Source organism: Massilia sp. DD77 (assembly GCF_036961685.1).
In the GTDB taxonomy this organism is placed as follows: Bacteria; Pseudomonadota; Gammaproteobacteria; order Burkholderiales; family Burkholderiaceae_D; genus Telluria.
On sequence record NZ_JBAMDH010000022.1, the window covers coordinates 1 to 100,954 of the forward strand.

Annotated in this window: 95 protein-coding genes and 1 riboswitch; of the genes, 56 read left to right on the forward strand and 39 right to left on the reverse strand. The window is 66.3% G+C overall.

Annotated elements, in window-relative coordinates; translation table 11 throughout:
* Window positions 1–168 precede the first annotated feature (168 nt).
* From mreD to V7778_RS14605, 4 genes are read left to right on the forward strand one after another with little or no spacing between them, the layout of a single operon-like run.
* Window positions 169–687, forward strand: a complete 519-nt coding sequence (mreD, locus tag V7778_RS14590; RefSeq protein ID WP_335556404.1) for a rod shape-determining protein MreD — start codon at window positions 169–171, stop codon at window positions 685–687.
* Between the two features lie 13 nt (window positions 688–700).
* Complete coding sequence (gene mrdA / locus V7778_RS14595) at window positions 701–2,686, forward strand: penicillin-binding protein 2 (protein ID WP_335556406.1); 1,986 nt, start codon at window positions 701–703, stop codon at window positions 2,684–2,686.
* 3 nt (window positions 2,687–2,689) lie between these two features.
* Window positions 2,690–3,805, forward strand: coding sequence for a rod shape-determining protein RodA (gene rodA, locus V7778_RS14600; RefSeq protein WP_335556408.1), 1,116 nt, complete (start codon window positions 2,690–2,692; stop codon window positions 3,803–3,805).
* 17 nt (window positions 3,806–3,822) lie between these two features.
* Window positions 3,823–4,803, forward strand: a complete 981-nt coding sequence (locus V7778_RS14605) for a septal ring lytic transglycosylase RlpA family protein (RefSeq protein ID WP_335556410.1) — start codon at window positions 3,823–3,825, stop codon at window positions 4,801–4,803.
* A gap of 75 nt (window positions 4,804–4,878) precedes the next feature.
* On the opposite strand, the gene V7778_RS14610 is transcribed toward V7778_RS14605, so the two are convergent.
* The 7 genes from V7778_RS14610 to argS are packed head-to-tail and all read right to left on the reverse strand — an operon-like array spanning window position 4,879 to window position 11,061.
* The gene (locus tag V7778_RS14610) at window positions 4,879–5,595 is read right to left on the reverse strand and encodes an SPOR domain-containing protein (protein WP_335556411.1); all 717 of its coding nucleotides are present in this window, start codon (window positions 5,593–5,595) and stop codon (window positions 4,879–4,881) included.
* A 13-nt stretch (window positions 5,596–5,608) separates the two neighbouring features.
* Complete coding sequence (locus tag V7778_RS14615; RefSeq protein WP_335556413.1) at window positions 5,609–6,352, reverse strand: type III pantothenate kinase; 744 nt, start codon at window positions 6,350–6,352, stop codon at window positions 5,609–5,611.
* A complete protein-coding gene (locus V7778_RS14620) occupies window positions 6,349–7,113 on the reverse strand; it encodes a biotin--[acetyl-CoA-carboxylase] ligase (protein WP_335556415.1) in 765 nt (254 codons plus the stop codon). The genes V7778_RS14615 and V7778_RS14620 overlap by 4 nt, the downstream gene beginning before the upstream one ends.
* Window positions 7,110–7,904 carry an SDR family oxidoreductase gene (locus tag V7778_RS14625; protein ID WP_335556418.1) on the reverse strand — a complete coding sequence of 265 codons (795 nt, stop codon included), beginning with the start codon at window positions 7,902–7,904 and terminating at the stop codon, window positions 7,110–7,112. Before V7778_RS14625 ends, V7778_RS14620 begins: the two co-directional genes overlap by 4 nt.
* Window positions 7,901–8,599 carry a thiol:disulfide interchange protein DsbA/DsbL gene (locus V7778_RS14630; RefSeq protein WP_335556420.1) on the reverse strand — a complete coding sequence of 233 codons (699 nt, stop codon included), beginning with the start codon at window positions 8,597–8,599 and terminating at the stop codon, window positions 7,901–7,903. Before V7778_RS14630 ends, V7778_RS14625 begins: the two co-directional genes overlap by 4 nt.
* Window positions 8,600–8,607: 8 nt before the next feature.
* A complete protein-coding gene (locus V7778_RS14635) occupies window positions 8,608–9,306 on the reverse strand; it encodes an SPOR domain-containing protein (protein ID WP_335556422.1) in 699 nt (232 codons plus the stop codon).
* A gap of 42 nt (window positions 9,307–9,348) precedes the next feature.
* Window positions 9,349–11,061 (reverse strand): arginine--tRNA ligase, encoded by a 1,713-nt coding sequence (gene argS, locus V7778_RS14640; protein WP_335556423.1) that lies wholly within the window; start codon window positions 11,059–11,061, stop codon window positions 9,349–9,351.
* A 220-nt stretch (window positions 11,062–11,281) separates the two neighbouring features.
* On the opposite strand from argS, the gene rsmB reads away from it, so the two are divergent.
* From rsmB to V7778_RS14680, 8 genes are all read left to right on the forward strand, one after another.
* On the forward strand, window positions 11,282–12,859 hold the full coding sequence (gene rsmB, locus V7778_RS14645; RefSeq protein ID WP_335556425.1) for a 16S rRNA (cytosine(967)-C(5))-methyltransferase RsmB: 1,578 nt from the start codon (window positions 11,282–11,284) through the stop codon (window positions 12,857–12,859).
* Window positions 12,860–12,960: 101 nt separating this feature from the next.
* Window positions 12,961–13,500, forward strand: coding sequence for a DUF4390 domain-containing protein (locus tag V7778_RS14650; protein ID WP_335556427.1), 540 nt, complete (start codon window positions 12,961–12,963; stop codon window positions 13,498–13,500).
* On the forward strand, window positions 13,490–15,802 hold the full coding sequence (locus V7778_RS14655) for a sensor histidine kinase (RefSeq protein WP_335556429.1): 2,313 nt from the start codon (window positions 13,490–13,492) through the stop codon (window positions 15,800–15,802). Before V7778_RS14650 ends, V7778_RS14655 begins: the two co-directional genes overlap by 11 nt.
* A gap of 161 nt (window positions 15,803–15,963) precedes the next feature.
* Complete coding sequence (locus V7778_RS14660) at window positions 15,964–16,689, forward strand: response regulator (RefSeq protein ID WP_335556431.1); 726 nt, start codon at window positions 15,964–15,966, stop codon at window positions 16,687–16,689.
* Window positions 16,686–17,180, forward strand: coding sequence for a GTPase (locus tag V7778_RS14665; RefSeq protein WP_335556433.1), 495 nt, complete (start codon window positions 16,686–16,688; stop codon window positions 17,178–17,180). The genes V7778_RS14660 and V7778_RS14665 overlap by 4 nt, the downstream gene beginning before the upstream one ends.
* 139 nt (window positions 17,181–17,319) lie before the next feature.
* Window positions 17,320–17,577, forward strand: a complete 258-nt coding sequence (locus V7778_RS14670) for a BTH_I0359 family protein (RefSeq protein WP_020656370.1) — start codon at window positions 17,320–17,322, stop codon at window positions 17,575–17,577.
* A gap of 72 nt (window positions 17,578–17,649) precedes the next feature.
* On the forward strand, window positions 17,650–18,414 hold the full coding sequence (locus V7778_RS14675) for a class II glutamine amidotransferase (protein ID WP_335556437.1): 765 nt from the start codon (window positions 17,650–17,652) through the stop codon (window positions 18,412–18,414).
* Between the two features lie 113 nt (window positions 18,415–18,527).
* Window positions 18,528–19,820, forward strand: a complete 1,293-nt coding sequence (locus V7778_RS14680) for an EAL and HDOD domain-containing protein (RefSeq protein WP_335556438.1) — start codon at window positions 18,528–18,530, stop codon at window positions 19,818–19,820.
* Between the two features lie 203 nt (window positions 19,821–20,023).
* Here the strand turns inward: V7778_RS14680 and V7778_RS14685 are convergent, their stop codons facing one another.
* Window positions 20,024–20,401: an SPW repeat protein gene (locus tag V7778_RS14685; protein WP_335556440.1), complete on the reverse strand. Its 378-nt coding sequence runs from the start codon at window positions 20,399–20,401 to the stop codon at window positions 20,024–20,026.
* Window positions 20,402–20,495: 94 nt separating this feature from the next.
* Window positions 20,496–24,263, reverse strand: a complete 3,768-nt coding sequence (gene metH / locus V7778_RS14690) for a methionine synthase (protein ID WP_335556442.1) — start codon at window positions 24,261–24,263, stop codon at window positions 20,496–20,498.
* A gap of 252 nt (window positions 24,264–24,515) precedes the next feature.
* Between metH and V7778_RS14695 the strand changes: the two genes are divergently transcribed.
* Window positions 24,516–24,743, forward strand: coding sequence for a BrnA antitoxin family protein (locus V7778_RS14695; protein ID WP_335556444.1), 228 nt, complete (start codon window positions 24,516–24,518; stop codon window positions 24,741–24,743).
* Between the two features lie 245 nt (window positions 24,744–24,988).
* Here the strand turns inward: V7778_RS14695 and fmt are convergent, their stop codons facing one another.
* Entirely contained in the window at window positions 24,989–25,936 is a 948-nt protein-coding gene (gene fmt / locus V7778_RS14700; protein ID WP_335556445.1) for a methionyl-tRNA formyltransferase, read from the reverse strand.
* Window positions 25,936–26,478, reverse strand: coding sequence for a peptide deformylase (gene def, locus V7778_RS14705; RefSeq protein WP_335556447.1), 543 nt, complete (start codon window positions 26,476–26,478; stop codon window positions 25,936–25,938). The genes fmt and def overlap by 1 nt, the downstream gene beginning before the upstream one ends.
* A 244-nt stretch (window positions 26,479–26,722) precedes the next feature.
* Between def and V7778_RS14710 the strand changes: the two genes are divergently transcribed.
* The 5 genes from V7778_RS14710 to V7778_RS14730 all read left to right on the forward strand — a co-directional run bounded on the left by V7778_RS14710 (window position 26,723) and on the right by V7778_RS14730 (window position 34,674).
* Entirely contained in the window at window positions 26,723–27,829 is a 1,107-nt protein-coding gene (locus V7778_RS14710; RefSeq protein WP_335556449.1) for a LysM peptidoglycan-binding domain-containing protein, read from the forward strand.
* A 7-nt stretch (window positions 27,830–27,836) separates the two neighbouring features.
* A complete protein-coding gene (gene dprA, locus V7778_RS14715; protein ID WP_335556451.1) occupies window positions 27,837–28,955 on the forward strand; it encodes a DNA-processing protein DprA in 1,119 nt (372 codons plus the stop codon).
* Window positions 28,956–29,312: 357 nt separating this feature from the next.
* Complete coding sequence (locus V7778_RS14720) at window positions 29,313–29,771, forward strand: DUF494 family protein (RefSeq protein WP_211521596.1); 459 nt, start codon at window positions 29,313–29,315, stop codon at window positions 29,769–29,771.
* A 274-nt stretch (window positions 29,772–30,045) separates the two neighbouring features.
* Window positions 30,046–32,700, forward strand: a complete 2,655-nt coding sequence (locus V7778_RS14725; protein ID WP_335556453.1) for a DNA topoisomerase III — start codon at window positions 30,046–30,048, stop codon at window positions 32,698–32,700.
* Between the two features lie 348 nt (window positions 32,701–33,048).
* Complete coding sequence (locus tag V7778_RS14730) at window positions 33,049–34,674, forward strand: methyl-accepting chemotaxis protein (protein WP_335556455.1); 1,626 nt, start codon at window positions 33,049–33,051, stop codon at window positions 34,672–34,674.
* A 237-nt stretch (window positions 34,675–34,911) separates the two neighbouring features.
* Here V7778_RS14730 and V7778_RS14735 read toward each other — a convergent pair whose 3' ends face one another.
* From V7778_RS14735 to V7778_RS14745, 3 genes are read right to left on the reverse strand one after another with little or no spacing between them, the layout of a single operon-like run.
* On the reverse strand, window positions 34,912–35,118 hold the full coding sequence (locus V7778_RS14735; protein ID WP_211521593.1) for an addiction module protein: 207 nt from the start codon (window positions 35,116–35,118) through the stop codon (window positions 34,912–34,914).
* 43 nt (window positions 35,119–35,161) lie between these two features.
* On the reverse strand, window positions 35,162–38,752 hold the full coding sequence (locus V7778_RS14740; RefSeq protein WP_335556458.1) for an ABC transporter permease/M1 family aminopeptidase: 3,591 nt from the start codon (window positions 38,750–38,752) through the stop codon (window positions 35,162–35,164).
* 1 nt (window position 38,753) lies between these two features.
* Window positions 38,754–39,647 carry an ABC transporter ATP-binding protein gene (locus V7778_RS14745; RefSeq protein WP_335556460.1) on the reverse strand — a complete coding sequence of 298 codons (894 nt, stop codon included), beginning with the start codon at window positions 39,645–39,647 and terminating at the stop codon, window positions 38,754–38,756.
* A 217-nt stretch (window positions 39,648–39,864) separates the two neighbouring features.
* On the opposite strand from V7778_RS14745, the gene V7778_RS14750 reads away from it, so the two are divergent.
* Together V7778_RS14750 and coq7 are read left to right on the forward strand one after the other, a co-directional pair.
* Window positions 39,865–40,308, forward strand: a complete 444-nt coding sequence (locus V7778_RS14750) for a hypothetical protein (RefSeq protein WP_335556462.1) — start codon at window positions 39,865–39,867, stop codon at window positions 40,306–40,308.
* A 31-nt stretch (window positions 40,309–40,339) separates the two neighbouring features.
* Window positions 40,340–40,984: a 2-polyprenyl-3-methyl-6-methoxy-1,4-benzoquinone monooxygenase gene (gene coq7 / locus V7778_RS14755; protein ID WP_335556464.1), complete on the forward strand. Its 645-nt coding sequence runs from the start codon at window positions 40,340–40,342 to the stop codon at window positions 40,982–40,984.
* Window positions 40,985–41,009: 25 nt separating this feature from the next.
* Here the strand turns inward: coq7 and V7778_RS14760 are convergent, their stop codons facing one another.
* The 4 genes from V7778_RS14760 to V7778_RS14775 form a co-directional block, all read right to left on the reverse strand.
* Window positions 41,010–41,432, reverse strand: coding sequence for an OsmC family protein (locus V7778_RS14760; protein ID WP_335556466.1), 423 nt, complete (start codon window positions 41,430–41,432; stop codon window positions 41,010–41,012).
* Between the two features lie 111 nt (window positions 41,433–41,543).
* Window positions 41,544–42,728 (reverse strand): ABC transporter permease, encoded by a 1,185-nt coding sequence (locus tag V7778_RS14765; protein ID WP_335556468.1) that lies wholly within the window; start codon window positions 42,726–42,728, stop codon window positions 41,544–41,546.
* The gene (locus V7778_RS14770) at window positions 42,725–43,456 is read right to left on the reverse strand and encodes an ABC transporter ATP-binding protein (protein WP_335556470.1); all 732 of its coding nucleotides are present in this window, start codon (window positions 43,454–43,456) and stop codon (window positions 42,725–42,727) included. Before V7778_RS14770 ends, V7778_RS14765 begins: the two co-directional genes overlap by 4 nt.
* A gap of 31 nt (window positions 43,457–43,487) precedes the next feature.
* Entirely contained in the window at window positions 43,488–44,951 is a 1,464-nt protein-coding gene (locus V7778_RS14775) for an alpha/beta hydrolase (RefSeq protein ID WP_335556581.1), read from the reverse strand.
* Between the two features lie 297 nt (window positions 44,952–45,248).
* On the opposite strand from V7778_RS14775, the gene rplM reads away from it, so the two are divergent.
* Entirely contained in the window at window positions 45,249–45,677 is a 429-nt protein-coding gene (gene rplM, locus V7778_RS14780; protein ID WP_211521586.1) for a 50S ribosomal protein L13, read from the forward strand.
* A gap of 9 nt (window positions 45,678–45,686) precedes the next feature.
* A complete protein-coding gene (gene rpsI / locus V7778_RS14785; RefSeq protein WP_005667904.1) occupies window positions 45,687–46,079 on the forward strand; it encodes a 30S ribosomal protein S9 in 393 nt (130 codons plus the stop codon).
* 202 nt (window positions 46,080–46,281) lie between these two features.
* Here the strand turns inward: rpsI and V7778_RS14790 are convergent, their stop codons facing one another.
* Window positions 46,282–47,229, reverse strand: coding sequence for a lipase secretion chaperone (locus tag V7778_RS14790; protein ID WP_335556479.1), 948 nt, complete (start codon window positions 47,227–47,229; stop codon window positions 46,282–46,284).
* A gap of 2 nt (window positions 47,230–47,231) precedes the next feature.
* Window positions 47,232–48,161 (reverse strand): esterase/lipase family protein, encoded by a 930-nt coding sequence (locus tag V7778_RS14795; protein ID WP_335556481.1) that lies wholly within the window; start codon window positions 48,159–48,161, stop codon window positions 47,232–47,234.
* A 379-nt stretch (window positions 48,162–48,540) separates the two neighbouring features.
* Between V7778_RS14795 and V7778_RS14800 the strand changes: the two genes are divergently transcribed.
* Entirely contained in the window at window positions 48,541–49,104 is a 564-nt protein-coding gene (locus V7778_RS14800; RefSeq protein ID WP_335556483.1) for a hypothetical protein, read from the forward strand.
* Here the strand turns inward: V7778_RS14800 and V7778_RS14805 are convergent, their stop codons facing one another.
* On the reverse strand, window positions 49,105–49,488 hold the full coding sequence (locus V7778_RS14805) for a MerR family transcriptional regulator (RefSeq protein WP_335556485.1): 384 nt from the start codon (window positions 49,486–49,488) through the stop codon (window positions 49,105–49,107).
* A gap of 125 nt (window positions 49,489–49,613) precedes the next feature.
* Here V7778_RS14805 and argC point away from each other — a divergent pair, with 125 nt between their 5' ends.
* On the forward strand, window positions 49,614–50,651 hold the full coding sequence (gene argC, locus V7778_RS14810) for an N-acetyl-gamma-glutamyl-phosphate reductase (RefSeq protein WP_335556486.1): 1,038 nt from the start codon (window positions 49,614–49,616) through the stop codon (window positions 50,649–50,651).
* Between the two features lie 26 nt (window positions 50,652–50,677).
* Here the strand turns inward: argC and V7778_RS14815 are convergent, their stop codons facing one another.
* Window positions 50,678–51,313 carry a winged helix-turn-helix domain-containing protein gene (locus V7778_RS14815; protein ID WP_335556488.1) on the reverse strand — a complete coding sequence of 212 codons (636 nt, stop codon included), beginning with the start codon at window positions 51,311–51,313 and terminating at the stop codon, window positions 50,678–50,680.
* Window positions 51,314–51,378: 65 nt separating this feature from the next.
* On the opposite strand from V7778_RS14815, the gene V7778_RS14820 reads away from it, so the two are divergent.
* The 3 genes from V7778_RS14820 to erpA all read left to right on the forward strand — a co-directional run bounded on the left by V7778_RS14820 (window position 51,379) and on the right by erpA (window position 53,557).
* Window positions 51,379–52,629: a S41 family peptidase gene (locus V7778_RS14820; RefSeq protein WP_335556491.1), complete on the forward strand. Its 1,251-nt coding sequence runs from the start codon at window positions 51,379–51,381 to the stop codon at window positions 52,627–52,629.
* Window positions 52,630–52,733: 104 nt separating this feature from the next.
* Window positions 52,734–53,135: a bactofilin family protein gene (locus tag V7778_RS14825; protein ID WP_211522172.1), complete on the forward strand. Its 402-nt coding sequence runs from the start codon at window positions 52,734–52,736 to the stop codon at window positions 53,133–53,135.
* A 53-nt stretch (window positions 53,136–53,188) separates the two neighbouring features.
* Window positions 53,189–53,557: an iron-sulfur cluster insertion protein ErpA gene (erpA, locus tag V7778_RS14830; protein ID WP_036247772.1), complete on the forward strand. Its 369-nt coding sequence runs from the start codon at window positions 53,189–53,191 to the stop codon at window positions 53,555–53,557.
* 214 nt (window positions 53,558–53,771) lie between these two features.
* Here erpA and V7778_RS14835 read toward each other — a convergent pair whose 3' ends face one another.
* Both V7778_RS14835 and V7778_RS14840 read right to left on the reverse strand, forming a co-directional pair.
* The gene (locus tag V7778_RS14835) at window positions 53,772–54,869 is read right to left on the reverse strand and encodes an anhydro-N-acetylmuramic acid kinase (RefSeq protein ID WP_335556494.1); all 1,098 of its coding nucleotides are present in this window, start codon (window positions 54,867–54,869) and stop codon (window positions 53,772–53,774) included.
* Window positions 54,870–55,105: 236 nt separating this feature from the next.
* Window positions 55,106–56,473, reverse strand: a complete 1,368-nt coding sequence (locus V7778_RS14840; protein ID WP_335556496.1) for a M23 family metallopeptidase — start codon at window positions 56,471–56,473, stop codon at window positions 55,106–55,108.
* A 149-nt stretch (window positions 56,474–56,622) separates the two neighbouring features.
* Here V7778_RS14840 and tyrS point away from each other — a divergent pair, with 149 nt between their 5' ends.
* From tyrS to ruvB, 10 genes are all read left to right on the forward strand, one after another.
* A complete protein-coding gene (tyrS, locus tag V7778_RS14845) occupies window positions 56,623–57,888 on the forward strand; it encodes a tyrosine--tRNA ligase (RefSeq protein ID WP_335556498.1) in 1,266 nt (421 codons plus the stop codon).
* Window positions 57,885–58,343, forward strand: coding sequence for a D-aminoacyl-tRNA deacylase (dtd, locus tag V7778_RS14850; RefSeq protein WP_335556500.1), 459 nt, complete (start codon window positions 57,885–57,887; stop codon window positions 58,341–58,343). Before tyrS ends, dtd begins: the two co-directional genes overlap by 4 nt.
* A gap of 50 nt (window positions 58,344–58,393) precedes the next feature.
* Window positions 58,394–59,059, forward strand: coding sequence for a YbhB/YbcL family Raf kinase inhibitor-like protein (locus V7778_RS14855; RefSeq protein WP_335556502.1), 666 nt, complete (start codon window positions 58,394–58,396; stop codon window positions 59,057–59,059).
* A gap of 85 nt (window positions 59,060–59,144) precedes the next feature.
* On the forward strand, window positions 59,145–59,786 hold the full coding sequence (locus V7778_RS14860) for a histidine phosphatase family protein (protein ID WP_335556505.1): 642 nt from the start codon (window positions 59,145–59,147) through the stop codon (window positions 59,784–59,786).
* Window positions 59,787–60,101: 315 nt separating this feature from the next.
* Complete coding sequence (dusB, locus tag V7778_RS14865; RefSeq protein WP_335556507.1) at window positions 60,102–61,127, forward strand: tRNA dihydrouridine synthase DusB; 1,026 nt, start codon at window positions 60,102–60,104, stop codon at window positions 61,125–61,127.
* Between the two features lie 81 nt (window positions 61,128–61,208).
* Complete coding sequence (locus V7778_RS14870) at window positions 61,209–61,442, forward strand: helix-turn-helix domain-containing protein (RefSeq protein ID WP_005667930.1); 234 nt, start codon at window positions 61,209–61,211, stop codon at window positions 61,440–61,442.
* 88 nt (window positions 61,443–61,530) lie between these two features.
* Window positions 61,531–63,117 carry a bifunctional phosphoribosylaminoimidazolecarboxamide formyltransferase/IMP cyclohydrolase gene (gene purH / locus V7778_RS14875; protein WP_335556513.1) on the forward strand — a complete coding sequence of 529 codons (1,587 nt, stop codon included), beginning with the start codon at window positions 61,531–61,533 and terminating at the stop codon, window positions 63,115–63,117.
* Between the two features lie 126 nt (window positions 63,118–63,243).
* The gene (ruvC, locus tag V7778_RS14880) at window positions 63,244–63,795 is read left to right on the forward strand and encodes a crossover junction endodeoxyribonuclease RuvC (RefSeq protein ID WP_335556516.1); all 552 of its coding nucleotides are present in this window, start codon (window positions 63,244–63,246) and stop codon (window positions 63,793–63,795) included.
* Window positions 63,796–63,807: 12 nt separating this feature from the next.
* On the forward strand, window positions 63,808–64,386 hold the full coding sequence (ruvA, locus tag V7778_RS14885) for a Holliday junction branch migration protein RuvA (RefSeq protein WP_335556518.1): 579 nt from the start codon (window positions 63,808–63,810) through the stop codon (window positions 64,384–64,386).
* Between the two features lie 3 nt (window positions 64,387–64,389).
* Complete coding sequence (gene ruvB / locus V7778_RS14890; protein ID WP_335556520.1) at window positions 64,390–65,457, forward strand: Holliday junction branch migration DNA helicase RuvB; 1,068 nt, start codon at window positions 64,390–64,392, stop codon at window positions 65,455–65,457.
* Window positions 65,458–65,670: 213 nt separating this feature from the next.
* On the opposite strand, the gene V7778_RS14895 is transcribed toward ruvB, so the two are convergent.
* From V7778_RS14895 to V7778_RS14905, 3 genes are all read right to left on the reverse strand, one after another.
* Window positions 65,671–66,660 carry a zinc-dependent alcohol dehydrogenase family protein gene (locus tag V7778_RS14895; RefSeq protein ID WP_335556583.1) on the reverse strand — a complete coding sequence of 330 codons (990 nt, stop codon included), beginning with the start codon at window positions 66,658–66,660 and terminating at the stop codon, window positions 65,671–65,673.
* Between the two features lie 65 nt (window positions 66,661–66,725).
* Window positions 66,726–67,028 (reverse strand): ArsR/SmtB family transcription factor, encoded by a 303-nt coding sequence (locus V7778_RS14900; RefSeq protein ID WP_335556522.1) that lies wholly within the window; start codon window positions 67,026–67,028, stop codon window positions 66,726–66,728.
* Window positions 67,029–67,144: 116 nt separating this feature from the next.
* Window positions 67,145–67,549: a hypothetical protein gene (locus V7778_RS14905; RefSeq protein WP_335556523.1), complete on the reverse strand. Its 405-nt coding sequence runs from the start codon at window positions 67,547–67,549 to the stop codon at window positions 67,145–67,147.
* Window positions 67,550–67,855: 306 nt separating this feature from the next.
* On the opposite strand from V7778_RS14905, the gene V7778_RS14910 reads away from it, so the two are divergent.
* The 3 genes from V7778_RS14910 to V7778_RS14920 are packed head-to-tail and all read left to right on the forward strand — an operon-like array spanning window position 67,856 to window position 71,416.
* On the forward strand, window positions 67,856–69,679 hold the full coding sequence (locus V7778_RS14910) for a CIA30 family protein (RefSeq protein WP_335556525.1): 1,824 nt from the start codon (window positions 67,856–67,858) through the stop codon (window positions 69,677–69,679).
* Window positions 69,680–69,707: 28 nt separating this feature from the next.
* Window positions 69,708–70,814, forward strand: coding sequence for a sensor histidine kinase (locus V7778_RS14915; protein WP_335556527.1), 1,107 nt, complete (start codon window positions 69,708–69,710; stop codon window positions 70,812–70,814).
* Window positions 70,811–71,416 carry a response regulator transcription factor gene (locus tag V7778_RS14920; protein WP_335556529.1) on the forward strand — a complete coding sequence of 202 codons (606 nt, stop codon included), beginning with the start codon at window positions 70,811–70,813 and terminating at the stop codon, window positions 71,414–71,416. The genes V7778_RS14915 and V7778_RS14920 overlap by 4 nt, the downstream gene beginning before the upstream one ends.
* Here V7778_RS14920 and V7778_RS14925 read toward each other — a convergent pair.
* From V7778_RS14925 to V7778_RS14935, 3 genes are all read right to left on the reverse strand, one after another.
* Window positions 71,383–71,880, reverse strand: a complete 498-nt coding sequence (locus V7778_RS14925; RefSeq protein WP_335556530.1) for a hypothetical protein — start codon at window positions 71,878–71,880, stop codon at window positions 71,383–71,385. The two genes, V7778_RS14920 and V7778_RS14925, sit on opposite strands and share 34 nt — an antisense overlap.
* A 172-nt stretch (window positions 71,881–72,052) precedes the next feature.
* Complete coding sequence (locus V7778_RS14930; RefSeq protein ID WP_335556532.1) at window positions 72,053–72,499, reverse strand: DUF2147 domain-containing protein; 447 nt, start codon at window positions 72,497–72,499, stop codon at window positions 72,053–72,055.
* A gap of 108 nt (window positions 72,500–72,607) precedes the next feature.
* The gene (locus V7778_RS14935; protein WP_335556534.1) at window positions 72,608–72,805 is read right to left on the reverse strand and encodes a hypothetical protein; all 198 of its coding nucleotides are present in this window, start codon (window positions 72,803–72,805) and stop codon (window positions 72,608–72,610) included.
* 164 nt (window positions 72,806–72,969) lie between these two features.
* On the opposite strand from V7778_RS14935, the gene V7778_RS14940 reads away from it, so the two are divergent.
* Together V7778_RS14940 and V7778_RS14945 are read left to right on the forward strand one after the other, a co-directional pair.
* The gene (locus V7778_RS14940; RefSeq protein ID WP_335556536.1) at window positions 72,970–73,410 is read left to right on the forward strand and encodes a DUF2214 family protein; all 441 of its coding nucleotides are present in this window, start codon (window positions 72,970–72,972) and stop codon (window positions 73,408–73,410) included.
* Between the two features lie 13 nt (window positions 73,411–73,423).
* Window positions 73,424–74,275, forward strand: coding sequence for a penicillin-binding transpeptidase domain-containing protein (locus V7778_RS14945; RefSeq protein WP_335556538.1), 852 nt, complete (start codon window positions 73,424–73,426; stop codon window positions 74,273–74,275).
* On the opposite strand, the gene V7778_RS14950 is transcribed toward V7778_RS14945, so the two are convergent.
* On the reverse strand, window positions 74,251–74,868 hold the full coding sequence (locus tag V7778_RS14950) for a TetR/AcrR family transcriptional regulator (protein ID WP_335556539.1): 618 nt from the start codon (window positions 74,866–74,868) through the stop codon (window positions 74,251–74,253). The two genes, V7778_RS14945 and V7778_RS14950, sit on opposite strands and share 25 nt — an antisense overlap.
* Before the next feature lie 82 nt (window positions 74,869–74,950).
* On the opposite strand from V7778_RS14950, the gene V7778_RS14955 reads away from it, so the two are divergent.
* Window positions 74,951–76,018 carry an MBL fold metallo-hydrolase gene (locus tag V7778_RS14955; protein WP_335556542.1) on the forward strand — a complete coding sequence of 356 codons (1,068 nt, stop codon included), beginning with the start codon at window positions 74,951–74,953 and terminating at the stop codon, window positions 76,016–76,018.
* 65 nt (window positions 76,019–76,083) lie between these two features.
* On the opposite strand, the gene V7778_RS14960 is transcribed toward V7778_RS14955, so the two are convergent.
* Window positions 76,084–78,894 (reverse strand): valine--tRNA ligase, encoded by a 2,811-nt coding sequence (locus V7778_RS14960; RefSeq protein ID WP_335556544.1) that lies wholly within the window; start codon window positions 78,892–78,894, stop codon window positions 76,084–76,086.
* Window positions 78,895–78,974: 80 nt separating this feature from the next.
* A riboswitch (TPP riboswitch) is annotated at window positions 78,975–79,081 on the forward strand.
* An 84-nt stretch (window positions 79,082–79,165) separates the two neighbouring features.
* Between V7778_RS14960 and thiC the strand changes: the two genes are divergently transcribed.
* From thiC to V7778_RS14995, 7 genes are read left to right on the forward strand one after another with little or no spacing between them, the layout of a single operon-like run.
* Window positions 79,166–81,046 (forward strand): phosphomethylpyrimidine synthase ThiC, encoded by a 1,881-nt coding sequence (thiC, locus tag V7778_RS14965; RefSeq protein ID WP_335556546.1) that lies wholly within the window; start codon window positions 79,166–79,168, stop codon window positions 81,044–81,046.
* A 3-nt stretch (window positions 81,047–81,049) separates the two neighbouring features.
* Entirely contained in the window at window positions 81,050–81,253 is a 204-nt protein-coding gene (thiS, locus tag V7778_RS14970; RefSeq protein WP_335556548.1) for a sulfur carrier protein ThiS, read from the forward strand.
* A 13-nt stretch (window positions 81,254–81,266) separates the two neighbouring features.
* The gene (locus V7778_RS14975) at window positions 81,267–82,073 is read left to right on the forward strand and encodes a thiazole synthase (RefSeq protein ID WP_335556550.1); all 807 of its coding nucleotides are present in this window, start codon (window positions 81,267–81,269) and stop codon (window positions 82,071–82,073) included.
* Window positions 82,070–82,813 carry a bifunctional hydroxymethylpyrimidine kinase/phosphomethylpyrimidine kinase gene (locus V7778_RS14980; protein WP_335556552.1) on the forward strand — a complete coding sequence of 248 codons (744 nt, stop codon included), beginning with the start codon at window positions 82,070–82,072 and terminating at the stop codon, window positions 82,811–82,813. Before V7778_RS14975 ends, V7778_RS14980 begins: the two co-directional genes overlap by 4 nt.
* Window positions 82,814–82,826: 13 nt before the next feature.
* Window positions 82,827–83,453 carry a thiamine phosphate synthase gene (thiE, locus tag V7778_RS14985; protein WP_335556554.1) on the forward strand — a complete coding sequence of 209 codons (627 nt, stop codon included), beginning with the start codon at window positions 82,827–82,829 and terminating at the stop codon, window positions 83,451–83,453.
* Window positions 83,454–83,494: 41 nt separating this feature from the next.
* Window positions 83,495–84,205, forward strand: coding sequence for an ion channel (locus V7778_RS14990; RefSeq protein WP_335556556.1), 711 nt, complete (start codon window positions 83,495–83,497; stop codon window positions 84,203–84,205).
* 37 nt (window positions 84,206–84,242) lie between these two features.
* A complete protein-coding gene (locus V7778_RS14995; protein WP_335556558.1) occupies window positions 84,243–84,746 on the forward strand; it encodes a GNAT family N-acetyltransferase in 504 nt (167 codons plus the stop codon).
* A gap of 42 nt (window positions 84,747–84,788) precedes the next feature.
* Here V7778_RS14995 and V7778_RS15000 read toward each other — a convergent pair whose 3' ends face one another.
* From V7778_RS15000 to V7778_RS15010, 3 genes are all read right to left on the reverse strand, one after another.
* Entirely contained in the window at window positions 84,789–86,357 is a 1,569-nt protein-coding gene (locus V7778_RS15000; protein ID WP_335556559.1) for a S8 family serine peptidase, read from the reverse strand.
* 211 nt (window positions 86,358–86,568) lie between these two features.
* On the reverse strand, window positions 86,569–87,522 hold the full coding sequence (locus V7778_RS15005; protein ID WP_335556561.1) for an IS1595 family transposase: 954 nt from the start codon (window positions 87,520–87,522) through the stop codon (window positions 86,569–86,571).
* Between the two features lie 128 nt (window positions 87,523–87,650).
* The gene (locus V7778_RS15010; RefSeq protein ID WP_335556563.1) at window positions 87,651–89,216 is read right to left on the reverse strand and encodes a S8 family serine peptidase; all 1,566 of its coding nucleotides are present in this window, start codon (window positions 89,214–89,216) and stop codon (window positions 87,651–87,653) included.
* A 266-nt stretch (window positions 89,217–89,482) separates the two neighbouring features.
* Here V7778_RS15010 and V7778_RS15015 point away from each other — a divergent pair, with 266 nt between their 5' ends.
* The 3 genes from V7778_RS15015 to V7778_RS15025 all read left to right on the forward strand — a co-directional run bounded on the left by V7778_RS15015 (window position 89,483) and on the right by V7778_RS15025 (window position 93,477).
* Entirely contained in the window at window positions 89,483–90,121 is a 639-nt protein-coding gene (locus V7778_RS15015) for an ANTAR domain-containing response regulator (RefSeq protein ID WP_335556564.1), read from the forward strand.
* A 120-nt stretch (window positions 90,122–90,241) separates the two neighbouring features.
* The gene (locus tag V7778_RS15020) at window positions 90,242–91,348 is read left to right on the forward strand and encodes an S-(hydroxymethyl)glutathione dehydrogenase/class III alcohol dehydrogenase (RefSeq protein WP_335556566.1); all 1,107 of its coding nucleotides are present in this window, start codon (window positions 90,242–90,244) and stop codon (window positions 91,346–91,348) included.
* A gap of 212 nt (window positions 91,349–91,560) precedes the next feature.
* Window positions 91,561–93,477: a M56 family metallopeptidase gene (locus V7778_RS15025; RefSeq protein WP_335556568.1), complete on the forward strand. Its 1,917-nt coding sequence runs from the start codon at window positions 91,561–91,563 to the stop codon at window positions 93,475–93,477.
* Window positions 93,478–93,681: 204 nt separating this feature from the next.
* On the opposite strand, the gene V7778_RS15030 is transcribed toward V7778_RS15025, so the two are convergent.
* Complete coding sequence (locus V7778_RS15030; RefSeq protein WP_335556569.1) at window positions 93,682–94,182, reverse strand: SRPBCC family protein; 501 nt, start codon at window positions 94,180–94,182, stop codon at window positions 93,682–93,684.
* A gap of 293 nt (window positions 94,183–94,475) precedes the next feature.
* Here V7778_RS15030 and V7778_RS15035 point away from each other — a divergent pair, with 293 nt between their 5' ends.
* Both V7778_RS15035 and V7778_RS15040 read left to right on the forward strand, forming a co-directional pair.
* Window positions 94,476–94,880: a GFA family protein gene (locus V7778_RS15035; RefSeq protein WP_335556571.1), complete on the forward strand. Its 405-nt coding sequence runs from the start codon at window positions 94,476–94,478 to the stop codon at window positions 94,878–94,880.
* Between the two features lie 185 nt (window positions 94,881–95,065).
* The gene (locus tag V7778_RS15040; protein ID WP_335556573.1) at window positions 95,066–97,378 is read left to right on the forward strand and encodes a UvrD-helicase domain-containing protein; all 2,313 of its coding nucleotides are present in this window, start codon (window positions 95,066–95,068) and stop codon (window positions 97,376–97,378) included.
* Window positions 97,379–97,639: 261 nt separating this feature from the next.
* Here the strand turns inward: V7778_RS15040 and V7778_RS15045 are convergent, their stop codons facing one another.
* The 3 genes from V7778_RS15045 to V7778_RS15055 are packed head-to-tail and all read right to left on the reverse strand — an operon-like array spanning window position 97,640 to window position 99,907.
* On the reverse strand, window positions 97,640–98,416 hold the full coding sequence (locus V7778_RS15045; RefSeq protein WP_335556575.1) for a BPSS1780 family membrane protein: 777 nt from the start codon (window positions 98,414–98,416) through the stop codon (window positions 97,640–97,642).
* Window positions 98,413–99,384, reverse strand: a complete 972-nt coding sequence (locus V7778_RS15050; protein WP_335556577.1) for a homoserine kinase — start codon at window positions 99,382–99,384, stop codon at window positions 98,413–98,415. Before V7778_RS15050 ends, V7778_RS15045 begins: the two co-directional genes overlap by 4 nt.
* Window positions 99,385–99,439: 55 nt before the next feature.
* Entirely contained in the window at window positions 99,440–99,907 is a 468-nt protein-coding gene (locus tag V7778_RS15055) for a hypothetical protein (protein WP_335556585.1), read from the reverse strand.
* A gap of 213 nt (window positions 99,908–100,120) precedes the next feature.
* Here V7778_RS15055 and V7778_RS15060 point away from each other — a divergent pair.
* On the forward strand, window positions 100,121–100,954 hold an 834-nt coding region (locus V7778_RS15060; protein WP_335556579.1), incomplete at its 3' end, for a 5'-3' exonuclease.

A 100,954-nucleotide genomic window follows, 5' to 3' on the forward strand; every position in this document is an offset into this window, starting at 1 on the left:
GCTACCCGCGCCGTGGCACCAGCAACCCCGCCGGCAACTTTGCCGGCAACTGCGCCGGCCACTGCGCCGGCAAGCGCGCCCGCGCCTGCCGCAAACCGTCCCGCGCCCGCGGCAACCACGCCGCCGGCTGCACCCGCGCCGGCCGGACAATGATTCCAGGACCTGACCATGCCCGGTAACCGTCCGCATTACATCCTGCTGCCCGTCAGCCCGCTGTTCATCACGTTCAGCCTGGTGTGCGCCTTCATGCTCAACCTGATGCCCTGGGGCCGCTGGGTGGGCGCGCCCGATTTCGTCGCCCTGGTGCTGGTCTTCTGGGGCATCCACCAGCCGCGCAAGGTCGGCATCGGCGTGGCCTTCGTCATGGGCCTGCTGATGGACGTGCACGACGCCAGCCTGCTGGGCGAGAACGCGCTGGCCTATACCCTGCTGTCCTACCTGGCGATCATGATCCACCGCCGCGTGCTGTGGTTCCACCTGATGACCCAGGCCATGCACGTGTTCCCGCTGCTGCTGCTGGCCCAGGCGATCCAGGCCTTCGTGCACTTCATGGTCTCGGGCCGCTTCCCGGGACTGCTGACCTTCGTCGAGAGCCTGGTGGCCGTGGCCCTGTGGCCGGTGATCACCTGGCTGCTGCTGGCGCCGCAGCGCCGCGCCGTCGACCGCGACCATACCCGTCCGATCTGAGGTTGCTGCCGGCATGACCGAGTTCAAGGATAACGACCGCGAGATCCACAAGTTCCGCATGCGCCTGACGGTGCTGGTGGGACTGGTCTTCGTCTGCTTCGGCCTGCTGGTCGCGCGCTTCGTCTGGCTGCAGGTGCTGCACCACGACCAGTACGCCGCCCAGGCCGAGGACAACCGCATCGCGCTGGTGCCGATCGTGCCCAACCGCGGCCTGATCGTGGACCGCAACGGAGTGGTCCTGGCGCGTAACTATTCCGCCTACACCCTCGAGATCAACCCGTCCAAGCTGCACGCCAACCTGGACTCGGTGATCGACGAGCTGTCCAAGCTGGTCACCATCGAGCAGCGCGACCGGCGCCGCTTCAAGCGCCTGCTGGAAGAGTCGCGCAGCTTCGCCAGCGTGCCGATCCGCACCCGCCTGAGCGACGACGAGGTGGCGCGCTTCACCGCGCAGCGCTTCCGCTTCCCCGGCGTGGAAGTGCAGGCGCGCCTGTTCCGCCAGTACCCGCTGGGCGAGGTCGCTTCGCACGTGATCGGCTACATCGGCCGCATCAACCAGAAGGAAGCCGACGCGCTGGAAGAAAGCGAAGACGCCGCCAACTACAACGGCACCGAGCATATCGGCAAGGAAGGCCTGGAAAAGCGCTACGAGCGCTACCTGCACGGCCAGACCGGCTACGAGGAAGTCGAACGCTCGGCCGGCGGCCGCGCGATCCGCACCCTGCGCCGCACGGCGCCGGTGCCCGGCAGCAACCTGATCCTGTCGATCGACATCGAGCTGCAGAAAGTGGTCGAGGAAGCCTTCGGCGACAACCGCGGCGCCCTGGTGGCGATCGAACCCGCCACCGGCGACGTGCTGGCCTATGTCTCGCGCCCGGGCTTCGACCCGAACCTGTTCGTGGACGGCATCGACAGCCAGAGCTGGAACGAGCTGAACACCTCGCTCGACCGTCCGCTGATGAACCGTCCGCTGTCGGGCACCTATCCGCCGGGATCGACCTTCAAGCCCTTCATGTCGCTGGCCGCGCTGGAGATGGGCCTGCGCCGCCCATCGGACGCGATCCGCGATCCGGGCTTCTTCGTGCTGGGCGGGCACCGCTTCAACGACGACAAGCCGGGCGGCCATGGCGTGGTCGACATGTACAAGTCGGTGGTCGAGTCCTGCGACACCTATTACTACCAGCTGGGCAACGAGATGGGCATCGACAGGATGTCGGGCTTCATGCGCCAGTTCGGCTTCGGCGAGCCGACCGGGATCGACCTCGAGCACGAGAAGACCGGCGTGCTGCCCTCCAAGGAATGGAAGGCGCAGCGCTTCAAGCGCAACCGCGCGGCGCAGAAATGGGTCGGCGGCGACACCATCTCGGTCTCGATCGGCCAGGGCTTCAACAACTACACCATGCTGCAGCTGGCGCACGCGGTGGCCAACCTGGCCAACAACGGCGTGGTCATGAAGCCGCACCTGGTCAAGATGATCGAGGACGGCACCACCCGCCAGCGCACGCTCACGGTGCCGAAGGAAAGCCGCCGCATCCCGCTCAAGCAGGAACACGTCGACTTCATCAAGCACACGATGGTGGGCGTGACCCAGGAATCCTATGGCACGGGTTACCGCGCTTTCGCCAACGCCGGCTACATCTCGGCGGGCAAGACCGGCACGGCGCAGGTGATCGGCCTGAAGGGGCAGAAGTACAACGCCAGCGCCATCGACGAGCGCCACCGCGACAATGCGCTGTATGTCGCGTTCGCGCCGGCCGACCAGCCGCGCATCGCCCTGGCCCTGGTGGTCGAGAACGCCGGCTTCGGCGCGGCCTCGGCGGCGCCGATCGCGCGCAAGGCGCTCGACTACTACCTGCTGGGCAAGCGCCCGGCGCCGCCCAAGCCCAAGGATCCGCCGCCCGGCCCCGCCGCAGCCAAGCGCGCGCCCACGCCGGTCGCGGCCCCCGCGGCCCAGGTTGCGGCAACGGGTGCCGCGGCCGCCCTCACCAGAAAGGAATAAGCCATGGCGCACATTCCAGAACGACGCTCGCTGCGCCGCCGCCTGCGTCCGTACTTCGCCGTGTTCGACGGCCCGCTGGCGCTGATCCTGTTCGTCCTGATGGCGATCAGCATGATCACCATGACCTCGGCGGGCGCCGACTTCCCGGACCGGGTCGAGCACCAGATCCGCAACTTCCTGCTGTCCTTCGCGATCATGTGGATCGCGGCGAACATTCCGCCGCAGACCCTGATGCGGCTGGCGGTGCCGATCTATACCTTCGGGGTCGCGCTGTTGATCGCCGTGGCCATGTTCGGCATCATCAAGAAGGGCGCGCGGCGCTGGCTGCACCTGGGCATCGACATCCAGCCTTCCGAGATCCTCAAGATCGCCATGCCGCTGATGCTGGCCTGGTATTTCCAGACCAAGGCCACGATCGGCAACTGGAAATCCTTCGCCGTCGCCGCGGTGCTGCTCCTGATCCCGGTGACCCTGATCGCCAAGCAGCCCGACCTCGGCACCGCGCTGCTGGTGGCCGCCTCGGGCCTGTACGTGATCTTCCTGGCCGGCCTGGCATGGAAGGCGATCATCGCACTGGTGGTCGGCGCGGCCGCGATGCTGCCGATCGGCTGGTCGATGATGCACGACTACCAGCGCGAGCGGGTCATGACCCTGATCGATCCGACCTCGGACCCGCTGGGCAAGGGTTTCCACATCATCCAGTCGATCATCGCGATCGGCTCGGGCGGCGTGAGCGGCAAGGGCTACATGAAGGGGACCCAGGGTTATCTCGAGTTCGTGCCAGAGCGCACCACCGACTTCGTGTTCTCCGTGTATTCCGAGGAATTCGGCCTGATCGGCAACCTGGTGCTGCTGTTCGTCTACCTGCTCCTGATCGGGCGCGGACTGATGATCGCGGCGAATGCGCCGAACTCGTTCTCGCGCCTGCTGGCGGGGGCGATCACGATGATCTTCTTCACCTATGCGTTCGTGAACATGGGCATGGTGGCCGGCATCCTGCCGGTTGTCGGCGTGCCCTTGCCCTTCATGAGCTACGGCGGCACGGCCTTCATCACGCTCGGACTTGGCGCCGGCATATTGATGAGTATTCAAAGACACCGTAAACTCGTGCAGACGTGATAAATGGAGGACGAGCAATGGCCGTTCGAAGGATTTATTCGGCGGCCCTTGCAGTTGCACTCCTGGCCGCCGGTTGTACGACCCAACCCAAGGGCGAGCATCGCAACCTGATGCAGCTGATCCCGCTGCCCTGGCTGCACAAGCCGGCGCTGAAGCACGGCGAAGCGCCGGCATTGCCGACGGCCGAATCCAGCCTCGGCGGCTACCACAAGGACGGCGGCCCGGGCGAGCAGGCGCAGGTACAGGAGAACACGCCGTTGGTGAAGTACGAGCCCTACGCCAGGTGGGGCAACCGCCCGTACTCGGTGCTCGGACAGACCTACACCCCGATCCTGCACGAGGATCCCTTCGTGCAGCGCGGCATGGCCAGCTGGTATGCGAACCGCTTCCACGGCCAGAAGACCACGTCGGGCGAGCCCTACGACAAGACCAGGATGACGGCGGCGCATCCGACCCTGCCGATCCCCTCGTATGCGCGCGTGACCAGCGTCGACTCCGGCAAATCGGTGATCGTGCGGATCAACGACCGCGGTCCCTTCCACGCCAGCCGGGTCATCGACGTGTCCTACGCGGCCGCGGTCAAGCTCGGCCTGCTCGACAGGGGCAGCCACCAGGTCAAGGTCGAGCGCCTGTTTCCTGACGATCCAGCCCGGATCGCCACCGTGCGCCGCGCCGCGGCCTCGCTGGCGCAATCGGCCGCGCCGGAAATCGCCGCCATGGCGCTCGAAGACGGGGTGCGGTCGGACAGCGCGGCGATCGCCCAGGCGGCGCCAGGCTTCTATGTGCAGCTCGGTTCCTACAGCCGCGCGGGCGCGGCGGAAGCGATGAGCGCGAAGCTGGCCAAGGCCGGCGTGGAGCTGGGGACCCTGGAAGTGGCGCCGGCGGGGACGTCGCAGCGCCTGTATGGCGGGCCGTTCGCGACCCGGGCCGACGCCGCGAAGGCGGCGCGCAGGGTGCCGAAGTCCTTCGGTTTGAAACCCTTGGTCGTCAAACGGTAGGGTTGGCGGCTTTGCCGCCGACGCGTCGATCGTTACCGGTTCCGTTATCGTGTTCGATGATCTCGCGGCCAACCATCACCGCGCCGGCAGGCAATCCTGCAGCTGCGCGCCGGGGAAGGCCTTGGCGATGTCGGCGATGCGGGTGCGGGTGTCGGCGTCGATGTTGCGGAACTGATAGGCGGCGCGGGTGCCTTGCGGGCCGCGCGGCAGGATGCGCACGCCGCGCACGCCCTGGCGGCCCAGGATGCCGACCTGGGTCTGGGCTGCCGCCTCGGTCTTGAACACGCCCAGCGAGATCGCGTACTTCATTGCCGACTCGCCCTGCATCACGAAGAAGTTCTCGATGCCGCGCTCCTTCAGCTCCGCCGTGCGGCGGTCCGCGCCTTCCTTGCCGCCGGCCGGCGGCAGGTAGACCATGTAGCTGCTCACTTCCTGGAAGGGCACGCTGATGCGTGACTGGCGCTCGCCCAGGTCCAGGCGCGCCGCGCGGGTTTCGAAGCGGCGCGTATCGCCCGCGGCGATGGGACCGGCCTGCACGCAGGCCAGGGGCGCGGCGGCGGGCGCGGAAGAGGGCGCGGCCGGCTCGGCCGGTGCTTCCGCGGCGGGCTGGCCGGCGCCGGCCAGGGCCTTCGCCTCGGCCTCGCCCAGCAGCGCGATGCGCTCGACCGCAAGCTGGTTCTTCAGGCGCGCGGGTTCGCGCTCGCTGCCCGCGGGCGTGCCGAGGTAGCCGCGGCCGTAGGCGAACAGCAGGGCATTCAGCCCCAGCAAAGCCCAGAAGACGAATTTCAGCACTTTCCTATCCTTGTCAGATGGCGGTCGCCGCCGCATGCAGGCCGACCAGCACGATATTATCGACCAGGCGGTGCTCGACCTTGAGCGCGGGCGCAATATATGGCGCGGCGCCGCCGGACAGGATGCAGGCGGAGGCGCCGTGTCCCGCCACCGCGCGCTCGATGGCGCCGGCCTGGGCCGACAGGCAGCCGGAGACGATCGCATCGTCCGTATTGTCGCCGAACAGGGGCGGAGGCGCCGCACCAGGCCCCACCTGGGGCAGCTGGGCCGTGTTGCGCGCCAGCGCGGCGGCCATCAGCGCCAGGCCGGGCAGGATCATCCCGCCCAGGAAACGCCCGTCGGCGCTGACCGCGTCGACGGTGGTGGCAGTGCCGCAGGTGGCCACGACCAGGTCCTGGCCCGGGGCCAGCGCGCGCGCGCCGATGGCGGCCGCGAAGCGGTCGCAGCCCAGGCGCTGCGGTTCGCGGTAGCCGTTGCGCAAGCCGGCGCGCTCGGGCACCGAGGCGAACCATTCGACCGGCAAACCCGGGTTGCCCCCCTGCAGGGCGGCGGCGATGCGTTCGCGCGCCTCCGCGCCGGCCACGTTCGAGACCAGTGCGCGGGTGGCGCCCAGCGCCTGCCACTGGGCCGCCAGGCGGTCCATCTCGGTGTGCGGCGCCACGCCCTCGGCCTGCCACTGTCCCAGCGGGGCGCCGCCCTGGGCCAGGGCCCACTTGATGCGGGTGTTGCCGGCGTCGACCAGCAGCAGGGCGCTCATGCCTTCACCCGCAGCGACACGTCGCCCGCCAGCACCGGCATGCGGCCATCGACCGTATCGAGCAGCAGGCGGCCGCTGTCGTCCACGCCCGCGGCCAGGCCTTCCTGCACCACCTTGCCGGCGTCGAGCAGGACCACGGTCTCGCCCTGCCAGGCATGGCGCAGGTTCCAGCGCGCGCTGAAAGCGCCGAAGCCGCGCGCCGCGAATTCGCGCAAGGCCGCCGCCAGGCCGTCCAGCAGGGCCGCCACCAGGGTGTCGCGCTCCATGCGCGCCAGCCAGGGCACGCCCGCCGCGCTGCGTCCCAGGCGCGCTTCCATCTCGTCCGGCATCAGGAGATTCAGGCCGATGCCGATCACGGCCCAGACGCCGCCTCCCGGCGCATTCTGGGTCTCGACCAGGATGCCGGCCAGCTTGTCGCCGTCCTTGAGCACGTCGTTCGGCCACTTGAGCTGCACCTGGACGCCGAGCGCGGAGATGGTTTCGGCAAGCGCCACGCCGATCGCGAGCGGCAGGCCGGTCAAGGCCTGCGGACCGCCTTCGAAGCGCCAGGCCAGCGAGAAGGTCAGCGAGCCTTCCGCCGAGGACAGCCAGCTGCGGCCGGCGCGTCCGCGGCCGGCGGTCTGGTGCTCCGCCACCAGCAGCAGGGGGCCGGCAAGGCCGGCCGCGCGCGCCAGCAGGTCGGCATTCGTGGAGCCGGTTTCGCCGACCACTTCGACGGCCACCCCGGAGCGCGACCGGGCGGCGATGTGCGCGGCGTTCATGCTTGCTCCTTGCGCTGCTTGGTCGGGGCGCGCGAGAACGCGGCGTCGAACAGAGCATTGGGCAGCAGGCGCAGCAGCCTGGCCACGAGGCCCATCTGCCAGGGCAGCACGCGGTAGCTGTCGCCGTGCGCGATGGCCGCCGCCGCCTGGGTGGCGAAGCGCTCGGCGCTCATCAGGAAAGGCATGGGGAAACGGTTGTTGCGGGTCATGGGAGTAGCGATGTAGCCGGGCGCGATGGTCACCACCCGGATGTTCGAATCGTGCAGCTCCAGGCGCAGCGATTCGCAATAGCTGTGCACGGCCGCCTTCGAGGCGCAGTAGGCGCCGGCGCCGCGCATGCCGCGGATGCCCGCCACGCTGCCGATGCCCACCAGACGGCAGGGACCGTCCTGGCTTTTCATGGCGGCGATGAAGGGCGCGAAGGTGGCCACCGTGGCGCCCACGTTGGTGGCGAAGACGGCCTCGAAGACGGGCAGGTCCTGGGGGCGCTCGGTGAGCGTGCCGTACGAGATGCCGGCGCTGGCGATGACGATGTCGGCGCCGCCGTGGGCTTGCAGGAAGTCGCCGGCGGCGCCGGCGAGCGCCGCGTGGTCGCAGACATCCAGCGGATAGATGCGGTGTTGTCCGGCGCCGGGGAGCGAGGCCGCGAGTTCGGCCAGCAGCTCGCCGCGCCGCGCGACCAGGCCGAGAACGGCGCCGCGTGCGGCGTATTCGCGCGCCAGGGCGGCGCCGATGCCGCTCGAGGCGCCGGTGATGAAGACCCGGTGCGCCTGTCCCGGCCGCCCGGTCATTGCTTGCCGGCTTTCGCCTTCGCGACCAGCTGGTCCATCACCTGCAGGGTGCCCTGGAACAGCTGGGTTTCGGACTGGTTGCCCTCCGCGCCTTCGGCCACCATGCCGGGCGAGGTCAGGAAGCGGCCGTCCACGGCCAGCATCGGCCAGTGGGTCACGCCATAGTCCTGCATCAGGGTGGCGGCGCGGCGCAGCTTGGCCTGCACGCCGAAGGAACGGTAGGTGTCGATGAAGCGGGCGCGGTCGATGCCGGCGCGCGCCGCCCAGTCGAACACCTGCTCGTCGCTGGCCAGGCGCAGGCGCTCGACGTGCATGGCGGCGAAGGCCTTGGCGTGGTACTGCTCGAGCAGCCCGAGCGATTCGAGCGTGTAGAACAGGCGCTGCTGCGGCAGGACGCCGGCGTCGCGCGGCACGTGCACGCGCTTGAAGACGATGGCGTCGCCCTGCTTGCGCACCCACTCGGCCAGCAGCGGCTCGAAGGCGTAGCAGTGCGGGCAGTAATAGGCGAAGAACTCGATCACCTCGACCTTGCGCGGACCGGCGTCGGTCGGCTGGGGCGAAGGCAGGGTCTTGTACTCGACGCCATCCTTCGGCGCGGCGCTCGAGGCGTGGGCGGAAGGAGACGCGAGAAGCGCCGCCAGGCTCGACATGCCGAGCAGGGTGGCGGTGCAGAACAGGCGGCGCAGGGCGTGCATGCGTTTCCTTATTTCTGGTTGCGGACGATGGCGACGTCGATGCCGCTGTCGAGCAGCTTGGCGCGCGCCTTGTTCACGGCTTCGACCTGGGTATACGGGCCCACGCGCACGCGGTGCAGCACGCCGCCTTCGGTTTGGCGGTCCGAGATGGCCGCTTCGAAGCCGAGCAGGGCCAGCTTGGCGCGGGTGTTCTCGGCGTCGGACATCTCGCGGAAGGCCCCGGCCTGCAGGTAATAGATGTAGCTGTCGGCGCCCGCGGACGGCGCCGGCGCGGCGGATGGTGACGGCGCGGCCGTATTGGCCGGCGCGGGCGGCTGGACGGGCGCCGCAGCCGCGGCCGGAGTCGAAGCGGGGCGCTGGGCCTGCATGCCGGCGATCGCGGCGCCGAGCGGATCGGCCTCGCCTGCCGGCGCGGCCGGCGCCGGAGCCTCGCCGGCGGGCTTGCTGCGTTCGCCCAGTTCGCGGTTGGCCTCGCGCACGGCTTCGCGGTTGCCGTACAGCGGCTTGTTCGGATCGGTCGCCTTGCTCGGATCGAGGTCGGCCGGGCGGCCGGCCTTGTTCGAACGGTCGGTGAACGGGGAGGCGCCCTTGGTGATCATCAGGGCGACCGCCACCGCGATGCCCAGGCCGATGATCAGGCCGATGATGATGCCGGTCAGGGTGCTGCCGCGCTGGCGCAGCGGAGAAAAGGATCGGGTGACGGTCATGTCGCTTTCAATATATCGAGACGGTTGCTGGTATTCCTGCGCTTACATCTTCTCGGGCGCCGAGACGCCGATCAGGGCCAGGCCGTTGCGCAGCACCTGGCGGATCGCCGCGGCCAGGGCCAGGCGCGCCAGCTTGAGCGGCTCGTTATCGTCGAGCAGCCACTTGTGGGCGAAGTAGTAGCTGTGCAGTTCGCCGGCCAGTTCGCGCAGGTAGAACGCGACCTGGTGCGGGCCCAGCTCGACCAGCGCGCGCTGCAGCATCTCGGGGTAGGCGGCCAGCTTGGCCAGCAGCTGGGATTCGTGCGACTCGGTCAGCGGCGACAGGTCGACCTTGGCGAGCGAAGCGGCGTCGCCGCCCCAGTTGGCCAGGGCCGAGCAGATGCGCGCGTGCGCGTACTGCACGTAGTAGACCGGGTTCTCGTCGCTCTTGGCCAGCGCCACGTCGACGTCGAACACGAACTCGGTGTCGGCCTTGCGCGAGATCAGGAAGAAGCGCACGGCGTCGCGGCCGCGCGTGACCTCGCCGTTGCCCGACCATTCGATCAGGTCGCGCACGGTCACATAGGAGCCGGCGCGCTTGGAGATCTTGACCTCTTCGCCGTTCTTCATGACGGTGACCATCTTGTGCAGCACGTAGTCGGGGTAGCCCTGCGGGATGCCGATGTTCACCGCCTGCAGGCCGGCGCGCACGCGCGCGATGGTGCCGTGGTGGTCGCTGCCCTGGACGTTGATCGCCTGGTCGAAGCCGCGGCGGAACTTCTGGATGTGGTAGGCCACGTCCGGCACGAAGTAGGTATAGGTGCCGTCGGACTTGCGCATCACGCGGTCCTTGTCGTCGCCGTAGTCGGTGGTCTTGAGCCAGAGCGCGCCTTCCTGCTCGTAGGTCTTGCCGGCGTCGACCAGGGCCTGGACCGCCGCTTCCACCTTGCCGTCCGCGTACAGCGAGGACTCGAGGTAGTAGTTGTCGAACTTGACGCCGAAGGCCTGCAGGTCCATGTCCTGCTCGTTGCGCAGGTAGGTGACGGCGAAGCGGCGGATCGATTCGACGTCTTCCACGTCGCCGCTGGCGGTCGCGGGCTGGCCGTCGCTGGCCGACACGGTCTTCTTCGCCAGGTAGTCGGCGGCGATGTCGGCGATGTAGTCGCCGTTGTAGGCCGATTCGGGCCAGCCGGCGTCGCCCGGCTTGAGGCCGCGCGCGCGCGCCTGCACCGAGGTGGCCAGGGTGGCGATCTGGACGCCGGCGTCGTTGTAGTAGAACTCGCGGGTCACCTGGTGGCCCTGCGATGCGAACAGCGAGGACAGGGCGTCGCCCAGCGCGGCCTGGCGGCCGTGGCCGACGTGCAGCGGGCCGGTCGGGTTGGCCGAGACGAATTCGATGATCACATGGTGGCCGTCGCCCGAGGCGCCGCGGCCGAATGCTTCGCCCTGCTCGAGGATGGTGCGCACCACCGACTGCTTGGCGCCGGCGGCCACCCGCAGGTTGATGAAGCCGGGGCCGGCGACGTCGGCCGACTCGACCAGGCCTTGGGCTGCGGGATCGGCCAGCAGGGCGGCGACCAGGCGGGTGGCCAGTTCGCGCGGGTTGGTCTTGAGCGGCTTGGCCAGCTGCATCGCGATGTTGCAGGCGATGTCGCCGTGGGACGGATCGCGCGGGCGTTCGAGAACGACGTTAGGGGTCAGGTCGCTGCCTGCGACGATCGGCGCGAGGGCGGCCTGGAACAGGGCAACGATCTGCTGTTTTTGTTGGGCGAGCATGGGGAATGGTCGAAATAGTAATGAAATGCGATGAAACGCGCGTGAAGCGCGTGCCTGATATACAGGCAATAAGGGTCCATTATACTGGTTTGGCGCGCCCGCGGGACGGGGCTGCGGCTGTGCCGTCACCTGCGCCGCCCGCCTGCGCCTTCCGTGCCGTTAAGGTTCGCCAAAGCCGCAGCCGTTACAATGGAGGCCATTTTTTCAGAACCGAACCGCCATGACCGACAAGCGCCCGACGCTCACCCTCAAACCCAAGGCCAAGGCCTCCCCGGCCCGCTCCTCCGCTGCCAAGTCCGGCCCGGCCCGCACCGGCACCGGCCGTCCGCAGGAGCCGCGCGCCCAGGGTGAGCGCGGCGCACGCCCGTCCGATGCGCCGCGCAAGGACGGACAGCGTCCGGCCGCCGCCCAGCCGCGCCAGGAGCGCCAGGAGCGCGCCAAGCCGGAGCTGCGCCAGAGCCATGAGGTGAAGGTGGCGCCGCAGCGCGACTTCCGCCCCGACCTGAAACCCGACTCGCTGGCCCTGGCCCTGCTGGGCGCGGCCAATGCCGTGGCGCGGGTGCGCGCCGGCGCCGCGCTGCCGCAGGCACTGGGCGCGGTGTTCGCCGCCTACGACGCGGCCCCCCAGGCGCGCGGCGCGATCCAGGACATCGCCTACCGGACCATGCGCCAGCTGGGCCGCACCGAGGTCCTGCTCGGCCTGATGACCAGCAAGGCGCCGGAACCGGCCATGCTGGGCGGCCTGCTGCAGGCCGCATTGGCCCTGGTCGATCCGCCGGACGGCACGCCGCCGCCCTATGAAGCCTTCACCGTGGTCGACCAGGCCGTGACGGCGGCCGCCGCCCACCCGGATTTCGCCCATGCCAAGGCCATGGTCAACGCGGTGCTGCGCCGCTTCCTGCGCGAGCGCGGCGACCTGGTCCAGGAAGCCCTGCGCCAGCCGCTGGCGCGCTGGAACTACCCGCAATGGTGGATCGACGCCACCCGCGCGGCCTACCCGCAGGACTGGGAACGCATCCTCGCCGAGGGCAATGCCCATCCGCCCCTGACCCTGCGCGTCAACCGCAGGAAGACCGATATCGATGCCTACCTGCGCACCCTCGAGGAAGCCGGCATCGCCGCCGAGCCGATCGGCCCAAGCGCGGTGCGCCTGGCCCAGGCCATCAACGTCAGCCAGATCCCGGGCTTCCACGAGGGCGTGGTCTCGGTCCAGGACGCGGGCGCCCAGCTGGCCGCCTCCCTGCTCGACCTGAAGGACGGCATGCGCGTGCTGGACGCCTGTGCGGCGCCGGGCGGCAAGAGCGGCCATATCCTGGAGACCGCCGAGGTCGACCTGACCTCGGTCGATGCCGATCCGGCGCGCCTGGCGCGGGTGGGGGACAACCTGGGCCGCCTCGGTCTGCATGCGAAGCTTGTCGCGGCGGAGGCCCAGGCCGACGGCTGGTGGGACGGCCAGCCTTTTGAGCGTATCCTGGCCGACGTGCCGTGCACGGCCTCCGGTATCGTCCGGCGCCACCCGGACATCCGCTGGCTGCGCCGCAAGTCCGACACACTCCAACTTGCAACACTTTCCTCTGAAATACTCGACAAGCTTTGGCAGATGTTGCTTCCCAATGGTAAATTGTTGTTCGTGACATGTTCGCTCTGGCCCCAGGAATCGGAGGCGCAGGCGGCCGCTTTTGCGGTGCGCCACGATGCGCTCCGGCTTGACGCGCCGGGCCAACTGCTGCCAGCCAGCGGTGCCGGGCAGGATCATGACGGTTTGTTCTACGCCCTGTTCCAGAAGAGAGCGCAGTAACGGTCGACACCATGTTGCGCTCCCCGAACGATACGCTCAATTTTTAAGGCTCCGGCTCACTTGTGACGTTACGATTTTTACGCCTCCTCGCTTGCCAGCTGATGCTGGTCTTCGCGTGCGCGACGGCGCAGGCGGCCGACGGGATCGAGATCACCAAGGCCGCCATCGAAGCCAGCGAAGACGGCTATCGTCTCGACACGGCCTATGCATTCGACCTGAACCACGGACTCAAGGACGCCATCCAGCATGGCGTGCAGCTGCACTTCACCACCGAGATCGAGCTGACCCGGCCGCGCTGGTGGTGGCGCGACGAAAAAGCGGTGTCCGAGCGGCGCACGATCCGCATCTCCTATGACGTATTGACGCGCCAGTACTACGTGCACGTGGTCGGCAGCCAGCAGATGGGCGGCTTCCAGCAAAGCTTCCAGACCCTGGACGAGGCCATGTTCCTGATCCGCCGTCCGAACCGCTGGCTGATCGCCCCGCGCGGCGCGCTCAAGCGCGGCGAGGTGTACAACGTGTCGCTGCGCATGTTCATGGACCGCGAGTACCTGCAAAAACCCCTGCAGGTCAACGCCTTCAACGATTCCGACTGGCGCCTCGCCTCGAACAAGAAGTCCTTCACCTACCGTGCGGAGTAAATCGGTCAATCAGGCGCTGCGCTACGCGCTCGTCGTCGGCGGGGCCGTCGTCTCCATCCTGCTGTTCCTGCTCGCCTCCGCGTCGGACAACTCGGGCTTCTTCGACCGCTACTATGGCTGGCTGCTCGGGCTGAACGCCGCCATGGCCTTCCTGCTGCTGATCCTGGTGATCGTGGCGCTGGCGCGCCTGTATTCGCGCTACAAGGCCGGCAAGTTCGGCTCGCGGCTGATGGCCAGGCTTGTTCTCCTGTTTGCCGGCATCGGCATCCTGCCCGGCCTGGTCATCTTCATGGTCTCGGTGCAGTTCGTGTCGCACTCGATCGAGTCCTGGTTCGACGTCAAGATCGAGGCGGCGCTCGAGTCCGGCCTGAACCTGGGCCACGCGGCCCTGGACGAAGCCCTGGTGGAGCTGGGCGCCACCGGCCAGACCGCGGCCGCGGCCCTGGCGGGGCAGAACGACACCATGGCCCAGACCGTCCTGACGCGCCTGCTGGCCGACACCAGCGGCCTGCAAAGCGCCATGCTGGTGGACGCCAACGGCGGCATCGTTTCGATCGCGGCCGAGGAGCGCCGCCCGGACCTGGCGGCCGACGCGCCCAATGCGCAGATGCTCAAGGCGGCCGCGATTCCCGGCGGCTATGCGCGCGCCGAGGGCGGCATCGACCGCGACTTCCGCGAACAGGCCGAAGCGCCGGCCGGGCTGGACGCGGCCACCGGCCTGCGCCTGCGCGTGGTGCTGGCGGTGCCGGAGCCGCCCGGCGTGGCGCCGCGCTACCTGCAGCTGCTGCAGTCGGTGCCGGTCAACCTGGCGTCCAACGCCGAGGTGCTGAGCACCGCCTATACCGAATACCGGCAACGCTTCGCGGCCCGCACCGGGCTGCGCAAGATGTACATCGAGACCCTGACCCTGACCCTGCTGCTGGCGATCTTCGGCGCCATCGGCAGCGCCTTCCTGATCGCGGGTAATCTGGCCCAGCCGCTGCTGGTGCTGGCCGAGGGCACCCAGGCGGTGGCCGAGGGCGACCTGTCGCCGCGTCCGATCGTCGAGACCAGCGACGAACTGGGCACCCTGACCCAGTCCTTCAACGCCATGACCGGGCAGCTGTTCGAGGCGCGCAGCGCCGTCGAGCGCAACCGCGCGGCGCTGCAAAGCGCCAAGGCCCACCTGGAATCGGTGCTGGGCAACATGTCGGCGGGCGTGATCGTGCTCGATGCCGACGGCACCGTGGTGAACTCGAACGACGCGGCCTACCGCATCCTGCAGGTGGAGCCGGGCGCGCTGGCCGGCCCCCTGAACCGCATCGCCGGCCTGGACCATTTCTCGAACTGCATCACGCGCGCCTTCTCGGCGCAGAACGCGCACACGGCCGCAGGCAGCGGACGCAAGCGCGCCCACTGGCAGCAGCAGATCGAAATCCCGCGCCGTCCGGGCGGCGACGAGCACGACCACGACATCACCCTGCTGGCGCGCGGTTCGCGCCTGCCGGTGGGGGCGGGCAGCGGCTTCATCGTGGTGTTCGACGATATCTCGGACGTGATCTCGGGCCAGCGCTCGGTGGCCTGGGGCGAGGTGGCGCGGCGCCTGGCGCACGAGATCAAGAACCCGCTGACCCCGATCCAGCTGGCGGCCGAGCGCATGCAGATGAAGCTCGAGGGCAGCCTGCCGCCGGCCCAGGCCGAGCTGCTGCGCAAGGGCACCAATACCATCGTCAACCAGGTCGACGCGATGAAGCGGATGGTAGACGATTTCCGCGACTACGCGCGCACGCCGCCGGCGGTGCTGCAGCCGCTCGACCTGAACGACCTGATCGACGAAATCCTGCGCCTCTACCTGGCCGAGGACGGCTCGGACATCATCCATGCCGCGCTGGCGCCGAACCTGCCGCGCGTGATGGGCGACCCGACCCAGATGCGCCAGGTGATCCATAACCTGATCCAGAACGCCCAGGACGCCCTGATCGACCGCGGAACCTGCGACCCGCCGGCGCGCGTCGACGTGACCACCGAAGCCATCCACTACGAAGGCGCGGACGGCTCGGCCGGCACAGCAGTGCGCCTGGCGATCGTCGACAACGGCCCCGGTTTCGCCCCGCGCATCCTGGCGCACGCCTTCGAACCCTATGTCACCACCAAGGTCCGCGGCACCGGCCTGGGGCTGCCGATGGTCAAGAAAATCGTGGATGAGCATGGTGGCCGGATCGACGTCGCCAACCGGACGGACGGATGTGGCGCGGCCATATTCATTTTGCTGCTAAAGTTGGCCCCTGAGATCGGCACCGAGACGAACTTGGCCGAAGTGTAAAAGACGCATAGAATCACGCTAATAACGGGTAGGAGCTCCCGCGTCCAGCAAAGCCTTCAGGGCAGGGCGCATCGCCGAAGCAGTACTCGAGTACGGCAAGACGATGCAGGCCGCCGTAAAGGGCTTGGGCAGGCGCGCTAAAAGATCAGGAAGGCAATAAGATGGCGAACATACTCGTAGTCGATGATGAAATGGGCATCCGGGAACTCCTGTCGGAGATTCTCGGCGATGAAGGCCATGCCATCACCTTGGCCGAGAATGCGCAGCAGGCGCGCGAAGCGCGCGCGGCCGGCGCGCCGGACCTGGTGCTGCTGGACATCTGGATGCCGGACACCGATGGGGTGACCCTGCTCAAGGAGTGGCAGCGCGACGGTCTGCTGACGATGCCGGTCATTATGATGTCCGGCCACGCCACGATCGATACCGCCGTCGAAGCCACCCGCATCGGCGCCCTGAATTTCCTCGAAAAGCCGATCGCCCTGCAAAAGCTGCTGAAGGCCGTGCAGCAAGGCTTGTCGCGCGCCCAGGAAGTGGCGCGCGCCCCGCTGATGCCGCCGCGCCCGATCGCCCCCAGCATGCCGAGCGCGTCCGCCGAACCGGTGGCCGCCGCGCCGATGTTCGCGCCGCCGGTGGCGGCGCCGAACGGCGCCCGCGTGGTACATGCGATCTCGCATGGCGAAGGCACCGGCTACACGCTGTCCTTCGACCTGCCGCTGCGCGAGGCGCGCGACGCCTTCGAGCGCATGTATTTCGAACACCACCTGGGGCGCGAAGGCGGCAGCATGACGCGCGTGGCCGAGAAGACCGGCCTCGAACGCACCCACCTGTACCGCAAGCTCAAGCAGCTGGGCGTCGAGCCGGGCAAGCTGGCCAAGAAAGGGCAGTGAAGGGCGCGACGGTGGACAGCAGCGCGGCCGGCGCCGCCGGCAGCGGCATCCGCATGAACGCGAAGGTCGCCACCACCCTGGTCACCGGCGACTCCGCCGGGGCGCGCGAAGACGCGATCGCGGCGCTGCTCGATGCCGTCCATGCCTCGCCTGCGGTTCTACCCGATGTTCTACCCGATTCGCATAAGCCATCCGGCGCCGCGGCTGCGCGCCCTGGCCTGGACAGCGCCGTCATCCTCGAAGGCATGGCGGCGTCCTCCACGCCGCTCGTCTCCACTCCCTCCCTCCAGGTCGTCCGCATTGCTCCCGGATGCCTGTGCTGCGACGGCAATCTGGTTTTGCGTGTAACATTAAATCGACTGCTGCGCCAGCGTCCCCAGCGTCTGTACATCGGCCTGGCGCGCAGCGAGCACCTTGATCAGTTGCGATCGTGGTTGCAAGACGCACCATACGATCAGCTGTTGGCGCTGAATCCAGTTCTCGACACCTGAACTCCCGGCCGATCACCCCGATTGTTCAAGGTCTCTTGAAATCGGTTCGGCCAGCCCCACCTCTTAAGCGAAGTGAACAGCCCGCCGCCCGCCGCCGCGCGGCAGGTTTCACAAACTCTGATCGAGAGAAGGAGTCATCATGAACATGATCTATAACAGCGAACAGTACAGCGTCGTCGAGTTCGGTGTCGACCGCGAACTCGAGGCCCTGCGTTTCGGCGGCTTCGAGATCGTCGACAAGGCCGGCCGGCGCGAAGCGTTCATCGGCGGCAAACTGGCGCAATCGTTCCGGCGTGACGTCAACAACCTGATCGCCAGCGAACCGACCATGGAAGAAATCGACGACTTCCTGGGTTCCTACGATACCCTGATGAGCCAGCCGGTCGTCCTGCATTAAACGAACCGGCGCCATCGACCTTGTGCCGGGCGATGGCGCCGTTTGTACCGGCGGCATGGTAAGCTGCGCCCCATGTGTCAGCTACTTGGTATGAACTGCAATGTCCCAACCGACATTGTCTTCTCTTTCACCGGCTTCGCCCACCGCGGCGGCCGTACCGATACCCACCACGACGGCTGGGGCATCGCTTTCTTCGAAGGCGCGGGTGTGCGTCACTTCGTCGACCACCAAGCCGCCATCGCTTCGCCGATCGCCGAACTGATCAAGCGCTACCCGATCAAGTCCACCAACGTCATCGCCCATATCCGCAAGGCCACGCAAGGGCAGATCGCGCTCGAGAACTGCCATCCCTTTGTGCGCGAGCTGTGGGGGCGCTACTGGGTCTTCGCCCACAATGGCGACCTCAAGGAATTCCAGCCCGTGATCGACGGGCCCTTCCGCCCGGTCGGCAACACCGACAGCGAGCTGGCCTTCTGCTACCTGCTGCAATGCCTGCGGGCCGAATTCGGCGATACCCCGCCAGAGCGCGCCGTCCTGCGCGCGGCGCTCGGGCGCCTGGTGCCCGCGATCGCCGCCCACGGCACCTTCAACATGATGCTGTCCGACGGCACGGCCCTGTTCACCCATTGCTCGACCAAGCTGTGCTACGTGGTGCGCAAGTATCCGTTCGCGGCCGCCTGCCTGTCGGACGAAGACCTCTCGGTCGACTTTTCCCAGGTGACCACGCCCAATGACCGGGTGGCCATCATTGTCACCGAACCGCTGACGACCAATGAACAATGGACCCATTTCGCGCCCGGCGAACTGTTGATGTTCGTGGACGGCCTGCCACAATAATGGGCAATTTTGCTATAAAAAACATAAGCTTCCGACAATAAATTAATGCTATAAAGCCACTAAAGGTTCCGGATGCGGTAAAGTATCCCCGTTCGCCGATAGAAAGAGACGAGATGACCGATTCCGCAAGCCTTGACCAGGCGTCGCAGCCGCTGCGCATGCGCAACTTCTACCTCGCGCGCCAGCCGGTCCTCGACCGCAACCAGGCGCTCTACGGCTACGAACTGCTGTTCCGCGGCAGCGCGCAAGGCGCGGCCGGCATCGATCCTTCGGCCACCGGCTCGGGCCTGTCGGCCAGCGCCAGCGTCATCCACCATGCTTCCCAGCTCGGCCTGCCGCGCGCCATCGGCGACGCCACCGCCTTCCTGAACGTGGACAAGGAAGTCCTGATGAGCGACATGTTCGCCTTCCTGCCGCGCGAACGGACGGTGCTGGAGATCGTGCGTTCGGTCGAGCCGGACGACGCCGTGATCCGCCGCATGACCGACCTGGCCTCGCACGGTTTCCGTTTCGCCGCCGAGGCCTCGGCCCACGGCGCTTCGCTGGCGCGCCTGCTGCCGGTGATCGACTTCGTCAAGATGGACCTGCGCGAGCTGCCGGTGGTGACCCTGCTGTCGCTGGCGCCGCGCCTGCGCACCACGGGCAAGCGCCTGGTGGCGGAAAAGGTCGAGACCCACAACGAATACCGCACCTGCCTGGACATCGGCTTCGATTATTTCCAGGGCTATTATTTCGCCAAGCCGACCGTCATGACCGGCCGCAAGCTGTCGCCTTCGCAGACGACGGTGCTGGACCTGATGAACCTGGTGACCTCGGAAGCGGACAACACCGAGATCGAGAAGGTGGTCAAGCGCGAGGTGACCCTGGGCCTGAACCTGCTGCGCCTGGTGAACACGCCGGCCGTGGGCGCCACCCGCCGCATCGAGTCGATCAGCCAGGCCTTGATCCTGCTGGGCCGCCGCCAGCTGCAGCGCTGGCTGCAGATCCTGCTGTACGCCGAGCCGGGCGTGCGCGGCCACAGCCAGAGCCCGCTGCTGATGCTGGCCACCACGCGCGCGCGCCTGATGGAGCTGCTGGCCCAGCGCCTGCGCCCGGGCCAGCGCAACGTCGCCGACGTGGCCTTCACGGTCGGCATGATGTCGCTGATGGATACGCTGTTCTGCATCCCGATGCAGGACATCGTCGAGCAGATTCCCGTGATCGACGAAGTGCGTCATGCGCTGCTGCTGCGCAAGGGCTTCTTCGGCGAACTGCTGCGCCTGGCGGAGTCGATCGAGCAGATGGACGATGCCAACGACGCCGTCATGCCGGCGCTGCACGAGCTGTCGCTCGACGGCGACGACCTGGCCGAGCTCGAGGTGTCGGCGTTCGAGTGGAGCGACAAGGTCGTTCGCTACGCGATTTGAGCTGACACTGAGCGTGAAAACTTGGGTCCTCGCCTTCGCGGGCATGACGTGGCAAGGGATGTGGCAGATCAAACGGAGTGGCTACCCTAAAGACCGTCATCCCCGCGCAGGCGGGGACCCAAGTTTGCCGGCTCAGCCACCAACGCCCTCATTAAGCGGTCGCCCTAGCCGGTCGCCCTAGCCGGTCACCCTAGCCGGTCGCCCTAGCCGGTCGCCCCCGAGTTCGTCCACTGGCTGTGCAGCTCCGGATCGCTGCGCAGCTCCCACACCCCCAGCACCACCGTCGCCAGCCCCGAGACCAGCAGGCTGGTCGTCATCGCGCGGTCGGGGACGGCGCCGACCAGCCAGGGCGACACCGCCACCCAGATGCCGGCCACGATGTTCAGCAGCACCGCCCACACATAGGTCTTGTACAGGTCGAAGGCCGCCAGCAGGGCCATGATGATGCCCGCGATGGTGGCGTTGACCGCCGGCGGGGAAGACACGGGATAGTTGAACACCCACGGTGAGATGACCAGCCAGACGCCGACCAGGAGGATCACCTGATCCTGCCAGCGCTTCGCCGAATAATGCAGTGCCATGTCGCTCTCCTTGTCAGGCAACGAAAAATGAGGCATCCACAGCTTAGAAAAGAAAAACGCCGCGAAGTTCGCGGCGTTCACAAGCGCAAGCAGCTTAGAGATTCGGCGCCAGGTGGCGCTCGAGCTCGGCCTTGTCCATGCCGCGGCGGCGCGCCATGTCCTCGACCTGGTCGTCCCCGACCTTGCCGACCACGAAGTACTTCGACTCAGGATGGGCGAAGTAGAAGCCCGATACGGCCGCGCCCGGATACATGGCGAAGGACTCGGTCAGCTGCATGCCGATCTCGTCCGCCTGCAGGGTGCGGAACACATCCGCCTTGACCGTGTGCTCCGGGCAGGCCGGGTAGCCCGGCGCCGGACGGATGCCGCGGTATTCTTCGGCGATCAGGGCCTCGTTGCCGAGGTCCTCGTCGGCCGCATAGCCCCACAGGTCGGTGCGCACGCGCTGGTGCAGGTATTCGGCGAAGGCCTCGGCCAGGCGGTCGGCCAGGGACTTGAGCATGATCGAGGAGTAGTCGTCATGCGCCGCCTCGAAGCGCTGCTCGTGCTTCTCGATGCCCAGGCCCGCGGTCACGGCGAACATGCCGATGTAATCAAGCACGCCGGAGTCCTTCGGCGCGATGAAGTCGGCCAGACACTGGTTCGGGCGCTGCACGCCGTCCACCACCGGCTTCACGCCCTGCTGCCGCAGGCCGTAGTAGGTGAAGGCGACTTCGCTGCGCGATTCGTCCGTGTAGATTTCGATGTCGTCGTGGTGCACGCTGTTGGCCGGCAGCAGGGCGATGGCGCCGTTGGCGGTCAGCCAGCGGCCCTCGATGATCTTCTTCAGCATCGCCTGGCCTTCCTCGAAGACCTTGGTGGCGGCTTCGCCCACCACTTCGTCGGTGAGGATGGCGGGGAAGGGGCCGGCCAGGTCCCAGGTCTGGAAGAAGGGACCCCAGTCGATGTAGCGCGCCACCAGGCCCAGGTCGACGTTCTTGAACACGCGGCGGCCGATGAACTTCGGCTTGACCGGGGCGTACTGCAGGCGCGCCCGGTTGGCGCGCGCCTGTTCGATCGACAGCAGCGGCAGGGCCTTCTTGCCGGCATGCTGGACGCGGATGCGCTCGTAGTCCTGGGCCAGTTCGATCACGTAGGCGTCCCGCGTGTCCTCGGTGACCAGAGCCTGGCCGACCGAGACCGAGCGCGAGGCGTCCGGCACGTAGACCACCGGGCCCTCGTAGTGCGGCGCGATCTTGACCGCGGTGTGGGCGCGGCTGGTGGTGGCGCCGCCGATCAGGAGCGGGGTCTTGCGTTCGCGGAACCAGGGGTCGCGCTGCATCTCGCGCGCCACGTGGGCCATTTCTTCGAGCGACGGCGTGATCAGGCCCGACAGGCCGACGATGTCGGCGTTCTCTTCCTTGGCCTTGGCCAGGATGTCGGATGCCGGGACCATCACGCCCATGTTCACGATCTCGAAGTTATTGCACTGCAGGACCACCGAGACGATGTTCTTGCCGATGTCGTGGACGTCGCCCTTGACGGTGGCGATCACCATCTTGCCCTTGGGCTTGGCGACGATGCCGGTGCGGCGCTCTTCCTCGGCCTTTTCTTCCTCGATGAAGGGCACCAGGTGGGCCACGGCCTGCTTCATCACGCGCGCCGACTTGACCACCTGGGGCAGGAACATCTTGCCCTGGCCGAACAGGTCGCCGACGATGTTCATGCCGTCCATCAGCGGGCCTTCGATCACGTGGATCGGGCGGCCCTTGGCGGCCAGCACCTGCTGGCGCATCTCTTCGGTGTCCTCGACGATCCACTGCGTGATGCCGTGCACCAGCGCGTGCGCCAGGCGCTTCTCGACCGGGGTATTGCGCCACTCAAGGTTTTGCTCCTGCCTGGCGCCGCCGGCCTTCAGGGTGCCGGCGAATTCGATCATGCGCTCGGTGGCGTCCGGGCGGCGGTTCAGCACCACGTCCTCGACCCGCTCGCGCAGCTCTGGCGACAGGTCGTCGTAGACGCCGACCATGCCGGCGTTGACGATGCCCATGGTCAGGCCCGCCTTGATCGCGTGGTAGAGGAAGACCGTGTGGATCGCCTCGCGCGCCGGGTCGTTGCCGCGGAAGCTGAACGAGACGTTCGACACGCCGCCCGACACCTTGGCGTGCGGCAGGTTGGCGCGGATCCAGGCGGTGGCTTCGATGAAGTCGTTGGCGTAGTTGTTATGCTCCTCGATGCCGGTGGCGATCGCGAAGATGTTCGGGTCGAAGATGATGTCTTCCGGCGGGAAGCCGACCTTTTCCACCAGCACCTTGTAGGCGCGGCCGCAGATCTCGGTCTTGCGCGCGAAGGTGTCGGCCTGGCCCTGCTCGTCGAAGGCCATGACGATGACGGCGGCGCCGTAGCGGCGGCACAGGCGCGCCTGGCGGATGAATTCCTCCTCGCCTTCCTTCATCGAGATCGAGTTGACGATGGCCTTGCCCTGCACGCACTTCAGGCCCGCCTCGATCACCGACCACTTGGAGGAGTCGATCATCACCGGCACGCGCGAGATGTCGGGTTCCGAGGCGATCAGGTTCAGGAAGCGGGTCATGGCCGCCTGCGAATCGAGCATCGCTTCATCCATGTTGATGTCGATGACCTGGGCGCCGTTCTCGACCTGCTGGCGCGCGACCGACAGCGCCTCGTCGAACTGCTCGTTCAGGATCATGCGGGCGAAGGCCTTGGAACCGGTGACGTTGGTGCGCTCGCCAACATTGACGAAGAGCGAGCTCTCGTCGATGGTGAAGGGCTCCAGGCCGGACAGGCGCATGGCCACCGGGATCTCGGGCACCTGGCGTGGAGCGTGGTTTTCGAGGATCTTCGCGATGGCGGCGATATGTTCTGGGGTAGTGCCGCAGCAGCCGCCCGCGATGTTCACGAAGCCGGCGTCGGCGAATTCGCGCAGCAGGGCCGAGGTGTCGGCCGGCAGTTCGTCGAAGCCGGTGTCGCTCATCGGGTTGGGCAGGCCGGCGTTCGGGTAGATGCAGACAAAGGTGTCGGCAATCTGCGCCAGTTCTTCCGCATACGGACGCATCAGGGCCGCGCCCAGGGCGCAGTTCAGGCCGATGGTCAGCGGCTTGGCGTGGCGCACCGAGTTCCAGAAGGCGGCCACAGTCTGGCCCGACAGGATGCGGCCCGAGGCGTCGGTGACGGTGCCCGAGATCATCAGCGGCAGGCGCGGGGTCTCCGGGTGCTCGTCGAAGTACTGGTCGATCGCGAACAGGGCGGCCTTGCAGTTCAGGGTGTCGAAGATGGTCTCGACCAGCAGCAGGTCGGCGCCGCCGTCGACCAGGCCGCGGACCTGCTCGTGGTAGCTGGCGACCAGCTGGTCGAACGTGATGTTGCGCGCGGCCGGGTCGTTCACGTCGGGCGAGATCGAGGCGGTCTTCGGGGTCGGGCCCAGGGCGCCGGCCACGAAGCGCGGCTTGTCCGGCGTGCTGTACTTGGCGCAGGCGGCGCGCGCCAGCTTGGCGGCCTCGACGTTCATCTCGTAGGCCAGGTGGGCCATGTGGTAATCCTCCTGCGCCACGCTGGTCGCGCCGAAGGTATTGGTCTCGAGCAGGTCGGCGCCGGCCGCCAGGTAGCGTTCGTGGATTTCCTGGATCACCTGCGGCTGGGTGAGCGTCAGCAGCTCGTTGTTGCCTTTGACGAAGAGCTCGCGCTGGCCGCTGCCGGCCGGGGCGGCGAAGTCGGCGAAGCGCGCGCCGCGGTAGGCGGCTTCGTCCAGCTTGTACTGCTGGATGATGGTGCCCATCGCGCCGTCCAGGATCATGATGCGGCGCGACAAAATCTCGCGCAATTGCTTGTCGATCGGGGAAAGGGCGTGCGATTGGGCGTTCATGGCGGAGTCTCTTTGCGAATACGGCTTGACAAATCGGATACTGCTGGGCGGTCTGTCATTATACGTCATGCGTGCGAGATGGTTTTGTGGCGCCCCGGCAATGAAACCGTGTATGTATCGTTTTGTATGTAAATCTCGAACTGTTACAAGACGTTACAAAAACCGGCTCATCAGCAATCTTTACGATACATACCGGGACGACAATCAGTTTCCGCCGCCACGAGCGGCGTACGTACTAACTGGGAAAATCGCATGAACAAAGAATACGAACCTGATTGGGATCAGCCGCTCCGTCACCAGGAGCCGGCGGTATCGTCCAAGCCACAAGCTGCCAGCGGCGTGAAGCAGATCGTCACCATTCGCCTGGATGTGGACATGCTGGAATGGTTCAAAGAAGCCGGTCCGGGTTACCAGACCCGCATCAACCAGGTGCTGCGCGAGCACATGGAAGCCCAGCGCAGCCGCGGTTCGCAAGAGTAAAGATCCAGCAGCGCAAGGATCGCAGGGTTGGCGGCTTTGCCGCCGACGCGGTGATGGTCGGCGCCCGCATTCCTCCACACGGGCCGGCGGACGTTCCCTGAACGCGTCGGCGGCGGAGCCGCCAACCCTACGATTCGAGTAGCTTGGCAAGAGGCAGGGTGGACGGCAAAGCCGTCCACCCTACAGCGAGCTTTGCAGTAATAAAAAAGGCAGCCGGAAGGCTGCCTTTGTCATTTTCAGTCAGCTCAGCTGAACCGCAGCCCCGCCAGCGGAAAACCTTTCAGGAACTCCGCCGCCGCCAGCCGCTTGCCGCCGGGTTTCTGCAGCTCGTTCAGGCGCAACGCGCCTGCCCCGCAGGCGACCACGATGCCTTGCGCATCGGCCGCCAGCACCTGGCCCGGTTCGCCCTGGCCGGCGACCGGCTCGGCCTGCCAGATCTTGACCGTCACGCCGTCGACCAGCCCCTGCGCGCCCGGGAAGGGGTTGAAGGCGCGCACCTTGCGCGCCAGCACCTCGGCCGGAAGGGCGAAATCGAGTTTCGCTTCGTCCTTGCTGATCTTGGCGGCGTAGGTCACGCCTTCCTCCGGCTGCGCGACCGCTTCCAGCCGGCCCGCTTCCATCTGGCGCAGCGCATCCACGATCATGCGGCCGCCCAGCGCGGCCAGCTTGTCGTGCAGGCTGCCGGTGCTGTCCGTGTCCTCGATGGCCACGCGTTCGATCAGCATCATCGGGCCGGTGTCCAGGCCTTCTTCCATGTGCATGATGGTCACGCCGGTCTCGGCGTCGCCCGCTTCGATCGCGCGGTGGATCGGGGCGGCGCCGCGCCAGCGCGGCAGCAGCGAACCGTGGATGTTGATGCAGGGCTTGATGTCGAGGGTGCTGCGCGGCAGGATCAGGCCATAGGCCGCCACCACCATCACGTCGTAGTCGAGCGCCTGCAGGCGCGCGTGGGCGGCGCGCGCTTCCTCGGCGCGCTGCGGATCCTTGCTGTCCATGCGCAGCGACAGCGGCTGCAGCACTTCCATGCCGTGCGCCAGCGCATACTGCTTGACGCTGGAGGCCTGCAGCTGCATGCCGCGTCCGGCCGGACGGTCGGGCTGGGTCAGCACCAGGGGGATGGCGAAGCCCGCCTCGTGCAGGGCACGCAGGGCGACTGCGGCGAACTCGGGCGTGCCGGCGAAGACGAGCTTCATCAACGGCGGCCGCCGGCGCGTTGCGCGGCGTCGCGCTCCAGGCCGCGCTCTTCCTTCTGCAGCTTGGCCTTGATGCGGTTGCGCTTCAGCGGCGACAGGTATTCCACGAACACCTTGCCCATCAGGTGGTCCATCTCGTGCTGGATGCACACGGCCAGCAGGCCGTCGGCCTCGATCTCGAACTCCTTGCCGTCGGCGTCGACAGCGCGCACCTTGACGCGGGCAGGGCGCTCGACGCCGTCGTAGATGCCCGGCACCGACAGGCAGCCTTCGTCGTACACCTGCTTCTCTTCGCTGGCCCAGACGATCTCGGGGTTGACGAAGACCAGCAGCTGGCTCTGGTCTTCGGTGACGTCGATGGTGACCACGCGCTCGTGCACGTCGACCTGGGTCGCCGCCAGACCGACGCCGGGTGCGTCATACATGGTCTCGGCCATGTCGGCGACCAGCTTGCGCAGGCGCTCGGTGCCGAATTCGGTCACCGGCTTGGCCACCTTGTGCAGGCGTGGGTCGGGGTAGCGGAGGATCTTCAGTAAGGCCATATCAATCAGGTAATAAAGTGACTCGGTATGCCGGCACAGGCAGAAACGCAACACACGAAGGGCCTGGCAGGACGCGGTTTGTCTTGCTAGTTCAGGGATTTGTGTGCAGAATTTGATTCACTACGGCAACCTTTTGAGGAAACCGGGAACGGACGCATCTGTCCTGTTTCTCGTGCCGTGACTGGGCGGGGTCAACCCGGACAGCCGGCGGTGGTCTCAACGCTCCATTTTACGGACGTCTTCGATGAAAAATTTTAGCACAGTCGTGACCCGCGCTGCTGTGGCGGCGCTCGTCGCATGTGCCACGGCCGGCGCGGCCCTGGCCTCGCCCACGGCGCCGGCGGGCTGCACCTTCCGTCCGAACGCCCCTGACCAGCACGTCGTGGTCAAGGGCGATACCTTGTGGGATATTTCCGGCCACTTCCTCCAGAACCCCTGGTGCTGGCCCCAGGTATGGGGCATGAACCGCGAGGAAATCCGCAATCCGCACTGGATCTATCCGGGACAGGTCATCTATTTCGACCGCACGCGCGGCCGTTTGTCCCTGAGCCCGCCCGGCGGCGACGGACGCGGAGAACCCCCGCTGACCCGCCTGTCGCCCCAGCTGCGCACCGAATCGCTCGAACGCGATGCGATCCAGGCGATCGCGGCCGGCGCCATCGAGCCCTACCTGACCCAGCCGCTCGTGGTCGAGGCCAGGGAACTGGCCAATGCGCCGCGCATCGTCGCCTCGCAGGAAGGCCGCGTCTACCTGGGCCAGGGCGACAAGGTCTACGTGAAGGGCGCGCTGCAGGGCGGCAGCAGCTTCCAGGTGTTCCGTCCGGGCACCGTGCTGAAGGACCCGCAAACCGGCAAGGCCATGGCCCACGAAGCCGCCTACCTGGGCACGGTGACCCTGGTCAGCGAAGCCAAGCCGGGCGTCGACGCCCACACCTTCCGGGTCACCGACACGGTCCAGGAAATGGGCGTGGGCGACCTCCTGGTGCCGGCGCCGCCGGCCCCGGTGCGCAACTACATGCCGCATGCGCCCGCGCAAGCGGTCGATGCGCGCGTCATGTCGATCTACGCCGGCGTGAGCTATGCGGGGCAGAGCCAGGTCGTGACTGTCAACCGGGGTTCGCTTGACGGACTCGATGTCGGCGCCGTGCTGCAGCTTTATCATCTCGGGAAGACGGTGCCGGACCCGGCGAGCAAGGGGCTCCTGGGGCTTGGCAAGTCGCAGATCAAGCTGCCGGACGAGCAATACGGCAGCCTGTTCATCTTCCGTGTGTTCAAGAACGTCTCGTACGGCTTGATCATGCAAGTGACGGAGCCGGTGCAAGTCGGCGACGTGGCCAAATCACCGGAGTAACATCGCCGTGCAGGACACGGACCCCCACGCCGCCGCCAGCGTCTTTGCTACCCTCGCCGACTGGATACGCCTGGAACAGGCCGGCGGGGTAGGGGGCCGGACTGCCAGGCAATTACTGGCGCACCTAGGTTCTCCGGCAGCCATCTTCCAGGCCGGCGCGCGCGTGCTTGCCGAGCTCGTCACACCCGCCCAGCTGCGCGCCCTGTGCGCACCGCCATCGCCCGAGCTGGTCCGGCTGCTCGAGGCCACCCAGGCCTGGCTGCGGCAGCCCTCCCACCACATCCTCACCCTCCACGATCCCGCCTATCCAGCCTTGCTGGCGGCGCTTCCCGATCCGCCGCTGCTGCTCTATATAAAAGGACGCATCGACTTGCTGGCGCGTCCGCTGGTGGCCGTGGTCGGCAGCCGCAACGCCAGCATGCAGGGCAAGGCCCATGCCGAAGGCTTCGCGCGGGCGCTGTCCGATGCCGGCTTGACCGTCGTGTCCGGCATGGCGCTGGGCGTGGACACGGCCGCGCACGAAGGCGCGCTGGCCGGGGCCGGCTCGACCATCGCCGTGATCGGTACCGGCATCGACCGCGTCTATCCGGCGCGCAACCGCGCGCTGGCCCACCGCATCGCGCAGCACGGCTGCATCGTCAGCGAGTATGCGCTGGGCACGCCGCCCGTGGCCGCCAACTTCCCGCGCCGCAACCGCATCATCAGCGGCTTGAGCGCCGGCGTGCTGGTGGTGGAAGCGGCGGCCGAGTCGGGTTCCCTGATCACGGCCCAGCTGGCCGCCGAGCAGGGCAGGGAAGTGTTCGCGATTCCCGGCTCGATCCATTCGGCCCTGGCCAAGGGCTGCCACCAGCTGATCCGCGAAGGCGCGCAGCTGGTCGAGACCGTGGACGAGGTGCTGGCGGCGCTGCGCGTGTCGCCGCTGGCGATGCCATCGACTGCCGCCGAGCCCGAGGCCGTGGACGACATCGTGCTGTCCGCGCTGGGGCATGATCCCGTTTGCATCGATGCCCTGCTCGAGCGGGTGGGCGGCGATGCGGGCATGCTGGGCGGGCGCCTGCTGGAGCTGGAGCTGGCGGGGCTGGTCGAGCAGCTGCCGGGCGGGCGCGTGCAGCGGGTGTGCCGCTGAGACATGTCGCACTGTAGGGTAGGCCTCGGCGGCCCCGCGCTCCGCCGTCGACGCGTTCAACGAACAGTGCGGCTGAGGTGAGTTCGCGTCCAGGCTGACGCTGGTTTGAACGCGTCGGCAGCGTAGCCGCCAACCCTACGCGAAGCACTGCCTGGCACGCTCAAACCATACAGACGCATCGCAAAGATCTATCCTTCGTCAGAGGGCGTTTGCGAAATGTATGCTCTTGTTTTCATTGGGAATCGAGTAAGCTGATTGATCGGATAAGGCCGTGAAACAACGTTTTTTTTGACGTGGGTCCTGCGTCGCGCGCGACACTTGTGCCGCGAGGAGCTTAGCTGCTACAGTAGCGTCACTATGTTCGACATCCTGGTCTACCTCTACGAGACGTACTATCGTCCCGACGCCTGCCCCGAGCCGGCGGCCCTGGCTCGCAAGCTGTCCGCCGTCGGTTTCGACGACATCGAAATCTCGGAGGCGCTCGACTGGCTGACCGGCCTGACCGAGATGGCGGTCACCGAGCAGATCGATGCTTCCACCGGTACCCGCTACTACGTGGACGAGGAATACATCGAGCTGGGCAGCCCCGCGATCGGCTTCATCCAGTTCCTGGAAAGCGCCGGCGTGCTGACTCCCGTCCAGCGTGAAATCGTCATCGAACGCGCGCTCGCGGTCGACGAATCGCCCGTCACCCTGGGCAAGCTCAAGATCATCGTGCTGATGGTCATGTGGAGCCAGGGTAAGGAGCCCGACGCCCTCATGTTCGACGACCTGTTCGGCGACGACGACGAGCAGGCGCCGCGCCTGCTCCACTGATCCGGCGCAAACCGCACACCACACCAAAACGGGGCTCATTGCCCCGTTTTTCATTGGCGCCGCCGTTTTTTCGGGCGGCCGCCGCGGCCTTGCCCAGGCTGATCCGGCACAAGGCGTACTTGCGGGGACGGCGAGAACCCGCTTATCATTGGCCGCTCAAAACAGACCGTTACCATCCAGACACTACGGCAAAACGCTGCCGTCGGGCGCGAAGCATGTATGATGCGCAAGCCCAGCCATACCACACTATATAGTTAGTACGAAGAAAAACACTATGACCAAATCCCTCATCATCGCGGAGAAGCCCTCGGTCGCGAACGACATCGCGAAGACGCTGGGCGGCTTCACCAAGCACGATGAGTACTTCGAATCCGACGAATACATTCTCTCGTCCGCCGTCGGCCACCTGCTCGAGATCACGGTGCCCGAGGAATACGACGTCAAGCGCGGCAAATGGAGCTTCCAGCACCTGCCCGTGATTCCTCCGTACTTCGCACTGAACCCGATCGCCAAGACCGAGTCGCGCCTCAAGGTGCTGAACAAGCTGATCAAGCGCAAGGATGTCACCACCCTGATCAACGCATGTGACGCGGGACGCGAAGGAGAACTGATCTTCCGCCTGATCGCCCAGAACGCCAAGGCCAAGCAGCCGGTCAAGCGCCTGTGGCTGCAGTCGATGACGGCCAATGCGATCCGCGAGGGCTTCGCCCACCTGCGCAGCGACGACGAGATGCTGCCGCTGGCCGACGCCGCGCGCTGCCGTTCCGAAGCCGACTGGCTGATCGGCATCAACGGCACCCGCGCCATGACCGCCTTCAACTCGAAGGAGGGTGGCTTCTACCTGACCACCGTGGGCCGCGTGCAGACGCCGACCCTGTCGATCGTGGTCGAGCGCGAAGAGAAGATCAAGAAGTTCGTGCCGCGCGACTACTGGGAAGTGCGCGCCGAGTTCGTGTGCGCCGCCGGCGTCTACGAAGGCCGCTGGCTCGACCAGGCCTTCAAGAAGGACGAGAACGATCCCGAGAAACGCGCCGAGCGCCTGTGGAGCAAGGCCGCGGCCGATTCCATCGTCGCCGCCTGCCGCGGCAAGCAGGGCGTGGTCACCGAGGAATCGAAGCCGACCACCTCGATGGCCCCGGCCCTGTTCGACCTGACCTCGCTGCAGCGCGAGGCCAACGGCCGCTTCGGCTTCTCTGCCAAGAACACCCTGGGCCTGGCGCAGGCGCTGTACGAGAAGCACAAGGTCCTGACCTATCCGCGTACCGATTCGCGCCACCTGCCGGAAGACTACGTCGCCACGGTCAAGAGCACGATGGAAGCGCTGAACGAGACCAACAACTACCAGCAGTTCTCGAAGCAGGTGCTGAAGAACGGCTGGGTCAAGCCGAACAAGCGCATCTTCGACAACACCAAGATCTCGGACCACTTCGCGATCATCCCGACCGGTGTGATCCCGAAGAACCTGAGCGAGCCGGAACAGAAGCTCTACGACCTGGTCACGCGCCGCTTCCTGGCGGTGTTCTTCCCGGCCGCCGAGTTCCTGGTCACCACCCGCTTCACCGAAGTCTCGGGCCACCAGTTCAAGACCGAGGGCAAGGTGATGACCAACCCCGGCTGGCTGGCCGTGTACGGCAAGGACACCACCGGCGACGACAAGGACGGCGCCACCCTGGTGCCGGTGGCCAAGGGCGAGAAGGTCCTGGCCGACAAGCTGAGCGCCAACGGCCTGGTCACCAAGCCGCCCGCGCGCTACACCGAGGCGACCCTGCTGTCGGCGATGGAAGGCGCGGGCAAGCTGGTCGACTCGGACGAGCTGCGCGACGCCATGGCCGGCAAGGGCCTGGGCACGCCGGCCACGCGCGCCGCGATCATCGAGGGCCTGCTGACCGAGAAATACCTGCTGCGCGAAGGCCGCGAGCTGATGCCGACCGCGAAGGCGTCGCAGCTGATGACCCTGCTGCGCGGCCTGGGCGTGAACGAACTCACCGCGCCCGAGCTGACCGGCGAGTGGGAGTACAAGCTCGCCCAGATGGAGAAGGGCAAGATCTCGCGCGAGGAATTCATGCGCGAGATCGCGCAGATGACCCAGATCATCGTCAAGCGCGCCAAGGAATACGACAACGACACCATCCCGGGCGAGTACGCGACCCTGCAGACGCCGTGCCCGAACTGCGCCGGCGTGGTCAAGGAAAACTACCGCCGCTTCGCCTGCACCAAGTGCGACTTCTCGATGTCGAAGACGCCGGGCAGCCGCCAGTTCGAGATCGCCGAAGTCGAGGAACTCCTGAAGAACCGCACCATCGGTCCGCTGCAGGGCTTCCGCTCCAAGATGGGCCGTCCGTTCGCGGCCATCCTGCGCATCGTGCGCGACGAAGACATCAAGAACTTCAAGCTGGAGTTCGACTTCGGCCAGGACCAGGACGAAGGCGAGGACGGCGAGGGCGTGGACTTCAGCGGCCAGACCCCGGTCGGCCCTTGCCCGAAGTGCCAGGCCGGCGTGTACGAGATGCCCCTGGCCTATGTGTGCGAACACAGCGTGGCCAAGCCCAAGACCTGCGACTTCCGCAGCGGCCGCATCATCCTGCAGCAGGAGATCCTGCCTGAGCAGATGGGCAAGCTGCTGAACGAGGGCAAGACCGATTTGCTGCCGGGCTTCGTGTCGCAGCGCACCCGCCGTGCGTTCAAGGCTTTCCTGGTGCGCGCCAAGGACGGCAAGATCAGCTTCGAGTTCGAGGAGCGCAAGGCCAAGCCGGGCGCCAAGGGCAAGGCGGCGGCCGCCGAGGGCGCCGAGGGGGCGGAAGGCGCGGTGGAGGACGTGAAGCCGGCGAAGGCAACGAAGAAGACGGCGGCGAAGGCGCCGGCCAAGACGGCCGCCAAGAAAGCGCCGGCCAAGAAGGCGCCAGCCAAGAAGGCGGCAGCGAAGAAGTAAGTTCGCTGCGGCTGATGATGAAAACGCGAGCTTCGGCTCGCGTTTTTTTTGCGCATTCACTGCGCATGGGAATTGGGTTCCGGCCTTCGCCGGAACGACGTTGTTGTAGTTGACCGTTAGCTCAAAGACCGTCGTACCCGCCACTGGCGGCTACGACTTCCGGCGAAGGCCGGAACGCAAGTTCCTATGAGTTGCCACTACAACACTTCATTGCCGTTTCAATATTTTTCTTCCCTGTAACCAATGTTCAAGTAATAATCATCTGGTACCCGGCGTCATGGCTGAAGGTACAGGGGCTCACGGAGACGAGCCATCCTCCCAACTACACGAACAGTTCCAAAACTGCACATGAAGCTATCCGATCTCAAAATCGCCACCCGGATCTACCTGGGTTTCGGCGCCCTGGCCGGCCTGACCGTCCTCGTCGTGGCCGTCTCGTACGCCAACTTCGCCCGGCTCGGCACGGCCAACGAACTGAACATGCACACCCACGAGGTGCGGGCCGAAGTCGACGGCGTGCTCGAAGCGCTGGTCAATATCGAAACCGGCCAGCGCGGTTATGCGCTGACCGGTGACGACGCTTCGCTCCAGCCCTACCAGAACGGCAAGCAGGCCTTCCGCCAGCACCTCGACAAGGCGCTGCAGCTGACCGCCGACAATCCCGCCCAGCAGGAACGCCTCAAGCGCCTGGCACAGCACCAGGCGGACTGGCTGGCCCAGGCTATCGACCCGGTGATCGCACTGCGCCGCGCGGCCGTCGACAACAACATGGGCGAGATCGTGAGCTTCGTCCAGCAGGGCAAGGGCAAGGCCGGCATGGATGCCATGCGCGGCGTGCTGGGCGACATCGGCAAGGCGGAGATGGCGCTGATGGAGGAGCGCCGCGCGCAGGTGGCCGGGCTGCAGAAGAGCATGGGCCGGATCCTGGTCGGCGGCGGCATCCTGGCGGTGCTGATGGCGGCCTTCATGGCCTACCAGCTGATGCGCTCGATCAGCATCCCGCTGCGCCGCGCGGTGAACCTGGCCAAGCAGGTGGCCGAAGGCGACCTGACCGCCGAAGTGCGGGTGCGCTCGAGGGACGAGACGGGCGAGCTGATGGGCGCCCTGAAGGACATGAATGCGTCGCTGGGGGCGATCGTGGCCCAGGTGCGCGGCGGCACCGAGCGCATCGAAACCGCCTCGAGCGAGATCTCGGCCGGCAACCAGGACCTGTCCGCGCGCACCGAGCAGCAGGCCGGCTCGCTGGAAGAGACCGCGTCCTCGATGGAGGAGCTGACCTCGACCGTCAAGCAGAACGCCGACAACGCGCGCCAGGCCAACCAGCTGGCGGCCAGCGCCGCCGAGACCGCGACCCGCGGCGGCGCGGTGGTGTCGGAAGTGGTGGACACCATGGGCTCGATCAATGAGTCGGCGCGCAAGATCGTCGACATCATCGGCGTCATCGACAGCATCGCCTTCCAGACCAATATCCTGGCGCTGAACGCCGCGGTGGAAGCGGCGCGCGCCGGCGAGCAGGGACGCGGCTTCGCGGTGGTGGCGGGCGAGGTGCGCAACCTGGCCCAGCGCTCGGCCAATGCGGCCAGGGAAATCAAGGAACTGATCGGCGACTCGGTCTCGCGCGTGGAAGCGGGTTCGCGCCTGGTGGACCAGGCCGGCCGCACCATGGACGAAGTGGTGGCCAGCGTGCGCCGCGTGTCCGACATCATCGGCGAGATCTCGGCGGCGAGCGACGAGCAGCGCTCGGGCATCGAGCAGGTGAACCAGGCGATCGTGCAGATGGACCAGGTGACGCAGCAGAACGCGGCGCTGGTGGAGCAGGCGGCGGCTGCGGCGGAAGCGATGCGCGAGCAGGCGGGTGGCCTGTCGCAGCTGGTGGGCACCTTCAAGCTGGCGCGCGGGCAGGAGGCGCTGGCGGCGCCGGTGGTGCGCAAGGCGCTGCCGGGGAAGAAGCGGAGTGTGGGGAAGGCGGCTTGAATAACGCTGGTGGTGCGTTGAGAAGCTTGGGTCCCCGCCTTCGCGGTGATGACGTTCTAGAGCTAGCGCTTAGTTCAAGCTGCTTCATGTGCTGAAATAAGCACGTCATCCCCGCGAAGGCGGGGACCCAAGTTTGCCCGCACACCCCGTACAAAAGAAAAAGGCCCGCACCCGCGAGCCCCACATGCAAAAACCGCGGTCAAGCCGCGGTTTTTTATTCCCCCTTATCCAGGGATATTATTCCTGCCACTCCTGCAGCGCGCGGATGGCCGCCTCGCCGTTGCGGATCGCCTTCACCCGGCGCACCACCTCGTTGCGCCACGCCTCATCCGCGTCCTCGTCGATACCATCGATATCCTGCACCAACAGGCGCAGCAGCTCGTGCTTTTCCGACGCGCTCAGCGTCTGGATCTTTTCTGCGATCTCGGCAACCACGTTCGACATGATCTTCCTTCCGGAGGTTAGTAAGTCGATGATATCCCGAGAATCAAAGGTTGTCGACAGGAAGCATATTGTCTGTTGGTTTTCTGTCAATCAGCTTGTTGTCCGGATCGATGCCCGCGCGTCCCGGACGCGCGTCCACCACCAGGGTGACGGCCTGGGCGGCCTTGTCGACCAGGCGCCGCTCGCGCACCAGCGGGTTGCCGTCGCGGTCGTCGACGCCGAATTCGATGTAGTCGCGCAACAGCGCCGGCTTCTCGTCGCCCAGTTCGCCTGCGCGCACCTTGCCGGCGTGGGCGCGGATCGTCACCTCGTACTTGCCGTCCCGGCGCTGGCGCACCGTGGCGCTCTCGGCGCGGTTCTCGTACAGGGTGATGGTCTCGAACAGGTCGTCGATCAGGTAGGCCTTGTCGCGCGGGGTGACCGCGCGCAGGCCGTCGACCAGGGCGCTCGCGGTGGGGTAGGGCGCGCCGCGGTAGGCGTGCTGCGCCAGCAGCTGGCGCAGCACGCCGTTCACGGTGTCCTCGCCCAGCAGGTCCTGCAGCAGGTAGAGCGCCAGGCTGCCCTTGCGGTAATGGACATAGTCCTGGTTCTCGTTATGCGCCAGCGGCAGCTCCTTGCGGCGCTCCATGGCGCGGCCCATCAGGTAGGCATCCAGGTTGTAGCGCAGGAAGCGGCGCATCTTGTGCGGACCGACCGCGCGCTTCATCACCATCAGGGCGGTGTATTCGGACAGGCTCTCCGACAGCACCGTCGCGCCGCGCGTGTCGGCGCCCACCATCTGGTGGCCCCACCACTGGTGCGCGGTCTCGTGGGCGGCGACGTAGAACGGATAATCGATGTCCTTGGGCGAGGTGGGGTCCACCTTGGCGATGAAGCCGGCGCTTTCCGAGAACGGGATGGTGCCGGGGAAGGCCTGGGCATAGCTGGCGTAGCGCGGGAACTCGACGATGCGCAGTTCGCGGAACTGGTAGGGGCTGAAGCGCCGCACGCCGTAGTCCAGGCCCGCCTGCGCGCCCTTGATCATGCGGTCGACGTTGTACTCGTGGCCCGGATGATAGAACACGTCGATGGTCACGTCGCGCCAGCGGTCGTGGCGCACCTCGTAGCGCGCCGACTGGAAGGCGACCATGTTGAGGATCGGCTTGTCCATGCGGTAGTGGAAGTAGCGCCGGCCCTTGTCCATCCACTCCTGTTCCAGGGTGCCGGGCGCGATCGCGATCTGGTCCGGGCTGGTGCTGACCACGGCGTCGAAGTTGATCCAGCCGGCGTCGTTGCCGAGCAGGTTGTTGGCGCGCGCGGCCGCGTCGTCGCGCGCCGCCATGCGTTCGCGCGGCGACAGGCCGTGGCGGCTGCGCTCGCGCTCGTCCTCCAGTTCGACCGAAGGCTGGTAGCCGATGCGCGGCAGCACGGCATTGGTGAAGAAGGTGCCGTTGCCGACCACCGGGGTGTCCTGCATCACGCCCAGCAGGCCGCCGGGCACGTAGTCGACCCGGAATTCGAGCGCCACGCGCGCGCCCGGCGCGATCGGCGTGGCCAGGCGGTAGTGGTAGAAGCCATGCTCGGCGTCGGCGCGCGCCAGCGTGGCCGGCTGCGAGAACTTGGCCGCCAGCGTCGCCCCGCGCTGCTGGTAGAGGATCACGTCGGCCAGCGGCGCGCCGCTGCGGTTCTCGAGCTGGTAGTAGCCCTTGACGCTCAGCGCGCGTTCCTCGGGACGGATCGCCACTTCGAGGTTGACGTCGGCGATGCGCGGCTGGGGCAGGGCCTTGAAGCGGTGGTAACGCTGCTCGTAGCGTGCGCGCGTGGCTTCGCGCTGCCACGGCGTCTGGTAGTCGCCGGCCGCCATCTCGTAGCACAGCAGGATGCCCATGCCGGCGAACAGCGCGAAGCCGGCGCCAAAGCCGCCCAGCACCAGCGGCGACAGGTTCTGGCGCGCCAGGCGCAGGCGCTCGCGCAGGCCGGTGTCGACGCCGCGCGGCCACAGCACGCGCGCCGCCACCAGCAGCATCACGGCGGCGCCGGCCCAGTAGAGCTGGAACAGGTGCTCGCGCAGCAGGTAGTGGCCGAAGCCGTTCATCGCCGAGTACCGGGCTTCCGGGCTGATGCCATACAGGACCAGCGGATGGTCCACGCCCAGGATTCCCATGGTGACGACCAGCAGGTAATAGCCGATCAGGATGAAGTAGGCCAGGTACTTGTGGTTGACGATCACCTGCACCGCGATCGCCAGCACCGCGATCAGCATATATTCCGGCAGCATCACGGTGAACAGGGTGCGCAGGTAGAGCCCCGGCTCCAGCCCGAAATAGCCCTTGAACAGCTGGATCAGCATCCCGGTCAGCATCGCGACCAGGAGCAGGAAGGCCTGCAGGCCGACCAGGGCCAGGGTCTTGGCGGCCAGCGGCAGCCAGCTGGGCACCGGCAGGGCGTCGAGCATCTGGGCGATGCGCTGGTCGCGGTCGCGCCAGACCAGTTCGCCCGCATAGAAGACGGTGACCACCAGCACGAACAGCTCGAACACGTCGCGGATCATCTCCAGCACCATGTAGGTCACCGGATAGGTCGAGGTGCCGTAGATCGCGCCCAGGTCGAGCGAGCTGGCGACCAGGGCCAGCACGCCGGCCACGGCAAGCGCGGCGAAATAGACGTTCTTGACCGATTCGCGCAGGTTGTACCAGGTGGTCTTCACCAGCAGCACGGCCAGGCTGCGGCCGGCGAAATCGGGCGCCTCGACCGTGTCGACCGCGCTGTGGGCCAGTTCCACCGGCGTCTCGGCCAGGCCGCGCCCGCGGCCGCGCGCATCCACGTCGCCGATCAGGTGCAGGCGCCAGTAGCCGAGCAGCAGCACCACGGCGCCCAGGGCGGTCCAGACCAGGCGGTTGACCAGGTAGACGCCTTCCAGCGCCACGGCGCGCGTGTTGCGCTCGGCGATCGGCCAGTACTCGGTCAGGCGGATCAGCGAGGTGGTGCCGAAGGGATCGATCAGGGCCGCCAGGGTCTTGTAGTCGAGGTCGCGCGCCAGCGATGGGGCGATCACATAGCCGATCATCATGACGACGCTGACCACGTAGACCGGCAGCATGCGCCGGGTCAGGGCGGCCAGCACGAAGAAAATGGCGCCGAAGATGAAGATGTTGGGCAGCAGGGTAAACAGGTAGGGCTGGACGAAGGCCGCCAGGCTGGTCGGCCCCAGGCGGTCCGGCGCCACGCCCGGGATGAAGGTCCCGAGCCAGGCGCCCAGCACGATGCTCGAGAAGATCACCGCCAGCACCGCGAAGGCGCCCAGGAAGCGGCCGAAGACATAATGGTACTTGCGGATCGGCGCGCTGAAGAAAAAGTGGTGCATCTGGTGCTCGAAGTCCTGCTGCACCGAGCGGCCCATCACGGCCGCCGTCACCACCACCCCGAAGCAGCCGAGCAGGGCCGCCGTGAGCGCGATCTGGCGCGGGGCGTTGATCATGACCCGCCCGCCGAAGGACACCACGGCGTCCCGGAACACGCCGCCGGCAGCAGCCATCCACAGCATGGCCAGGGCCAGGAAACCGAAGAAATACACCCAGGTGGACAACAGGCGCAGGCGCTGTCCCGCTTCGAAACGGGCGATGGACAGCAGGGGACTCACGGCACGGGCATTCACGTCAGCAGTTCCCCGCCGCCGGATTGTAGCGGCCGGCGATGGTGGCGAAGTAGACGTCTTCCAGGCTGGCGCGGGCCGGCTCGAAGCCGTCGCCCGGATCGTCCTCGGAATACACGTGGATCAGGGTGCGGCCGCTCAGCAGGCGGGTGGAGATGACCGCGTAGCGCTTCTGGAATTCGGGCAGTTCCTGCTTGGTGACCACGCGCGCCCAGATATAGTCCTCGATCCCGTAGATCAGGTCCTGCGGCTCGCCGCACAGCAGCACCTGGCCCTTGTTGATGATCGCCATGTGGGCGCACAGGTCGGCCACATCGGACACGATGTGGGTCGACAGCAGCACGGTGCGGTCTTCGCCGATGTCGGACAGCAGGTTGTGGAAGCGCACCCGCTCCTGCGGGTCGAGGCCCGCGGTCGGCTCGTCGACGATGATCAGGCGCGGGTCGCCCAGCAGGGCCTGGGCGATGCCGAAGCGCTGGCGCATGCCACCCGAGAAGGTGCCGAGGCGCTGGTCGCGCACTTCCCATAGATTGGTCTGCTGGAGCAGGCCGTCGACCACCTCGCGCCGCCGGGCCTTGTTCGAGACGCCCTTGAGCTGGGCGAAGTGGTCGAGCAGTTCGTAAGCGGTCACTTTCGGGTAGACGCCGAAATCCTGCGGCAGGTAGCCCAGCATGGCGCGTACTTCATCCTTTTCGTCGAGGACGTCGATGTCGTCCAGGAAGACCGAACCGGAATCGCATTCCTGCAAGGTGGCCAGGATCCGCATCAAGGTCGATTTGCCCGCGCCATTCGGACCGAGCAGGCCGAACATCCCGGCCGGGATGTTCAGCGTGACACGGTCCAGCGCGACCACGCCGTTGGCGTAAGTCTTGGACAAATTGCGGATGCGTAATTCCATGAAAACTCCAGATGCATGTGTGCAAGAATGTATGTACAGATTGCAAGCACTTTTTCGACACTTGCATTGTATTAAATTGTCATAGGTAACGTGGCCTTATTGCGACGCACGGGCGAAACAGGGGACTGGACTGCAGAAAAGCGATGTTACGCGGCATGGGTAGTTTCTTTTCGTAAACACTTTGCCTACTCGGCCGGGAAATATGGATAATGGACATATGAACACTGCCATCCAAGACAGGCTCCTGCTCCTGATGCGCGAAGGACATGGCCGGGACGAAGCTACCGACTGGTTCCGCGTGGCGCTGGGCCTGGTCTACCTGGCCGGGCTGATGACCAAGGAAACGATCGACTTCAAGAAGGTCGACCGCGACTACAACCGCTTCATCTACTACACCCTCGGCAAGGGCCACAGCATCGCCAGCGTGCTGCAGTACATGAGCGGGGAAAAGGTGATGCCGGTGGTGGAGTCCGGGCGCTTCATGGAGGCCTTCCAGCGCCACTGTCCGGAAGTGCCGGCGGAGTCGATTCCCTTCCTGCTCGAACTCAACCTGGGCGTGGCGAAGAACATCTCGGGCCTGGACCCGGTCGGGCCGCTGGCCGACTGGATCGAACGCAAGAAGGGGCAGACCGGCGGCCAGGGACCGGCGCAGGGAATATAATGGCGCTTTGGCGACTTGACCCTTGACTCCTATGGTAGCGAATCGTTTTATTTCTCCTTTGGACCACCTGATCGTCGGCTTCGACAAGGCCCTGCGCGTGGTGGGCGGCGTGGCCTCGATGTCGCGTCCCAATCCGGGCGCGCACGCCGTCGACTGCGAGCTGAGCGACGAGGAAAGGCGCCACAGCGCCGGCCTGATGCGCGTGAACCACGTGGGCGAGGTCTGCGCCCAGGCCTTGTACGACTCGCAGGCCCGCTTCGCCCAGACGCCGGAAATGCGCGCCCAGTTCGAGCAGGCCGGCCGCGAGGAGGAAGACCATCTGGCCTGGACCGCGCAGCGCCTGTCCGAACTCGGCTCCCAGCCGAGCGTGCTCAATCCCTTGTGGTATGCCGGCGCCTACGCGCTGGGCAGCATCGCGGCCAGGATCGGCGACAAGCACAGCCTGGGCTTCGTGGTCGAGACCGAGCGCCAGGTCGAAGCGCACCTGGACAGCCATTTGACCATGCTGCCCCCGCAGGACGCCAAGTCGCGCGCGATCGTCGAGCAGATGCGGGTGGATGAAGTGGCGCACGGCGCCAAGGCCCAGGCGCTGGGCGCGTCGGAGACGCCGCTGCCGGTGCGCATGGCGATGAAGGCGATGTCGAAGGTGATGACGACGACGGCGTATTACGTTTGAGTCGAATGACGGTTTTTAGACTAACTCAAACTTCCACGATCTCGTACGAATGCGTGATCTCCGCCGTCTTGGCCAGCATGATCGACGCCGAGCAGTACTTGTCGTGCGACAGGTTGATCGCGCGCTCCACCGTGGCCGGCTTGAGGTTGCGGCCGGTGACCACGAAGTGGAAGTTGATCTTGGTGAAGACCTTCGGATCCGTCTCCGCCCGCTCCGCCTGCAGGGTCACGTCGCAGCCCCGCACGTCCTCGCGGCTGCGCTTGAGGATCAGGACCACGTCGTAGGCGGTGCAGCCGCCGGTACCCAGCAGCACCATCTCCATCGGGCGCGGGGCCAGGTTGTGGCCGCCGCCATCGGGCGCGCCATCCATGGCCACCAGGTGGCCGCTGCCGGTCTCGGCCCGGAAACTCATGCCCGAGGGGCCATTCCAGCTGACTTTCACTTCCATGTAGATTCTCCGCGGTTGCTCAATGCCGGGTTATTGTAAGACAGGCGCGGGGATCGCGTTGGCCGGCCTCCCGGCGCCGACGCGTTCAGCCAGCTCTCGCGCAGCCGTCCATCACACCGACAACACATACTTCTCGCTCTTCATGCGCCAGCTCGCAAACGCCACCACGGCCAGCGCGGGGATGAGCGAGCACAGGAAGGTCAGCAGATAAGGCAGCGCGCCCACGTCGCCGCCCTTGGCCGCTTCCTTGGCCAGGGTCTGGTTGGCCAGCATCGGCACCAGATACATCCACTGCGCGGTCTTGAGGTCGAGGAAGGACACCACCATGCCCGGCACCAGCGGTGCGATCAGCACGATGCTCAGGATGGTCTGGGCTTCCTTGAAGGTTTTGGAATGCATCGCCAGCGCCACGTAGAGCGCGCCCGCCAGCAGGGACAGCGGCACCGCGACCAGGCAGACCAGCAGCAGGGTGCTCCAGCCCATGCTCCAGGACATGCCGATCTCCTCCAGGCGCAGCCACTTGAAGATCGCATGCCCGATCAGCAGCGAGGCGGTCACGCCGATCACGCCCAGCACGCTGGCGGCCAGCCACTTGCCGCCCACCAGCTCCCAGGTGTCGGCCGGCTGGGCCATCAGTACCTCGAAAGAGCGGCGTTCGCGCTCGCCCGCGGTGCTGTCGATCGCCGCCGCCATGGTCAGCATGAAGGCCGGGAAGAACAGCACGCCGATCATGCCGCCGATGAAGGCCGCCGAGCGCGAGGCATTGGTGCCGGTGTCGTAGCGCTGGACCTGGATCGGGTTCAGGGCCGCCGGCGACACGCCGTGGGCCAGCAGTCGCGCGCTGGCGATGTTGCTGCCGTAGGCTTCCAGCACTTCCTCCACCTCGCGCCGCTGGGCGCCGCGTTCGGCCGCCGAGTCGAACCAGACCTCGATCCGCGCCGGGCGCATGGCCTGGTAGTTGTCGGCGAAATCCTCGGACAGGCGCAGCACGGCCACGGCCTGCTTGGCGCGCAGCATCTCGGCGATGGCCTCGTCGTTCATCGGCGCCGCTTCCTTGACCGTGATGTTCTTCTGGCCCAGCTGGGCCATCAGGGTCGGCGCCCTGGCGCCGCCGATCACCGCCAGCTCGATGCCTTCGCGTTCGGTCTTGGTGTTCTTGCTGATGATCTGGTTGAGGGTGAGGCCGATGATGAAGGGGTAGAGCAAGGTCATCAGGATGAGGGTGGCCAGGGTGCGCTTTTCGCGCAGCGTCTCGCGCAGCTCCTTGCGGAACACGATCAGGAGTTTGGATTTCATGCGATCCCTTCTTCGGTGCCGACCAGGCTGACGAAGGCGTCTTCGAGGTTGGCGATGCCGGTGCGCCGGCACAGTTCATCGGGCGAGCCCTGGGCCACGGTATGGCCCTTGGCGATCACGATCACGTCTTCGCACAGGTGGATCACTTCCTGCATCACGTGGGTCGCCATGATCACGCAGCAGCCGTCGGCGCGCAGGGCGGCCAGCGCGGTGCGCAGCGCGCGCGTGCTCATCACGTCCAGGCCGCGGCTCGGTTCGTCGAGCAGCAGGTGGCGCGGGCGATGCAGCAGGGTGCGCGCCAGGGCCACCTTGATGCGCTGGCCCTGCGAGAAGCCCTTGGTGCGGCGCGCCAGGATGTCGTCCATGCCGAGCAGGTCCGATACTTCCTCGATGCGCCGCCCCAGCGCGACGCCGCCCATGCCGTTGAGCTCACCAAAATAAGTGAGGTATTCGCGCGTGCTCAGGCGCTCGTAGAGGCCGAACTGGTCGGTGAGGAAGCCGATGTCGCGGCGCACCGTCATCGGATCCTTTTCCGGGTCGACGCCGCCGACCAGGATGCTGCCGTGGTCGCGCCGCAGCAGGCCGACCAGGGTGCGCAGCAGGGTGGTCTTGCCGGCGCCGTTGGGGCCGAGCAGCGCAGTGATCTGGCCGTCGCGCGCGGTGAAGGAAACGCCGCCCAGCGCCTGGACGGCGCCGAAGGACTTGCGTACATCGTGGACTTCAATCATGGTCGGTCGCCGGTCGGGAATCGGGGAAACATCAAGGTTGCGGCCCGGCGCTGCCGAGCTGGAAGGTCGGGGCCGGGATCTCGGCCATGCAGGCCGCGTCCAGCCTGGCCTGGGGCCGGTCGAGGAATTCACGCAGCAGGCGCGGCGCGCAGCCCAGCTGCGAGACGCCATGGCCGGCATTCGCCACCACGACCTGCTGGGCGCGCGGCATGCGTTTCGCGGCGCTGGCGGCGCGGTGCGGCGGCGTCACCGGGTCGAGCGCGCCCGACAGCAGCAGGGCCGGAGCCTCGATGGGCGCGGGCGCCGGCGCGGGTGCGGGCGGCACGTTCATGGTCCGGCACATCCCGGGGATCTGGTCGGCCAGGGTCTTGGTCAGCTGGCCCGTGTCCTGCGCCAGCAGGGCCGGCGTCATGCGCGGCACGTCCTCCGCGCAGACCACGGCGAGATACAGCAGCATGGACATGTCGGCGTCCAGGCCGAAGTCGCTGCTCAGGTTCTGGCGCGCGATGAAGGGCCCCCAGCGGCCCTGGCTGGCGCTGTGGATCAGGAAGGGCAGGCGGCGCGCGTCGGCCGGCGCATACAGGATGTTGTGGACGGTGCCCAGGAAGCGTCCGGCGGTGAGGGTGAAGCTGACCGGCTGCGCGGTGCGCGGATCGGGCAGGCTCAGGGGAATGCCGCCGCGCTCCAGCCTGGCCACCAGCGCATCGAACTCGGCGCGCAGGGCGGGGAAGGCCTTGTTGCAGGCCGCATCCCTGGCGCACTGGGCGAACACGGCGTCGAGCGCGGCCTGGGCATCGCGGGCGCCGGCCGGGATCACCTGGTCGGGGGCGGCGACACCGTCCAGCACCAGGCTGCGCACGCTGGCCGGATACGCGCGCGCATAGGCCTGGCCCAGGCGCGTGCCATAGGAACCGCCCCAGAGATTGACCTGGCGGTAGCCGAGCGCGCGGCGCACCTGCTCGATGTCGCGCGCGCTGGCCGCGGTGGTGTAGGCGGCGTAGCGCGCGCGGGTTCCGGTGATGCAGGCGCGCAGCTCGGCTTCCAGTTCCTGCTCGCTCATGCGCTCGTGCTCGGGCTTGCTCTTGCAATCGAGCTTGCCCGACAGGCCGGTGCCGCGCTGGTCGATGAAGACGATGTCGCGGGTGGCGCGCACCCGGTGGAAGGCGGTGTTCAGCATGCTCAGCACGTCGGTGCCGGCCTGGCCGGGACCGCCGGCCAGTACGAACAGCGGATCGCCGCGCGTGCCCTGGCGGAAGGCCGGGGCGACGGTGACGTGCAGCTTGAGCGTGCCGGCGCGCGGCTCGGCGTAGTCGAGGGGTACCGGAACGCTGACGCAGCGCAGGGCGTCGACCGAACCGGGCAGGTGGCAGCTGCGGGCCGCGGCCGGCGGGGAGGCGGGGGCGGAGGACTCCGGGGCGGCGGCACCCGCGGGGCCTGCCGCCACGAGCAGGGGCAGGGCGGCGCGCAGGAGGGCGGCGCGGAATACAGGATACATCTTCACTGGGTCTCCTTGAGGTTGCCAATATGGTAAGTTGCTCCTCTTTCCGGGGTCAATCTATAGTTTCACTACTGCATCAAAATAGGAGTGTGGGTTAGCTCAGCGGAAACATCTTGCGCTAAAACGGGGGCGGGCAGTAAAAAGCGACAGGATGCCGAATGCGGATTGACGTGACAACCCTGCTGGGCTATCATCGTGGGCTTTCCGTTTGCTCAGGAAAAGACAATAAGGACGAGTCCGCTGATGTTTGGGGCGGAACCACCATTTGAGCAATTTTTTGATTAGGAAGTCAACATGAAAACTTTTTCCGCTAAGGGCCATGAAGTCCAGCGCGACTGGTTTGTGATTGACGCGACGGACTTGGTCCTCGGACGTGTTGCCAGCGAAGTGGCACTCCGACTGCGCGGCAAACACAAGCCAGAATTCACTCCGCACGTCGATACCGGCGATTTCATCATCGTCGTCAACGCAGGCAAGCTGCGCGTGACCGGCACCAAGGCCACCGCCAAGACCTACTACCGTCACTCGGGCTACCCGGGCGGTATCTACGAAACCAACTTCCTGAAAATGCAACAGCGCTTCCCGGGCCGTGCCCTGGAAAAGGCTGTCAAAGGCATGCTGCCGAAGGGCCCGCTGGGCTACGCCATGATCAAGAAGCTGAAAGTGTACGCGGAAGGCACCCACCCGCACGCAGCACAGCAACCTCAAGCACTGACTCTCTAAGGAACTGACATGATCGGTAACTACAACTACGGCACCGGCCGTCGCAAGAGTGCAGTCGCTCGCGTGTTCATCAAGGCCGGCACCGGCCAGATCATCGTGAACGGCAAGCCGGCATCGGAATACTTCTCGCGCGAGACCGGCCTGATGGTCATCCGTCAGCCGCTGGAACTGACCGGCAACGTCGAGCGTTTCGACATCAAGGTCAACGTGCACGGCGGTGGCGAATCGGGCCAGGCTGGCGCCGTCCGTCACGGCATCACCCGCGCACTGATCGACTACGACGCAGGCCTCAAGGGCGACCTGGCACGTGCCGGTTTCGTCACCCGTGACGCCCGTGAAGTCGAACGTAAGAAAGTTGGTCTGCGCAAAGCACGTCGCGCAAAGCAGTTCTCGAAGCGTTAATCGCATCCACAGCGCCTTGTGCGCTGTTGCAAAAGCCGCCTGCTGCGAAGCCGGCGGCTTTTTTGTTTTGGGCCGTTGCCCAGCGGTGTCGTCGCCACTGACTACGGGCTATAGAACGTCATCCCCGCGAAGGCGGGGATGACGGCCTATTGGCAAACGATGTTTGCACGGGGCCGCAGCTATGCAAATATCCTTTGCACTCCTACGGCATCCCCTCCTCATACGCCGGCAACCTGCGCTGCTCCTCCTCCGAGAACAAGCGCCCCCGCAGCGCCGCCAGCGCTCCCGCATCCTGCAGCGTGCGGCGCGCGTCCAGGTAAGCGCCTATCCTGCGCTTCCAGTCCGCCTCTTCCCGGTCCACCTCGGCCAGCCTGCGCGCCGCCTCGGGATCGAAGGCGGCCGCCCGCGCCTGGAACACCGCCTCCTCACCGGCCCCCTGCGCGCGCAGGCGCTCCACCGATTCCTCCAGCTGCGCCACGCGCAAGGGCGCCGCGCGCGCTTCCCTGAGCTCGGGCGGCAGGGCGGCGTCGAGCGCGGCCAGGCGTTCGCGCTTCTGCTCGGGATCCAGGCTGCGGTCCTGGCGCACCTCGAGACGGGCCAGCGCATCCTGCTGCTCGCCGTCCTCGCGCCCGAACATCGCGCGGGTCTCCTGCGCGCTGAAGTAGCGCGCGCGCAGGGCGCGCATGGCGAGCAGGCGCTTGCGGATCGCCGTGACGCCGGCGCCCGCCAGGTCCTTGCGGTGTTCCAGCGCCGCCAGCGCCCGCTTGTAGTCCAGGTAGCGTCCCAGCAGCGCCTTCGCGGCGCCGGATGCCGGCGGACGCAGGCGCCGCTCCAGTTCGCGCTCGATCTGCGCGCGCACCTGTTCCGGCGTCTTCTCGCCGACCGCCGCCAGGTAGTAGTCGAACAGTTCGACCAGTTCCTCGTCGGCCACCAGCACGTCGTCCACGCCGACCGCCAGCGCGCCGTCGGTGCGCGTGCCTTCGAGCGAGCGGGCGAAGGCCGGCGCATTGGCAGGGACAGGGGAGGGCGTGGCAGCGGCGGGCGCCGCGGCGCCGCCGCGCTGCGCAGCCCACCACAGCAGGCTTCCGAGCAGCGCGGCGGCAGCCAGCAAGGCCACCGCTTCCTTGACCATGGTCTGGCTGCGCCGCATGCTTACAGCCCCATCTCGCGCAGGCGGTTGGCCTGCTGGCGGTAGATGGTCTTGGGATTGGTCTCGAACAGGTTGACCAGCCCCGCCACCTGGTTGACTTCATCCAGGTGGTTCATGGCGTAGTCGTCGCGGATCACGCGGCCCAGCCGGCTCGAGCAGCTGCCTACCAGCCCGTCGTTCTTCTCGCCGCGGAAGGCCAGCGAGAGCAGGGCCATCGACGCGTCGATCGGGTCGAGCAGGTTGGTGAAGGGCTGGGCGCCGCTCCACGAGAAGTAGTGCACGCCTTTGACCTGGTAGTCGCCTTCGCCGCAGGCGCTGCGCGGTACGCCCTGCGGATGGCGCGTGTTGAAGGCGGCCGCGCCGGCCGTGGTCATCGAGGCCAGCGCCGCAGTCGACATCTGGGTGCTGCCGTCGCCCGACAGGAAGGCGATCGTGCCCGCCACGCCATTGACGATGGACGCCAGCGCGGTCTCGGAGAAGGAACCCGGGGCAACCGTGCCGCGCACGATGTCCGCCAGCGGCGCGCCCTTGTGCACGCCGCCGACGCTGGTCACCGAGGCGACCAGCTGGGGCGCCACCGAGGCGACATAGCGCACGGTCGGTCCGCCGTGGCTATGGCCGATCAGGTTGACCTTGTGCGCCCCGGTGGCCGCCATCACGCGCTTGACGTAGGCCAGCAGCTGCTCGCCGCGCACTTCGGTGCTGTTGGCCGCGGTGACCTGGGCGATGTGGACCTGGGCGCCATCCTTGCGCAGGGCGTCGGCGATGCCGAACCAGTAGTCGTAGGGGCCGATGGCGTCCCAGCCGAGGAAGCCGTGCACCAGCACGATGGGGTAGCGCGTCTGGGTGTAGCCGGCGGCCGAAGCCTGCGCAGGGAAGAGCGAGAGGGCGAGCAGGGCCGCGCCGATCCATTGAACGATCCGCTTGATCATGGTGTCTCCGTTGTAGGTTGTATGGGTTTGCCGGCTGGGCCAGATTACGGCGAATGGCAACGCTGGCTCAAGCGCCACACCGTTTCCTGTATGCACGTAAATATTCGCTGCGGATAGTTCCACCGGAAAAATGACACGATCGTTCTATTTCCAGGCGCTCATGGATGACGGGCGTGAGCTTGGAAAGGACCAGCGCAGGCCGCGCGTGTTTTTCAGTCAAAAACGCAAATCGGAAAACTCCGAGGCACTTTCACAACAGAAGCGGGAATAGGACGGTCGTTTCATGCAATCCGGGTAAGGCGGGTGCTTGACTCTGCCATTAGTGTCAGCCTTCACGATGGTGTTCCGCGCACGTTCGCGCACCAACGGAGGAACCCGCATGCAACGCCCTAACTTGATCGCCCCCTTGTTTGCCCTGAGCCTGGCCCTGGCGGCGCCCGTCCATGCCCAGGACAATCCGCTCGGCACCGCGCCGGCCTGCGGCCCTGCCCAGGACAGCCAGGACGGCCGCTCGCTGGCGGCGGTCGCGCCGACCCTGTACGACATCGTGTCCGGCCCCGCCGGCGCGAAAAAGGATTGGGAGCGCATGTTCAAGATGTTCGCCCCCGGCGCCCTGGTCACGCCGACTTCGCACGGCGCCGGCGGCTTCGGGGCCGCTCCCCAGACGCCGCGCCAGTTCGCGGCCCTCAACGAGCGCCTGTTCGGCCAGCGCGGCTTCTACGAGCGCGAAGTGGCGCACCAGGTGAGCCAGTTCGGCCACATCGCCCATGTCTACAGCAGCTATGAAACGCGCGACCGCCCGGACGGCCCGGTGCAGCGGCGCGGCGTCAACAGCCTGCAGCTGCTGCACGACGGCGCGCGCTGGTGCGTGCTCTCGGTAACCTGGGATGCGGAAACGCCGGCGCACCCGATTCCCGCCGCGCTCGACCACCCGAAGCCTTGATCAGGGCCCGCCGCCGCGGCGCTGTTCCTCGAGAAAGGCCAGGCGCGCGCCGGCGCTGGCGCGGATCTGCGCCAGCGCGGCGATGCGCTGGTCCAGCTCGTCCAGTTTGTCGTGGTAGAGGGCGATCACGTCGGCGCAGACGGTGCGCATGTCGGGCGGCTGTGGCGCGAGCATCGAGGCCACGGGCCGGATCTCGTCCAGGGTGAAGCCGTTGTGCAGCAACACGCGGATGCGTTCGACGAACTGGACCGCGGATTCATCGAACAGGCGGTAGCCGTTGTCTTGCCGGATCGTGTCCAGCAATCCGGATTGTTCGTAGTGGCGCAGCGAGCGCACGCTGGCGCCGGTGCGCTTGGCCAGCTCGCCGATGGAGATCATTTTCATTCCGAAATTATAGCGGCTGGAGCGGGGCGGCAAACCGGAGTGGCGCGCCGCCCCTGGCGCGCATCGCTGTTAAAATTGCAGCCTCGTCCTGACAGGGCCTTATCACCATTACCGAAGGAAAGAACATGATCAAAGTTGGCATCGTTGGCGGAACCGGATATACGGGCGTGGAATTGCTGCGGCTGTTGGCCGTCCACCCGGATGTCCAGCTGACCGCGATCACCTCGCGCAAGGAAGACGGCCTGCCGGTCGCCGACATGTTCCCCTCGCTGCGCGGCGTGGTCGACCTGGCCTTCTCGAGCCCGGACAAGGCCGACCTGACCCAGTGCGACGTGGTGTTCTTCGCCACCCCGCACGGCGTCGCCATGGCCCAGGCCCCGGCGCTGCTGGCGGCGGGCGTGAAGGTGATCGACCTGGCGGCGGACTTCCGCCTCAAGGACCGCGCCACCTTCGAGAAATGGTACAAGATCGAGCACACCGCGCCCGAGCTGCTGGAAGAGGCCGTCTACGGCCTGCCGGAGCTGAACCGCGAAGACATCAGGAAGGCGCGCCTGATCGCCAACCCGGGCTGCTACCCGACCACCATGCAGCTGGGTTTCTACCCGCTGCTCAAGGCCGGCGTCATCGATGCGGGCAGCCTGATCGCCGACGCCAAGTCGGGCGTGTCGGGCGCGGGCCGCAAGGCGGAGATCGGCACCCTGTTCTCGGAATCCAGCGACAACTTCAAGGCATACGGTGTGCATGGCCACCGCCACACCCCGGAAACCTCGGCGCAGTTGCAGCGCTATACCGACCAGCAGGTCGGCCTGATCTTCACCCCGCACCTGGTGCCGATGATCCGCGGCATGCACGCGACCCTGTACGCGCGCCTCAGCAAGGACATCGACGACGCCGCGCTGCAGGCCTTGTTCGAAGAGGAATACAAGGACAGCGAATTCGTCGATGTGATGCCCTTCGGCTCGCACCCCGAAACCCGCTCCACCCGCGGCTCGAACATGCTGCGCCTGGCGCTGCATCGTCCGGAAGGCGGCAAGACCGTGGTGATCCTGGTGGTGCAGGACAACCTGGTCAAGGGCGCCTCGGGCCAGGCGGTGCAGTGCATGAACCTGATGTTCGGGCTGGAAGAATCGAAAGGCCTGAAGCAGGTCGCTCTGCTGCCCTGACGCGCTCGCCGCGCCCTTGCGTCTGGCTAATCCTCCGCGCAGTCCGGATCGGCATCTCCTGCTTCCCCTGCGCCCCGGCGCTTTGGCCGGGCGATGTGGGGCGCCAGCACGAAAGTGCAGCTGAGGATGCGGTCGCGCTCCGCCGTGCGCGGCTGGCTCATCAGCTCGCACAGGCGCTGCAGCAGCCCGTTTACCTCCATCACTTCCTCCCGGCTCAGCCACGCCTTGCTGCGCGACGCCCATAGTTCGCGGGCATCGCCCGAGGCCGCCAGGTCCGGCATGTCCAGCGCTTCTTCGAAATCCTCTTGCGCCACCTTCAGCAGAGCGCGTGCGAACTTGCGCAGCGCCTGCTTCTCCTTCGTGGTGTCCGTACGGTAGGCCAGGCGCAGCGCGCGCGTGGCTTCTCCGGGCAGCGCGTAGCGGCGCGCTTCCTCCTCGCCCGCGGCCGACTCCGTAATCAGCCCAGCCTTGCACAGGACCTTCAAGTGATAGTAAAGCCCATCGGCATGCCTGCCGAGCTGCAGTGCGAGTTCTGCCGTGCTGACCTGACCGCCCAGGGCGGCCAGGGTGTCGACGATCTCCTGGCGGATCGGTGAGGCTAGTACTTCGATCTGGGCGGCTCGATCGATGACCCGGTAGGGGCTATTGCTGGTTTCGCTCATCGGTATACTTTGTTGAAAAATGACTATATTATTTCAACAGACATATTACTGGAAACAAGAGGGTCATGAGCAAAATACGAGTAGCCGGCCTGGCTCGGCTCGCCGCAGCCTTCGTGTTCTGGACGACGAGCTTGTCCGCTGCCGCCTTCGGGCCGAGCATCACGGCCGCCCAGTTGCGCGAGGATGCCGTCCACTTGCAGGACTTGATCACGCGCCTCCACCCCGATCCACGTTTTTCCAGCGATCCACAAGCCGTCGAGGCGGCGCTCGGCCGAATTCTGCAAGACCTGCCCGCGGAACTGAGCCGCGACGAGGCCTGGCGGCGGCTCGCCCGGCTGAATCCCTTGCTGGCCGATGGGCATTTCTTTGTCGGCCATGCCGACTGGCGCGCCGAGACCCGGGCCTGGCTCGCAACAGGCGGGGCGCTGTTTCCATGCGAAATCGACATCCGCGCCGACGGCACGCTATGGATGCGCGCAGGGACGCCGTCGGAGGCGCCCACGCGCATCGTCGCCATCAACGGCAACGATGCCTCAGCTCTGGTGCCGGCCATGCTGGCCTTGGTGCACGGCGATACGCCCGCCTTTCGGACCCAACTGCTCGCCGAGCGTTGGTGGTTCTATCACTGGAAGCTGGCGGGCGCGCCCGAACGCTACCGCCTGACGGTCGAGCAGGGGGGAGTGCAAAAGACCATCGATCTTCCAGGCAGCCGCGCCGTCCCGCGCCGGTTGCGCGACGAGAATGACTTCGGGCGGCAGTTTGCGCTGGCCATTGAACCCGGAGGGGTCGCCGTGCTGACGATCGGGAGCTTTTCCTGGCATGACCCTTCCGCCTTCCTGGACTTTACCCGCAACGCATTCCAGCGCATCCGCGACGCCGGCGTGGCGAGCCTGGTCATCGACATCAGCGCCAACGGCGGGGGCGATGACGCGATGTGGCTGGACGGCCTCATGCCTTACCTGGCCACACGTCCCTACCGGACCGGATCGACCACCCGCAAAAAAGGAATGGACGGTGAGATTGGCACCTGGCGCCAGCCGAAGCCGGATCATCCTTTGCGCTTCGGCGGCAAGGTATCGGTGCGCATCGGTCCCGGCACCTATTCCTCGGCCATCCTGTTCGCCAACGTGATGAAGGATTTCAAGTTCGGGTCGTTGACCGGCACAGGCGGCATGGCCCGGCGTTCGCAGTCGGGCGGGACGCGGCGGCATGTGTTGCCGCATTCCGGGCTGGCGCTCTGGCTACCGCGTTTTATCATCGATCCGCCGGCAGGCCGGAGCCCGGGTGCGCTGCTCGAGGCGAGTGGCGCGCATTGAAAGACGGAAGACGGCGCTCCCGCCAACCGATCTATATCAACGCCGCTCTCATTGATCCCGGTAAATTGACTGATGCACATTCAACTTTTCTGAGGGGTGGCGCTATGTTCGGTCGACAAGCGAAAAGCGAAATTGACAGCCTGGTCGGCATTTCGGCCCGGATCGAGGGCGACCTGTGCTTCACGGGCGGCTTGCGCATCGATGGCGAGGTGCACGGCAACGTGGTCGCGGTGGACGGGGCCGACAGCATGCTGATCGTCTCCGAGCACGCCCGCATCGAGGGCGAGGTGCGCTGCGCCAGCCTGGTGGTCAATGGTTATATCGCCGGCTCGGTGTATTCGTCGGAACTGCTTGAATTACAGCCGAAAGGCCGCATACATGGAGATGTACACTACCGCCTGCTCGAGATGCACGGAGGGGCCTTGGTAACAGGGAAACTCACCCACGAGCCAGCCGGCGAACCGGTGTTTCATCTGGCCGACGCTGTCGAAGGCTCGGCAGCATGACTCGCGCCAACGGTCTATAATGGCGGGAGTTGAATTTATTCAGGAGTTTATCCATGACCGCAGTCGCCGAAGTGCAAGAGCACGACACGATCCCCACGCCGATCAACTTCACCGACAGCGCCGCACAGAAAGTTGCACAGCTGATCGAGGAAGAGGGCAACCCCGACCTGAAGCTGCGCGTGTTCGTGCAGGGCGGCGGGTGCTCCGGTTTCCAGTACGGCTTCACCTTTGACGAAATCGTCAACGAAGACGACACCACGATGGAAAAGAACGGCGTCCAGCTGCTGATCGACTCCATGAGCTACCAGTACCTGGTCGGCGCGGAAATCGACTACAAGGACGACCTCGAAGGCGCCCAGTTCGTCATCAAGAACCCGAACGCCACCTCGACCTGCGGCTGCGGTTCCTCGTTCTCGGCTTGAGTTTTCCCCAGGCTCCCGGCGCTGCCGGGTTGTCGTGACGGCCCGCCAGTGCGGGCCGTTTTCATTTTCGGCGGTATGGCGACGCTGGCTCGCACCGTAGGGCCGGCGGCACTGCCGCCGACGCGGCGGCCGGCGCTCCGGCGATGCTTGGCCGAAGAGCAATCGAGCCCGCCAGCGGAGCCGCCAACCCTGCAGGTGGCGACCTGGTCTTCGTTTACGCGGGATACAGCGCCCCCAGGATGCGCGGGCCGCGCGCGCCGGTGACGGCCGGCAGGTTTCCCGGCTGGCGGGTGGCGAAGCGCCAGCCCAGCCAGGCGAAGGCCAGCGCCTCCACCCGGTTCGGCGCCACGCCGAGCGCCGCCGTCGATTCCACCTTCACCCCGTCCAGCGCCGCGCCGATGTCGCGCAGCAGGGTAGCGTTGTAGGCGCCGCCACCGCAGACATACACCGCATCCGGCTTCACGCCCTCGCCCTGGATCGCGCGCGCGATCGTCAGCGCCGTCAGGCGGGTGAGGGTGGCCTGCACGTCCGCCGGCGCCACCCCCGGGCATTGGGCAAGCCTGGCGTCCAGCCACTGGGCGTGGAACAGGTCGCGGCCGGTGCTCTTGGGCGCCGGCTGGCGGAAATAGGGCTCGTCGAGCAGGATCTCCAGCAGGGTGGCGTCGACCGTGCCGCTGGCGCCCCAGGCGCCGTCCTCGTCGTAGGGCTGCCCCTTGTGGCGTGCGATCCACAAATCGATCAGGACATTGCCCGGGCCGGTATCGAAACCGGTCACGCGGCCATCGCCATGCAGCACGCTGATGTTGCCGATGCCACCAATGTTCACCACCACGCGCGGCGTGCCCGGCTTGCCGAAGGCGGCTTCGTGGAAGGCCGGCACCAGGGGCGCGCCCTGGCCGCCGGCGGCGATGTCGCGGCTGCGGAAGTCGGCGATCACGTCGATGCCGGTCAGTTCGGCAAGGAGGGACGGATTGTTGGTCTGGCGGGTGAAGCCGAGCTCAGGGCGGTGGCGGATGGTCTGGCCGTGGACGGCGACCGCGGCCACCGGCCCGGCGGCCGAGGGCAGCAGGGCGCGCACGCACTCGGCATAGGCCAGGGCCAGGCCGTTGGCGGCCAGGGCTTCGCGTTCCAGTTCGTTCGGGCTGGCGGCTTGCAGGGCCATCAGTTCGGCGCGCAGTTCGGGCGGGAAGGGGGCGAAGGCGGCGGCCAGGGTGCGGATGGCGCCGTTCGTGAAGTCGGCCAGCACGCCGTCGACGCCGTCGAGGCTGGTGCCGGACATCAGGCCGATGTAGAGGGTGGGGGTGTGGGTCATGGTTTTTGCTTGGTGTACGCGGGCGTGGGTGGTCTGCGAGCAAACTTGGGTCCCCGCCTGCGCGGGGATGACGTGCTGAAGTAGAAGGCCAGAGTGTGTACTTGTGGCCTGCACCTTCCGAACGTCATCCCCGCGAAGGCGGGGACCCAAGTTTATCAGCTCAGCCCACAGCTCCAAACAAAACGCCCCCCGGTGCACGAAGCAGCGGAGGGCGTTTCACGTTCAGAAGCCGACGATCAGCGCGCAGCCATCGTCGTGCCGCCGCTCGGGGCCAGCAGCGAGAAGCGGTGGTTCATCTCGGCAGCCGCCATGCGGAAGCGCGACAGTTCGGACTGGCTCAGCGGCTGCTGGGCCAGCGACTTGAACTGGTTCGGGTCCTTGGCCTGGCCGGCGACGCGGAACTCGTAGTGCAGGTGGGCGCCGGTCGACCAGCCGGTCGAGCCGACGTAGCCGATCACCTGGCCCTGGCTGACCTTCTGGCCCTTGCGCAGGCCGCTGGCGAAGCGGCTCATGTGTGCGTAGGCGGTGCTGTAGTTCGACCAGTGCTTGAGCACGACCATGTTGCCGTAGCCGCCGGACACGCCGGCGAAGTCGATGGTGCCGTCGCCGACCGCGCGGATCGGGGTGCCGGTGCCGGCCGCGTAGTCGACGCCCTTGTGCGCCTTCCACTTGCCCGAGATCGGGTGCACGCGCATCGAGAAGCCCGACGAGATACGCGAGAACTCGAGCGGCGACTTCAGGAATGCCTTTTTCAGCGCCTTGCCGTCCAGGGTGTAGTAGCCGCCCTGCTTGGTGACCGGGTCTTCGTACCACACCGACTGGTAAGCCACGCCGCGGTTGACGAACTCGCCGGCCAGGATGCGGCCGGTCTTGACCAGTTCGCCGTCGAGCCAATAGGTTTCGTACACCACGCTGAAGCGGTCGCCGCGCTTGAGGTCCGAGCGGAAGTCGATGCTGGTCGAGAACATCTCGATGATCTGGCCGACGATCGAATCCGGCAGGCTGCCGCCGTCGACGTTGGAGTCGGTGGCCGAGTACAGCGAGCTGGTGATGTCGCGCGAGCGCATTTCCACACGGCGCTCGAGCTTGGCGGGCATGTCGGTCACGCTGAAGCCGTCGCCCTTGCGCGCCACGGTGATGGTGCGCGCATCGCCGTTCTTGCCTTCGGTGATGGTGCCGCGCAGCGACAGCAGCAAGCCGTTCTCATCGGTTTCGGCCTGGATGCGCTTGCCGTTCTTGAGGGACAGCAGGCGGCGTGCGACCTTGTCCGAGCGGACGAATTTCTGGGCGTCGGCGTCGTTCACGCCAAGACGGTTGAAGAGGGAGCCGAGCGAATCGCCTGGGCGGATACGCTCTTCGCGGATGAATTGCTGCTCGTCCTGCTGGAGGGCGGCGATCTGGTCGGCCAGGTTCGGCAGTTCCAGATTCTGGGCGACTTGCTTGACGGGGAGATCCGACGCGTCTGGTGCGATAGGAGCCACGCCAACAGCGCCGAACGCGCACAGGCTCAGGAAGACGGCGCCGGCGCTGACGATGCGCGTCTTGCGGGTCTTCGGGAGCAGTTGCAGCAGGCGGTTGCCAGTGATTTTATGTATAGGGTTCATGCAATCAGTTAAAATTTGCGGCTGAACTTCTAGGGACCGTAATTTCTTGTCGCTTTGAAAAGTTTTCGCAAAGCAACAGAAACAAGATCGAGCATCATACCACAGGTTATGGTCCTACAACCGTTTTAGCCTCTTTCCTACAAGAATTTATGACTTCCAACGCATCGGCCGGACACGGCAAACCGGTGAACCCTTCCACACCCCTGCCACTGACCGACAAGGTGCTCGAATCGCTCGCCATCGCCAAGCGCGGCGTGGACGAACTGCTGATCGAAAGCGAATTTGCCCAGAAGCTGGCGCGTTCCGAGCAGAGCGGCACACCCCTGCGCATCAAGCTCGGCCTGGACCCGACGGCGCCCGATTTGCACCTGGGCCATACCGTGGTGCTGAATAAACTGCGCCAGCTACAAGACCTCGGCCATCAGGTGATTTTCCTGATCGGCGACTTCACCTCGATGATTGGCGACCCGTCGGGCCGCAACGCCACCCGTCCGCCGCTGACCCGCGAGCAGGTCGAGGCGAATGCGATGACTTACTTCCGCCAGGCATCCCTGGTGCTGGACGCCGGCCGTACGGAAATCCGCTACAACTCCGAATGGTGCGATCCGCTGGGCGCACGCGGGATGATCCAGCTGGCCTCGCGCTACACCGTGGCGCGCATGATGGAGCGCGACGATTTCACCAAGCGCTACAAGAGTGGGACTCCGATTGCGGTGCATGAGTTCCTTTACCCTTTGATGCAGGGCTATGATTCGGTCGCTTTGCACGCAGATCTTGAACTTGGGGGCACCGACCAGAAGTTCAACCTCCTTGTTGGCCGCGAGTTACAAAAAGACTACGGCCAGGAGCCTCAGTGCATCCTGACCATGCCCTTGCTGGAGGGCCTGGACGGCGTCGAGAAGATGTCCAAGTCCAAGAACAACACCATCGGCATCACCGAGCCGGGCAATACCATGTTCGGCAAGCTGATGAGCATCTCGGACGAGATGATGTGGAAGTACTACGACCTGCTGTCCTTCCGCTCGCTCGACGATATCGCCCGCCTGAAGGCCGGGATCGCCGGCGGCGCCAACCCCCGCGATGCGAAAGTGGCGCTGGGCAAGGAGATCGTGACCCGCTTCCATTCGGCCCAGGCGGCCGAGGACGCGCTGGCCGACTTCGTCAACCGCTCCAAGGGCGGCATTCCGGACGAGGTGCCGGAAGTGGCGCTGTCGGGTGCGCCGATGGGCCTGCCGCAGGTGCTGAAGCAGGCCGGACTGTGCGCCTCGACCTCGGAAGCCATGCGCATGATCGACCAGGGCGGCGTGCGCATCGACGGCGCCGTGGTCAGCGACAAGGGCCTGCAGGTGGGCGCCGGCAGCGTGGTGGTGCAGGTGGGCAAGCGCAAGTTCGCCCGCGTGACCGTGTCTGCATGATCGGGCTGCTGCAACGAGTCAGCGACGCGCAAGTGCGGGTCGACGGCGACACCGTCGGCGCCATCGGTCCCGGCCTGATGGTGCTGGTCTGCGCCGAAAAGGGCGATACCGAGCGCGAGGCCGAGGCGCTGCTGGCCAAGCTGCTGTCCTACCGCGTCTTTTCGGATGACGCCGGCAAGATGAACCGCAGCGTGACCGACACCGGCGGCGGCCTGCTGCTGGTGCCCCAGTTCACCCTGGCGGCGGACACGAAATCGGGCACGCGCCCCTCGTTTTCGCCGGCCGCCGCGCCGGAAGACGGCCGGCGCCTGTTCGACCATGTCGTGCGCCAGGCCCGGGCCCGTCATGGCATCGTCGAAACCGGCCGTTTTGGGGCCGACATGAAGGTGTCTCTGACAAACGATGGCCCGGTGACGTTCTGGCTGCAGGTTGATCCGGTCGGGACTTCACGCTGAAACAAAGCGGCGCCGGGCGGGGTCAATAGCATCAGGGCCTGGGAGGACATATGAGAATCTGGAGCGATTCATTTGACGATGGCGGGGAGATCCCGTCCGAGTGCGCGTTCGCGGTCATCGACCCGGTCACGCACGTCAAGCTGTCGAGCAACCGTAATCCGCATATCGCCTGGGACGAGGTGCCGGCCGGCACCCAGTCGCTGGTGCTGATTTGCCACGACCCGGACGTGCCGTCCGAGGGAAGCGACGTCAACAAGGAAGGGCGCACCGTGCCGGCCTCGCTGCCGCGCGTGGACTTCTTCCACTGGACCCTGGTCGATATCCCGGTGTGCCTGAAGTCGCTGGCCGAGGGCATGTTCTCGGACATGGTCACGCCGCACGGCAAGCCCGGTCCGCTGGTGCCTTTCACCATCAAGAACGGCACCGAGCACCAGCTGCGCCATGGCGTGAACGACTACACGGGCTGGTTCGCGAGCGACCCCGACATGGCGGGCGAGTTCTATGGCTACGACGGGCCGTGCCCGCCCTGGAACGATGAGCGCATACACACCTATTTGTTTACGCTGTACGCGCTCGACATTCCGCGGCTGCCCCTGGAAGGGCGCTTCACCGGTGTCGAGGCGCGGCTGGCCATCCAGGGGCATATCCTGGACGAGGCGCGGATGTTCGGCGTGTATTCGCTGAACCCCGATGTCATGTCCGAAGTGCTTAGATAACCATTTACCAAAGGCTGCCCCGAGGTTCGGGTGCACGAACCTCATGCTGTCGAATATAGAAGCAGCGCCCGCGGGCGCGACCACGATGTTATTGATCCGCCACGGCGAGACCGCCTGGAACGCGGAGCGCCGCCTGCAGGGCCATCTCGACATCGCCCTGAACGCCGAGGGCGAACGCCAGGCCGCCGCCCTGGCCGCGGCCCTGGCCGGCGAGCCGATCGACCGCATCGTGTCGAGCGACCTGCAGCGCGCACGCCAGACGGCCGAGGCCATCGTGCGTGCGCGGCCGGCGGGTGGGCTGGTGCTGGAGCAGGACCCGGCGCTGCGCGAACGCTGCTATGGCGGCTTCGAGGGCTTGCTGTACAGCGAGATCGCGGACCGCTTTCCGCTCGACTTCGCAGCCTGGCAGGCGCGGCACGTGGATGCGAAGCTCCCGCCCGGAACGAACCAGGGCGAGAGCTTCCGGCAGTTTTTCGAGCGTGTGACCGAGGCGATCGCGCGCCATGCGGCCGGGCATCCCGGCAAGACCCTCGCGCTGGTGGCGCACGGCGGGGTACTCGAATGCGCCTACCGCGCCGCGCTCGGGCTGTCGCTGGAGACCCCGCGCGATTTCAAGGTGCATAACGCGAGCGTCAACCGCTTCGTGGTGGAAGAGGGCAGGCTCAGGCTGGTGAGCTGGGGTGAGGTGGAGCATCTTCGGCAGGTGGCGCTGGATGATTTGCCATAAGTAACTTCGGTCAGGACTTGGGGCCCCGCCCGCGCGGGGATGACCTTGTTTAGTGGTGCGTGAAACCTAATGACAGTGACTTCGGCGATACCCGTCGAGTCGTCATCCCCGCGAAGGCGGGGGCTCAAGTTCCCACCTAAGAGTTAGCCCATCCTGTTAGCGATACCCCTCAAGACCCTCGACAACGTTTCCATCCCCCCTTTTTTCTACCTTGCCAATATCGTACACGCAACAATTCCAACAAATTTGCTGATAATTTGAGCAGCGCTTGGGGTAAAATACTAGGTTCCCAAGAAACTTCTGTGACTTTCCGCTGTGCAAATCGGTCCTTACACGCTGCGTAATAATGTCTTCGTCGCCCCCATGGCCGGGGTGACCGACCGTCCCTTCCGCCAGTTGTGCAAGCAGCTCGGCGCGGGCTATGCGGTATCCGAAATGGCGGCGTCCAACCCGCGCCTGTGGGCCAGCGAAAAGACCTCGCGGCGCACCGACCACGCGGGCGAGATGGAGCCGAAGGCGGTCCAGATCGCCGGCGCCGATCCGCAGGACCTGGCCGATTGCGCCAAATTCAACGTCGAGCGCGGCGCCCAGATCATCGACATCAACATGGGCTGCCCGGTCAAGAAGGTCTGCAACAGCTGGTGCGGTTCGGCCTTGCTGCAGCATGAGGACCTGGTCGAGCGTATCCTGCACGCGGTGGTCGAGGCCGTCGACGTGCCGGTCACCCTGAAGTTCCGTACCGGCTGGGACCGCCAAAACAAGAATGCCCTGCGCATCGCGCGCCTGGCCGAGCAGGCCGGCATCCAGATGCTGACCCTGCACGGCCGCACCCGCGCCGACGGCTACAAGGGCGACGCCGAATACGACACCATCCGCGCCGTCAAGGCGGCGGTCGGCATCCCGGTGGTCGCCAACGGCGACATCACCACGCCCGAAAAAGCGAAGTTCGTGCTCGACTACACGGGCGCGGATGCGGTCATGATCGGCCGCGCGGCCCAGGGCCGCCCCTGGATCTGCCGCGAGATCGACCACTACCTGCGCACCGGCGAACACCTCCCGCCACCCGAGGTGGAAGAGGTGCGCGCCCTCATGAACGAACACCTGCCGGCCCACTACGCTTTCTACGGCGAATACGTGGGCGTGCGCACCGCGCGCAAGCACATCGGCTGGTACGTCCAGGACCTGGCCGGCGGGGAAGAGTTCCGCCAGCGCATGAACCTGATGGAATCGACTGCCGAGCAGCTGGCGGCCGTCGACGAGTTTTTCAAATCGCAACTTCGGTACGGCGAGCGGTTACAATACCGCCCCGCGCGTCCTGCCGATGAAGCGATCGCGGCATAAGCTTGACCACACAATAAAAATTATTTCGGGGACACGCTGCTGAGCAGCGGCGCAATCATTAACCAGGATGAAGCAGCAAACATGAGCAAAGAAAGTATCCAGGAAGTCGTCCAGAAGAGCCTCGAGGACTATTTCAACGATCTGGGCGAGCAGAAACCGACCAATATCTACGACATGATGGTCTTGACCGTTGAAAAGCCAGTGCTCGAAGTCGTGATGTCGCGTGCCGACGGCAACCAGTCGCATGCGGCCCAGATGCTGGGCATCAACCGGAATACTTTGCGAAAAAAACTGCAAGAGCACGGACTGCTCTGACGCGCGGGAATGGTGGCCGCGCGTTTACCGACGCGGCCGACCCAGGTCCGCCGTCCGGGCGCAAGAATTCTCAACAACAGGCCACACCATGATCAAACAAGCCCTCATCTCCGTTTCCGACAAGACCGGCGTGCTCGATTTCGCGCGCGCCCTCAGCGCGCTTGGCGTCAACATCCTGTCCACCGGCGGCACCGCCAAGCTGCTGCAGGACAATGGCGTCCAGGTGACCGAGGTCGCCGACTACACTGGTTTCCCGGAAATGCTCGACGGCCGCGTCAAGACCCTGCACCCGAAGGTGCACGGCGGCATCCTGGCGCGCCGCGACCTGCCCGAGCACGTCGCCAAGCTGGACGAGCACGGCATTCCGCAGATCGACATGGTCGTGGTCAACCTGTACCCGTTCCAGCAGACCGTCGCCAAGGAAGAATGCTCGCTGGAAGACGCGATCGAGAACATCGACATCGGCGGCCCGACCATGCTGCGCTCGGCGGCCAAGAACCACCGCGACGTGGTCGTGATCGTCGACCCGGCCGACTACGGCGTGGTGCTGGCCGAGATGAAGGGCACCGGCGAAGCGGCCGGCCCGGTCAGCTACGAGACCAAGTTCCGCCTGGCCAAGAAAGTGTTCGCCCATACCGCCCAGTACGACGGCGCGATCACCAACTACCTGACCAGCCTGGGCGAAGACCGCCAGCACGCCACCCGTTCCGGCTATCCGCAGACCCTGAACATGAGCTTCGAGAAGGTCCAGGACATGCGCTACGGCGAGAACCCGCACCAGGGCGCCGCCTTCTACCGCGACATCGCCGCCATCGACGGCGCGCTGGCCAACTACCGCCAGCTGCAGGGCAAGGAACTGTCGTACAACAACATCGCCGACGCGGACGCGGCCTGGGAATGCGTCAAGTCGCTGGGCGGCCTGGGCCAGCCGGCCGGCTGCGTGATCGTCAAGCACGCCAACCCCTGCGGCGTGGCGATTGGCACCGACGCCCTGGACGCCTACAACCGCGCCCTGCAGACCGACCCGACCTCGGCCTTCGGCGGCATCATCGCCTTCAACGTCGAAGTCGACGGCAAGGCGGCCGAGGCGCTGGCCAAGCTGTTCGTGGAAGTGCTGATCGCGCCGGGCTTCACGCCCGATGCGCGCCAGATCATGTCGGCCAAGCAGAACGTGCGCCTGCTGGAAATCCCGCTGGGCGCGGGCCAGAACCCCTACGACGTCAAGCGCGTCGGCGGCGGCCTGCTGGTGCAGTCGCCGGACGCGAAGAACGTGGGCCTGGGCGACCTGCGCGTGGTCACCAAGAAGCAGCCGACCCAGCAGCAACTGCAGGACATGATGTTCGCGTGGCGCGTGGCCAAGTTCGTCAAGTCGAACGCCATCGTGTTCTGCGGCAACGGCATGACCCTGGGCGTGGGCGCGGGCCAGATGAGCCGCATCGACTCGGCGCGCATCGCCTCGATCAAGGCGCAGAACGCCGGCCTCTCCCTGGCCGGTTCGGCCGTGGCCTCGGACGCCTTCTTCCCCTTCCGCGACGGCCTGGACGTGGTGGTCGATGCGGGCGCGACCTGCGTCATTCACCCGGGCGGCTCGATGCGCGACCAGGAAGTGATCGACGCGGCCGATGAGCGCGGCGTCGTGATGCTGTACACCGGTACCCGTCACTTCCGTCACTAATCTGCCTGCCGGCGGGATCCTTTCTGCGGATCCCGCCATCCAAGTGGTGTGATCAAAACCGCCACTTACTGTGTTTTTCTACAGTATTTTTCCCACGAACACCCCCAGCCGCTATATCATTCCACAATGATTATTCTCGGCATCGACCCGGGCCTGCGTACGACGGGGTTCGGCGTCATTGAAAAACATGGCGCGAAGCTGCGCTACATCGCCTCGGGCACCATCAAGACGGGCCTGGAGGGGGCGCTGCCGCCGCGCCTGAAGATCATCCTGGATGGCGTGAGCGAAGTCGTCGCCACCTACGCGCCCATGTGCGCGGCCATCGAAAAAGTCTTCGTCAACGTCAATCCGCAGTCGACCCTGCTGCTGGGCCAGGCGCGCGGCGCCGCGATCACGGCCCTGGTCGGCGCCGACCTGGATGTCGCGGAGTACACGGCGGTCCAGGTGAAGCAGGCCGTGGTCGGCACCGGCAAGGCCGCCAAGGCCCAGGTCCAGGACATGGTCTCGCGCCTGCTCAAGCTGCCGGGCCTGCCGGGCAGCGACGCCGCGGACGCGCTCGGCGTGGCGATCTGCCACGCCAACACGATGGACGCGCTGGCCCTGATCCACGCCGCCGCGCCGGCGGTGCAAGGCCTGCGCATAAAGGGGTTGAGCATGAAGCGCAACCGTCTCGTCTAAGGGAACAAGAACATGATCGGACGCCTTTCCGGAATCCTGCTCGAAAAAGCGCCACCCCACGTGCTGGTGGACTGTAACGGCGTCGGCTATGAAGTCGACGTGCCGATGAGCACCTTCTACAACCTGCCGCATACCGGCGAAAAGGTGGTGCTGTTCACCCACCTCGCGGTGCGCGAGGACGCCCACCTGCTGTTCGGCTTCGGCTCCGCGTCCGAGCGCGCGCTGTTCCGCCAGCTGGTCAAGATCACCGGCATCGGCGCGCGCACCGCGCTCGCCATCCTGTCCGGCATGACGGTGGCCGACCTGTCGCAGGCCGTTACCCTGCAGGAAGCCGGCCGCCTGGTGAAGATCCCCGGTATCGGCAAGAAGACCGCCGAGCGCCTGCTGCTGGAACTCAAGGGCAAGCTGGGCGCCGACATCGGCGTGGTGGGCGGCGCCGTGCGCGACGATGCCCAGGCGGACGTGCTCAATGCGCTGGTCGCTTTGGGGTATTCTGACAAGGAAGCGCTCCTCGCGATCAAGAACATGCCGGCCGGTTCGAGCGTGTCGGATGGCATCAAGTTCGCCCTGAAGGCGCTGTCGAAAGCCTAACGCATGAGCATCCAGACCGACAACTTCACCGAGCAGCGCATCATCGATTCCGCGCCGGCCTCGCCCAACGAGGAGGCGATCGAACGCGCCTTGCGCCCGAAACACCTGGAAGAATACGTCGGCCAGGAAAAGATCCGCGACCAGCTCGAGATCTTCATCCACGCCGCGCGCAAGCGGCGCGAGGCGCTCGACCATACCTTGCTGTTCGGTCCGCCGGGCCTGGGCAAGACCACGCTCGCGCACATCATCGCGCGCGAGATGGGCGTCAACCTGCGCCAGACGTCCGGCCCGGTGCTGGAGCGCCCGGGCGACCTGGCCGCGCTGCTGACCAATCTCGAGCCGAACGACGTGCTGTTCATCGACGAGATCCACCGCTTGTCGCCGGTGGTCGAGGAGATCTTGTATCCCGCCCTCGAGGACTATCAGATCGATATCATGATCGGTGAGGGGCCGGCCGCGCGCTCGGTCAAGCTCGACCTGCAGCCTTTCACCCTGGTCGGCGCCACCACCCGCGCCGGCATGCTGACCAATCCGCTGCGCGACCGCTTCGGCATCGTGGCGCGCCTGGAGTTCTACAACGTCGACGAGCTGACCAAGATCGTGGCGCGCAGCGCCGCGCTGCTGGAAGCGCCGATCAAGGAAGAGGGCGCGCGCGAAGTGGCCAAGCGTGCCCGCGGCACGCCACGTATCGCCAACCGGCTGCTGCGCCGCGTGCGCGACTATGCGGAAGTGAAGGGCAACGGTGAAATCACCGTCGACATGGCGGACCGCGCCCTGAAGATGCTCGACGTCGACACCGTCGGCTTCGACGTCATGGACCGCAAGCTGCTGGAAGCGGTGCTGTTCAAGTTCGCCGGCGGCCCGGTGGGGATCGGCAACCTGGCGGCGGCGATCGGCGAAGCGGCCGACACCATCGAGGACGTGCTGGAACCCTACCTGATCCAGCAAGGCTATTTGCAGCGCACCCCGCGCGGGAGGATCGCCACGCCGCTGGCGTACCAGCATTTCGGCGTGACCGCGCCGCGCATCAGCCCCACAGGCGACCTCTGGGATAATCTGCCGCCCGCTTGACGGGGCCTCGCCGGCTCCGCCAGTGCATGGCGCCACGCTTGCTCATGCCGACGGCGCTATCGAGGTCCTCGACTTCTTCCTCGGCAGAACCGCTTTCTTCGATGTGCTAGACCATCGGTTCATCCAAAGATCAGCCTGCAAGGCATCACGAAGCGGTCAGGATCTTCACTGGTTTCACATCCCGGCGTGTCATCGTCGAGTGATCGCCATCGCTCAGGCGCCATTGCTCGCAGGGTCGGCCGACGGCCGGACTGCAATTGCAATCTTTCCCCGTAGGCCATGGCCAGGACTCTCCAGCTTGCGATGGGCGAGCGGGATATCCGCCAGCGAATACACGGCCCCGATATGCGGCCGCAGCTGGCCGCGCGCCACCAATGCACTCAACTCATCCAGCTTGCCGCGGTGTTGTCTGGTGAATACAAAGTGATAGCTGGCGTTCTTGCCCCAGGCCTGTACCACATTTTGTGGCTGAGAAATGTCCACAATCGTGACGACGCGGCCAAGCTGTGCGAGCGCGTCCGGGCTGCGCGACAAGGTATCGCCACCGATGGTGTCGAACACCACATCGACTCCGCGGCCGTCCGTTTCACGCATGATGGCGCTGACATAATCTTCCGTTTCATAATCGATGACCACGTCGGCACCCAGCCCCCGGACGAAGTCGGCGTTCGCCCCGCGGACGGTCGTGAACACCCGCGCGCCCATGGCTTTTGCGAGCTGGATCGCTACATGGCCGACGCCACCCGCGCCGCCGTGCACCAGGATGCTTTCCCCCACCCGCAACGCGGCGCGCACGACCAGTGCTTCCCAGGCCGTCCCGCCAACCAGGCTCAGGCTTGCCGCCTCGAGATGGCTCAGCGAAGGAGGCTTCTTGCCGACGATGCTTTCGGAAGCAAGGTGGTACTCCGAATAACTTCCCGGCCCGTCGAATATTTGCGGGGTATACCAGACCTCGTCCCCTGGCGAGAAAGCGGTCACGCCCGATCCCACTGCTTCGACGATGCCGGACACGTCATGCCCGGTGATGGCCGGGAGAGGCACGAGGTCGGCATAATCGCCGCGGCGGACCTGGTAATCCAGAGGGTTGATGGAAGTGGCGTGCACCTGGACCAGCACTTGTCCGGCGCCTGGGACAGGCTTGGGCAGGTCGCGGAGTTCAAACGCTTCGGAACCGCCAAATGACGTGAGTAATAGTGCTTTCATGCTCATTCTCGTTTCGTTAAAAAGGGATATCGCTAATTATCGATATATTGTGATAAAAAAATGGGCTACAAGTCTTTCCCGATGATGTCGGCAAGGGCGCTGATGGCTGCTTCGTTCCGCTTGTAATAGGTCCATTGGCCGATACGCCTGGCTTCGACCAAGCCCGCTCTTTGCAAAGTTGCAAGATAGTCGGATACCGTCGACTGGGACAATCCAACGCCTTCCTGGATACTGCTGACGCAGACCCCCACCGTATGCACGTCGCCCTCATCCTGCGGAGGGAAGTTCCTGGCCGGATCCTTCAAACCTTTCAGGATGTCGAGGCGCGTGCGATTGGAAAGGGCTTTGAAGATTTCTAGCAGGTCCATGCGGCGAGTATATCGAGATTCACCGATATGTCAATGAGGGGGGAGCACCGTCCCGCAGGGCTGGCACGAGTCCAGGACAGGGAAGGACCGGACGGGCGCTTCCCCGCCAGCCCGGTTCAGAAGTGCGGCTCGCAGGTCTCGCGCGCGCGCAAGCGGCGATGGCCTTGCGCGCTGACGACCGGCACCACGAAGGTCATGTAGAGCACGACCGTCAGCATCAGCATCAGGCTGCAGCCCCACAACATGAATTCCGAGCCGCCGCGCCACATGACGGCCAGGCCGGCCAGCAACGGCGCGGCCAGCAGCAGGCCCGCCAGCGAGCGTAGTGCGGGAGAGCGGCGCATGCGGTGGCCGGTCATGCCGATCAGGAAGAATCCGGAAGAGGCCAGTACCAGGCCCGCGAGCATGGCGCCTGCCTTGAGCGCGTCGGGCATGGCGCCCCCGGTTGGATAGAGTACGACGGGCGGCGCAACCAGGATGAAGATGCCGGCCACGAGACACAAAAGACGCACGAAGATCATGGCCGCTCCAGTTTCTGCAGTAAGGAGAACAATTCGATGGCGTTCATGGGGTTTTACCGTTTGATCTTACGCCTGCCGGATCGGCGGCAGCTCAAAAGATAGCATAAAAGCAATGTCAAGGCCGTCACGGTATGTCGCCCGTGCGCGACAAGCTGCCTGATATTTGTTGACTGAAGTTCAACTTTATCGCTATGGCTGAGCTGCCGTTCGCATGACAATTGTCATGCGGTTTTGATGGCAAGGGTCTCTGCCGCCGCCATTCCCGCTTCCGCATACTGGGTCCATCAACCACCCTGCGAGGAACGCATGAACACCACTGCCCTGAAAGCCGTACTGGCCGCCGCCGGCTTCATCCTGAGCGGCGCCGCGCCGGCCGCCGCTACCCTGGTCCAGGACGTCCGCGTCTTCGACGGCAAGAACGCCCACCAGCGCCGCTCGGTGCTGTTCGAGGGGGGCGTGGTCGTCGACGCCGACTTCCGTGGCCCGGTTCCGCCGGGCGCGCGGGTCGTGCCGGGGGCAGGGCGCACCTTGCTGCCGGGCCTGATCGACTCCCACACCCATGCCTTCCGCGACCACGACCTGCCGCTGCTGTTCGGCGTCACGACCCAGGTCGACATGTTTACGGGCGTGCCCCTGATGCGGGAAATGAAGGCCGCCATGAAAGCCGGCAAGAACGCGGGGCGCGCCGACATGTTCTCGGCCGGCACCCTGGTCACCGCGCCGGGTGGCCACGGCACCCAGTTCGGCATGGCGATCCCGACCCTGGCCCGCGCGCAGGACGCCCAGGCCTTCGTCGACGCGCGCATCGCCGAAGGCTCGGACTTCATCAAGATCGTGATGGAGGGCGGCGGACATGGCATGCGCAAGTTCGAGACGCTCGACCTGGCCACCGTGCAAGCCGTAATCGGCGCCGCCCACCGCCGCGGCAAGCTGGCCGTGGTCCACGTCAGCACCGAGCAGGATGCGCGCGCCGTGCTGGAAGCCGGCGCCGACGGCCTGGTGCACCTGTTCCCGGGCGAGGCGGTTCCGCAGGAGCGCGCCGACAGCCTGGCCAGGCTGGCGCGCGCCAAGGGCGCCTTCGTGATCCCCACTTTCACGGTGCTGGAAAGCATGGCCGGCACGCGCGAGGACGACCTGCTGCGCGATCCGCGGCTGGCCGGCTTGCTGGACGGCGAAGCCCAGGGTCAGCTGAAGGCGCGCTATGGCGCCACGCGGCAGCCGGCCCTGCTGGCGGCCCCGCGCATGCTGACCACCGCACTGCGCCGGGCGGGCGTGCCGCTGCTGGCCGGCAGCGACGCCGGCAATGCCGGCACCCAGTACGGCATCAGCATGCACCGTGAACTGGCGGCCCTGGTCGAAGCGGGCCTGAGCCCAGCCGAAGCCCTGGCGGCAAGTACGAGCGCGCCGGCCGCCGCCTTCAAGCTGGGCAGGCGCGGCTGCGTCGCCAAGGGCTGCAAGGCCGACCTGCTGCTGGTCGAGGGCGACCCCACCACCGACATCACGGCCACGCGCCGCATCGTCGAAGTGTGGAAGGACGGCGAAAGCGTGAACCCGATGCGCGACGCAAAGCGCGGGCAGGTCGCCCAGGCCGCACAGGCCAAGGCGGCGGGCAGCAAGCCTTTGGTGCTGCCGCCGGACGGCCGCATCAGCCTGTTCAGCGAAGCGAAGCTGGGCAGCCCCTTCGGTTCCGGCTGGATGCCGACCACCGACGCCGTCGCCGGCGGCAAGTCCACCACCACCCTGGCGGCGCAGCCGGCCCTGGGCGACGGCCAGGTGCCGCTCGCCATCTCGGGCAGCATCGCGCCCGACCTGCCCTACGCCTGGGCCGGCGCGGCCTTCATGCCGGGCGAGCGCCCGATGCAGGCGGTCGACCTGAGCGCGGCCAGGCTGGTGCGCTTCAAGGTGCGCGGCGACGGCGGCACCTACCGCGCGATGATGATGGCGCAGGGCGTGGCCATGCCGGGCTATGCGTCCTTCACCGCGGGGACGGAATGGGCCGAGGTGAGCATTCCCTTCAGCGCCTTCCGCGGCATCGATCCGGCCCAGGCGACCATGATAGGATTTACCGCCGGGCCCAAGGCCGGCGCCTACCGCTTCGAGATCGCCGACGTGCGCCTGCTCGAACGCTGACAACGATGAGAACAGGACGAGAGCGGGCATGAACAAGATCAGACGCGTGCTGGCAGGTCCGTGGACCCCGCCGGAGCTGGGCAAGATGCCTTACCTGTGGCTCCTGAGCCTGGGCTTCATGGGGTGGAAGTACGCCTACGTGTCGCCCTCGCTGCTGGAAGCGGCCCTGCTGGCCCTGACCTTGCTCGTCTTCGTGCCGCTGTACTTCTTCGGCTTCTGGGCGCGCGGCCGGCAGGTGGGCGCCTGCATCGTGGCGTCCAGCCTGATCGGGGCGCTCTGGGCGCCGCACAATGCCGGCGCCGCCAGCTTCTTCATCTTCGCCTGCGCCATGTGCGGCGGCGTATCCACCACCCGCCGCGCGGTTCCCATCGCGCTCGCGGTCCTGGCCTTCGCGTCCCTGGTCTCGCTGCGGGTGGATTTCATGCGCATGACCTTCCTGCTGCCGGTGCTGACCGTCGGCCTGCCGGTGGCGATGTCGGCCATCATGGACCGCCGCCTGCACCAGTCGCGCGCCCAGCTGCTGCGCAAGCAGGAAGAGGTCGAGCATTTCGCCCGCATCGCCGAACGCGAGCGCATCTCGCGCGACCTGCACGACCTGCTGGGGCACTCGCTGTCCCTGATCGCCCTCAAGGCCGAACTGGCGGGCAAGCTGGCGCGGCGCGACATGGATGCCTGCGCGCGCGAGATCGCCGACATCGAAACCAGCGCGCGCCAGGCCCTGGCCGAGGTGCGCGCCGCGGTCACGGACGTTCGCCAGAGCGGCCTGGCGCAGGCGCTGGCGAGCGCCCGCGCCAGCCTGGCCGCGGCCGACGTCGCGCTCACCGAGCAAGTCGAGCGCTTCCCGCTGGCGCCCGCCGCCGAGCACGTGGTGGCGCTGGCGCTGCGCGAAGCCGTCACCAACATCGTGCGCCACGCCGATGCGCGCCGCTGCAGCTTGTCGCTGGCCCAGGAAGGCCGCGTTGCCGTGCTGCGGGTGGCCGACGACGGCCAGTTGCGCAGCGAGGAGGGACTCCGGCGCGGCAATGGCCTGGACGGCATGCGCGAACGCGTCTCCGCCATCGGGGGCCGGCTCGCCCTGCATGTGCGCGGCGGACTCGAACTCGAACTGCATGTCCCGAACGAGGTGGCCAATTGATCCGCATCCTGATCGCCGAAGACCAGAAGATGGTGCTGGGCGCCTTGAGCGCCTTGCTGCGCCTGGAACCCGATTTCGACGTGGTCGGCAGCGCCGGCAACGGCCGCGACGCGCTCGCCCTGTGCGCCGAGCTGGCGCCGGACATCGTCCTGACCGACATCGAGATGCCGCACATGACCGGCCTGGAACTGGCCGCGCGCCTGCGCGAGGCGAAGTCGCCGTCCAGGGTGATCGTGGTGACGACCTTCGGGCGCAGCGGCTACCTGCGGCGCGCGCTGGAAGCCGGCGTGCGCGGCTACCTGCTCAAGGATGCGCCGGCCGATGCGCTGGCCGAGGCGATCCGCACGGTGCACGGGGGCGGCCGCGCGATCGCGCCCGAGCTGGCCGTGGAGAGCTGGAGCGGCGGCAGCGATCCGCTGACCGAGCGCGAACGCCAGGTGCTGCGGCTGGCGGGGGAAGGGCGCAGCAGCGCCGACATCGCGCGCCAGGTGCATCTGTCGGAGGGAACGGTGCGCAACTACCTGTCGGAAGCGATCAGCAAGCTGGGCGCGGGCAACCGCGTGGAAGCCTACCGGACGGCGCGCGACGCCGGCTGGCTGTAGCGCCGCTTGCCCGGCTGCCCGCTCGGCGGCGCAGGCGACGCCTTACGCGGCGTGGGGACGACCATCAAGGGATGGATAAAGCTCAAGTAGAGCAGGATGGTCAGCACCAGCAAATAGGCGCAGATGCAGACCATCATCAGGTTGTCGCCATGCCAGATCACGATCGCGCTGGCGCCGAAGGGCACCAGCAGCATCAGCGCCGCGAACGAGCGCAGCACGGGCGAGCGGTTCATGCGGTGGCCCGTCATGGCCACCAGGAAGAAGCCGGTCGAGGCCAGCGCCAGTCCCAGCAGGCAAATATAGGGTTCGGCCGCGTCCGGGATACCGTGCGCGGTGGAGGCCAGCAGGGCTGCCGGCAGGAGGATGCCGAACACGCCGCCGGCCAGGCTCAGCAGGCGCAGCACGCGCATGGCCCGGCCCCGGAAGAAGGGCCGCGCGGTGTGCGTGATCGGTGGCGGATTCATGCTCGGTGGCTCAGGATGACGTCGTCTTGGCATTAGCATAGCCGCAATCATGCGTCCGCCAAAATGCTTGCGTGCGCAACATCGTCAGTGTGGACTTCGCTGCGGTGACGTAGGGTCGGCGGCGAAGCCGCCAAGCCCACGAAAAAGCGGCCGCTTGGGCCGCTTCGTGATCTTACTGGTCGCGCACCCAGGTCTGGGAGCGGCCGAACATCGGCGCGCCGATGTAGCCGCGCACTTCGAGCTTGCTGCCGCCATCCTTCAGGCTGGCCTTGCTCTTGTAGGTCTTGCCCTTGGCCGGGTCGAGGATCTCGCCGCCCGTGTACTCGTTGCCGTCCTTCTTGAGGCCCGAGAGGATGGTCAGGCCGATCATCGGCTGGTCCTTGAGCGCACCTTCGCACTTCACGCACTTCGGATTCTGGTCTTCGTTGGCGGGGCGGAACAGCTTTTCGATACGTCCGGTCAGGACGCCCTGTTCTTCCGTGATGCGGACCAGGGCCTTCGGCTTGCCGGTTTCGTCATCGATGGTTTTCCAGGTGCCGACCGGCGAAGCGTTTTGCGCCCAGGCGGCAGGCATCGCGAGCAGGGCGGCAATCAGGCTGACGCGCATCAGGTGTCGCATTTGGGTCTCCAGTGTTGTTGTTGGTGCTGCCCAGTGTAGCAAACCCCATCCGTGGCGGGTGGGTGCGAAATCCGAGGACTTCCTCCAATTTTTGGACGGGCGTACGGTTCAGGGAGTGGTGGGCAGGTCGATGCTTGGGAGCTGGTTGCGGCGCTCGGCGGGCCGGGTCAGCACGCGCAGGGTCACTTCGAGCGGCACGCCCATGCCGGCCAGCTCGCGTGCCACGGTCGGCCGGCCGTTGCTGGCGGCTTCATGGATCACGTTCTCGATGAGCAGGGCGGTCTTGTAGTCGGTTCGTCGGTCCATGCAGCGATCCTAACACGGCTAGATCGATACGCGTTTCCGAGAATGAAGTTTCAAGGAAACCGCCGTCGTCACCCCGTGCCGGGTGCTGGTCCCGGGATGGTTGAGACGCACCGCATCCCGGCATATCATTGCGTCCTGATTAATGTTGCTCACCGGAGAACGCGATGACCGATTTGCTGCTCGCTGTCCTGCATCACCTGGGAATGTTCGCCCTGTTCGGCGTACTGGCCGTCGAGCTGACGGTCGTCAGGCCCGGCATGACGACCGGCCAGGTCGCCCTGGCCGCGCGCATCGACCGCCTGTACGGCCTGTTCGCCATGGCCATGATCGCCATCGGATTCGCGCGCGCGGTCTTCGCCGCCAAAGGCTGGGACTATTACGCACATAACGGCTTCTTCTGGGCCAAGATCGCGACGTTCGCGGGGGTCGGCGCACTGTCGGCGCGCCCTACCATCCAGTTCATCCGCTGGCGCCGCGCGAGCCATCGCCCGGACGACACCGAAGTCGCGCGCGTACGGCACCTCCTGCATGCCCAGGCGGCGCTGTTCGCCTTGATCCCCATCTTCGCGGCGGCCATGGCGCGCGGTTATGGCAGCTTCAACTGAGCTGAGAGACAGCATGCATGCCTTCCTGCGCGCCGCACGCCCGCTCATGCTCCTGCTCCTGGCTGCCGCCCACTCCGCCCACTCCGCCTTGCCGGACGTCGACATCGGCGCCCGCTTCCGCGAGGCGGACGTGGAAGGAACCTTCGTGCTGCTCGACGGGCAAAGCGGCGCGCTGCGGCGCCATGCGCCGGACCGCGCGGCGCGGCGCTTCCTGCCCGCCTCGACCTACAAGATCCCGCACACCCTGGTCGCCCTCGAGACCGGGTTGGCCGAGGGCAAGGACTTCGGCCTTGCCTGGGACAGCGTACGCACGCCGCGCCAGCCCTGGTGGCCGGCGGTGTGGGCCCGCGACCATACCCTGGAGTCGGCGCTGAAGCATTCGGCGATCTGGTATTACCAGGAAGTGGCGCGGCGGGTGGGGCCGGCGCGGATGCAGTCCTATGTCGACCGCTTCGGCTACGGCAATCGCGACCTCTCCGGCGGCATCGACCGCTTCTGGCTGACCGGCGGCCTGCGCATCTCGGCCGACGAGCAGGCCGCCTTCCTGCGCCGCTTCCATGCCGGGAAGCTCGGCCTGTCGGCGCGTACGACCCGGCTGGCCAAGGAGATGCTGGTGCTGGAAGAGACGCCGGACTACCGCCTGAGCGGGAAGAGCGGCTGGGCGGGACTGGGCGAGGAAGGACAGCCCCAGCTCGGCTGGCTGGTGGGCTACCTGGAACGCAAAGACGAGGTCTACTTCTTTGCGCTGAATCTCGACATCAAGCGCCCCCGGGATACCGGTGCGCGCATGGCCATCGTCAAGGCGGTGCTGCGCGACTTCGGATTGATCCGCCCGTACTCTCAGCCGGTCGCGGCGGCGAAATAAGACAGGAACATCGACACCGCGGCCTCGATCACCCGTTCCTGTTCTTCCGGCCCGAGCCGCGGGGCGCCCATCGCGATCTGCGGCCAGAAGGCGAAGGTTTTCACCTGGCCTTGCAGCAGGGTGGCTGCAAAGGCCGGATCGCCCGGCTTGAGCTTGCCGTCGGCCTGCGCCGCGCGGATCCAGGCCGTCACGCCTTCCTCGCGCTCCCCCAGGCGGCACAGCACGGGCAGGGCGCGCTCCGGGGCGTGGATCGCCTCGCCGACCGCCACGCGCGCCAGCGCGATGAAATCCGGATCGTCCAGCGAACGCATCTTCAGGCGCATGAGTTCCGTGAGCTGCTCGCGCAGGCTGCGGTCGCTCCGGTAGCCCAGCTCCAGCATCCCGACGCTGGATTCGAACATCTGCGTGATCGTCGCCGCGAACAGCTCCTCCTTGCTGGAGAAGTGGTTGTACACGGTGCGCTTCGACACCTGCGCGAGCGCGGCGATGCCATCCACGCTGGCGGTCTCGTAGCCATGCTGGCGGAACTGTTCGGCCGCGGCGGCGAGGATGGCGCTGCGCTTGCGGTCGGTAAGGCGGGTAGGAACGTTCATGCGCAAATTTTACACTCAGTAGTTTACTTTCCCAAATCTATAAACTACACTGTGTAGTGTACATTTTGCGTCAAGATCAACCATGCGCTTCCTGCTCGCCCTCCTTTTCCTCGGATTGGTATCGACCATGACCTACTGCACCCTTGCCCCGGCCGCCGTCGCCCACAGTTCACCGCAATTCCAGGACGGGAAATTCCGCAATCCCGTCCCCATGCGCAAGACCAGCTTCGGCGAGATGGCGCGCCTGTGGTGGACTTTCCTGTTCGACAAGCCAAGCGGCACCGTCCCGCTGCAGCCGGTGCCGGTGCGCGGCCTGACCCGGGATGCGCTGCTGGCGGCGCCCGACAACATCCTGTACCGCCTGGGCCATTCGACCATGCTGATCAAGCTGGGCGGCGAGTTCTACCTGACCGACCCGGTGTTTTCCGAACGCGCCTCGCCGGTGCAGTGGGCCGGGCCGGCGCGCTTCCATGCGCCACCGATCGGCATCGCCGACCTGCCGCCGATCAAGGCGGTGATCCTGTCGCACGACCACTACGACCACCTGGACCACGCCGCCATCATGGCGCTGGCCGCCAAGACCTCGGTCTTCCTGACGCCGCTGGGCGTGGGCGACCGCTTGATCGGCTGGGGCGTGGAGCGCGCCAAGGTGCGGCAGTTCGACTGGTGGCAGGACACGGAAGTGGGCGGCGTGCGCTTCGTGGCCACGCCGGCACGGCACTTCTCGGGGCGCGGCCTGGGCGACGCTAACTCCACCCTGTGGGCATCGTGGGTGATCCTGCACCAGGACCTGCGTGTGTTCTTCAGCGGCGATACCGGCTACTTCGACGGCTTCAAGGAGATCGGCGCCAAGTACGGACCCTTCGACCTGGCCCTGATGGAAACCGGCGCCTACGACAAGCAGTGGCCGGACGTGCACATGCAGCCGGAGGAAACCCTGCAGGCTTTCCTGGACGTGAAAGGGAAGTGGCTGCTGCCGGTGCACAACGGCACCTTCGACCTGGGCCTGCATCGCTGGCAGGAGCCTTTCGACCGCATCGCCGCGCTGGCGCAGCAGCAGGGCGTGGCGCTGACCACGCCCGAGATGGGGGAGCCGCTGCACCTGAAGCAGCCGCATGCGGGGCATGCGTGGTGGAAGAACCTGGAGTAGCTTCACACCCTCACCATAAAAAACGCGGCCGCACGGGCCGCGTTTTCGTTGCATCGCCTTGCGTATCAGGCGGCCGGCAGCTTGGCCAGCTGTTCTTCCATCTTGGCCAGGGTAGCCGAGAAGTTCGCCACGCGTTCCTGCTCCTGCGCGACCACGGCGGCCGGGGCGCGCGCCACGAAGCTTTCGTTCGACAGCTTGCCGTTGGCCTTGGCGATTTCGCCCTGCACGCGCGCGATCTCCTTCGACAGGCGCTCGCGCTCGGCGGCGACGTCGATCTCGACCTTGAGCATCAGCTTGGTGGTGCCGACGATCGACACGGCGGCCGGCGAATCCGGCAGCGCGTCGACGATCTGCACTTCCTGCAGCTTGCCCAGCGACTGGATGTAGGGAGCGAACACCGCCATGCGGGCGCGGTCCTCGGCGTTGCCCGGTTCCAGGAACAGGGGCACGCGCACCGACGGCGACAGCGACATCTCGCCGCGCAGGTTGCGGGTGGCGTCGGTCAGGGCCTTGAGCTGGTCCATCCAGGCTTCCGCTTCCTCGCTCACGAAGGAGGTGTCGGCCAGCGGGTAGGGCTGCATCATGATGCTGTCGCGATTTTCGCCCGCTCCCTTGCCGGCCAGCGGCGCGATGGCCTGCCACAGGGCTTCGGTCACGAAGGGAATGATCGGGTGCGCCAGGCGCAGGATCACTTCCAGCACGCGCAGCAGGGTGTGGCGGGTGGCGCGCTGCTGCGCCTCCGTACCCTGCTGGACCTGGACCTTGGCCACTTCCAGGTACCAGTCACAGTACTCGTCCCACACGAACTTGTAGATGCTGCTGGCGATGTTGTCGAAGCGGTAGTCGGCGAAGCCTTTCGCCACGTCCAGCTCGACGCGGTTCATCAAGGAGACGATCCAGCGGTCGGCCTGCGACAGGTCCGCCTCTTCAGGCTTGCCGCAGTCCTTGCCCTCGGTATTCATCATCACGAAGCGGGTGGCGTTCCACAGCTTGTTGCAGAAGTTGCGGTAGCCCTCGCAGCGGCCGAGGTCGAAGTTGATGTTGCGGCCCAGCGAAGCATAGCTGGCCATGGTGAAGCGCACGGCGTCGGTGCCGAAGGCCGGGATCCCGTCCGGGAATTCCTTGCGGGTGGCCTTGGCGATCTTCTCCGCGGCGCGCGGGTCCATCAGGCCGGTGGTGCGCTTGGCGACGAGCGTTTCGACGTCGATGCCGTCGATCAGGTCGATCGGGTCGAGGGTATTGCCCTTCGACTTGGACATCTTCTGGCCCTGCGAGTCGCGCACCAGGCCGTGCACGTACACGGTCTCGAACGGCACCTTGCCGGTGAAGTGGGTGGTCATCATGACCATGCGCGCCACCCAGAAGAAGATGATGTCGAAGCCGGTCACCAGCACCGAGGACGGCAGGAACATCGACATATCTTTGCTCTGCTCCGGCCAGCCCATGGTGGAGAAGGGCACCAGCGCCGACGAGAACCAGGTGTCGAGCACGTCGTCGTCGCGGCGCAGTTCGCCGGTGATGCCTTGCGCTTGCGCCTTGGCCTTGGCTTCTTCCTCGTCGCGCGCGACCACGATATTCCCAAGCTCGTCGTACCAGGCCGGGATGCGGTGGCCCCACCACAACTGGCGCGAAATGCACCAGTCCTGGATGTTGCCCAGCCACTGGTTATAGGTGGTGGTCCAGTTCTCGGGCACGAACTTGATCTCGCCGCTGGCGACCTTTTCCAGGGCCACGTCGGTGATCGACTTGCCCGGATTGAAGGTGCCTTCCGGCGCCGGCTTGCTCATGGCGACGAACCACTGGTCGGTCAGCATCGGCTCGATCACGACGCCGGTGCGGTCGCCGCGCGGCACCATCAGCTTGTGCGGCTTGACCTCGGCCAGGAAACCCTGGGCGTCGAGGTCGGCCACGATCTGCTTGCGCGCGGCGAAGCGGTCCAGCCCCTGGTATTGCGCCGGGCCGTTCTCGTTGATCTTGGCGTCCAGGGTGAAGATGTTGATCGGCTCGAGCTTGGCGCGCTGGCCGACCGCATAGTCGTTGAAGTCGTGGGCCGGGGTGATCTTCACGCAGCCGGTGCCGAATTCCTTGTCCACGTAGCTGTCGGCGATCACCGGGATCTGGCGGCCGGTGAGCGGCAGGGTGAGCATCTTGCCGACCAGGTGCGTATAGCGTTCGTCGGTCGGGTCGACCGCGACCGCGACGTCGCCCAGCATGGTCTCGGGACGGGTGGTGGCGACCGTCAGCTGGCCCGAGCCATCGGCCAGCGGATAGTTGATATACCACATCGAGCCGTCTTCTTCCTGCGAATCGACCTCGAGGTCGGACACGGCGGTGCCCAGCACCGGGTCCCAGTTGACCAGGCGCTTGCCGCGGTAGATCAGGCCTTGCTCGAACAGGCGCACGAAGACTTCGACCACGGTCTTGGAGCGGGTCTCGTCCATCGTGAAGTATTCGCGGGTCCAGTCGGCCGAGGCCCCCAGGCGGCGCATCTGGCCGGTGATGGTGTTGCCCGACTTTTCCTTCCACTCCCAGACCTTCTCGAGGAAGGCTTCGCGGCCGAGGTCGTGGCGCGAGATCTTCTGGGCGTCGAGCTGGCGCTCGACCACGATCTGGGTCGCGATGCCGGCGTGGTCGGTGCCCGGCACCCACGCGGTGTTATGGCCGCGCATGCGGTAATAGCGCGTCAGCCCGTCCATGACGGTCTGGTTGAACGCGTGGCCCATGTGCAGGGTACCGGTCACGTTCGGCGGCGGCAGCTGGATGCTGAACGACGGCTTGCCCTCGTCCATGCTCGCGGTGAAGTAACCGCGCTGTTCCCATTCGGCGCGCCAGTATTGTTCAATGTCCGCTGGCTCGAAAGACTTGGCTAATTCCATGATGTGGTGGCGTAAAGATTTTGCGAAAAGAACCATTATAGAGTAGAAGCCGTTATAATTCGGCCCGTCCACCGCAAGGTGGCACACGCTAGGGGTCCTGCCTGTCGCAAGTGCGACACGCGGGTGAGAAATACCCTCCGAACCTGATCTGGATAATGCCAGCGAAGGGAAGCAGTCGGAATCGCCGCAGCGCCGCACGTCCGTGCCGTGCCTGCGCATCCCGGCACACTCCTTTGCTGGCTCCTGAGAGCAAACGCAGCAAAGGAGCCACATGAACGCACCGTTAAAATTCGATTCCGCCACCGCCCAGGTGGACCAGGCGGCGATCGCTCCCCTCCCGAATTCCCGCAAGGTCTATATCGAAGGCAGCCGGCCGGATATCCGCGTGCCGATGCGCGAGATCAGCCAGTCGCCCACGCCGGCCAGCTTTGGCGGCGAACCGAATCCGCCGCTCTACGTCTACGACACTTCCGGTCCGTATACCGACCCGGGCGCCGCGATCGATATCCGCAGCGGCCTGGGCACGCCGCGCTCACCCTGGATACTGGAGCGCGGCGACACCGAGGAATTGACCGGCCCGAGCTCGCTGTACGGCCAGGCGCGCCTGGCCGACCCGGCGCTGGAGCCCCTGCGCTTCTCGCTGCAGCGCACTCCGCGCCGCGCCCGCGCGGGGAAAAACGTCACCCAGATGCACTATGCGCGTCAGGGCATCGTCACGCCCGAGATGGAATTCATCGCCCTGCGCGAGAACATGCGCCGCAAGGAATACATCGCCTCCCTGCACGCCTCCGGCCCGATGGGCAAACGGGTGGCCGACCTGCTGGGCCGCCAGCATCCCGGCCAGTCCTTCGGCGCCAGCATCCCCGACGAGATCACGCCGGAATTCGTGCGCAGCGAAGTGGCGCGCGGCCGCGCCGTCATCCCCGCCAACATCAACCACCCGGAAGTCGAGCCCATGATCATCGGCCGCAATTTCCTGGTGAAGGTCAATGCCAACATCGGCAATTCGGCCGTGACCTCCTCGATCGGCGAGGAAGTCGAAAAGATGACCTGGGCCATCCGCTGGGGCGCCGACACGGTGATGGACCTCTCCACCGGCAAGCATATCCACGAAACGCGCGAGTGGATCATCCGTAACAGCCCGGTCCCGATCGGCACCGTGCCGATCTACCAGGCGCTGGAAAAGGTCAACGGCAAGGCCGAGGACCTGACGTGGGAAATCTTCCGCGACACCCTGATCGAGCAGGCGGAGCAGGGCGTCGACTACTTCACCATCCACGCCGGCGTGCTGCTGCGCTATGTGCCGATGACGGCCAACCGCCTGACCGGCATCGTCTCGCGCGGCGGCTCGATCATGGCCAAGTGGTGCCTGGCCCACCACAAGGAATCCTTCCTGTACACGCACTTCGAGGACATATGCGAGATCATGAAGGCCTACGACGTGTCCTTCAGCCTGGGCGACGGCCTGCGTCCCGGATCGATCTACGACGCCAACGACGAAGCCCAGCTCTCCGAGCTCAAGACCCTGGGCGAGCTGACCCAGATCGCCTGGAAGCACGACGTCCAGACCATCATCGAGGGCCCGGGCCACGTGCCGCTGCATCTCATCAAGGAGAACATGGACCTGCAGCTGGAGCAGTGCCACGAGGCGCCGTTCTACACCCTGGGCCCGCTGACCACCGACATCGCGCCAGGCTACGACCACATCACCTCGGGCATCGGCGCCGCCAACATCGGCTGGTACGGCACCGCCATGCTGTGCTACGTGACACCCAAGGAGCACCTCGGCCTGCCCGACAAGAACGACGTCAAGGACGGCATCATCACCTACAAGATCGCCGCCCACGCGGCCGACCTGGCCAAGGGCCACCCGGGCGCCCAGCTGCGCGACAACGCGCTGTCCAAGGCGCGCTTCGAATTCCGCTGGGAAGACCAGTTCAACCTGGGCCTGGACCCCGACAAGGCGCGCGAATTCCACGACGAGACCCTGCCCAAGGATTCGGCCAAGGTGGCGCACTTCTGTTCGATGTGCGGCCCGCACTTCTGCTCGATGAAGATCACCCAGGAAGTGCGCGAGTATGCGGCCAGGGGCATGGAAGAGAAGGCGATCGAATTCGTGCGCAACGGCGCCCAGCTCTACCGCGAGGTATGAGCCATGCTGGAGATTATCGTGAACGGCAAACCCTGGAGCATGCCTGAAGCGCAGTCGCTGCAGGAGCTGGTGGCCGAGCTCGGGCTGGCCGGGCAGGGCATCGCCGTGGCGGTCAACCGCGAAGTGGTGCCGCGCCCGCAGTGGCCGCAGCGCCGCCTGGCGGCCCGGGACAAAGTGGATATCGTGCGCGCCATCGGTGGCGGCTGAGAGGAGACAAACAATGAATGCTATGACCGACATGAAGAACGACGACGTACTCACCATCGCGGGCCGCAGCTACAGCTCGCGCCTGCTGGTGGGCAGCGGCAAGTACCGCGACCTGGACCAGACCCGCGAGGCCACACTGGCCGCCGGGGCCGAGATCATCACGGTGGCGATCCGCCGCGTGAACATCGGCCAGGATCCGAACGCGCCCAGCCTGCTGGACGTGCTGCCGCCGTCCGAATTCACCATCCTGCCGAATACGGCCGGCTGCTACACCGCCAAGGACGCGGTCTACACGCTGCAGATGGCGCGCGAGCTCCTGGATGGCCACAAGCTGGTCAAGCTGGAAGTGCTGGGCGACGAGAAAACCCTGTTTCCGCATATGCCGGAAACCCTGAAGGCGGCCGAAACCCTGGTCAAGGATGGCTTCGACGTCATGGTCTACTGCAGCGACGACCCGATCCAGGCGCGCATCCTGCAGGAGATCGGCTGCGTGGCCGTGATGCCGCTGGCTTCGCTGATCGGCTCGGGCATGGGCATCCTGAACCCGTGGAACCTGCGCCTGGTGATCGAGCAGGCCACCGTGCCGGTGCTGGTCGACGCCGGCGTGGGCACGGCCTCGGACGCGGCCATCGCCATGGAGCTGGGCTGCGACGGCGTCCTGATGAACACCGCGATCGCCGCCGCACGCGATCCGGTGCGCATGGCGCGCGCCATGAAGCACGCGGTGCAGGCCGGCCGCGAGGCTTTCCTGGCGGGCCGGATGCCGAAGCGCTTCGCCGCGTCGCCCTCGTCGCCGGTTGAAGGGAAGATTACCCCGTGAGCGCCAACGTACTGGTGTTCGCCGGGCTCGATCCCAGCGGCGGGGCCGGCCTGGCCGCCGACATCCTGGCTATCGCCGCCCAGGGCGTGCACGCGCTGCCGGTGGCCACCACCCTGACGGTCCAGGACAACAACCGCGTGATCGACGCCGAGCCGGTGGCCAGCAGCATGGTGCTGCGCCAGGCCGAGCCCCTGCTCAAGGCCTGCTGGATCGACGCGGTCAAGATCGGCATTCCCGGCAGCGCGGCCAACGCCGAGGCGATCGCGGTCGTCGTGAGGCGCCTGCGCGAACGCCATCCCGGCCTGCCGGTGGTGCTCGATCCGGTGCTGGCCAGCGGCCATGGCCAGGCGCTGGGCAAGGGGGATCCGGCCGCCGCCTTGCGCGAACTGCTGGCGCTGGCCACGATCGTGGTGCCCAACCTGCCCGAGGCGGCAGCCCTGGGCGAGCTGCCCTGCGAGCACGTCTTGATTACCGGCGGCCATACGGACGGCAACCTGGTGGTCAACCGCTGGCTGCGCGGCGGCGCCGACATCCGCACCTGGGGCTGGCCGCGCCTGCCCCATGAATACCATGGCAGCGGCTGCACCCTGGCCGCCGCCCTCGCGGCGCGCCTGGCCCTGGGCGAGGAGATGGAGTCCGCCCTGGCGCGGGCCCAGGCCTATACCTACCGCACCCTGGACCAGGCCTTCGCCATCGCGCCGGGCCAGCGCATCCCGCGCCGCATGCTCCCCGCCACCTGAAAGGATTTGATTCATGCGAGGTTTGTACCTGGTCACCCCCAACTGGGATGACACCGAGCGGCTGCTGGCCGCCACCGATGCCGCGCTGACCGCCGCCCGTACTGCGCTGGTGCAGTACCGCCACAAGGACGCGGCTCCGGCGCTGCGCCTCGAGCAGGCGCAGGCGCTGCTGGCCCTGTGCCGCCGGCGCGGCCGCCAGCTGGTCGTCAACGACCACATCGACCTGTGCCGCGACATCGACGCCGACGGTGTGCACGTGGGGCACACCGACCTGGCGGTGGCGCAGGCGCGCGCGCTGCTGGGCCGGGACAAGATCGTCGGCGCCTCCTGCTACGGAGAGCTCGACCTGGCGCTGGCGGCCCAGAAAGCGGGCGCCAGCTACGTCGCCTTCGGCGGCTTCTATCCGTCCCCGGTGAAGAAGTACAGCTTCGTCACGCCGCCCGGACTGCTCGACCGCGCACGCGAGCGCATCGGCGTGCCGATCGTCGTCATCGGCGGCATGACGCCCGCCAACGCGGCGCCGCTGGTGGCGCGTGGGGCGGACATGGTGGCGGCGATCACCAGCGTCTACGGCAACGGCGATCCGGCCGCTGCCGGCGAGGCCGCACGCGCATTCGGGACACTGTTCGGGCCGCAGTGAACCTACAATAGGCGCATCCAGACTTCCGCTTGCTCCACGCCATGCGAAACACGCGCCTGTTCATCCATACCCGCGGGCACCCGTCCGCGATCCTGCTGCTGGTCCAGCTCACCGGGATGCTGCTGTATCCCTTTATCGAGCGCACGCCGGAAAGCCACGTGACCTTCAACGCCTTCGGCATCGTGGTGCTGGCCTTTACCATCCGCATGGTGCGGCGCACGCCCGGCGAAACCCGGGTCAGCGTGGCGCTGGCGGTGCCGATCATCATCCTGCTGGTGCTGCAGTCGCTGTTCGACCTGCCCGTGCTGCTGCCCTGGTCCTCGGGGCTGGAGGCCCTGTTCTATTTCTATGCGGCGCTCAGCCTGGTCGCCTACATGATGGAAGACCAGCGCGCCACCACCGACGAGCTGTTCGCGGCGGCCGCCACCTTCACCTTGCTGGCCTGGGGCTTTACCCATCTGTACATCCTGGTGCAGGAGCTGCAGCCCGGCACCTTCGCCGCGGCCGTCAATGCCGCCGCGCCCCGCACTTGGAGCGAGCTGAATTACCTCAGCTTCGCCCTGCTGTCGAGCACCGGCATCGGCGACGTGATTCCTCTCACACCGCACGCGCGGGCCCTGGCCAGCGTCGAGATGCTGGTCGGACTGATGTACCTGGCGGCCGTCGTGGCGCGACTGATCGGCTTCACGACCCAGGGCCGGATCGCGCGCCGCCGCGAGCGCAGGGGAGGTGATTCCTGGGAACAGGATTGACGGATAGAATGGGCTTTTCCATTCTTCCAGGTCTTTTATGGACATGCACTCCAGATCGCTCGTCATCCGCCGCTTCCAGGCCCATGAATGGCCGGCCTACCGCGCCATCCGACTGCGCTCGCTGGGCGAGGCGCCCGAGGCTTTCTGCAGCACGCTGGCGACAGAGGAAGCCTATCCGCTGGAAACCTGGTCGGAGCGCATGGTGCGTTCCGCCACGGCGGGCATCGACTGTCCGTTGGTGGCAGAGATGGACAGCCAGCCCGTTGGGCTGGTGTGGGCCAAGGCCGACGGGGACGATCCCGCGGTCGTGAACCTGTTCCAGATGTGGGTGGCGCCCGAAGCGCGTGGACGGCGCGTAGGCATGGCCCTGCTGGACGAGGCGATTGGCTGGGCCAGGTCGCGCGGCGCGCGCGCGGTGCGGCTGAGCGTGCGGCATGGGAATGCGGGCGCTTTCGCCCTGTACGAAAAAGCCGGGTTTCGCGAAACCGGCGAGCCCGACCCGGCGGAGCGGAAGATGTCGCTGGATCTGCTTGCGAAATGAAAAAGGACGCCGGGGCGTCCTTTTTTCATGGCGCAAGCGCGATTACTTGCCGCAGCCCAGCTGCATCAGGCGGTCATGGGCAGCCTTCGCCTGCACCAGGCCATAACCGAACTTGGTATCGCGTCCGGCCGCTCCCAGGTCCAGCGCGCTGTTGTTCAGCGTCGTACGGATCTGCGCCGCGGTACAGCTGGTGTTGTAGCTCCACACCAGCGCCGCCACGGCCGACACGTGCGGGGTCGCCATCGAGGTGCCGTCGTAGTAGGCGTAGTTGGTCGCCTTCACGGTCACGGTCGCGCTCTGGCCCAGCTTGGCCTTCATCGCCGCGCCGTCGGTGTCCGACGCGGTCACCGACGGGATGTTCGTGACGGTGGTGCCGAGGGTGCCGCCGAAGGCGCCTGCGACGTTGTTATACACGATCGCGCCCACGCCGCCACTGGTCTGGCAGTTCTGCACCTTGACCGCGAAGTCGATCGAGCCGCGCTGGATCAGGCAGACCTTGCCCGCCATCGCGTTGTTCACCTTGTCGCCGATGCCGAAGTCGGCCAGGGCGCCGCTCGCGCTCTTGACCGGCGAGCCTTCCATGGCGCCGGCGGCATAGGCCACGCCGCCCACGCTGATCGCGCCTTCGATGCCGCCGCCCATCGGCACGGTCGACAGCACGCCGACGCCCGGACCGGCCAGTTCGACCTTGTTGTTGTATTGCGAGAAGTCGGCCCAGGCCTTGTTCTCGTCCACCGCGCCGACCATCACCACGCTGCCATAGCCGGCCGGATAGGACACCACGCGGTTGCCGTCGTTGCCGGCCGCGGCGACATTCAGCACGCCCTTGGCGTACAGGGCGTCGAAGGCCTTCTGCTCGGTGGTGCTCTTGCGGCCGCCACCCAGCGACATGCTGATCACGTTGGCGCCGGCGGCGCCGCACTTGTTGGCGGCCGAGGCCAGGGTGGAGGAGTAGGCCCAGCCTTCGGCGTCGAAGACCTTGACGATGTGCAGCTTGAGGCGCTTGTTCGGGGCGACGCCGACCACGCCGGTGCCGCTGTTGTTGATCGCGGCGATGGTGCCCGCCACGTGGGTGCCGTGGTGGTTCTCATCGGTGCTCCATGCGCCGGTGCCGTTCGGGTCATTGTCGCCGGTGACGCTGTTGGCCGACAGGTCCTCGTGCTTGATGTCGTAGCCCGAATCGATGATGCAGACCTTGCGGAGGCCGGCGTTGGTGTCGGGCAGCAGGTCGGCCTGCACTTGCTTGATGCCGTAAGGGACCAGCTGGCCGGACGCATACGGCGTGCCGGTCGAGGGGCTGGTCAGGGCGAAGGGACGGCGCACCACGTCCTCTTCGATGTACTCGACGTTCGGATTGTTCTCCAGGCCCTTCAGGGCCACGGCCGGCACTTCGATGGCCATGGCGTTCATGCCGAAGATTTCATGCTTGACGGCGCCCTTGGCGACGCTGACGGCGGACTTCATCTTTGCGGCTGCGCCCGGTTTAAAGGCCACGATGACGCGGGTGGTATCGGGCGCCGCGGCCTGGGCGTGGCCGACTACGCCGGCGCCGACCAGGGCGGTAAGGCAGATGCTCAGTGCTTTCGATGCGCGAGTGTCTTTGCGTGCCATGAATCTTCTCCGTATGAATGCTTATGGTTGTCCGCAGCCCATCGCCACGGGGATGTTGTCTCCAGTCACATGTATGCACATGTGATCGGTCCAGTGTATTTCGAAAACTTCATGCAAAGCAAACAGGTCATCAATTGTGTGAACGAAATCAGACTCAGCAGGAATGATTCATTTCTCCAGAGAATGAAGGGCAAAAAAGGCGGTGTGCCTATTACGTGTTGAAGACGCCGATCGCACAGCGCAGCAATCGCTCTGGCGTGGCGATGCGCGCCCCGTCCAGCGCCCATTGCCAGCCCAGGTAATTCGGCAGGTAGCGGGAGGCAACGCCATGAAAGCGCGCCAGCCATTGCCGGAAGCGCCGGTGGTAAGCATTCACGTTTTGGACGTGGACGGCGCCACGGACGCGCTCGTTGGCGCGCAGGTTGACGAACTGATGGGAAATGTCCGCTTCGCGCGCAAAGCAGCGGTACGCGGGATGCCCATCGGTGACCAGCAGGACATCGGGATCGAGCACGGGCAACAGGTGCTGGTGCAATTGATCCTTGGTGAGGGCGCCGCGTCCGGTGATGAAGTCGTGGGTGCCGCCGGTGCGGTCACGCGCGACCAGGACGCACACGTGCTCGCGGGAGATGCCGCGGGTTGAAGCCACGCCGCCCCGGCGCCGCGCCGGCCGGTCGAGCTTGCGCGAGCCCTTCTGCGACTCCAACAGGAAGAGTTCGTCGGCCTCGGCAATGCCTGCCAGCCGCTCCGGGCGGTCGTGTTTGACGAGCGCGAGAAAGCGGTGGCGCCAGCGGAAGCTGGTGTTGCGGTGCACCTCGAGCGCCTTGGCGCTTGCCCTTACGCTCTTGGCGTCGAGCATGTTGCCGAGGTAGTCGAGCCACTTGGCGCGGTGGCGTAGCCGCGACAAGGGCGTGCCGCTCAGGGCCGTGAAGGTCCTGCCGCAAGCGCGGCAACGGTAACGCTGCAGTCCCCGGCTGCGGCCGTGCCGATAGGAACGCCGCGCCTGACATGAAGGACAGCAAGGATCCGGCGCCGCGCATGCAATCGCCTCGCACACCTGGTCCAACCCGACCGCCGGCCGCAAGGCATCCATCAGTTGGAGACGCTGGCGCCTGGTCAGTAGGGAAAGCTGCCGCAGCCACCTGCCAAAGCGTTTCGTTTCCATCGCTGCTCCGCTGGTCTGTGAGATCGGGTTGGACTCCGACAAAGCTCGACAGTTCAAATTCCACACACAGCGGTGACAGCGCCCAAAAAAAAGGACGCCGAAGCGTCCTTTTTCAGAGCAGGCAAGGATTAGTTGCCGCAGCCCAGCGACTGGATACGGTCACGTGCGGCTTTCGCCTGCACCAGGCCGAAGCCGTACTTGGTGTCGCGGCCGGCGGTGCCCAGGTCTTGTGCGCTCTTGGTCAGCGAAGCGCGCATCTGTGCAGCGGTACAGGTCGGGAAGTAGCTCCACACCAGGGCGGCGACAGCGGACACGTGCGGGGTCGCCATCGAGGTGCCGTCGTAGTAGGCGTAGCTGGTGGCCTTCACGCCCACGGTTGCGCTCTGGCCGAGCTGGCCCTTCATTGCCGCACCATCGGTGTCGGTCGCGGTGACCGACGGGATGTTGGTGACGGTGGTGCCCAGGGTGCCGCCGAAGGCGCCTGCGACGTTGTTGTACACGATCGCGCCCACGCCGCCGCTCTTCTCGCAGTTGCTGACCTTGACGGCGAAGTCCACGCTGCCGCGCTGGATCAGGCAGACCTTGCCAGAGACGGCGCTGTTGACGGCGTCGCCGATGCCGAAGTCGGCCAGTGCGGCGGTCGCGGTCTTGACCGGCGAACCGTCCATCGAACCCGCGGTGTAGTTGACGCCGCCCACGCTCAAGACGCCTTCGGTGCCGCCGCCCATCGGGACGGTCGACAGCACGCCGACGCCAGGACCTGCCAGCTCGACCTTGCTGTTGTACTGCGAGAACGTGGCCCACTGCTTGTTCTCGTCGACCGCGCCGACCATCACGACGCTGCTGTAGCCGGCCGGGTAGGAGACCACGGTGTTCCCGTCGTTGCCGGCGGCGGCGATGTTCAGCACGCCCTTCGAATACAGCGCATCGAATGCACGCTGTTCGGTCTTGCTCGAGCGGCCACCACCCAGCGACATCGAGATCACGTTCGCGCCGGCTGCGCCGCACTTGTTCGCGGCCGATGCCAGGGTCGAGGAGTAAGCCCAGCCGTCGGCGCCGAACACCTTGACGATGTGCAGCTTCAGCAGCTTGTTCGAGTTGACGCCAACCACGCCCACGCCGCTGTTGTTGACGGCGGCGATGGTGCCGGCCACATGGGTGCCGTGGTGGTTTTCGTCGGTGTACCACCAGCCGGTGCCGGCGTCGTATTCGCCGGTGACGCTGTTGGCGGAGAGGTCTTCATGGTTGCGGTCGTAGCCCGAGTCGATGATGCAGACCTTGCGGTTGGCAGTGTTGGCATCCGACAGCAGGTCGGCCTGCACTTGCTTGATGCCGTACGGTACGAGCTGGCCGGACGCATACGGGGTGCCGGTCGATGGGCTGGTCAGCGCGAAAGGACGGCGCACCACGTCCTCTTCGATGTATTCGACGTTCGGGTTGTTTTCCAGGCCTTTCAGCGCCACGGCCGGCACTTCGATGGCCATGGCGTTGGTGCCGAAGATTTCGTGCTTGACGGAACCCTTGGCGGCGGCGACGGCCGACTTCATCTTGGCGGCCGCGCCCGGTTTGAAGGCGACGATGACGCGGGTGGTATCAGGAGCTGCTGCTTGAGCGTTGCCGAACACGCCGGCGGCGACCAGGGCGCTCAGGCAGATGCTCAGGGACTTCGATGCGCGAGTGTTTTTGCTTACCATGAATCTTCTCCGTTTTAATACTACTTATAAAAATATGGCCGCAGCTCGTGGCTGCGGCTCTGTTGTCTCCACGTATGTATGCACCAGTGGTAAATCCAGTGTATTTCGAAAAGTTCTACTCAAGCAATCAAGATTTCAATCGTGCGTGTATGAAATGTGACACAGATAGAACACACTATTGATTTAACGCAAGTTTTATGCTGCGTGCTATTCTTTTTGCCAATGGCCCTAGCCCATCCGGGCCGGTCTTGACCACAGGAGGAAGCATGGAATCCCCGGCTGCTGCGCGCCGCCTGGTGCTGGTCGTCGACGATGACGCACTGTTGCGCGAATACCTGGGCGAGGTACTGCGCCACGCCGGCCATGACACGATCGAGGCCGGCACCTCGGCACAGGCGCTGCGCGCGATCGAGGAGCGCGGCCGCGACGTGGCCCTGGCCATGCTCGACATCGCCATGCCCGGCATGTCCGGCCTGGACCTGGCACGCCTGCTGCGCGAAGAAACCGATATCCCCTTCATGTTCCTGTCCGCCAACGACGACGCCGCCTCGGCGCGCGCGGCGGCCGAGGCGGGCGCGGTCGGCTATGTCGTCAAGCCGGTCGATGCGCCGCGCTTGCTGGCCGCCCTCGAGGCGGCGCTGGCGCGCGGCGACGACATCCGCCGCCTGCGGCGCAGCGAAAGCAGCCTGAGCTCGGCGCTTGCGGCCGGACGCGAAACCAGCATCGCCGTCGGCGTGCTGATGGCGCGCTTCCATATCGACCGCCAGCTTGCCTTCGACGTACTGCGCGACCAGGCGCGTTCGCAGCGGCGCAAGCTGGGCGAGGTTGCCGAGCAGATCCTGGCGGCCGAGGAAACCATGAATGCGCTGCACGGCGTCATCGCGGAACGGCTGCGCGCGAAGTAAATACGGCGTTCCCGGCGGGCGTGCGCAATCCACGCTCGTGTCCAAGGCTTGTTATCATGTCCAACTTTATGGTTCGACAAGTCGCGCCATGTATCCACGCTTGAGTCACGGGAAGGGAACATGAAAACCAAGGCAGCCATTGCATGGAAGGCGGGTCATCCGCTCACGATCGAAGACGTCGAACTCGACGGCCCGCGGGCGGGCGAGGTGCTGGTCGAAGTCAAGGCCACGGGCATCTGCCACACCGATTACTACACCCTGTCGGGCGCCGATCCGGAAGGCATCTTTCCCGCCATCCTCGGCCATGAGGGCGCGGGCGTGGTGGTCGACGTCGGCCCGGGCGTCACCAGCCTGAGGAAGGACGATCACGTCATTCCGCTGTACACCCCGGAATGCCGCCAGTGCAAGTTCTGCCTGTCGCAGAAGACCAATCTGTGCCAGGCCATCCGCTCGACGCAGGGCCGCGGCCTGATGCCCGACGCGACTTCCCGTTTTTCGCTGGACGGCAAGCCGATCTACCACTACATGGGCACGTCGACCTTCTCGAACTACATCGTGGTGCCGGAGATCGCGCTGGCCAAGGTGCGTTCCGACGCCCCCTTCGACAAGATCTGCTACATCGGCTGCGGCGTGACTACCGGCATCGGCGCCGTGATCTTCACCGCCAAGGTGGAGGCGGGCGCCAACGTGGTCGTGTTCGGCCTGGGCGGCATCGGCCTGAACGTGATCCAGGCGGCGAAGATGGTGGGCGCCGACAAGATCATCGGCGTGGACCTGAACCCGGAACGCGAAGCCATGGCGCGCAAGTTCGGCATGACCCATTTCATCAATCCGACCAAGGTCGAGAATGTGGTCGACACCATCGTCCAGCTGACCGACGGCGGCGCCGACTACAGCTTCGAGTGCGTGGGCAACGTCAACACCATGCGCCAGGCGCTGGAGTGCTGCCACAAGGGCTGGGGCCAGTCGATCATCATCGGCGTGGCGGCGGCCGGCCAGGAAATCTCGACCCGTCCCTTCCAGCTGGTCACCGGAAGGGTGTGGAAGGGCTCGGCCTTCGGCGGCGCGCGCGGCCGTACCGACGTGCCGCGCATCGTCGACTGGTATATGGAAAACAAGATCAACATCGACGACCTGATCACCCACCACCTGCCGCTCGAGCGTATCAACGAAGGCTTCGACCTGATGAAGTCGGGAGAGTCGATCCGCTCCGTTGTTGTGTACTGATAGCTTCCCCCTGCCTGCGCGGCGCCCGCCGCACAGGCTGTCCCCTTCGCCCTGTTCCGCATTTTCGACCGCCTGTCGCATCGCGATGGCGTCCGCATTCCTCCAAACCTACAGTGCTTCCAAGGCCGACTACCCACGGCTCAATGTAGAAAAAAAGTTCTAGACAAAATAATCTAGACAAATTATTCTAGTTTCAACGTAAAGGAGAAGCAATGAGCGAGACACTGGCTTTGGTGGCGAGCAGCCTGGCCTGGGCCTTGCTGGATTTCGTCTGGCAGGGCGTATTGGTGGCCTGGGTGGCGGCGGTCGTGCTGGTCCTGCTGCGCCGCGCCCGGCCGCAGGCGCGCTATGCGGTGGCCTGCGCGGCACTGCTGCTGTGCGCGGCGCTGCCGCTGGCCGGCACCGTGCAGCGCATCCTCGACGCCGACACCACGACCACCATGCTGCCGCTGGCGACCCTGGCCGCGGCCGACGCTTCGGCGCAGCAATTGCCTGTCGTGGCGCTCGATCCGGACAAGGTCGCCGGCTGGGAAAGCGCGCTGCAGGCGCGGCTGCCGCTGGTGGTGCTGTTCTGGGCCTGCGGTGCGGGGCTGCTCGCGCTGCGCATGGCCTTCGGCCTGCTCTGGGTGCGCCGGCGCAGCAAGCCCGGCCATTACCGCCATGATCCCTACTGGCAGGCGCGGCTGGACGAGTTGGCGCGCCGCTTCGGCATCGCGCGCCGCGTCACGCTCGGGCTGGTGGACGACCTGAACAGCCCCGTGACGGCCGGATGGTGGCGCCCGGTGGTGCTGGTGCCGGCGTCTTTGGCGACGGGCATGCCGCCGCAGCTGCTCGAAGCGCTGCTGGCGCACGAGCTGGCCCACGTGCGGCGCTTCGACTACCTGGTGAACCTGATCCAGAGCGCGATCGAGATCCTGCTGTTCTACCACCCGGCGGTGTGGTGGCTGTCGCAGCGGATCCGCAGCGAGCGCGAACAGATTGCAGATGATTTAGCCGCAAGCGAGCTCGGCGAACCGCGGCGCCTGGCACTTGCATTGTCCGAACTGGACTTGTTCCAGTCCACCCCGCAACTTGCCCCAGGGGCACACGGAGGAGATCTCATGTCTCGCATCAAACGCCTGGTTCGACCGGAAGCCGAACCGCTCAACTGGAAACTGGCCCTACCCATCCTTGGCCTGGCCACCTGCGCCGCGCTGTATTCCTGGGCCGCGCCGGCCCAGGCCGCGGCGCCGGCCGCACCCCAGGCCGCGCCGTCGGCGCCCGCCACGCAGGCCGGACACCGTGAACACCGCGAACACCGCGTGGTGCGCGAGGCCGCCCGCGACGAACCCTATGCCGTGGTGCGCGCCAGGGACGGCGGCTTCAACATCAGCGGCAGCAGCGACGACTGGGACGACGTCAAGGCGGCGCGCAGCGCAATCGATGGCGAATTCGTCTGGTTCCGCGAAAACGGCCGTTCCTATTACATCCAGGACCGCGAGCTGATGGCCAAGGTCAACGCCGCCTGGGCCCCGGTGGACCGCCTGGGCAAGCAGATGGACGTCTACGGCAAGGAAATGGACAAGCACGGCAAGAAGATGGAAGTCCTGGGCCGCCAGATGGAACAGGCCTCGAGCGGCATCCAGCCGGTCGCCAACAAGCGCGAACTGCGCGAGATCGAGGAAGGCATGCGGGCCCTGGGCGAGCAGATGGAAACCCTGGGCCGCGAACTTGCCGCCGCCCGCGGCGACGACGAGCGCGAGCGCATCGAGCGCCGCATGGAAGAGGCGGGCAAGCGCATGGAAGCGGCCGGCAAGCGCATGGAGCAGGCCCATAACTCACCGAAGATGCGCAAGGCCCATGCCGAGATGGAAGCGCTCGGGAAGCAGATGGAGGAAGCGGGCAGGCCGATGGACGCCCTGGGCGAGCGCATGGGCGCGCTGGGCAAGGACATGGAGCGCGAGAGCAAGACGGCGGACCAGACCGTGCGCGGGCTGATTCGCGATGCGAAGGCGAAGGGGCTGGCGAAGCCGGTGCCGGAAGCTGGCCTGAGGCCGGAGAGCGCCCGTAAAGGGGCGGGCTGGGTGATCGAGTCGCAGGTGGCGCTGGGGGATGGAAAGGTCATTGGGAAGCCGGTGGCAGCCAAGTGATGGCGCTGTAGGTGTGCGAATAATTGGGTTCCCGCCTTCGCGGGAATGACGGGCTAAAGGAGTGTGCTAAAAGTTGACGTGGTTAGTAGCTCGGACAGTAAAACCGTCATTCCCGCGCCGGCGGGAACCCAAGTTTGCAAGCAGACCACACAAGCGTAAAAAAACGCCACCCAAAGGTGGCGTCTTCATTAGGAAAAAAACCAATCAGTGCTGGCCGATCTTCCCACGCCATGCCCCCGTCTCCGAGCCGCGCTTCTCGAGCAGTTCCTTGAAGTTGGACAGGTTGGCGCGCGCCTCCATGCGCACCGCGCCGAACGCATCGCCGATGGATTCAAGCGCGCCTTCCGGCTCGTAGTCCATCTGCAGCGCGATACGGGTGCAGGTGTCGGAAATCTTGTGGAAGGTCACCACGCCGCCGTTCTTCACGCCGGTGACGCTGCGCCAGGCGATGCGCTGGTCCGGGATCTGCTCGGTGATTTCGGCATCCCATTCCTTTTCTTCGCCGGCCACGTTCGCGCGCCAGTGCAGGTGCTTGTCGTCCAGCTGGCGGATTTCCTTCACGCTCTTCATGAACTGCGGGAAGTCCTCGAACTGGGTCCACTGGTTGTAGGCGGTGCGGACAGGCACGTTCACCTCGATCGTCTCGACGATCGACGAGCTGGCGCCAAAGCCCTTGTTGTTCTTCAATTTTTTAGACAGCATCATGCCACCCACTGCGAGGGCGGCGACAGTAACCACGCGATTCAGCATTTTCTGATCTCCTTTAGGGCAGGGAAGCGGCGCCGCATGCGTTCGTGAATTGGCCCGTGCTTGTGTCATGCGGTCGGCCGGCTTCGGCTTCACAAATTACTAGGTACTTGCTCCGACGGGCCACGCGATCTGTCGCGAATCTCTGGCTAAAATAAGCGAAAAGACAATCGGGCGGCGCGCGAAAGGCTGGGGTTGCGGGCGGGCGCCTTCGTATGGATGAGCTTGTTTTTCCAGGGCAAGGAGGCCGTATGGGCTTGCAGGGTGGATGTTATTGCGGAGCGGTACGCTACGATGCGCGGGGCACACCCTTCAACAGCACCTTGTGCCATTGCACCGATTGCCGCAAGGTATCCGGCGCGCCGGCGCTGGCCTGGTTCAGTGTCCGGTTCACCGACCTGCACTGGACCGGCACGCCCACGCGCTTCGCATCGAGCACCGGCATCGAGCGCAGTTTCTGTTCAGCCTGCGGCACCACGCTGAGCTTCCACGACAGCCGCTGGCCCGGCGAAATCGACATCGCCACTGCTACCCTCGACGACCCGGAGCTGGTTCCGCCCGCCGACCACACCTTCGTGCGCAGCCGCCTCGGCTGGATGCAGTTCCACGACGGCTTGCCGGAATATCCGGCCACGCGCTCGGCCGGGCAAGCCTAGCGTCGATGCGCCGGGAATCGCGTTTCCGGCCGGACGGTGCAAGGATGGGGCATCGCGACGCGCACTTCGGGCGGTGTCGATGTGGCAATGATCGTCGAGGAAATCGCTCCTTGATGTCCCATTAGGCGGCGATTTTCCGCGCGCCGGCGGCGGGCGGCGGAGGTGCCCGGCGGTATAATGGCCGGATGCAGAATCTCCTCCATAACCTCAATCCCGAACAACTCGCTGCCGTCACCCTGCCATCGCAGAGTGCGCTGATCCTCGCCGGCGCCGGCTCCGGCAAGACGCGCGTGCTGACCACCCGCATTGCCTGGCTGGTCCAGACCGGCCAGGTATCGCCGGCCGGCATCATGGCGGTCACGTTCACGAACAAGGCCGCCAAGGAGATGCTGACCCGCCTGTCCGCCATGTTGCCCGTCAATACGCGCGGCATGTGGATCGGCACCTTCCACGGCCTGTGCAACCGCCTGCTGCGCACCCACTACCGCGATGCGGCGCTGCCCCAGACCTTCCAGATCCTCGACTCGCAAGACCAGCTGTCGCTCATCAAGCGCATGCTCAAGGCCCACAACGTCGACGACGAGAAATATCCGGCCAAGAACCTGATGTACTTCATCAACAACGCGAAGGAACAGGGCCTGCGCGCCGGCCAGATGGAAGCCTACGACCCGATCGAGCGCCGCATGGTCGAGCTGTACGAGCTCTACGACCAGCAATGCCAGCGCGAGGGCGTGGTCGACTTCGCCGAGCTGCTGCTGCGTTCCTACGAGCTGCTGGCGCGTAACGCACCGCTGCGCCACCACTACCAGATGCGCTTCCGCCACATCCTGGTGGACGAGTTTCAGGATACCAACGACCTGCAATACAACCTGCTCAAGCTGCTGGCGGGGCAGGGCGAGAGCGGCGGCGGCGCGCTGTTCGCCGTGGGCGACGACGACCAGAGCATCTATGCCTTCCGCGGCGCCAACGTCGGCAACATGACCGCCTTCGAGCGCGATTTCCAGGTCCAGAACCTGATCAAGCTGGAGCAGAACTACCGCTCGCACGGCCATATCCTGGACAGCGCCAACTACCTGATCGCCAACAACGCCAAGCGCCTCGGCAAGAACCTGCGCACCGATGCGGGCCAGGGCGAGCAGGTGCGCGTCTACGAAGCCTCGTCCGACCTCGAAGAAGCGCAGTGGATCATCGAGGAAGCCAAGAGCCTGATGTCGGCCGGGATGTCGCGCAGCGAGATCGCCATCCTGTACCGCTCCAACGCGCAAAGCCGCGTGATCGAGCACGCGCTGTTCGCGGCCGGCCTGCCCTACACCGTGTACGGCGGCCTGCGCTACTTCCAGCGCGCCGAGGTCAAGCACGCCATCGCCTACCTGCAGCTGATGGACAATCCGCACAACGACTCGGCCTTCCTGCGGGTGGTGAACTTCCCCACGCGCGGCATCGGGGTGCGCTCGATCGAGCAGCTGCAGATGGCGGCCGACACCTACGGTATCTCGCTGTACGCGGCGGTCCCCTACATGACCGGCAAGGCCGGCACCTCGCTCGGCAACTTCGTCAAGCTGGTGGAGTCGGCGCGCTTCGAGACCCAGCAACTGGCGCTGCCGGAACTGGTGCGTGTGGTGCTCGAGCGCAGCGGCCTGCTGCAGCACTACCAGAACGAGAAAGAAGGCGCCGACCGCATCGAGAACCTGGAGCAGATGGTCAACGCGGCCACCCAGTTCGTGCAGGAAGAAGGTTTCGGCGCCCAGGCCCCGGCCCACCTCGGCCCGCCGGCCCAGGCGCAAGCCGGCGAAGCCCTGCTCGACCAGGACGGCATCGAGGTGCTGGACGGCGGTGCGCCGCTGCCCACCGTGATGTCGCCGCTGTCGGCCTTCCTGACCCACGCCTCGCTGGAGGCGGGCGACGCCCAGGCCCAGGCCGGCCAGGACGCGCTGCAGCTGATGACGGTGCACTCGGCCAAGGGCCTGGAATTCGACGCCGTGTTCATCACCGGCCTGGAAGAAGGCCTGTTCCCGCACGAGAGCAGCGCCCGCGAGACCGACGGCCTGGACGAGGAACGGCGCCTGATGTACGTGGCGATCACGCGCGCGCGCCGCCGCCTGTACATCAGCTTTACCCAGCAGCGCATGCTGCACGGCCAGACCCGCTTCAACATGAAGTCGCGCTTCCTGGAAGAGCTGCCGGAAGACTCGCTCAAGTGGTTGTCGCCGCGCGTGCAGACCAACTGGTTCGCCGGCCGCAAGTCGACCACGGCCTGGGACGACGCGGAGTTCCGCAATGGGACCGACAACCGGATCGCGCAGAAGATCACCCAGAAGTCGGGCGGCGGCAGCGGCTGGCGCGTGGGCGAAGCGGTGGCGCACGCCAAGTTCGGCGAGGGCGTGATCGTGAACATCGAGGGTGGTGCGGGCGCGGCGCGCGCGCAGATCAACTTCGGCGCGGCGGGGATGAAGGTGCTGGATTTGTCGGTGGCGAAGCTGGAGCGGCTCGGACGCTGACCTTCGGCTGCGGCCTAAAAACCGTCATACGCGCCACTGGCGCCTATGACTCCCCGCGAAGGCGCACTGCTGTCCGGGATAATTTCACCTAGCTGAAAATCGTCATCCCCGCGAAGGCGGGGACCCAAGTTTGCTTGCGCACCACCTACGTTTGATGTAAGTGGCTGTGCGACGGACTTGGGTCCCCGCCTTCGCGGGGATGACGTTTTGAGGGCGCGGGACTGACGTATAGCGCTAGCAGGAGCTAGCGCCGTCAATCAATCACTTGCTCAAATCCACCTTCACCGCCTCATTCTGCGGCTTCCCGAAAATCTCCCGGTACCCCGCATACATCGCGCACTGCAGCAGCAGGATGAACAGGAAGATCAGCCACATGATCAGCACGCGGGTGATATTGGTCCCGCCCAGGATCATGGTCAGCACCATGGTGATCGCGAAGAAGATCGCGAACCATGCCAGCAGCAGCACGATGAACACGCGCGCGCTGCGCAGCACGGCGAAGAAGCTGTAGAAGGTCGCCTTGAATGGGGGCATCTTCTGCCAGTAGGCCAGCGGCGCCGCGAAGCACAGGGCCATCAGGGCCGCCACGTCGAGGCCGAAGATCGCGAACATCGCCATGATGTCGGAGGCCGCGACTTCCGGCTGGCCGCCTTCGCGCCCCTGGCGCGCCACGTTTTCCCAGAAGCCCGGATCGACCGCGAAGCGGGTGACCAGGGCCAGCAGCAGCGACACGCCCAGGTAGACCAGCCCCACCTTGCACAGTTCCGCGAAGGCCGGCTTGCGGAAGCCCGTCAGCAGTACCGCCGGCGTGACCCGCTGTCCGTTCTCGATCATCAGGCAGGCCTGCATGAAGGCCATCGAGAACGAGGGAATCAGGACCACCGCGATCATCGGCCCGAGCAGGGGCACGGCGCTGATGCCGATGCTGATCAGGATATTCGCGAACAGCAGCGTGGTCAGGGCGGCGGGTTGTTGACGGAACAGGCTGGCGCCTCGCTTGAGCCAGATCCAGCCGGTAAGTGCGGGCAAAGAGTTCATGTAGGCAGTTCGGGCGCGGGGCAGGCGATGCGCTCGCGCAGGATGCGTTCAAAATGGGTCGGGTCGTGCGGCGTGAGCAGCTCCGCCGCACGGGGTAAATGCAGATCGTACAGGCGCGACAGCCAGAACCGCAAGGCGCCGGAGCGCAGCATCGGCTGCCAGGCGGCCTGTTCGTCCGGCGTGAAGGGCCGCACGGCATGGTAGGCGTCCAGCAAAGCGCGCACGCGCGCTTCGTCCAGCTTGCCAGTCGCCAGGTCGATGCACCAGTCGTTGACGGTGACGGCCACGTCGAACAGCCAAGTGTCGCAGCCGGCAAAATAGAAGTCGAAGCAACCGGTCAGGCGCTCGCCCTCGAACATGACGTTGTTGCGGAACAGGTCGGCATGCACCGGCCCGCGCGCCAGGCGCCCGTAGGTGGCCCCACCGGCAAACCCGGTCTGGAACGCGACTTCGTCGCGCAGCAGCGCGGCCTCGGCGTCGCTCAAGTAAGGCAGGACCTCGGGCGCGGTGGCTGTCACCCAGTCCAGGCCGCGCAGGTTGGGTTGCTGCAGCGCGAAGTCTTGCGCGGCCAGGTGCATGCGCGCCAGCATCCGGCCCACTTCGGCGCAATGCGCCGGCTGCGGGTCCATCTGCGAGGCGCCGCTCAGGCGGCTGACGATGATGGCGGGCTTGCCGTGCAGGGCCACCACCAGCTCGCCGTCCGCGTTCGGAACCGGCGCCGGCACCGGAATGCCGCGTTCAGCCAGGTGGCGCATCAACTGCACGTAGAAGGGAAGCTGCTCGAAACGAAGGTTCTCGAAGATCGTCAGCACATAATGACCCAGCTGCGCCCCCCGCTCGGTCGTCAGGAAGAAGTTGCTGTTGTCGATGCCGGAGGAGATGCCTTCGAGCCGGATCGCCTGGCCGAGGGGGAATTGCTTGATCCACTGGGTGAGGTCATCCAGCGAGACCGCGGTGAAAACTGCCATGTGCTAGCAAAGAGTCAGGTGAGTGATGTCGCCGGCCGCGCCGCGGCCGGAAGTCTTATTTTTTCGGAGCCTGTTCGAGAGGCGGCGGGGGCGGCGCCTCGGCGCGCGCCGGCACGCCGGGCTTGGCCGGGGCCGGGGCTACCGGCTGCTCGGTCGCACCCTGCTTCTTGGGATTGCCAAAATCGAACTCCATCACCTGCCATTGTGGGGCACGGATTGCACTGCTCTGGGCATCGCCTGGTTGGGCGTTTCCAGCTGGAACGTTGGGTTTCATGGTGTAGCGGCTGGGGCCGCTTTGCACTTCGACTTCGGTGACCTGTCCGCCCTGCTTCTTCTCGGTGATGCGGGTACGCTCTTTCGGCGGAATGATGGTGGCCGGCACGTCGCTGCCCGGTTCGATACGGTCGAGCTTTGGCGGTTCCTGGCTCGGTGGCTGCCGGGACTGCTGTTGCTGGGCGGCGGCGAAGCCGGAGGCGAGCAGGCACAGTGTCAGTAGGGCGGAGCGGGAAGATGTGCGCAGCATGATGGTCACCTTGTGTCGTTTAGTCCATTTTAACAAACAGCGTCGCTTCTCTGTGAAAAGTGTGCTGGCGCCCCTATATATGGAGCAATAAAGGAGGCCTTCCCTGCAGGGAACTTGTGCTTTCTCCAACCCGATTCTGCGATAATGCCGGACACCCGGCGCGCGCCCAGGCGCCTTTCGCCCTACCCACTCGCCCCACCAGATTTTCGCCCTATGGACAATACCCTGCTGCTCGTTGACGGTTCCAGTTATCTCTACCGCGCCTACCACGCACTGCCCGACCTGCGCAGCCCGGACGGTTTCCCGACCGGCGCCATGCACGGCATGGTCAACATGCTGCGCCGCCTGCGCAGCGATTTCCCGGCGGCCTATATCGCCTGCGTGTTCGACGCCAAGGGCAAGACCTTCCGCGACGACGTGTATCCGGAGTACAAGGCGACGCGCGCCTCGATGCCTGAGGACCTGGGCAAGCAGATCGAGCCGATCCACGAAGTGGTGCGCCACATGGGCTGGCCGATCCTGATGGTCGAGGGCGTGGAGGCCGACGACGTGATCGGCACCCTGGCGGTGCAGGCTTACGCGCGCGGCATGAACACCGTGATCTCGACCGGCGACAAGGACCTGGCCCAGCTGGTCAACGACAAGGTCATGCTGATCAATACCATGACCAACGACAGGCTCGACGAAGCCGGCGTGGTCGCCAAGTTCGGCGTGCCGCCGAACCGCATCGTCGACTACCTGACCCTGATCGGCGACACCGTCGACAACGTCCCGGGCGTGAATAAATGCGGCCCCAAGACCGCGCTCAAGTGGCTGACCCTGCACGGCTCGCTCGACGGCGTGGTCGAGAATGCCCACAGCATCACCGGCGCGGTCGGCGAGAACCTGCGCGCGGCCCTCGAATGGCTGCCGCGCGGCCGCGAGCTGATCACCGTGAAGACCGATTGCGACCTGGCGGCCCACGTGGTCTCGTTCGAGGAAACCCTGGTCGGCCGTCCGGAAGACGCCGAAGCCCTGCGCGAGTTCTTCCAGCGCTACGGCTTCAAG

Bases quoted from the DNA above. Each gene is read 5' to 3' on its own strand.
- mreD (WP_335556404.1), top strand. From the start codon at position 169: ATGCCCGGTAACCGTCCGCATTACATCCTGCTGCCCGTCAGCCCGCTG.
- mrdA (WP_335556406.1), top strand. From the start codon at position 701: ATGACCGAGTTCAAGGATAACGACCGCGAGATCCACAAGTTCCGCATG.
- rodA (WP_335556408.1), top strand. From the start codon at position 2,690: ATGGCGCACATTCCAGAACGACGCTCGCTGCGCCGCCGCCTGCGTCCG.
- V7778_RS14605 (WP_335556410.1), top strand. From the start codon at position 3,823: ATGGCCGTTCGAAGGATTTATTCGGCGGCCCTTGCAGTTGCACTCCTG.
- V7778_RS14615 (WP_335556413.1), bottom strand. From the start codon at position 6,352: ATGAGCGCCCTGCTGCTGGTCGACGCCGGCAACACCCGCATCAAGTGG.
- V7778_RS14620 (WP_335556415.1), bottom strand. From the start codon at position 7,113: ATGAACGCCGCGCACATCGCCGCCCGGTCGCGCTCCGGGGTGGCCGTC.
- V7778_RS14625 (WP_335556418.1), bottom strand. From the start codon at position 7,904: ATGACCGGGCGGCCGGGACAGGCGCACCGGGTCTTCATCACCGGCGCC.
- V7778_RS14630 (WP_335556420.1), bottom strand. From the start codon at position 8,599: ATGCACGCCCTGCGCCGCCTGTTCTGCACCGCCACCCTGCTCGGCATG.
- V7778_RS14635 (WP_335556422.1), bottom strand. From the start codon at position 9,306: ATGACCGTCACCCGATCCTTTTCTCCGCTGCGCCAGCGCGGCAGCACC.
- argS (WP_335556423.1), bottom strand. From the start codon at position 11,061: ATGCTCGCCCAACAAAAACAGCAGATCGTTGCCCTGTTCCAGGCCGCC.
- rsmB (WP_335556425.1), top strand. From the start codon at position 11,282: ATGACCGACAAGCGCCCGACGCTCACCCTCAAACCCAAGGCCAAGGCC.
- V7778_RS14650 (WP_335556427.1), top strand. From the start codon at position 12,961: ATGCTGGTCTTCGCGTGCGCGACGGCGCAGGCGGCCGACGGGATCGAG.
- V7778_RS14660 (WP_335556431.1), top strand. From the start codon at position 15,964: ATGGCGAACATACTCGTAGTCGATGATGAAATGGGCATCCGGGAACTC.
- V7778_RS14670 (WP_020656370.1), top strand. From the start codon at position 17,320: ATGAACATGATCTATAACAGCGAACAGTACAGCGTCGTCGAGTTCGGT.
- V7778_RS14675 (WP_335556437.1), top strand. From the start codon at position 17,650: ATGTGTCAGCTACTTGGTATGAACTGCAATGTCCCAACCGACATTGTC.
- V7778_RS14680 (WP_335556438.1), top strand. From the start codon at position 18,528: ATGACCGATTCCGCAAGCCTTGACCAGGCGTCGCAGCCGCTGCGCATG.
- V7778_RS14685 (WP_335556440.1), bottom strand. From the start codon at position 20,401: ATGGCACTGCATTATTCGGCGAAGCGCTGGCAGGATCAGGTGATCCTC.
- metH (WP_335556442.1), bottom strand. From the start codon at position 24,263: ATGAACGCCCAATCGCACGCCCTTTCCCCGATCGACAAGCAATTGCGC.
- V7778_RS14695 (WP_335556444.1), top strand. From the start codon at position 24,516: ATGAACAAAGAATACGAACCTGATTGGGATCAGCCGCTCCGTCACCAG.
- fmt (WP_335556445.1), bottom strand. From the start codon at position 25,936: ATGAAGCTCGTCTTCGCCGGCACGCCCGAGTTCGCCGCAGTCGCCCTG.
- def (WP_335556447.1), bottom strand. From the start codon at position 26,478: ATGGCCTTACTGAAGATCCTCCGCTACCCCGACCCACGCCTGCACAAG.
- V7778_RS14710 (WP_335556449.1), top strand. From the start codon at position 26,723: ATGAAAAATTTTAGCACAGTCGTGACCCGCGCTGCTGTGGCGGCGCTC.
- V7778_RS14720 (WP_211521596.1), top strand. From the start codon at position 29,313: ATGTTCGACATCCTGGTCTACCTCTACGAGACGTACTATCGTCCCGAC.
- V7778_RS14725 (WP_335556453.1), top strand. From the start codon at position 30,046: ATGACCAAATCCCTCATCATCGCGGAGAAGCCCTCGGTCGCGAACGAC.
- V7778_RS14730 (WP_335556455.1), top strand. From the start codon at position 33,049: ATGAAGCTATCCGATCTCAAAATCGCCACCCGGATCTACCTGGGTTTC.
- V7778_RS14735 (WP_211521593.1), bottom strand. From the start codon at position 35,118: ATGTCGAACGTGGTTGCCGAGATCGCAGAAAAGATCCAGACGCTGAGC.
- V7778_RS14745 (WP_335556460.1), bottom strand. From the start codon at position 39,647: ATGGAATTACGCATCCGCAATTTGTCCAAGACTTACGCCAACGGCGTG.
- V7778_RS14750 (WP_335556462.1), top strand. From the start codon at position 39,865: ATGAACACTGCCATCCAAGACAGGCTCCTGCTCCTGATGCGCGAAGGA.
- coq7 (WP_335556464.1), top strand. From the start codon at position 40,340: ATGGTAGCGAATCGTTTTATTTCTCCTTTGGACCACCTGATCGTCGGC.
- V7778_RS14760 (WP_335556466.1), bottom strand. From the start codon at position 41,432: ATGGAAGTGAAAGTCAGCTGGAATGGCCCCTCGGGCATGAGTTTCCGG.
- V7778_RS14765 (WP_335556468.1), bottom strand. From the start codon at position 42,728: ATGAAATCCAAACTCCTGATCGTGTTCCGCAAGGAGCTGCGCGAGACG.
- V7778_RS14770 (WP_335556470.1), bottom strand. From the start codon at position 43,456: ATGATTGAAGTCCACGATGTACGCAAGTCCTTCGGCGCCGTCCAGGCG.
- V7778_RS14775 (WP_335556581.1), bottom strand. From the start codon at position 44,951: ATGTATCCTGTATTCCGCGCCGCCCTCCTGCGCGCCGCCCTGCCCCTG.
- rplM (WP_211521586.1), top strand. From the start codon at position 45,249: ATGAAAACTTTTTCCGCTAAGGGCCATGAAGTCCAGCGCGACTGGTTT.
- rpsI (WP_005667904.1), top strand. From the start codon at position 45,687: ATGATCGGTAACTACAACTACGGCACCGGCCGTCGCAAGAGTGCAGTC.
- V7778_RS14790 (WP_335556479.1), bottom strand. From the start codon at position 47,229: ATGCGGCGCAGCCAGACCATGGTCAAGGAAGCGGTGGCCTTGCTGGCT.
- V7778_RS14795 (WP_335556481.1), bottom strand. From the start codon at position 48,161: ATGATCAAGCGGATCGTTCAATGGATCGGCGCGGCCCTGCTCGCCCTC.
- V7778_RS14800 (WP_335556483.1), top strand. From the start codon at position 48,541: ATGCAACGCCCTAACTTGATCGCCCCCTTGTTTGCCCTGAGCCTGGCC.
- V7778_RS14805 (WP_335556485.1), bottom strand. From the start codon at position 49,488: ATGAAAATGATCTCCATCGGCGAGCTGGCCAAGCGCACCGGCGCCAGC.
- argC (WP_335556486.1), top strand. From the start codon at position 49,614: ATGATCAAAGTTGGCATCGTTGGCGGAACCGGATATACGGGCGTGGAA.
- V7778_RS14815 (WP_335556488.1), bottom strand. From the start codon at position 51,313: ATGAGCGAAACCAGCAATAGCCCCTACCGGGTCATCGATCGAGCCGCC.
- V7778_RS14820 (WP_335556491.1), top strand. From the start codon at position 51,379: ATGAGCAAAATACGAGTAGCCGGCCTGGCTCGGCTCGCCGCAGCCTTC.
- V7778_RS14825 (WP_211522172.1), top strand. From the start codon at position 52,734: ATGTTCGGTCGACAAGCGAAAAGCGAAATTGACAGCCTGGTCGGCATT.
- erpA (WP_036247772.1), top strand. From the start codon at position 53,189: ATGACCGCAGTCGCCGAAGTGCAAGAGCACGACACGATCCCCACGCCG.
- V7778_RS14835 (WP_335556494.1), bottom strand. From the start codon at position 54,869: ATGACCCACACCCCCACCCTCTACATCGGCCTGATGTCCGGCACCAGC.
- V7778_RS14840 (WP_335556496.1), bottom strand. From the start codon at position 56,473: ATGAACCCTATACATAAAATCACTGGCAACCGCCTGCTGCAACTGCTC.
- tyrS (WP_335556498.1), top strand. From the start codon at position 56,623: ATGACTTCCAACGCATCGGCCGGACACGGCAAACCGGTGAACCCTTCC.
- dtd (WP_335556500.1), top strand. From the start codon at position 57,885: ATGATCGGGCTGCTGCAACGAGTCAGCGACGCGCAAGTGCGGGTCGAC.
- V7778_RS14855 (WP_335556502.1), top strand. From the start codon at position 58,394: ATGAGAATCTGGAGCGATTCATTTGACGATGGCGGGGAGATCCCGTCC.
- V7778_RS14860 (WP_335556505.1), top strand. From the start codon at position 59,145: ATGTTATTGATCCGCCACGGCGAGACCGCCTGGAACGCGGAGCGCCGC.
- V7778_RS14870 (WP_005667930.1), top strand. From the start codon at position 61,209: ATGAGCAAAGAAAGTATCCAGGAAGTCGTCCAGAAGAGCCTCGAGGAC.
- purH (WP_335556513.1), top strand. From the start codon at position 61,531: ATGATCAAACAAGCCCTCATCTCCGTTTCCGACAAGACCGGCGTGCTC.
- ruvC (WP_335556516.1), top strand. From the start codon at position 63,244: ATGATTATTCTCGGCATCGACCCGGGCCTGCGTACGACGGGGTTCGGC.
- ruvA (WP_335556518.1), top strand. From the start codon at position 63,808: ATGATCGGACGCCTTTCCGGAATCCTGCTCGAAAAAGCGCCACCCCAC.
- ruvB (WP_335556520.1), top strand. From the start codon at position 64,390: ATGAGCATCCAGACCGACAACTTCACCGAGCAGCGCATCATCGATTCC.
- V7778_RS14895 (WP_335556583.1), bottom strand. From the start codon at position 66,660: ATGAAAGCACTATTACTCACGTCATTTGGCGGTTCCGAAGCGTTTGAA.
- V7778_RS14900 (WP_335556522.1), bottom strand. From the start codon at position 67,028: ATGGACCTGCTAGAAATCTTCAAAGCCCTTTCCAATCGCACGCGCCTC.
- V7778_RS14905 (WP_335556523.1), bottom strand. From the start codon at position 67,549: ATGATCTTCGTGCGTCTTTTGTGTCTCGTGGCCGGCATCTTCATCCTG.
- V7778_RS14910 (WP_335556525.1), top strand. From the start codon at position 67,856: ATGAACACCACTGCCCTGAAAGCCGTACTGGCCGCCGCCGGCTTCATC.
- V7778_RS14915 (WP_335556527.1), top strand. From the start codon at position 69,708: ATGAACAAGATCAGACGCGTGCTGGCAGGTCCGTGGACCCCGCCGGAG.
- V7778_RS14925 (WP_335556530.1), bottom strand. From the start codon at position 71,880: ATGAATCCGCCACCGATCACGCACACCGCGCGGCCCTTCTTCCGGGGC.
- V7778_RS14930 (WP_335556532.1), bottom strand. From the start codon at position 72,499: ATGCGACACCTGATGCGCGTCAGCCTGATTGCCGCCCTGCTCGCGATG.
- V7778_RS14935 (WP_335556534.1), bottom strand. From the start codon at position 72,805: ATGGACCGACGAACCGACTACAAGACCGCCCTGCTCATCGAGAACGTG.
- V7778_RS14940 (WP_335556536.1), top strand. From the start codon at position 72,970: ATGACCGATTTGCTGCTCGCTGTCCTGCATCACCTGGGAATGTTCGCC.
- V7778_RS14945 (WP_335556538.1), top strand. From the start codon at position 73,424: ATGCATGCCTTCCTGCGCGCCGCACGCCCGCTCATGCTCCTGCTCCTG.
- V7778_RS14950 (WP_335556539.1), bottom strand. From the start codon at position 74,868: ATGAACGTTCCTACCCGCCTTACCGACCGCAAGCGCAGCGCCATCCTC.
- V7778_RS14955 (WP_335556542.1), top strand. From the start codon at position 74,951: ATGCGCTTCCTGCTCGCCCTCCTTTTCCTCGGATTGGTATCGACCATG.
- V7778_RS14960 (WP_335556544.1), bottom strand. From the start codon at position 78,894: ATGGAATTAGCCAAGTCTTTCGAGCCAGCGGACATTGAACAATACTGG.
- thiC (WP_335556546.1), top strand. From the start codon at position 79,166: ATGAACGCACCGTTAAAATTCGATTCCGCCACCGCCCAGGTGGACCAG.
- thiS (WP_335556548.1), top strand. From the start codon at position 81,050: ATGCTGGAGATTATCGTGAACGGCAAACCCTGGAGCATGCCTGAAGCG.
- V7778_RS14975 (WP_335556550.1), top strand. From the start codon at position 81,267: ATGAATGCTATGACCGACATGAAGAACGACGACGTACTCACCATCGCG.
- thiE (WP_335556554.1), top strand. From the start codon at position 82,827: ATGCGAGGTTTGTACCTGGTCACCCCCAACTGGGATGACACCGAGCGG.
- V7778_RS14990 (WP_335556556.1), top strand. From the start codon at position 83,495: ATGCGAAACACGCGCCTGTTCATCCATACCCGCGGGCACCCGTCCGCG.
- V7778_RS14995 (WP_335556558.1), top strand. From the start codon at position 84,243: ATGGACATGCACTCCAGATCGCTCGTCATCCGCCGCTTCCAGGCCCAT.
- V7778_RS15000 (WP_335556559.1), bottom strand. From the start codon at position 86,357: ATGGCACGCAAAGACACTCGCGCATCGAAAGCACTGAGCATCTGCCTT.
- V7778_RS15005 (WP_335556561.1), bottom strand. From the start codon at position 87,522: ATGGAAACGAAACGCTTTGGCAGGTGGCTGCGGCAGCTTTCCCTACTG.
- V7778_RS15010 (WP_335556563.1), bottom strand. From the start codon at position 89,216: ATGGTAAGCAAAAACACTCGCGCATCGAAGTCCCTGAGCATCTGCCTG.
- V7778_RS15015 (WP_335556564.1), top strand. From the start codon at position 89,483: ATGGAATCCCCGGCTGCTGCGCGCCGCCTGGTGCTGGTCGTCGACGAT.
- V7778_RS15020 (WP_335556566.1), top strand. From the start codon at position 90,242: ATGAAAACCAAGGCAGCCATTGCATGGAAGGCGGGTCATCCGCTCACG.
- V7778_RS15025 (WP_335556568.1), top strand. From the start codon at position 91,561: ATGAGCGAGACACTGGCTTTGGTGGCGAGCAGCCTGGCCTGGGCCTTG.
- V7778_RS15030 (WP_335556569.1), bottom strand. From the start codon at position 94,182: ATGATGCTGTCTAAAAAATTGAAGAACAACAAGGGCTTTGGCGCCAGC.
- V7778_RS15035 (WP_335556571.1), top strand. From the start codon at position 94,476: ATGGGCTTGCAGGGTGGATGTTATTGCGGAGCGGTACGCTACGATGCG.
- V7778_RS15040 (WP_335556573.1), top strand. From the start codon at position 95,066: ATGCAGAATCTCCTCCATAACCTCAATCCCGAACAACTCGCTGCCGTC.
- V7778_RS15045 (WP_335556575.1), bottom strand. From the start codon at position 98,416: ATGAACTCTTTGCCCGCACTTACCGGCTGGATCTGGCTCAAGCGAGGC.
- V7778_RS15050 (WP_335556577.1), bottom strand. From the start codon at position 99,384: ATGGCAGTTTTCACCGCGGTCTCGCTGGATGACCTCACCCAGTGGATC.
- V7778_RS15055 (WP_335556585.1), bottom strand. From the start codon at position 99,907: ATGCTGCGCACATCTTCCCGCTCCGCCCTACTGACACTGTGCCTGCTC.